The sequence below is a fragment of the Bradyrhizobium sp. 159 genome (genome assembly GCF_023073795.1).
In the GTDB taxonomy this organism is placed as follows: Bacteria; Pseudomonadota; Alphaproteobacteria; order Rhizobiales; family Xanthobacteraceae; genus Bradyrhizobium.
In genome coordinates this window covers 1-112,812 of record NZ_JADPKE010000042.1, presented here as the reverse complement: position 1 = coordinate 112,812, position 112,812 = coordinate 1, and the positions used below count along the sequence as shown (strand labels likewise).

At 64.2% G+C, this 112,812-nt stretch carries 98 protein-coding genes, 1 tRNA gene and 4 pseudogenes; 55 read left to right on the top strand and 48 right to left on the bottom strand.

What is annotated here, in order from left to right; translation table 11 throughout:
• Positions 1-293 precede the first annotated feature (293 nt).
• Positions 294-1,439 (top strand): DUF3095 domain-containing protein, encoded by a 1,146-nt coding sequence (locus IVA96_RS11105; RefSeq protein WP_247277719.1) that lies wholly within the window; start codon positions 294-296, stop codon positions 1,437-1,439.
• Between the two features lie 4 nt (positions 1,440-1,443).
• On the opposite strand, the gene IVA96_RS11100 is transcribed toward IVA96_RS11105, so the two are convergent.
• The 3 genes from IVA96_RS11100 to IVA96_RS11090 form a co-directional block, all read right to left on the bottom strand.
• Positions 1,444-1,878 (bottom strand): DUF2147 domain-containing protein, encoded by a 435-nt coding sequence (locus IVA96_RS11100; protein WP_247277718.1) that lies wholly within the window; start codon positions 1,876-1,878, stop codon positions 1,444-1,446.
• 110 nt (positions 1,879-1,988) lie between these two features.
• Positions 1,989-3,374: an MATE family efflux transporter gene (locus IVA96_RS11095; RefSeq protein WP_247277717.1), complete on the bottom strand. Its 1,386-nt coding sequence runs from the start codon at positions 3,372-3,374 to the stop codon at positions 1,989-1,991.
• Between the two features lie 81 nt (positions 3,375-3,455).
• The gene (locus IVA96_RS11090; RefSeq protein WP_247417152.1) at positions 3,456-3,983 is read right to left on the bottom strand and encodes a GNAT family N-acetyltransferase; all 528 of its coding nucleotides are present in this window, start codon (positions 3,981-3,983) and stop codon (positions 3,456-3,458) included.
• Between the two features lie 239 nt (positions 3,984-4,222).
• Here IVA96_RS11090 and IVA96_RS11085 point away from each other — a divergent pair, with 239 nt between their 5' ends.
• The 11 genes from IVA96_RS11085 (at position 4,223) to IVA96_RS11035 (ending at position 12,221) form a co-directional block, all read left to right on the top strand.
• On the top strand, positions 4,223-4,819 hold the full coding sequence (locus IVA96_RS11085) for a superoxide dismutase (protein ID WP_247277715.1): 597 nt from the start codon (positions 4,223-4,225) through the stop codon (positions 4,817-4,819).
• A 236-nt stretch (positions 4,820-5,055) separates the two neighbouring features.
• The gene (locus IVA96_RS11080) at positions 5,056-5,667 is read left to right on the top strand and encodes a permease (RefSeq protein ID WP_247277714.1); all 612 of its coding nucleotides are present in this window, start codon (positions 5,056-5,058) and stop codon (positions 5,665-5,667) included.
• Positions 5,664-6,164, top strand: coding sequence for a hypothetical protein (locus IVA96_RS11075; RefSeq protein WP_247277713.1), 501 nt, complete (start codon positions 5,664-5,666; stop codon positions 6,162-6,164). Before IVA96_RS11080 ends, IVA96_RS11075 begins: the two co-directional genes overlap by 4 nt.
• A gap of 43 nt (positions 6,165-6,207) precedes the next feature.
• Entirely contained in the window at positions 6,208-6,432 is a 225-nt protein-coding gene (locus IVA96_RS11070) for a hypothetical protein (RefSeq protein WP_247417149.1), read from the top strand.
• 2 nt (positions 6,433-6,434) lie between these two features.
• Complete coding sequence (locus tag IVA96_RS11065; protein WP_247417146.1) at positions 6,435-7,190, top strand: ABC transporter ATP-binding protein; 756 nt, start codon at positions 6,435-6,437, stop codon at positions 7,188-7,190.
• 6 nt (positions 7,191-7,196) lie between these two features.
• Positions 7,197-8,066, top strand: a complete 870-nt coding sequence (locus IVA96_RS11060; protein WP_247417143.1) for a metal ABC transporter permease — start codon at positions 7,197-7,199, stop codon at positions 8,064-8,066.
• 2 nt (positions 8,067-8,068) lie between these two features.
• A complete protein-coding gene (locus IVA96_RS11055; protein WP_247277709.1) occupies positions 8,069-8,932 on the top strand; it encodes a zinc ABC transporter substrate-binding protein in 864 nt (287 codons plus the stop codon).
• A gap of 54 nt (positions 8,933-8,986) precedes the next feature.
• Positions 8,987-10,024: a GTP-binding protein gene (locus IVA96_RS11050; protein WP_247277708.1), complete on the top strand. Its 1,038-nt coding sequence runs from the start codon at positions 8,987-8,989 to the stop codon at positions 10,022-10,024.
• Positions 10,024-11,043 carry a WD40 repeat domain-containing protein gene (locus IVA96_RS11045; RefSeq protein ID WP_247417139.1) on the top strand — a complete coding sequence of 340 codons (1,020 nt, stop codon included), beginning with the start codon at positions 10,024-10,026 and terminating at the stop codon, positions 11,041-11,043. The genes IVA96_RS11050 and IVA96_RS11045 overlap by 1 nt, the downstream gene beginning before the upstream one ends.
• 30 nt (positions 11,044-11,073) lie before the next feature.
• A complete protein-coding gene (locus IVA96_RS11040; RefSeq protein ID WP_247417136.1) occupies positions 11,074-11,790 on the top strand; it encodes an MgtC/SapB family protein in 717 nt (238 codons plus the stop codon).
• 101 nt (positions 11,791-11,891) lie between these two features.
• Positions 11,892-12,221, top strand: a complete 330-nt coding sequence (locus tag IVA96_RS11035) for a hypothetical protein (protein ID WP_247277762.1) — start codon at positions 11,892-11,894, stop codon at positions 12,219-12,221.
• Between the two features lie 114 nt (positions 12,222-12,335).
• Here the strand turns inward: IVA96_RS11035 and IVA96_RS11030 are convergent, their stop codons facing one another.
• The 5 genes from IVA96_RS11030 to IVA96_RS11010 form a co-directional block, all read right to left on the bottom strand.
• Positions 12,336-13,778, bottom strand: coding sequence for a homospermidine synthase (locus tag IVA96_RS11030; protein ID WP_247277706.1), 1,443 nt, complete (start codon positions 13,776-13,778; stop codon positions 12,336-12,338).
• A gap of 49 nt (positions 13,779-13,827) precedes the next feature.
• Positions 13,828-14,217, bottom strand: a complete 390-nt coding sequence (locus IVA96_RS11025; protein WP_247277705.1) for a RidA family protein — start codon at positions 14,215-14,217, stop codon at positions 13,828-13,830.
• A 147-nt stretch (positions 14,218-14,364) separates the two neighbouring features.
• Positions 14,365-14,952: an N-acetyltransferase gene (locus tag IVA96_RS11020; protein ID WP_247277704.1), complete on the bottom strand. Its 588-nt coding sequence runs from the start codon at positions 14,950-14,952 to the stop codon at positions 14,365-14,367.
• A gap of 130 nt (positions 14,953-15,082) precedes the next feature.
• Positions 15,083-16,225 (bottom strand): type III PLP-dependent enzyme, encoded by a 1,143-nt coding sequence (locus IVA96_RS11015; protein WP_247277703.1) that lies wholly within the window; start codon positions 16,223-16,225, stop codon positions 15,083-15,085.
• Positions 16,226-16,915: 690 nt separating this feature from the next.
• Positions 16,916-17,170: a hypothetical protein gene (locus tag IVA96_RS11010; RefSeq protein ID WP_247277702.1), complete on the bottom strand. Its 255-nt coding sequence runs from the start codon at positions 17,168-17,170 to the stop codon at positions 16,916-16,918.
• Between the two features lie 138 nt (positions 17,171-17,308).
• Here IVA96_RS11010 and IVA96_RS11005 point away from each other — a divergent pair, with 138 nt between their 5' ends.
• The 3 genes from IVA96_RS11005 to IVA96_RS10995 are packed head-to-tail and all read left to right on the top strand — an operon-like array spanning position 17,309 to position 21,131.
• Positions 17,309-19,390, top strand: coding sequence for a M3 family metallopeptidase (locus IVA96_RS11005; protein ID WP_247277701.1), 2,082 nt, complete (start codon positions 17,309-17,311; stop codon positions 19,388-19,390).
• Positions 19,390-20,028: a DUF1007 family protein gene (locus tag IVA96_RS11000; RefSeq protein ID WP_247277700.1), complete on the top strand. Its 639-nt coding sequence runs from the start codon at positions 19,390-19,392 to the stop codon at positions 20,026-20,028. Before IVA96_RS11005 ends, IVA96_RS11000 begins: the two co-directional genes overlap by 1 nt.
• Complete coding sequence (locus tag IVA96_RS10995) at positions 20,025-21,131, top strand: nickel/cobalt transporter (RefSeq protein ID WP_247277699.1); 1,107 nt, start codon at positions 20,025-20,027, stop codon at positions 21,129-21,131. The genes IVA96_RS11000 and IVA96_RS10995 overlap by 4 nt, the downstream gene beginning before the upstream one ends.
• Before the next feature lie 70 nt (positions 21,132-21,201).
• Here IVA96_RS10995 and IVA96_RS10990 read toward each other — a convergent pair whose 3' ends face one another.
• Positions 21,202-21,600, bottom strand: coding sequence for an MAPEG family protein (locus tag IVA96_RS10990; RefSeq protein ID WP_247417132.1), 399 nt, complete (start codon positions 21,598-21,600; stop codon positions 21,202-21,204).
• An 80-nt stretch (positions 21,601-21,680) separates the two neighbouring features.
• Between IVA96_RS10990 and hemH the strand changes: the two genes are divergently transcribed.
• The 3 genes from hemH to IVA96_RS10975 all read left to right on the top strand — a co-directional run bounded on the left by hemH (position 21,681) and on the right by IVA96_RS10975 (position 24,399).
• Positions 21,681-22,718 (top strand): ferrochelatase, encoded by a 1,038-nt coding sequence (gene hemH, locus IVA96_RS10985; protein ID WP_247277697.1) that lies wholly within the window; start codon positions 21,681-21,683, stop codon positions 22,716-22,718.
• Between the two features lie 219 nt (positions 22,719-22,937).
• Positions 22,938-23,939 (top strand): SPFH domain-containing protein, encoded by a 1,002-nt coding sequence (locus tag IVA96_RS10980; protein WP_247277696.1) that lies wholly within the window; start codon positions 22,938-22,940, stop codon positions 23,937-23,939.
• A gap of 16 nt (positions 23,940-23,955) precedes the next feature.
• A complete protein-coding gene (locus IVA96_RS10975; RefSeq protein ID WP_247277695.1) occupies positions 23,956-24,399 on the top strand; it encodes an NfeD family protein in 444 nt (147 codons plus the stop codon).
• A gap of 174 nt (positions 24,400-24,573) precedes the next feature.
• On the opposite strand, the gene IVA96_RS10970 is transcribed toward IVA96_RS10975, so the two are convergent.
• On the bottom strand, positions 24,574-24,897 hold the full coding sequence (locus IVA96_RS10970; RefSeq protein ID WP_247277694.1) for a helix-turn-helix domain-containing protein: 324 nt from the start codon (positions 24,895-24,897) through the stop codon (positions 24,574-24,576).
• A gap of 83 nt (positions 24,898-24,980) precedes the next feature.
• Between IVA96_RS10970 and IVA96_RS10965 the strand changes: the two genes are divergently transcribed.
• Positions 24,981-25,532, top strand: coding sequence for a carboxymuconolactone decarboxylase family protein (locus IVA96_RS10965; protein WP_247277761.1), 552 nt, complete (start codon positions 24,981-24,983; stop codon positions 25,530-25,532).
• 159 nt (positions 25,533-25,691) lie between these two features.
• Here IVA96_RS10965 and IVA96_RS10960 read toward each other — a convergent pair whose 3' ends face one another.
• Positions 25,692-26,699, bottom strand: coding sequence for a KpsF/GutQ family sugar-phosphate isomerase (locus tag IVA96_RS10960; RefSeq protein WP_247277693.1), 1,008 nt, complete (start codon positions 26,697-26,699; stop codon positions 25,692-25,694).
• 192 nt (positions 26,700-26,891) lie between these two features.
• On the opposite strand from IVA96_RS10960, the gene IVA96_RS10955 reads away from it, so the two are divergent.
• Positions 26,892-28,646, top strand: a complete 1,755-nt coding sequence (locus IVA96_RS10955; RefSeq protein ID WP_247277692.1) for an outer membrane beta-barrel protein — start codon at positions 26,892-26,894, stop codon at positions 28,644-28,646.
• A 201-nt stretch (positions 28,647-28,847) separates the two neighbouring features.
• Here the strand turns inward: IVA96_RS10955 and IVA96_RS10950 are convergent, their stop codons facing one another.
• Complete coding sequence (locus IVA96_RS10950) at positions 28,848-30,299, bottom strand: glutamate synthase subunit beta (protein WP_247277691.1); 1,452 nt, start codon at positions 30,297-30,299, stop codon at positions 28,848-28,850.
• Positions 30,300-30,454: 155 nt separating this feature from the next.
• Entirely contained in the window at positions 30,455-35,188 is a 4,734-nt protein-coding gene (gltB, locus tag IVA96_RS10945) for a glutamate synthase large subunit (RefSeq protein WP_247417129.1), read from the bottom strand.
• 472 nt (positions 35,189-35,660) lie between these two features.
• On the opposite strand from gltB, the gene IVA96_RS10940 reads away from it, so the two are divergent.
• Positions 35,661-36,443, top strand: coding sequence for a hypothetical protein (locus IVA96_RS10940; protein ID WP_247417126.1), 783 nt, complete (start codon positions 35,661-35,663; stop codon positions 36,441-36,443).
• A gap of 139 nt (positions 36,444-36,582) precedes the next feature.
• On the opposite strand, the gene IVA96_RS10935 is transcribed toward IVA96_RS10940, so the two are convergent.
• Both IVA96_RS10935 and IVA96_RS10930 read right to left on the bottom strand, forming a co-directional pair.
• The gene (locus IVA96_RS10935) at positions 36,583-37,353 is read right to left on the bottom strand and encodes an alpha/beta hydrolase (RefSeq protein WP_247417123.1); all 771 of its coding nucleotides are present in this window, start codon (positions 37,351-37,353) and stop codon (positions 36,583-36,585) included.
• 306 nt (positions 37,354-37,659) lie between these two features.
• Complete coding sequence (locus IVA96_RS10930) at positions 37,660-38,127, bottom strand: Hsp20 family protein (protein WP_247277687.1); 468 nt, start codon at positions 38,125-38,127, stop codon at positions 37,660-37,662.
• Between the two features lie 206 nt (positions 38,128-38,333).
• On the opposite strand from IVA96_RS10930, the gene IVA96_RS10925 reads away from it, so the two are divergent.
• A complete protein-coding gene (locus IVA96_RS10925) occupies positions 38,334-39,281 on the top strand; it encodes an alpha/beta hydrolase (protein WP_247417119.1) in 948 nt (315 codons plus the stop codon).
• Positions 39,282-39,373: 92 nt separating this feature from the next.
• On the opposite strand, the gene IVA96_RS10920 is transcribed toward IVA96_RS10925, so the two are convergent.
• Positions 39,374-42,076 (bottom strand): di-heme-cytochrome C peroxidase, encoded by a 2,703-nt coding sequence (locus tag IVA96_RS10920; RefSeq protein WP_247417171.1) that lies wholly within the window; start codon positions 42,074-42,076, stop codon positions 39,374-39,376.
• A complete protein-coding gene (locus IVA96_RS10915) occupies positions 42,073-43,869 on the bottom strand; it encodes a tetratricopeptide repeat protein (protein WP_247277684.1) in 1,797 nt (598 codons plus the stop codon). The genes IVA96_RS10920 and IVA96_RS10915 overlap by 4 nt, the downstream gene beginning before the upstream one ends.
• 210 nt (positions 43,870-44,079) lie before the next feature.
• Here IVA96_RS10915 and IVA96_RS10910 point away from each other — a divergent pair, with 210 nt between their 5' ends.
• Complete coding sequence (locus IVA96_RS10910; RefSeq protein WP_247417116.1) at positions 44,080-44,712, top strand: LysE family translocator; 633 nt, start codon at positions 44,080-44,082, stop codon at positions 44,710-44,712.
• 13 nt (positions 44,713-44,725) lie between these two features.
• On the top strand, positions 44,726-45,190 hold the full coding sequence (locus tag IVA96_RS10905; protein WP_247277682.1) for a GFA family protein: 465 nt from the start codon (positions 44,726-44,728) through the stop codon (positions 45,188-45,190).
• Between the two features lie 29 nt (positions 45,191-45,219).
• Here IVA96_RS10905 and IVA96_RS10900 read toward each other — a convergent pair whose 3' ends face one another.
• On the bottom strand, positions 45,220-45,972 hold the full coding sequence (locus tag IVA96_RS10900) for a sulfite exporter TauE/SafE family protein (RefSeq protein ID WP_247277681.1): 753 nt from the start codon (positions 45,970-45,972) through the stop codon (positions 45,220-45,222).
• Positions 45,973-46,063: 91 nt separating this feature from the next.
• Here IVA96_RS10900 and IVA96_RS10895 point away from each other — a divergent pair, with 91 nt between their 5' ends.
• From IVA96_RS10895 to IVA96_RS10880, 4 genes are all read left to right on the top strand, one after another.
• Positions 46,064-46,954, top strand: a complete 891-nt coding sequence (locus tag IVA96_RS10895; protein WP_247277680.1) for a LysR substrate-binding domain-containing protein — start codon at positions 46,064-46,066, stop codon at positions 46,952-46,954.
• Positions 46,955-47,460: 506 nt separating this feature from the next.
• A complete protein-coding gene (locus IVA96_RS10890) occupies positions 47,461-48,246 on the top strand; it encodes a succinate dehydrogenase iron-sulfur subunit (RefSeq protein ID WP_247277679.1) in 786 nt (261 codons plus the stop codon).
• Between the two features lie 76 nt (positions 48,247-48,322).
• The gene (locus IVA96_RS10885) at positions 48,323-48,814 is read left to right on the top strand and encodes an NUDIX hydrolase (protein WP_247277678.1); all 492 of its coding nucleotides are present in this window, start codon (positions 48,323-48,325) and stop codon (positions 48,812-48,814) included.
• Positions 48,811-49,671 (top strand): SIR2 family protein, encoded by an 861-nt coding sequence (locus IVA96_RS10880; RefSeq protein WP_247277677.1) that lies wholly within the window; start codon positions 48,811-48,813, stop codon positions 49,669-49,671. The genes IVA96_RS10885 and IVA96_RS10880 overlap by 4 nt, the downstream gene beginning before the upstream one ends.
• An 8-nt stretch (positions 49,672-49,679) precedes the next feature.
• Here IVA96_RS10880 and IVA96_RS35775 read toward each other — a convergent pair.
• Together IVA96_RS35775 and IVA96_RS10860 are read right to left on the bottom strand one after the other, a co-directional pair.
• Positions 49,680-50,690, bottom strand: a pseudogene (locus IVA96_RS35775) (patatin-like phospholipase family protein).
• Positions 50,691-50,724: 34 nt separating this feature from the next.
• Positions 50,725-50,958 (bottom strand): DUF3551 domain-containing protein, encoded by a 234-nt coding sequence (locus tag IVA96_RS10860; RefSeq protein ID WP_247277675.1) that lies wholly within the window; start codon positions 50,956-50,958, stop codon positions 50,725-50,727.
• 140 nt (positions 50,959-51,098) lie between these two features.
• Between IVA96_RS10860 and IVA96_RS10855 the strand changes: the two are divergent.
• Positions 51,099-51,347 (top strand): annotated as a pseudogene (locus IVA96_RS10855) (hypothetical protein); the annotation flags it as partial.
• Positions 51,348-51,358: 11 nt separating this feature from the next.
• On the opposite strand, the pseudogene IVA96_RS10850 reads toward IVA96_RS10855, so the two are convergent.
• The 3 genes and pseudogenes from IVA96_RS10850 to IVA96_RS10840 form a co-directional block, all read right to left on the bottom strand.
• Positions 51,359-52,328: pseudogene (locus IVA96_RS10850) on the bottom strand (tripartite tricarboxylate transporter substrate binding protein).
• Between the two features lie 21 nt (positions 52,329-52,349).
• Positions 52,350-53,132: a histidinol-phosphatase gene (gene hisN, locus IVA96_RS10845; RefSeq protein WP_247277674.1), complete on the bottom strand. Its 783-nt coding sequence runs from the start codon at positions 53,130-53,132 to the stop codon at positions 52,350-52,352.
• 523 nt (positions 53,133-53,655) lie between these two features.
• Positions 53,656-54,546, bottom strand: a complete 891-nt coding sequence (locus IVA96_RS10840) for an N-formylglutamate amidohydrolase (RefSeq protein WP_247277673.1) — start codon at positions 54,544-54,546, stop codon at positions 53,656-53,658.
• Between the two features lie 329 nt (positions 54,547-54,875).
• Here IVA96_RS10840 and IVA96_RS10835 point away from each other — a divergent pair, with 329 nt between their 5' ends.
• The 5 genes and pseudogenes from IVA96_RS10835 (at position 54,876) to IVA96_RS10815 (ending at position 56,929) form a co-directional block, all read left to right on the top strand.
• Entirely contained in the window at positions 54,876-55,235 is a 360-nt protein-coding gene (locus IVA96_RS10835; protein WP_007597092.1) for a response regulator, read from the top strand.
• Between the two features lie 74 nt (positions 55,236-55,309).
• Positions 55,310-55,384: transfer RNA gene (locus tag IVA96_RS10830), tRNA-Val, on the top strand.
• Between the two features lie 172 nt (positions 55,385-55,556).
• Positions 55,557-55,771: pseudogene (locus IVA96_RS10825) on the top strand (DUF2945 domain-containing protein).
• A gap of 27 nt (positions 55,772-55,798) precedes the next feature.
• A complete protein-coding gene (locus IVA96_RS10820; RefSeq protein ID WP_346015513.1) occupies positions 55,799-56,302 on the top strand; it encodes a DUF488 domain-containing protein in 504 nt (167 codons plus the stop codon).
• 141 nt (positions 56,303-56,443) lie between these two features.
• The gene (locus IVA96_RS10815; RefSeq protein WP_247417104.1) at positions 56,444-56,929 is read left to right on the top strand and encodes an L-2-amino-thiazoline-4-carboxylic acid hydrolase; all 486 of its coding nucleotides are present in this window, start codon (positions 56,444-56,446) and stop codon (positions 56,927-56,929) included.
• Between the two features lie 303 nt (positions 56,930-57,232).
• On the opposite strand, the gene IVA96_RS10810 is transcribed toward IVA96_RS10815, so the two are convergent.
• From IVA96_RS10810 to IVA96_RS10795, 4 genes are all read right to left on the bottom strand, one after another.
• A complete protein-coding gene (locus tag IVA96_RS10810; protein WP_247277671.1) occupies positions 57,233-58,324 on the bottom strand; it encodes an enolase C-terminal domain-like protein in 1,092 nt (363 codons plus the stop codon).
• 198 nt (positions 58,325-58,522) lie between these two features.
• A complete protein-coding gene (locus IVA96_RS10805) occupies positions 58,523-59,746 on the bottom strand; it encodes an ABC transporter substrate-binding protein (RefSeq protein WP_247277670.1) in 1,224 nt (407 codons plus the stop codon).
• Between the two features lie 153 nt (positions 59,747-59,899).
• Positions 59,900-60,829 (bottom strand): carboxylesterase family protein, encoded by a 930-nt coding sequence (locus IVA96_RS10800; protein WP_346015515.1) that lies wholly within the window; start codon positions 60,827-60,829, stop codon positions 59,900-59,902.
• A gap of 301 nt (positions 60,830-61,130) precedes the next feature.
• Positions 61,131-61,700, bottom strand: coding sequence for an alpha-ketoglutarate-dependent dioxygenase AlkB (locus IVA96_RS10795; RefSeq protein WP_247277668.1), 570 nt, complete (start codon positions 61,698-61,700; stop codon positions 61,131-61,133).
• 79 nt (positions 61,701-61,779) lie between these two features.
• Between IVA96_RS10795 and IVA96_RS10790 the strand changes: the two genes are divergently transcribed.
• Positions 61,780-61,920: a hypothetical protein gene (locus IVA96_RS10790; protein WP_007597071.1), complete on the top strand. Its 141-nt coding sequence runs from the start codon at positions 61,780-61,782 to the stop codon at positions 61,918-61,920.
• 382 nt (positions 61,921-62,302) lie between these two features.
• Here IVA96_RS10790 and IVA96_RS10785 read toward each other — a convergent pair whose 3' ends face one another.
• From IVA96_RS10785 to IVA96_RS10775, 3 genes are all read right to left on the bottom strand, one after another.
• Positions 62,303-63,574, bottom strand: a complete 1,272-nt coding sequence (locus tag IVA96_RS10785; protein WP_247277667.1) for a DUF892 family protein — start codon at positions 63,572-63,574, stop codon at positions 62,303-62,305.
• 141 nt (positions 63,575-63,715) lie between these two features.
• Positions 63,716-65,170, bottom strand: coding sequence for a dihydropyrimidinase (gene hydA / locus IVA96_RS10780; RefSeq protein WP_247277666.1), 1,455 nt, complete (start codon positions 65,168-65,170; stop codon positions 63,716-63,718).
• Between the two features lie 113 nt (positions 65,171-65,283).
• A complete protein-coding gene (locus IVA96_RS10775) occupies positions 65,284-65,892 on the bottom strand; it encodes a TetR/AcrR family transcriptional regulator (RefSeq protein ID WP_247277665.1) in 609 nt (202 codons plus the stop codon).
• A 98-nt stretch (positions 65,893-65,990) separates the two neighbouring features.
• Between IVA96_RS10775 and IVA96_RS10770 the strand changes: the two genes are divergently transcribed.
• The 3 genes from IVA96_RS10770 to IVA96_RS10760 all read left to right on the top strand — a co-directional run bounded on the left by IVA96_RS10770 (position 65,991) and on the right by IVA96_RS10760 (position 67,490).
• Positions 65,991-66,686, top strand: coding sequence for a PspA/IM30 family protein (locus tag IVA96_RS10770; RefSeq protein WP_247417100.1), 696 nt, complete (start codon positions 65,991-65,993; stop codon positions 66,684-66,686).
• A 52-nt stretch (positions 66,687-66,738) separates the two neighbouring features.
• On the top strand, positions 66,739-67,014 hold the full coding sequence (locus tag IVA96_RS10765; RefSeq protein ID WP_247277663.1) for a YiaA/YiaB family inner membrane protein: 276 nt from the start codon (positions 66,739-66,741) through the stop codon (positions 67,012-67,014).
• 269 nt (positions 67,015-67,283) lie between these two features.
• Positions 67,284-67,490, top strand: coding sequence for a hypothetical protein (locus IVA96_RS10760; protein ID WP_247277662.1), 207 nt, complete (start codon positions 67,284-67,286; stop codon positions 67,488-67,490).
• A 61-nt stretch (positions 67,491-67,551) separates the two neighbouring features.
• On the opposite strand, the gene IVA96_RS10755 is transcribed toward IVA96_RS10760, so the two are convergent.
• Complete coding sequence (locus IVA96_RS10755; RefSeq protein ID WP_247277661.1) at positions 67,552-68,397, bottom strand: SDR family NAD(P)-dependent oxidoreductase; 846 nt, start codon at positions 68,395-68,397, stop codon at positions 67,552-67,554.
• 189 nt (positions 68,398-68,586) lie between these two features.
• Here IVA96_RS10755 and IVA96_RS10750 point away from each other — a divergent pair, with 189 nt between their 5' ends.
• From IVA96_RS10750 to IVA96_RS10735, 4 genes are all read left to right on the top strand, one after another.
• Entirely contained in the window at positions 68,587-70,083 is a 1,497-nt protein-coding gene (locus IVA96_RS10750; RefSeq protein WP_247277660.1) for an aldehyde dehydrogenase family protein, read from the top strand.
• Positions 70,084-70,191: 108 nt separating this feature from the next.
• Complete coding sequence (locus IVA96_RS10745; protein ID WP_247277659.1) at positions 70,192-71,319, top strand: alkene reductase; 1,128 nt, start codon at positions 70,192-70,194, stop codon at positions 71,317-71,319.
• A gap of 157 nt (positions 71,320-71,476) precedes the next feature.
• On the top strand, positions 71,477-71,980 hold the full coding sequence (locus IVA96_RS10740) for a GFA family protein (protein WP_247277658.1): 504 nt from the start codon (positions 71,477-71,479) through the stop codon (positions 71,978-71,980).
• A 262-nt stretch (positions 71,981-72,242) separates the two neighbouring features.
• Complete coding sequence (locus tag IVA96_RS10735; RefSeq protein ID WP_247417097.1) at positions 72,243-73,904, top strand: thiamine pyrophosphate-binding protein; 1,662 nt, start codon at positions 72,243-72,245, stop codon at positions 73,902-73,904.
• A 209-nt stretch (positions 73,905-74,113) separates the two neighbouring features.
• On the opposite strand, the gene IVA96_RS10730 is transcribed toward IVA96_RS10735, so the two are convergent.
• The gene (locus tag IVA96_RS10730) at positions 74,114-75,493 is read right to left on the bottom strand and encodes an LLM class flavin-dependent oxidoreductase (protein ID WP_247277656.1); all 1,380 of its coding nucleotides are present in this window, start codon (positions 75,491-75,493) and stop codon (positions 74,114-74,116) included.
• A gap of 265 nt (positions 75,494-75,758) precedes the next feature.
• On the opposite strand from IVA96_RS10730, the gene IVA96_RS10725 reads away from it, so the two are divergent.
• From IVA96_RS10725 to IVA96_RS10700, 6 genes are all read left to right on the top strand, one after another.
• A complete protein-coding gene (locus IVA96_RS10725) occupies positions 75,759-77,144 on the top strand; it encodes a M20 family metallopeptidase (RefSeq protein WP_247277655.1) in 1,386 nt (461 codons plus the stop codon).
• Between the two features lie 85 nt (positions 77,145-77,229).
• Positions 77,230-78,141 (top strand): amino acid ABC transporter substrate-binding protein, encoded by a 912-nt coding sequence (locus IVA96_RS10720; RefSeq protein ID WP_247277654.1) that lies wholly within the window; start codon positions 77,230-77,232, stop codon positions 78,139-78,141.
• Between the two features lie 129 nt (positions 78,142-78,270).
• Positions 78,271-79,002: an amino acid ABC transporter permease gene (locus tag IVA96_RS10715; RefSeq protein ID WP_247277760.1), complete on the top strand. Its 732-nt coding sequence runs from the start codon at positions 78,271-78,273 to the stop codon at positions 79,000-79,002.
• Between the two features lie 2 nt (positions 79,003-79,004).
• Positions 79,005-79,697, top strand: coding sequence for an ABC transporter permease subunit (locus IVA96_RS10710; RefSeq protein ID WP_028140044.1), 693 nt, complete (start codon positions 79,005-79,007; stop codon positions 79,695-79,697).
• 192 nt (positions 79,698-79,889) lie between these two features.
• Entirely contained in the window at positions 79,890-80,621 is a 732-nt protein-coding gene (locus tag IVA96_RS10705) for an amino acid ABC transporter ATP-binding protein (protein WP_247277653.1), read from the top strand.
• 186 nt (positions 80,622-80,807) lie between these two features.
• Positions 80,808-81,668, top strand: a complete 861-nt coding sequence (locus tag IVA96_RS10700) for a D-amino-acid transaminase (protein WP_247417094.1) — start codon at positions 80,808-80,810, stop codon at positions 81,666-81,668.
• Between the two features lie 160 nt (positions 81,669-81,828).
• Here the strand turns inward: IVA96_RS10700 and IVA96_RS10695 are convergent, their stop codons facing one another.
• The 3 genes from IVA96_RS10695 to IVA96_RS10685 are packed head-to-tail and all read right to left on the bottom strand — an operon-like array spanning position 81,829 to position 85,095.
• Entirely contained in the window at positions 81,829-82,290 is a 462-nt protein-coding gene (locus IVA96_RS10695; protein WP_247277651.1) for a carboxymuconolactone decarboxylase family protein, read from the bottom strand.
• 26 nt (positions 82,291-82,316) lie between these two features.
• Positions 82,317-83,927: an MDR family MFS transporter gene (locus IVA96_RS10690; protein ID WP_247277650.1), complete on the bottom strand. Its 1,611-nt coding sequence runs from the start codon at positions 83,925-83,927 to the stop codon at positions 82,317-82,319.
• A 16-nt stretch (positions 83,928-83,943) separates the two neighbouring features.
• On the bottom strand, positions 83,944-85,095 hold the full coding sequence (locus tag IVA96_RS10685; RefSeq protein WP_247277649.1) for an HlyD family secretion protein: 1,152 nt from the start codon (positions 85,093-85,095) through the stop codon (positions 83,944-83,946).
• Positions 85,096-85,229: 134 nt separating this feature from the next.
• Between IVA96_RS10685 and IVA96_RS10680 the strand changes: the two genes are divergently transcribed.
• Positions 85,230-86,141, top strand: a complete 912-nt coding sequence (locus IVA96_RS10680; RefSeq protein WP_247417091.1) for a LysR family transcriptional regulator — start codon at positions 85,230-85,232, stop codon at positions 86,139-86,141.
• Between the two features lie 12 nt (positions 86,142-86,153).
• Here IVA96_RS10680 and IVA96_RS10675 read toward each other — a convergent pair whose 3' ends face one another.
• On the bottom strand, positions 86,154-89,585 hold the full coding sequence (locus IVA96_RS10675) for an indolepyruvate ferredoxin oxidoreductase family protein (protein ID WP_247417089.1): 3,432 nt from the start codon (positions 89,583-89,585) through the stop codon (positions 86,154-86,156).
• 156 nt (positions 89,586-89,741) lie between these two features.
• Between IVA96_RS10675 and IVA96_RS10670 the strand changes: the two genes are divergently transcribed.
• Positions 89,742-90,197, top strand: a complete 456-nt coding sequence (locus tag IVA96_RS10670) for an Lrp/AsnC family transcriptional regulator (protein ID WP_247277646.1) — start codon at positions 89,742-89,744, stop codon at positions 90,195-90,197.
• A gap of 187 nt (positions 90,198-90,384) precedes the next feature.
• On the opposite strand, the gene IVA96_RS10665 is transcribed toward IVA96_RS10670, so the two are convergent.
• The 3 genes from IVA96_RS10665 to IVA96_RS10655 are packed head-to-tail and all read right to left on the bottom strand — an operon-like array spanning position 90,385 to position 93,626.
• Positions 90,385-91,170: a fumarylacetoacetate hydrolase family protein gene (locus IVA96_RS10665; RefSeq protein WP_247417085.1), complete on the bottom strand. Its 786-nt coding sequence runs from the start codon at positions 91,168-91,170 to the stop codon at positions 90,385-90,387.
• The gene (locus tag IVA96_RS10660) at positions 91,158-92,552 is read right to left on the bottom strand and encodes an LLM class flavin-dependent oxidoreductase (protein ID WP_247277645.1); all 1,395 of its coding nucleotides are present in this window, start codon (positions 92,550-92,552) and stop codon (positions 91,158-91,160) included. Before IVA96_RS10660 ends, IVA96_RS10665 begins: the two co-directional genes overlap by 13 nt.
• Before the next feature lie 21 nt (positions 92,553-92,573).
• Positions 92,574-93,626 (bottom strand): Ldh family oxidoreductase, encoded by a 1,053-nt coding sequence (locus IVA96_RS10655; protein ID WP_247277644.1) that lies wholly within the window; start codon positions 93,624-93,626, stop codon positions 92,574-92,576.
• 296 nt (positions 93,627-93,922) lie between these two features.
• Between IVA96_RS10655 and IVA96_RS10650 the strand changes: the two genes are divergently transcribed.
• Positions 93,923-98,038 carry a GAF domain-containing protein gene (locus IVA96_RS10650; protein WP_247417080.1) on the top strand — a complete coding sequence of 1,372 codons (4,116 nt, stop codon included), beginning with the start codon at positions 93,923-93,925 and terminating at the stop codon, positions 98,036-98,038.
• Here the strand turns inward: IVA96_RS10650 and IVA96_RS10645 are convergent.
• The 5 genes from IVA96_RS10645 to IVA96_RS10625 all read right to left on the bottom strand — a co-directional run bounded on the left by IVA96_RS10645 (position 98,012) and on the right by IVA96_RS10625 (position 103,845).
• Positions 98,012-98,353, bottom strand: a complete 342-nt coding sequence (locus IVA96_RS10645; protein WP_247277642.1) for a hypothetical protein — start codon at positions 98,351-98,353, stop codon at positions 98,012-98,014. The two genes, IVA96_RS10650 and IVA96_RS10645, sit on opposite strands and share 27 nt — an antisense overlap.
• Positions 98,354-98,576: 223 nt before the next feature.
• A complete protein-coding gene (gene galE / locus IVA96_RS10640; RefSeq protein WP_247277641.1) occupies positions 98,577-99,569 on the bottom strand; it encodes a UDP-glucose 4-epimerase GalE in 993 nt (330 codons plus the stop codon).
• A gap of 19 nt (positions 99,570-99,588) precedes the next feature.
• Entirely contained in the window at positions 99,589-100,392 is an 804-nt protein-coding gene (locus IVA96_RS10635) for a WecB/TagA/CpsF family glycosyltransferase (protein ID WP_247277640.1), read from the bottom strand.
• Entirely contained in the window at positions 100,385-102,766 is a 2,382-nt protein-coding gene (locus IVA96_RS10630) for a Wzz/FepE/Etk N-terminal domain-containing protein (protein ID WP_247417077.1), read from the bottom strand. Before IVA96_RS10630 ends, IVA96_RS10635 begins: the two co-directional genes overlap by 8 nt.
• 278 nt (positions 102,767-103,044) lie before the next feature.
• The gene (locus IVA96_RS10625) at positions 103,045-103,845 is read right to left on the bottom strand and encodes a methyltransferase (RefSeq protein ID WP_247277638.1); all 801 of its coding nucleotides are present in this window, start codon (positions 103,843-103,845) and stop codon (positions 103,045-103,047) included.
• Between the two features lie 407 nt (positions 103,846-104,252).
• Between IVA96_RS10625 and IVA96_RS10620 the strand changes: the two genes are divergently transcribed.
• Positions 104,253-105,281, top strand: coding sequence for a glycosyltransferase family 2 protein (locus tag IVA96_RS10620; RefSeq protein WP_247277637.1), 1,029 nt, complete (start codon positions 104,253-104,255; stop codon positions 105,279-105,281).
• Between the two features lie 16 nt (positions 105,282-105,297).
• On the opposite strand, the gene IVA96_RS10615 is transcribed toward IVA96_RS10620, so the two are convergent.
• Positions 105,298-106,284, bottom strand: a complete 987-nt coding sequence (locus IVA96_RS10615; RefSeq protein ID WP_247417075.1) for a glycosyltransferase — start codon at positions 106,282-106,284, stop codon at positions 105,298-105,300.
• Between the two features lie 315 nt (positions 106,285-106,599).
• Between IVA96_RS10615 and IVA96_RS10610 the strand changes: the two genes are divergently transcribed.
• Together IVA96_RS10610 and IVA96_RS10605 are read left to right on the top strand one after the other, a co-directional pair.
• Complete coding sequence (locus IVA96_RS10610) at positions 106,600-107,952, top strand: O-antigen ligase (protein ID WP_247277635.1); 1,353 nt, start codon at positions 106,600-106,602, stop codon at positions 107,950-107,952.
• A 118-nt stretch (positions 107,953-108,070) separates the two neighbouring features.
• Positions 108,071-109,204: a GNAT family N-acetyltransferase gene (locus tag IVA96_RS10605; RefSeq protein WP_247277634.1), complete on the top strand. Its 1,134-nt coding sequence runs from the start codon at positions 108,071-108,073 to the stop codon at positions 109,202-109,204.
• Positions 109,205-109,256: 52 nt separating this feature from the next.
• Here IVA96_RS10605 and wrbA read toward each other — a convergent pair whose 3' ends face one another.
• From wrbA to IVA96_RS10590, 3 genes are all read right to left on the bottom strand, one after another.
• Positions 109,257-109,856: an NAD(P)H:quinone oxidoreductase gene (gene wrbA / locus IVA96_RS10600; protein WP_247277633.1), complete on the bottom strand. Its 600-nt coding sequence runs from the start codon at positions 109,854-109,856 to the stop codon at positions 109,257-109,259.
• Between the two features lie 154 nt (positions 109,857-110,010).
• Complete coding sequence (locus tag IVA96_RS10595; RefSeq protein WP_247417072.1) at positions 110,011-110,709, bottom strand: pirin family protein; 699 nt, start codon at positions 110,707-110,709, stop codon at positions 110,011-110,013.
• A 37-nt stretch (positions 110,710-110,746) separates the two neighbouring features.
• Positions 110,747-111,499, bottom strand: a complete 753-nt coding sequence (locus IVA96_RS10590; protein WP_247277632.1) for an SDR family oxidoreductase — start codon at positions 111,497-111,499, stop codon at positions 110,747-110,749.
• Positions 111,500-111,616: 117 nt separating this feature from the next.
• On the opposite strand from IVA96_RS10590, the gene IVA96_RS10585 reads away from it, so the two are divergent.
• A complete protein-coding gene (locus tag IVA96_RS10585) occupies positions 111,617-112,552 on the top strand; it encodes a LysR family transcriptional regulator (protein ID WP_247277631.1) in 936 nt (311 codons plus the stop codon).
• Positions 112,553-112,812 lie beyond the last annotated feature (260 nt).

Here is a 112,812-nt window from a genome sequence, read left to right as displayed (position 1 = left end):
GATTGCGTCGAGGCCCGTATGCCGGCGTACGGGTGAGGTCGCGTCCTCGTGGCCGAAGGCGGACGCTTCGATGATTCCGCGGCAATCATTTTCGATAAATCAAGAGTAAACACCATTTGCGATGCGCCGTTGATGTCGATCAAAGTGCGACATTGCATCGCGGTGCGAGCTTGTTGTTCAGCTCCATTTGGCCAATGATCGGGACGTCGCGGCGAGACCGGCCGGCGAACCCTGATCGGTCCTGCCGCGTATCTGTTTTTCAACGTGCCATCCCAACCATCCGGCATCCCCCGATGACATCAGGCGAATCCTTTTACGGCGGCATTCCGGTCTTCCGCGGTTTCACCAGCCTGATGGATCCGGTGCTGTATTCGCCGCTGCCGAACAATTGGAGCATCGGCGTTGCGGACATCGTCGATTCCACCAAGGCGATCGCGGCGCAGCGCTACAAAGCGGTGAACATGGCCGGCGCCGCCGTGATCGCGGCGGTGACGAACGCGTTGGAGGGGCGCGAATTCCCTTTCGTGTTCGGCGGCGACGGAGCGAGCTTTGCGGTCGCGCCTCACGATCTTGAACTTGCCCGCGACGCGCTGGCGGCAACCGCGACCTGGGTACGGGAGGACCTCGATCTGAAGATGCGCGTCGCCCTGGTGCCGGTCAGCGCCATCCGTGCGCAGGGCCTTGACGTACGCGTCGCACGCTTCGGTCCGTCGGCGAACCTGTCCTATGCGATGTTCTCCGGCGGCGGCCTGGCCTGGGCGGACGCCGCGATGAAGCGCGGCGAGTTCGCGGTGGCTGAAGCGCCAAACGGTACGCAGCCCGATCTCTCCGGCCTGTCCTGCCGCTTCGAGGTAATGCCTGCGTCACGCGGATTGATTCTCTCGGTGCTGGTGATGCCGGCGCGCGGCGCTGACCCGCTGGCTTTCCGCAAGGTGATCGAGGACGTCATCCATCTCGCCGAGCGCAGTCCGGATGCCGGCCGTCCAGTGCCGGCGCAGGGGCCGCCGCTGAAATGGCCGCCGCAGGGGCTGGATTATGAAGCCCGCACCAAGCGCCGCGGCCCTCTGCTCGTGCGCCGCGCCACCGTCCTGGCCTACACGTTGTTCGCCTATCTGATCATGCGCTTCGACATCAAGGTCGGCGGCTTCGTGCCAAACGTCTACAAGCGTCAGGTGGTCGAGAACTCGGACTTCAGGAAATATGACGACGGACTGCGCATGATCCTCGACTGTACGGCCGAGCTCGAACGCGCGCTGAGCGATCGTCTCGCTGCGGCCGCGCGCGATGGCATCGTGCGCTACGGCCTCTACCAGCAGGACGCGGCGATGATGACCTGCTTCACGCCCTCGGCGCTGCGCAGTGATCACGTCCATTTCATCGACGGCGCGCGGGGCGGCTATGCCTCGGCTGCCACGGCGTTGAAGGCGATGGTGGCGTGAACCGCTAGCGTCCCGCGCGCGTCCAGGTCTCGCCGCCGCAGAGTGCGCCGACGCAGCCTTCGACCCGCAACGAATCCGCGCCCGTCACCGTGACGCTGCTCGCATAGGTGCTGCCGTCGTCGGCATTGTAGATCTGGCCCGACCATTTGTTCGGAGCTGACGGCTGCATGTCGCTGAACAATGGCAGGCCGATCATCGGACGCTTCGCGAGCGCGGGATTGGGATTCTTGCTGTCGGTCGCGGGCTGGCCGGTCGCGGTGTCATAGGGTTCGCGCAGCCAGACGATGTGGCCGCAGATGCCACCGCCGCATCTGCTGATCTTCACGCGCGCATCGCCTGCCTGGGTGAGCCAAGTGCCATCGGCGCTCTGCGCATGGGCGCTCGCTGCGCCAAGCAGTGCAGCCAGGACGACGAAGGGAAGCGCGAATCTGCTGAACATGGAGAGTGCCCCCGAAAATGAAGGCGCCTCCCATAGCAGGCCGGCAGGATAGTGCAACGCTGGATAGAATCACATTCCCGCGCTTATTGCGTGCGCCTATTCGCCTGCGCTCATTTGCCCCAGCGCACGAAGGCGACCGAGGCGGCGGTCGACAGCCCGAACACGACCATGGCGCCGCCGACCAGAGCGAACAAGGTCCAGGCCGGCGCCTGCACCATCATGAGGCTGACGCCGCCGACCGCGACGATCAGGAGCCGCGCCGTGGAGGCGAGCACGGGCCCGCCGACGCGCGCCGCGCCTTGTGAGGAGAAATACAACGATACGCCCATGCCGAAGAACACGAAAGCCGGACCTGCCCAGTAGAAATAGCTGTAGGCAGCGGCGGTTACGCCGGGATCCCGTGTGAAGAGCGCGACCCATAGCGACGGATCGAGCGCGATCACGAGGCCGATCAGGCCGACCGTGAGCCCGGAGGCGGTCGCCGCGGTCCAGGCCACGCGCCGCGCGCGCTTCAAATGTCCGGCGCCGATTGCCATGCCGACCATCGGCACCGATGCGATGCCGAAGGCGAAGGTGATCGGGATCAGCAGGAATTCCAGCCGCGACCCGATGCCGTAGCCGGCCAGCATCTCGGTGCCGAAGGTCGCGAGGATTTTTGTGAAGATCAGAATGGTGAGCACGGTCTGGAGGGGCGACAGGCAAGCCACCGCGCCCACCTTGAGAATGTCCAGGAACATCGCCCGCTCGAAATGGAAGGCGCGGACGTCGAGCTGCAATCGGCTGCGGCCGGACAAGAGATACCAGAGCAAAAAGACCGCGGCGCAGCTGAACGCGATCAGCTGGCCGCTCGCTACGCCCGGCATGCCGAACTGCTTCACGCCGAACAGGCCGAGGCCGAGGGTGCCGCCGAGCGCGACCTGGAGCACGCTCGCCCCGATCAGCGTCATCGAAGGCAGACGCATATCGCCGGTGCCGCGGATTGCCGAGGCCAGCGTGTTGACGAGCCAGATCGCGACGGCGCCGGAGAACAGCACCTGCGAATAGCCGCTGGCCTCCTCGAGCACGCGCTCGCGGCCGCCGAGCAGCGCAAAGAACGAGCGGCCGAACACGAGCATCATCACCGTGAAGAACAGCCCGCCGCAGAGGCCTATGATGGCCGCATGCAGCGCGAGCGTCGCGGCGCGGTCGCGATCTCCCGCCCCGAGCGCGCGGCTGATCGCGGAGGAGACGCCACCACCCATCGCGCCCGCGCTCATCATCTGCGTCAGCATTGCGAACGGAAACACCAGCGCGATCGCGGCGAGCGGGATGGTGCCGAGCCGGCCGATATAGGAGGTCTCGGCGATCGCAACCAGCGTGCTGCCGACCATCGCGATCATGTTGGGAATCGTGAGCCGCAGCAATGTCGGCAGGATCGGCGCCGTCAGCAGGCTGGCGATGGGGGAGGCGACCGGCGCAATCGGCGGGACGGCGTCTGCAGAGGCGTCGATCGTCATGTTCACCGGGCGGGACGTTAAATGATGGTTGACATATTATAGGGCGTGAGGCGGCCGGCGCAGCCCTTGCTCACGCAGGGCTCACCACGGCAGGCCGCATAGGTCGATGGTGCCCAGCGTCGGCGCGCGGACGATGTCGAAGACGTAGGGTGCCATGTAGTCGAAGCGGATTCGGCCCTCCGGCTGTTCGCAATAGACCTCGCCCTTGAAGGGCTGCCATCTGCGCGCCTCGTAGAACGCGAAATTGTGCGGCTCGCAGAACAGCAGCGCGAAGCGCACCGCCTCGTTGGCGCGCATGGTGTGCACCGCCGCGTCCATCGCCATGGTCGCGTAGCCGCGGCCGCGCCGGTCCTCGCGGGTGCAGACGCCGCCGATGCCGCCGACATGGACCTTCTGCCCGTTCCAGGTGACGGTTCGGAAGTAGACGCCGACATGGCAGACGAGACCATCCTCGGGCGTTTCGATCAGCACGCGGAGATCGGCATTGGCCCATTTGACATGAGCCCAGGGCTTATCCGCGACCATGTGCTGGCCCCAGACCGCCTGGTGCAGCGGCTCTGCGATCGGCCACGAGGCGTCGCCGTTCAGGATGTCGATTTCGATGCTCATGACTTTCTCTTTCGCAACGTCGGTTGATGCATTCGTTCTGGGATAAGCGCCTCAAAGGCAATGTTATTTTGTACCAGGGCACCCAGCCGCGCGAATGCCCGCGTGCTGCGACGATTTATGCAATCGTGCCAAGCGTCCGCCTCACGCATTTTCGCAAATTGGCGGTATTTAACGGCCACGGAACCTTCTATAAGGGGTGACCGTTAGAACTCGTTCCCACCAGTTGCGGACAAGAAGCCATGACCTTTACGCTGCCCCCCCTCCCTTACGCCTATGACGCCCTCGGCCAGTACATGTCGAAGGAGACGCTGGAATATCATCACGACAAGCATCATCAGGCCTACGTCACCAACGGCAACAACGCGCTCAAGGGGACCGAATGGGAAGGCCAATCCCTTGAAGAGATCGTCAAGGGCTCGTTCGGCAAGAACCCCGCGGTGTTCAACAATGCCGGCCAGCACTACAATCACATTCATTTCTGGAGCTGGATGAAGCCCAATGGCGGCGGCACCAAGCTGCCGGGCAAGCTCGAGAAGAAGATCAACGAGGACCTCGGCGGCTTCGAGAAGTTCAAGACCGACTTCCAGGCGGCCGGCGTCGGCCAGTTTGGCTCCGGCTGGTGCTGGCTCCAGGTCAAGAACGGCAAGCTTGAGATCTCCAAGACCCCGAACGGCGAGAATCCGCTGGTGCACGGCGCCACCCCGATCCTCGGCTGCGACGTCTGGGAGCACTCCTACTACATCGACTATCGGAACCGCCGTCCGGACTATCTCAAGGCGTTCGTCGAGAACCTCGTGAACTGGGAATACGTCGAGTCCCTGTTCGAGAAGGCGTGAGGTCTCATCTCGTCATTCCGGGATGGTGCGCCAGCACCAGACCCGGAATCTCGAGATTCCGGGTTCGCACTTCGTGCGTCCCGGAATGACAGACAAGGCGGTCGTCTGCGGCCGCCTTTTTGCTATGCGGAATTGCCTTGCGCGGTGCGCGCATGGGTGTGTCATCACACCGTTTGCATCACATCGCCGGCGCGCTTAATCAGGACGGGCATCCCCTCGATCCGACCCAAGCCCGTTTGTCAGAACCTTCCCCGAAAGACCCGGCGTCTGCCGAGGACGCGGACTCCGAGCCGCGGCCTGGGCGTGTGCGCAAGCCGATCGGCTGGTCGACCATCATCATCGCGGTCCTGGTGGCGGTGAGCGCCGCTCTGGTCTGGCGGCGTGACGGCACGGGCGGTGTTCTCGACATTCTCACCCACGACCTTTCGCTGTTCGGCGGCATCCTGCCGCGCGTGCTGGCCGGCTGTCTGCTCGGTGCGTTCATCTCGGAGATCCTGCCGCACGAAAAGGTCTCGCGCTCGCTCGGGCCGAAATCCGGCCTGATGGGGCTTCTGATCGGCACCGCCTTCGGCGCGATCCTGCCGGGCGGTCCCTTCACCGCCTATCCGGTCGCGAGCGCGCTGCTCGCGGTCGGCGCCGATTTCGGAGCCACCATCGCCATGGTCGTGAGCTGGACCCTGATCGGCTACGGTCGGGCGGTGGCATGGGAAATCCCGATCATGGGCACCGATTTCACGCTGTGGCGGATCGTGATCTCGCTGCCGCTGCCGGTGCTCGCCGGCGCGCTCGGCCGCTTCGTCTATGTCCGGCTCTATCCGAAGCCGATGACGAAGGATGACGAGACGTGAGCGCCGCGCTTCTGATCGACATCTTGTTGTGGAGTTCGGTGTTCGGCGTCGGCCTGATCGCCTTCGGCCGCGGCCCTGCCGTGTTCAGCGCTTCGCTGCGCGAAGGCTCGCTGGACTTCATCAACATCGTGCCGCGGATCGCGCTGGGGGTGATCGGCTCCGGCTACATCGCCGCCATCATCCCGCAGCAGGTGATCACCGGGTGGCTCGGGCCGGACAGCGGATGGCTCGGGGTCGCGTCCGCCGTGGTCGCCGGTGCCGCCACGCCGGGCGGACCTGTCATCGGCTTCTCCATCGGCACGGTGGCGCTGAAGTCGGGCGGCGGGGTGCCCCAGGTGGTTGCCTATGTCGTCGCCTGGGCCCTGTTCGCGTTCCAGCGGGTGATCCTGTGGGAGATCCCATTCATGCCGGCTCGTTTCGTCTGGTTCCGCTGCGCCGTATCGGTGCCGTTCCCGTTCGTGGCGGCCGCCATCGCCATGCTGATCGGCAAGCCTTGAGCCCGGCGTGGACAGACGCAATGTTATAATATAACGTCCTCGCATGGTTCCCGCCGTGTCTCACGCCCGTCATCACGACCACTCCCACGACCACGTGCATTCGCAGGGGCATGACCACACCCATGCCCATGTCCATGATCCCGCTTCGCCGCATCCGGCCCAGGCGGCCCCCTGGTCGATCCTGCGCATGACCACGGCCGGCCGCCTCGCGGCCGCGCTCGCTGTCTGCGCGGTGCTCTGGGGCATGGTCTTTCTGGCGATGAGGTGACCATGGCGGCACTGCACTTCCACAACGTCACGCTCGGCTATGACCGGCATCCGGCCGTGCACCATCTCAATGGCGAGGTCGCATCCGGCGCGCTGGTCGCAGTGATCGGCCCGAACGGCGCCGGCAAGTCGACGCTGCTGCGCGGCATCGTCGGCATCCTCAAGCCTCTCGACGGCAGCATCCACCTCGGTGGCCTCGATAGCAGGGACATCGCCTACCTGCCGCAGAGCGCCGAGATCGACCGCAGCTTTCCGATCTCGGTGTTCGATTTCGTCGGCACCGGGCTGTGGCGCAGGACCGGCCTGTTCGGCGGCATCGGCAAGGCTGCGCGGGACAAAATCCTGCGCGCAATTGCCGCCGTTGGCCTCAACGGTTTCGAGAATCGCCCGATCGGCACGCTCTCCGGCGGCCAGATGCAACGCGTGCTGTTCGCCCGGGTGCTGCTTCAGGACGCGAGTCTGATCGTGCTCGACGAGCCCTTCAACGCCATCGACAGCAAGACCACGGCCGATCTGCTCGCGCTGGTGAAGGATTGGCACACCGAGGGCCGCACCGTGCTCGCCGCGCTGCACGACATGGAGATGGTGCGTACCCATTTCAGCGAGACACTGGTGCTGGCGCGCGGCCCCGTGGCCTGGGGGCCGACGGCCGAGGTGCTGACGCCGGAAAACCTGATGGTCGCGATGCGGATGTGCGAGGCTTTCGACGACAGCGCGACGGCCTGCGCCGGCGACGACGGGCGGTCGCAGGCGGCGTGATTGCAAATGGCCTATGACGCGCTGATCGGTCCGTTCACCGAATTCGAGTTCATGCGGCGGGCACTCGCCGCCGTGATCGCACTGTCGCTGGCAGGCGCGCCGATCGGCGTGTTCCTGATGGTGCGGCGGATGAGCCTCGTCGGCGATGCCATGGCACATGCGATCCTGCCGGGCGCCGCCGTCGGCTTCCTGCTCTCCGGGCTCAACCTGTTCGCGATGACCGCCGGCGGCCTGATCGCCGGCTTTGCGGTCGCAATCCTCGCCGGTGTGGTCGCGCGCTCGACCGGGCTGAAGGAGGACGCTTCGCTGGCCACCTTCTACCTGGCCTCGCTGGCGCTCGGCGTTACCATCGTCTCGATCAAGGGGACCAATATCGACCTGTTGCATGTGCTGTTCGGCAACATTCTCGCGATGGACGACCAGACGCTGCTAGTGGTGGCCTTCAACGCCACGGTGACGCTCCTGGTGCTTGCGGTGATCTACCGCCCGCTGGTGATCGAGAGCGTCGATCCCTTGTTCCTGCGCACGGTGAGTCGCGCCGGGGGCCCTGCGCATCTCGCCTTCCTCGCGCTCGTCGTGATCAACCTCGTCAACGGCTTTCAGGCGCTCGGCACGCTGCTTGCGGTCGGCCTCATGATCCTGCCGGCCGGCATTGCGCGATTCTGGTCGCGCGATCTCACCGCCATGATCTGCATCGCCGTGATTGCTGCCGCGGTTTCGGGCTATGCCGGCCTCGTGCTGTCGTTCCAGACCCGAGTGCCGTCGGGCCCTGCGATCATTCTCGTGGCGACGGTGCTCTACGTGGCCTCCGTCCTGTTCGGCCGCGTCGGCGGTATCGTCCGGCAATTGTTTCCCGGCCGGCATCTGGAAGCGTGACGATGCGGCTCATCCTGCTTTGCGCGCTGTTGCTGATCGCCTCGCCGCTGCACGCCGCCGAGCGGCTCAACGTGGTCGCGAGCTTCTCGATCCTGGCCGATTTCGTCCGCAATGTCGGTGGTGACCGGATCAATCTGACCACGCTGGTCGGCGCCGACAGCGACGTCCACGTCTACACGCCTGCGCCGAGCGATGCGAAGCGGATCGCCGATGCAAAGCTCGTCGTCGTCAACGGGCTCGGCCTCGAGGGATGGCTGCCGCGGCTCGTGCAATCCTCCGGCAGCAAGGCGACGGTCGTGACTGCAAGCGCCGGTATCACGCCCCTGAAATTGGGTTCGGCCGCAGATCCCCACGCTTGGCAGTCCATCCCCAATACCAAGATCTACGTCACCGATATCGCCAATGCGCTCGCCGCTGCTGCCCCGGATGACGCGGAGTTCTTCCGCGCTCGGGCCAAAGCCTATCTGGAAACACTCGAAGCCCTCGACAGTGAGGTCCGCGAAGCCGTGGCGAGAATCCCACTGGAGCGGCGCAAGGTGATCTCCACCCACGACGCCTTCGGCTATTTTTCCGCCGAATACGGTATCCGGTTCATCGCCCCCTTGGGCGTCTCCACGGAGACCGAGCCCAGCGCGCGCGACATCGCCGCGATCATCGGCCAGATCAAGGCCGAAAAAATCCCGGCAGTATTCCTGGAAAATATCAGCGATGACCGGCTGATCCGGCGGATCGCGGCCGAGACCGGCGCAAAGGTCGGCGGGACCCTGATTTCCGACGGTTTAACCGGCGAAAAGGGGCCTGCACCCACTTACATTGACATGGTCAGGCACAATATAAAGGCCCTGATCAGCGCGCTTGACCATTAGGGCAGGGGGCCACCCCGCCTCGCGTCGCGCGAAAGCCCGAAATCCGGAGTTGTTATGTCTGAAGTGACCTCCCCAAAAATTCCCGTGACCGTCCTGACCGGCTATCTCGGTGCCGGCAAGACCACGCTTTTGAATCGCATCCTGTCGGAAAACCACGGCAAGAAATACGCTGTCATCGTCAACGAATTCGGCGAGATCGGCATCGACAACGATCTCATCATCGGCGCCGATGAGGAAGTGTTCGAGATGAACAACGGTTGCATCTGCTGCACCGTGCGCGGCGACCTCGTGCGCATCATGGACGGCTTGATGAAGCGCAAGGGGAAGTTCGACGCCATCATCGTCGAGACCACGGGCCTTGCCGATCCCGCGCCCGTCGCCCAGACCTTCTTCGTCGACGAGGACGTGCAGAAAAACGCGCGGCTCGACGCAGTGGTGACGGTCGCCGATGCAAAGTGGTTGTCCGACCGGCTGAAAGACGCGCCCGAGGCGAAGAACCAGATCGCGTTCGCCGACGTGATCGTGCTGAACAAGACCGATCTCGTCAACAAGGGCGAGCTCGCGGAGGTCGAGGCCCGCATCCGCGCCATCAATCCCTATGCGAAGCTGCATCGCACCGAGCGCTGTTCGGTGGCGCTGGCTGACGTGCTCGATCGCGGCGCGTTCGACCTCGACCGCATCCTCGACATCGAGCCGGATTTCCTTGAGGCCGATGATCATGATCACGACCATGATCATCACCACCGTGGTCACGACCATCATCACGGCCATGGCCTGAAGCACTATCACGACGAGGACATGCAGTCGCTGTCATTGAAAACCGACAAGCCGCTCGATCCGAACGTGTTCATGCCCTGGCTCCAGAACCTGGTGCAGGTCGAGGGCGGCAAGATCCTGCGCTCCAAGGGCATCCTCGCCTTCCACGATGACGATGACCGCTACGTCTTCCAAGGCGTCCACATGATGCTGGAGGGCAACCACCAGCGGAAGTGGAAGGAGGGTGAGCCGCGCGAGAGCCGCCTCGTCTTCATCGGCCGCGAACTGCCGGAAGAGGCCATCCGCAAGGGTTTTGAGAGCTGCATCGTCTCGTGATGAAAGAGTTTACGCCGGCTCCTGATTCCGCCTCGATCGTCTCCGTCACCGACCGCGTCAAGCCGATCGCGCTCGGCATGGGCGTGACCTCGGCGCATTTCCTCGCCGATCGGGCCGCCTTCGTCGGCGGCGAGGAGAAAGTCGCGCTGGTCGACGCCAAGGGCGAGATCAGCACGGTCGCCGTGCACAGCGGCGGCATTCTCTCGACCGCCTCCGACGGCAAGCGCCTCGTCATGGGCGGCGACGACGGCAAGGTCGTCTCCCTCGATGCCAAGGGGGAGGTGACGCTGCTCGCCACCGACCCCAAACGGCGCTGGATCGATGCGGTGGCGCTGCATCCAGATGGCGCCTTAGCCTGGTCGGCCGGCAAGACGGCGAACGTCAAGAGCGGCAAGAACGAGGAGAAGTCGATCGAGGTGCCCTCGACGGTCGGCGGGCTTGCCTTCGCGCCAAAAGGCCTGCGGCTTGCGATCGCACATTACAACGGCGCGACGTTGTGGTTTCCCAACATGGCTGCCACAGCCGAATTCCTCCCGTGGGCCGGCTCGCATCTCGCCGTCACCTTCAGCCCGGACAACAAGTTCCTGGTCACCGCGATGCACGAGGCGGCGCTGCACGGCTGGCGGCTCGCCGATAACAGGCACATGCGCATGACCGGCTATCCCGGCCGCGTCCGCTCGATGTCCTGGAGCGCCGGCGGCAAGGCTCTGGCGACCTCGGGCGCCGACACCGTCATCCTGTGGCCGTTTGCCAGCAAGGACGGTCCGATGGGCAAGGAGCCCGCGATGCTCGCGCCGCTCCAGGCCCGCGTGTCCGTGGTGGCCTGTCACCCCAAGAACGATATCCTTGCCGCCGGCTACAGCGACGGCACCGTGCTGATGGTGCGGCTGGAGGACGGTGCGGAAATCCTGGTCCGCCGCAACGGCACGCCACCCGTGGCCGCGCTCGCCTGGAACGCCAAGGGCACGCTGCTGGCGTTTGCGGATGAAAATGGGGACGGCGGCCTGCTGGAGCTTTAATCTGTCATGGTCCCGGCCGTATAGGGGACCATGCGGTTTCTGACGACATTCCAGATTGCCGATTTTGCAGACACGCTGATCAGCCTGTTCACGGCCTTCGTGCTGGGGACGCTGATCGGCGCCGAGCGGCAGTACCGCCAGCGCACCGCGGGCCTGCGCACCAATGTGCTGGTCGCGGTCGGCGCCGCCGCCTTTGTCGATCTCGCCATGCATCTGGATGGCGCCGCCGGCGCGGTGCGGGTGATCTCCTACGTCGTCTCCGGCATCGGATTCCTCGGCGCCGGTGTCATTATGAAGCAGGGCATGGACGTGCGCGGGCTCAATACGGCCGCGACGCTATGGGCCTCCGCCGCGGTCGGCTCCTGCGCCGGGGCCGACATGGTCGCGCAGGCCGCGGCGCTGACCGTGTTCGTCATCGCCGGAAACACACTGCTGCGTCCACTCGTCAATGCTATCAATCGCATTCCGCTGAATGAGCGGGCACTGGAGGCGACCTATTACTTCAAGATAGCGGTGGCGGCCGACGCTCTGCCTGACATGCGCGACCGCCTCGTCGAGAGGTTGGAAGCCGCGAAATATTCCGTTGCTGATATCGACCTGGTGGAGATCGGCGAGGACATCCTGGAGATCGTCGCAAAGCTGGTAGCGACCGCGGTCGATCCGAACGAGCTGAACGCGGTCGCGACGGATCTCCAGCACCTTCCGGGCGTGCGCCACGCCACTTGGGAAGTCAGCACCACGGATTGAGCGCGGCGTTTTAGCGCGCAGGGGTGCGGTTCCCGCCCGGGCAGGCGCGGAACCCGCGCGCGGCCATTTCGTTGGTCCCGCGGGCAAACGCGGTGATCGACATGACAGGCAATGAGAAGCGCAGACTGAAACTCGACCTGATGATCGCCTGCTCGCTGTTCGCCGCGGGCGTCGTGGTGTCGGGCCTGTCGCTGGCGCAGATTCGCGCCGAGAACCGGATGCAGATGGCGCAGGCAACGCCACCGCTCCAGGGCACTCCTTCGGACGATCAGGGCAAGACGCCTGCGGAGTCCAAGCCCGGCGGTGATCGCCCGACCACGCCGGCTCCCGAGCCCGCACGGCCCGAATCCCAGACGCAAGGCGCGGCGACCAAGCCCGCGCTGCCGGCGGCGCCTGCGGAGAAGATCGCGCCGCCGATCAAGGAGAAATAACGACAGCCAGTTGCGGCGTCACCGCTGGGCTTGTCCCGGCCATCCACGTTCTTGGCGTCCCGCGAAAGAAAGTGCGTCGATGCCCGGGACAGGCCGGACATGACGGCAGAGCCCTCACCGCACCAGAATATTCCGGAACTGCCAGGGATCGCTCGTGTCGATGTCTTCCGGGAACAGTCCCGGACGATCGGTCAGCGGCGTCCAATCGGTGTAGAAGCCCTTCACCGGGCCGAGATAGGGCAGCTGGATTTCCAAGAGACGTTCGAAATCCATCTCGTCGGCTTCGACGATACCTTCGTTCGGATTCTCCAGCGCCCATACCATGCCGGCGAGCACGGCGGAGGTCACTTGCAAGCCGGTGGCGTTCTGGTAGGGCGCAAGCCTGCGGGTCTCTTCGATGGAGAGCTGCGATCCGTACCAATAGGCATTGTTGTCATGGCCGAACAGCAGCACGCCGAGCTCGTCGATGCCATCGACGATTTCGTTCTCATCGAGGATGTGGTGCTTTTCCTGCATCTTCGCCGCGCGGCCGAACATTTCATGCAGCGAGAGCACGGCATCGTCGGCCGGATGATAGGCATAGTGACAGGTCGGCCGATAGATCGCCGTGCCCGATGCGTCGCGCACCGTGAAGTAATCGGAGATCGAGATCGACTCGTTGTGGGTGACGAGGAAGCCATACTGCGCGCCGCGGGTCGGGCACCAGGTGCGCACGCGCGTGTTGGCGCCCGGCTGCATTAGATAAATGGCGGCGCCGCAGCCCGCTTCGTGGGTCCGCGCATTCTCCGGCATCCATTTCTCATGGGTGCCCCAACCGAGTTCTGAGGGCTGCACGCCTTCCGACAGGAAACCTTCCACCGACCAGGTGTTGACGAAGACGTCAGGCTCTTTCGGGTTCCTGGAGCGCTGGGTGTCGCGTTCGGCGATGTGAATGCCCTTGACGCCGGCCTGCCGCATCAGGTCCGCCCATTCGGCCTTGGTCTTCGGCTTGGGGGCATTGAGCTTCAGATCCGCGGCGACGTTGAGCAGCGCCTGCTTGACGAAGAAAGAGACCATGCCAGGATTGGCACCACAGCAGGAAACGGCCGTCGTGGAGCCCGCCGGGCGCGCCTTCTTGGCGGCCAGCGTCACTTCGCGAAGAGCGTAGTTGGAGCGCGCTTCCGGGCCCTTCGAAGCGTCGAAATAGAAGCCGAGCCAGGGCTCGTTGACGGTATCAATGTAGAGAGCGCCAAGTTCGTTGCAGAGCTCCATGATGTCGGTGGAGCCGGTGTCGACTGAAAGATTGACACAAAAGCCCTGACCGCCGCCTTCGGTGAGTAGCGGGGTCAGCAACTCGCGATAATTGTCCTTGGTCACGCCCTTCTGGATGAAGCGTACATTGTGCTTCTCGCAATGCGCCTTGCGGCCCTCGTCCTTGGGATCGATCACGGTGACGCGCGACTTGTCGTAATCGAGATGCCGTTCGATCAGCGGCAACGTGCCTTTGCCGATAGAGCCGAAGCCGACCATGACAATGGGACCGGTGATCTTCGCGTAGATCTGCGAGGCGGGGCTCATGGGATGGTTTCTCCGGAACGTGATGGCAGACAAAGAGTGAGGGTGTGGATCAGGCGCTGCGGCGCTTGGCGGTGACTTCGATCTCGACCTTCATCTCAGGCTTGTAGAGCGCCGAGACGACCAGAAGCGTTGCGGCCGGGCGGATGTCGCCGAGGACTTCGCCGCAGACGGCGAAATGGGCGTCAGCGTCTTTGATGTCTGTGAGGTAGTAGGTCGCGCGGACGATGTCGGCCATCTCGAAACCACCCTCCTTCAGGGCGGCTTCAATGGTCTTGAAGCAGTTGCGTGACTGGCTCGTGACGTCGGCCGGCATCGTCATGGTCGTGTAGTCATAGCCCGTGGTTCCCGCGACGAAGGCGAACTCGCCGTCGATCACGGCGCGGCTATAGCCGGCGGCCTTCTCGAACGGGGAGCCGGTGGAAATCAGGCGACGGGACATGCTCTCGGACCTCAACTGAAGGGAGGGATGTTTCGCGGGTTTAAAGGGCGTTTCTCGGGCCCGTGCAACCCCAAACGAACAGCATCAAGTCAGCAGCCGGGCATGGCCGCTGGCTGCGGCTTCGGTCGTTGCGATCACCGCAATGCCTTAGGCCGCGTGCGCCTGGAGAGCGCGAACCGCCCTCCGTTTGGGCAGGGCCGCTCCGGTCGGAACGATCATCCCTTCCGCGCCGTCGAGCGCGCCTTCCGCAAACTCGATCGCCAGCAGCCGGTTGCGCTCGAACGGGCCGGGCAGCGACAACGCGCCGGTTTTCTCGGGCGAGAAGCCGAAGCGAGCGTAGTACGGGGCGTCGCCGAGCAGGATCACGGCACCATGCCCGCGCGCCCGGGCGGCGGCCAGCGCTTGATGCATCAGCGCGGCGCCGATCCCGAGTTCGCGGCAGGCAGAGTCGACCGCCAGCGGTCCAAGGACCAGAGCGGGCCTGCCTCCGGCGCTGACGTGCCACAGCCGCACGGTTCCCACGAGCTGTCCCTCGCGCACGGCCGACAGGGCAAGGCCTGTGGCAGGCGCGCGTCCGTCGCGCAGGCGCTGGCAGGTCCGGCCATGGCGGTTCTCGCCAAAGCAGGCATCGAGCAACGCTTCACGCATCGCGACGTCGGCAGCACGCTCCGCTCGGATCGCGAACGGAGCGGCTTTCGAAGTGAGGGCGATCTGTGGCTTCCGAGGAGCAGTCATGGCGCGTCAGTCCCCGCTTGAACGGACATGCGAGAGGCACATCGGTCCAAGACGTCGTCAGAATTGAAATTGTGAGGGAGGAGCCGGCAAGCCGGCTCCCGGGTTCGTCAGGCCTCAAGAGAGAGGCGGATCAGATGTGGTACGTCTTCAGCGGCGGGATGCCGTTGAACGCCACCGACGAGTAGGTCGACGTATACGCCCCGGTGCCTTCGATCAGCACCTTGTCGCCGATCTCGAGCGTCACGGGGAGTGGATACGGGGTCTTCTCGTACAGCACGTCGGCGCTGTCGCAGGTCGGGCCCGCGAGCACGCACGGCGTCATGTCCGCACCGTCGTGACGGGTACGGATGGCGTAACGGATCGACTCGTCCATCGTCTCGGCGAGACCGCCGAACTTGCCGATGTCCAGGTACACCCAGCGCACCTCGTCCTCGTCGCTCTTCTTCGAGATGAGCACGACCTCGGATTCGATGATACCGGCATTGCCCACCATGCCGCGGCCCGGCTCGATGATGGTCTCCGGGATCTGGTTGCCGAAGTGCTTGCGCAGCGCGCGGAAGATCGACCGGCCGTAGGTCACTACCGGCGGCACGTCCTTGAGGTACTTGGTCGGGAAGCCGCCGCCCATGTTGACCATGGAGAGGTTGATGCCGCGCTCGGCGCAGTCGCGGAACACCTGCGAGGCCATCGCCAGCGCACGGTCCCACGCCTTCACCTTGCGCTGCTGCGAGCCGACATGGAAGGAGATGCCGCACGGCTCCAAACCAAGGCGCTTGGCGACGTCGAGCACCTCGACCGCCATCTCCGGGTCGCAGCCGAACTTGCGGGACAGCGGCCATTCGGCGCCGGCGCAGTCATAGAGGATGCGGCAGAACACCTTCGCGCCGGGGGCGGCACGGGCGACCTTCTCGACCTCGGCGGCGCAGTCCACCGCGAAAAGCCGAATGCCCAGCGCGAAGGCGCGCGCGATATCGCGCTCCTTCTTGATCGTGTTGCCGAAGGAGATGCGGTCGGGCGTCGCTCCAGCGGCCAGCGCCATCTCGATCTCGGCGACGGTCGCGGTATCGAAGCAGGAGCCCATGGAGGCGAGCAGGGCCAGCACTTCCGGCGCCGGGTTCGCCTTGACGGCATAGAACACGCGGCTGTCGGGCAGCGCCCTGGCGAAGCTCTGGTAATTGTCGCGCACGACCTCGAGGTCGACGACGAGGCACGGCTCGGTGTCGAGGCCATCCTTGCGGCGGTTGCGCAGGAATTCCTGGATACGTTCGGTCATGGCACTCTCCCAAACGGCCCAGCGACGGGCCCGTTCAAAACATGACGTCGGATAAGAGCGCTCTGGCCAAATCGCGCGATGGAGGCGCGACGAAGCCAAAAAACTCAAACCAGACTGTGCTGCCGTGGATTGGTTGGGAGTGTTCCCGCCCGCACACCTGGCAATGAAGGACAAGCCTTTTCAGTAGCCCGCGCCGGCGTTGGACTGCCGGTAGAGACCAAAAAAGCCCGATCCGTCGTTGCTTTAAGTCGCGTCCCCCGTTGAGAGCGGGGTGCGCCGGTTCGCCTCCGGCTGCCAGTCACGGTTGCAAAGAGTGAAGTCACCTTCGACAAGGCATCCCTTGAGAGAGATGCTGGGCGCTCCGGGTTTGCTTTCAGTCCGTCGGCTTTTCAGTCTTTCGACTTTCAAGTCTTCCGGCTTCTGCACGTCCGAAGAGCCCCTCGGCTTCTTCACCCCTTGGCGGCTGTCCGGCCTCTTGTCCGGATACCTACCGACTGACACACGACCACAGGCACGTGCGAAATTGGGCAAGTCCGCACATAAGCGTTTTGAATCGGCTTCGCAAGAATTTTTTTAGGCTGAGAACAGAATTGCCTAACATCTACTTGCGCAGTGCTGCGCGAGCGACGCGGAAGATGAACACGTGTTAAGTTTTCTGTGCCGCGCGCGCGTGTCTGTCGCGCGCGAGCTTCAGCGGCGCGTCGTGAACGGCTCGATGCGCTGAGCTGTGCGGATGAACGCGGTCATCACCAGCACGCCGAGTGCGAACAGCACGGCCTGGAGGATGTGCGCGCCCTGGTCGCCGAGCCCGAACAGGATCGCGAGCGCCCAGCCGCCGGCAAACGCCGCGCCGAACACCTCCGCGCCGATCAGGATGGCGGCGCTGATAACGGTGATGACGCTCGGCCAGGCGATCTGGCGGGAAGAGGAGGCAGGCGCGTTCATGAGTTCAGGGACCCCGTGTCTTCGAGGGCCGCAATCTCCCCGAAAAGGCGGTCGGGAGCAAGGGCAAACGGCCCAAAAAAGCCCCATCGCGTGCTATAGCTGGCCACAACAAATTCGGCTCAAAAACCGGGACTTGTGATGTCAGAACTCCGCCAAATTACGGATGCCGAGACCAACCCGCTCCTGAAGGCCTGGGTGACGCCGTTCGCGACCCCGCCTTTCGACGAGATCAAGCCGGAGCATTTCCTGCCCGCCTTCGAGCAGGCCTTCGCCGACCATGCCGCCGAGATCGCGGCGATCACCAACGATCCGGCCGCCCCCGACTTCGCCAACACCATCACGGCGCTGGAGCGCTCGGGCAAGCTCTTGAACAAGGTCGCGGCGGTTTTCTACGACCTCGTCTCGGCGCATTCCAACCCGGCCATCCTGGAGATCGACAAGGAAGTCTCCTTGCGGATGGCGCGGCACTGGAATCCGATCATGATGAACGCCGTGCTGTTTGGCCGCATCGCCCAGCTGCACGAGAACCGCGCCAATCTCGGTCTCACGCCCGAGCAGCTGCGCCTCCTGGAGCGCACCTACACCCGCTTCCACCGCTCCGGCGCCGGCCTCTCCGACGAGGCCAAGACGCGGATGGCAGAGATCAACGAGAGGCTCGCCCAGCTCGGCACCAGCTTCAGCCATCACCTGCTCGGCGACGAGCAGGACTGGTTCCTGGAGCTCGGGGAGGCGGACCGCGAGGGCCTGCCGGAGAGCTTCGTCGCCGGCGCCAAAGCTGCGGCAGAAGAGCGCGGCATGGAAGGCAAGGCCATCGTCACGCTGTCACGCTCCTCGGTCGAATCGTTCCTGAAGAGCTCGGCGCGGCGCGACCTGCGCGAGAAGGTCTACAAGGCCTTCATCGCGCGGGGCGACAACGGCAATTCCAACGACAACAACGCAACCATCGTCGAGATCCTGAAGCTGCGCGAAGAGAGCGCCAAGCTGTTGGGCTACCCGACCTTCGCCGCGTATCGACTCGAAGACTCCATGGCCAAGACGCCGGAAGCGGTGCGGAGCCTATTGGAGCGGGTCTGGACGCCGGCGAGGGCGCGCGCGCTCGCCGACCGCGACGACATGCAGGCATTGATCACGGCCGAAGGCGGCAACTTCAAGCTCGCCCCCTGGGACTGGCGCTTCTACGCCGAGAAGCTGCGTCTTCAGCGTGCCAATTTCGATGACGCTGCGATCAAGCCGTATCTTTCGCTCGACAACATGATCGCCGCCGCCTTCGACTGCGCCACGCGCCTGTTCGGCATCACCTTCGAGGAGCGCAGCGACGTTCCGGTCTGGCACCCGGACGTCCGGGTTTGGGAGGTGAAGGGCAAGGACGGCAAGCACAAGGCGCTGTTCTATGGCGACTACTTCGCCCGGCCCTCGAAGCGCTCCGGCGCCTGGATGACTTCGCTGCGCGATCAGCAGAAGCTCGACGGCGAGGTCGCGCCGCTGGTTCTCAATATCTGCAATTTTGCCAAGGGAGCCGGGGGCGAGCCTTCGCTGCTGTCGCCCGACGACGCCCGCACCCTGTTCCACGAATTCGGCCACGGCCTGCACGGCATGCTCTCCCACGTCACCTATCCTTCGCTGTCGGGCACCTCCGTGTTCACCGATTTCGTCGAGCTGCCGTCTCAGCTCTACGAGCACTGGCAGGAGCGGCCCGAGGTGCTGCAAAAGTTCGCGCGCCACTACCAGACCGGCGAGCCGCTGCCGGACGACCTCCTGCAACGCTTCCTTGCTGCGCGAAAATTCAACCAGGGTTTTGCCACGGTCGAGTTCGTCTCCTCGGCGCTGATCGACCTCGAATTCCACACTCAGCCGGCTTCCGCCGCGCAGGACGTGCGCGCCTTCGAGAGACGCGAGCTGGAGAAGATCGGCATGCCCGAGGAGATCGCGCTGCGTCACCGGCCCACGCAATTCGGCCACATCTTCACCGGCGATCATTATGCCGCCGGCTATTACAGCTACATGTGGTCGGAGGTGATGGACGCCGACGCTTTCGGCGCGTTTGAGGAGGCCGGCGACATCTTCGATCCTTCGGTCGCCAAGCGCCTGCATGACGACATCTACGCCTCGGGCGGATCGGTCGATCCGGAAGCCGCCTACGAGGCCTTCCGCGGCCGCCCGCCGGAGCCGGACGCGCTGCTGCGCCGGCGCGGCCTGCTCTACGCCGCGAAGGCGGCGTGATGGGCATGCGCATCCTTCTCGGTCTGCTGCTCGCCGCCGGCCTGTCGCTCGCAGCGGGGCCGGCGCGCGCGCATCCGCATGTCTGGATCACCGCGACCAGCGAGTTGCTCTACGCGGCCGACGGCACCATCACCGGCGTGCGCCACGCCTGGACCTTTGACGACATGTTCTCGGCCTATGCGGTGCAGGGGCTCGAGAGCAAGACCAAGGGCGCCTATACGCGCGAGGAGCTAACGCCGCTGGCGCAGACCAATGTCGAGTCGCTGAAGGAATACGCCTACTTCACCTTCGCGAAGGCCGACGGCAAGAAGGAACGGTTCCAGGAGCCGGTCGACTACTTCCTCGACTACAAGGATACGGTGCTGACCCTGCACTTCACCTTACCGCTGAAGAACCCCGTCAAGCCCAGGCAGCTGGTGCTCGAAGTATTCGACCGCTCCTTCTTCATCGACTTCCAGATGGCCAAGGACAATCCGGTCAAGCTGGTCGGCGCGCCCGCCGGCTGCCAGATGAAGCTGGAGCGACCGAACGACGGCACCGCGAGTGCGCAGAAGCTCAACGAGCAGACCTTCCTCAATGGCGAGAATTCAAACTTCGGCATGATGTTCGCCAACAAGATCATGGTGGATTGCCCTTGAAGTCGCAACTCTCCGGGTTCGCGCTCGGGCTTCTCACTTGCGCCGCCGTTCTGCTGGTCGTGTCCGTGGCCGACGCCGCGCTCCACGATCTCCTCGCGCAGAATCCGTTCGGCGCGCCGCGCGCCCAGCAGGCGGCGGAGCCTGAAGCCAGCGGCCTCATCGGCTGGCTGTTGGCAAAACAGTCGGAGTTCTATCGCCAGATGTCGGCGACCATCCGCGCCGCGAAGTCCGACGGCTCGGCGGTGTGGACGCTGCTCTTTATCTCGTTTGCCTATGGCATCTTTCACGCCGCCGGCCCCGGCCACGGCAAGGCGGTGATTGCCTCTTATCTCGTCGCCAACCGCGAGACTGCGCGGCGCGGCATCGCGCTGTCGTTCGCCTCCGCGCTGATGCAGTCGCTGGTGGCGATCCTGATCGTCGGCATCTCCGCCTGGATCCTGAATGCGACCGCCAAGACCATGTGCAAGGCCGAAGGCGCGATCGAGATCGCGAGCTATGCCCTGATTGCGCTGTTCGGTCTGCGCCTGGTCTGGGTGAAAGGCGGCGCCTTCATCCGCGCGCTTCAGGTAGCCCAGCCGGTGCCAGCGATGGCAGGCGTGCCGCATGACCATGACCACGGCCATGATGCGGATGATCATCATGGCCACGATCATGATCACCATCACGGTCACAGCCACGCTCGCCATGAGCATGGGCATGGCCACGTCCATGACGAGCACTGCGGTCATTCCCACGGGCCTGCTCCGAGCGAGCTCGCCGGCCCCGGCGGCTGGCGGCGCGGCTTTGCCGCGATCCTCGCCGTCGGTATCCGCCCGTGCTCGGGGGCGATCCTGGTTCTGGTGTTCGCGCTGGCGCAGGGCCTGTTCTGGGCCGGCATCGCCGCGACCCTCCTGATGGGACTGGGCACCGCGATCACGGTCGCGTCCATCGCGGTCGTCGCCGTGTCCGCCAAGGACATCGCGCAGCGCCTCAGCGCAAGACGCGACGGGGGCGGCGCCCTCGTCATGCGCGGCATCGAGTTCGGCGCCGCTGGCCTGGTATTGCTATTCGGCGTCGGCCTGCTGTTCGGCTACATCGCCGCTGAACGGACAACCTGTTTTTAAGCCGCGCTCGCGGGCCCCGGCTCTGCGGAGCAGCGCACAGGGCGCTGCACCGCGTGCGGGGCACGGCACCTTAAACCGGCAGAAACCGCTTCAAGGCCGGCATGAAGAAGATCCCGAGATCGATCGCAAAGCCGATGCTCCAGAGGATCGAGCGCAGCGTCGGGCGGTTGCCGAGATAGGTCAGCACATAGGCGATCCGCACGATCAGGAACAGTGCCGCGAGCTCGTCGATCAGCCGCTGCGGCGAATCCCGGAATTCGGCGAGCAGCACCGCGAAGGCGAAAAACGGGAAGGTCTCGATGCCGTTCAGGTGCGCGCCGAGCGCGCGCTGCGCGAGGGCGTCATCGAAGAAGGCGGGGTCGCGCGGCTGGGAATTGTCGAACGTGCGAAACCTGGCCCATTTGATCGAGACGATCGTTGCAAGGTAAAGCAGCAGCGCTCCCAGGACGCACCATTCCGCGAGTGTCATCTTCCCTCCCGCTTGGGTGCAACCGTAGCCAAATCGGCCTCATCTTGACAAGTTCGGAGCAACGCGCGACCCACGGAGCCATGACCAGCGTCGTTCCCATCGACAGCGCGAAACCGGCAGCTCAATCCGCTCTGCCCCGCGTTGGCGTGCTTCTGATCAACCTTGGAACGCCCGATACTGCTGACGCGCCCGGCGTGCGGGTCTATCTGAAGGAGTTCCTCTCGGATGCCCGCGTCATCGAGGACCAGGGCTTGGTCTGGAAGCTCGTGTTGAACGGGATCATCCTGCGCAGCCGCCCCCGCACCAAGGCGCTGGACTACCGCAAGATCTGGAACAACGAGCGGGACGAGTCGCCGCTAAAGACCATCACGCGCTCGCAGGCCGACAAGCTCGCGATCGCGCTGTCGGATCGCAGTCATGTCGTCGTGGACTGGGCGATGCGCTACGGCAACCCGTCGATCCAGGCGGGCATCGACGCGCTGATCGCAAAAGGCTGCGAGCGCATCCTCGCCGTCCCGCTCTATCCGCAATATTCCGCCTCGACCTCGGCAACCGTCTGCGACGAGGTGTTCCGCGTGCTCGCCCGCCTGCGGGCGCAGCCGACGCTGCGGGTGACGCCGCCTTACTACCAGGATGCGGCCTATATCGAGGCGCTCGCGACCTCGATCCAGACGCATCTGGCGAGCCTGCCGTTCAAGCCGGATCTGATTGTGGCATCCTTCCACGGCATGCCGAAATCCTATGTCGACAAGGGTGATCCATACCAGAACCACTGCATCGCCACGATCGAGGCGCTGCGCCGCCGGCTCGGCATGAACGAGACAACGCTGCTGCTGACCTTCCAGTCGCGCTTCGGCAATGACGAGTGGCTTCAGCCGTATACGGACAAGACCATGGAGCGTTTGGCGAAAGACGGCGTGCGCCGCATCGCGGTGGTGACCCCGGGCTTTGCCGCCGATTGCCTGGAGACGCTGGAGGAAATCGCGCAGGAGAATGCCGAGATCTTCAAACATAATGGCGGCGAGCAGTTTTCCGCGATCCCCTGCCTCAACGACAGCGAACCCGGCATGGACGTGATCCGCTCCCTGGTGCTGCGCGAGCTTCAGGGCTGGATCTGACGTTTACGATGGGGCGGCAAATCTAACGTTTGGCGCTAGGTCCGCGCCGGCATCCTTTCAAGAGCGTTCTCGCAAACACATAATCCTTGCCATTCCCCTTCCGTACGCCTTGTGCAGAATCGCGCCGGTACCGACGTTAGTCGCGACCGCTGAACCGATAGGGTTGCGATACCGACCAATGACAGCGCGGGAAAGGGCCTTTTCCCGTTTGGAGGAGATATGAGCGGTTTCGACATTTTCGCGATTGTTCTGGTGTTGCTCGTCATCGTCACGCTGGTTGCCGGCGTGAAGACGGTGCCGCAGGGCTATGATTGGACTATCGAACGTTTCGGCAAGTACACGCAGACGCTGAGCCCCGGGCTCAATCTGATCGTGCCCTATTTCGATCGCGTCGGGCGCAAGATCAACATGATGGAGCAGGTGATCGACATTCCCGAGCAGGAGGTGATCACCAAGGACAACGCTACGGTGACGGTGGACGGCGTCGCCTTCTATCAGGTGTTCGACGCCGCGAAAGCGAGCTACGAGGTTTCCAACCTCACCCAGGCCATTACCGTCTTGACCATGACCAACATCCGCTCGGTGATGGGGGCTATGGATCTCGATCAGGTGCTTTCGCACCGCGACGAGATCAACGAGCGCCTGCTCCGCGTCGTCGATGCCGCGGTCTCGCCCTGGGGTCTCAAGGTCAACCGCATCGAGATCAAGGACATCGTGCCGCCGGCCGATCTCGTCGAGGCCATGGGCCGGCAGATGAAGGCCGAGCGCGTCAAGCGCGCCGACATTCTCGCCGCCGAAGGCCAGCGCCAGTCGGAAATCCTGCGCGCCGAGGGCGCCAAGCAGGGCCAGATCCTCCAGGCCGAAGGCCGCAAGGAAGCTGCGTTCCGCGACGCCGAGGCCCGCGAGCGGTCGGCTGAGGCCGAGGCCAAGGCAACCCAGATGGTCAGCGAAGCGATTTCGAAGGGCGATGTCGCCGCGCTGAACTATTTCATCGCCGACAAGTATATCAAGGCGTTCGGGCAATTGGCCGATTCGCCAAACCAGAAGGTCATCATGCTTCCGGTCGAAGCGATGAGCATGCTGGGTTCGCTCGCCGGCATCGGCGAGATCGCCAAGGCGACGTTCGGCGAGAGCGCCGCGTCCGCTGCGCTCGCTCGCCGTCCCGGCTCGGTGCCGCCGACCGGTGGCACGCCGCCGGCGGTGCCGCCGCGGCAGGGATAATCAAAGAGGTCGTATCATGGCCGACATGTTGGTATCGCTCGGCACCTGGAATTGGCTGATCTTCGGCTTCATCCTGATGGCGCTGGAGGTGCTGGCGCCGGGCATCTTCCTGTTCTGGCTCGGGCTCGCCGCGCTGCTGGTCGGCCTGATCTCGTTCACTGTCGCCGTGTCCTGGCAGATCCAGCTCGTGATGTTCGCAGTCTTCGCTGCCGCCGCCGTGCCGGTGTGGCGCCGCCTGGCTCGGCCGAAGCCGGACGCCAGCGCCGGCCCCTTCCTCAACAAGCGCACCGAGGCGCTGTTAGGGCGCGAGTTCACGCTGGAGAAACCGATCATTGACGGCGCAGGCACCGTCCGCATCGGCGACACGGTGTGGCGCGTGGCTGGGCCCGATACGCCGGCGGGGACGCGCGTGAAGGTAGTGCAGGTCGACGGCGCGAATCTTACTGTGGCCGCGGCGTAGCTTCCTTACCTCTCCTGGAGGGGGAGGGTCGATCGCGCGCAGCGCGAGCGGGGTGGGCTGATCTCTCCACTCGGGCACTGCCCCCGTGGAGGAACTGTCACCCTGCCCCGCTACGCATTTCGCGGCACTGCATGCGTAGCGACCCTCCCCCTCCAGGGAGGGTAAACAAGAGCGCTACCTTTTCCATCGCTCGGCAAATCGGTGCAATGGCATGAATGTCTCGCACAGCTCGCGTCCGTGCGGCGTCAATGCGTAACCTCCGCCTTCGCCAAGCTCGACGAATCCCGCTGCACGCAGCTCCGTCAGCCGCGCCTGCAGCACCGTCGGCGAGGCTTCGTCGCAGGCGCTGCGCAGCGCGCGCGAGGTGAGGGGCTCGCCGCGCAACTCCCACAATATCCGCAGGCTCCAGCGCCGGCCGAGCAGGTCCAGCAGCGCCATGATCGGCCGCCCGGTGCGCGAGCCGCGGACGCGGCGTTCTGATGCTGGCTGCTTTGCCATATCGGCCTCTTGCGTAGCGCTACAGATAATGTAGCGTATTGCTACGATAATTGTAGCAACGGAAGCAGTCCATGTCTTCTGCCATGTCACCCTCCTCGCCGCGTATCGCGCCCCTCGATCCGCCTTATCCCCCGGAGATCCAGGCGCAGTTCGACCGCATCATGCGCGGCGCACCGCCCCTGGTGCTGTTCAGGGTGATGGCAAGCCACAGCCGCGCCTGGGACAAATTTCGCGCCGGCGGCCTGCTCGATCCCGGCCCGCTGTCCCTCCGCCAGCGCGAGATCATCATCGACCGCACCTGCGCGCTGAACGAATGCGAGTATGAATGGGGGGTGCATGTCGCCATCTTTGCCGGGCCGGCAAAGCTCATGGAGGATGAAGTGCGTGCGACGGTGCTGGGCGATGCCATGTCACCGTGCTGGTCGCCGGCCGAGCAGGCGCTGATTGCGGCCGTCGACGCGCTGCATCATCGTGCGACGCTTGATGACGAGGAGTTCGCCGCGCTGTCCGCGCATTACGACGAGGCGCAGATCCTGGAAATCATGCTGTTGTGCGGCTTCTATCGCACGGTGTCGTATCTGGCGAACGGGCTGCGCTTGCCGCTGGAGGAGAACGCGGCGCGGTTTCCGGCGTAGGTCTCTCCGCCGTCATTGCGCGCCACACCCTCGGTGTCATTCCGGGGCACGCGAAGCGTGAACCCGGAATCCATTGGGCAGAGATCTCGGAGATGAATGGATTCCGGGTTCGCGCCCAAACGGGCGCGCCCCGGAATGACACCCTGGAGTGTGTGCGCCTTACGCGACGCCCGCCCGCAACAGATCGTGCAGATGCACGATGCCGACCACCTTGCCCGCTTCGGTCACGACCAGCGTTGTGATCTTGCGTGTGTTCAGCACCTCGATCATCTCGGTCGCGAGCATCGACGGCGGCACCGTCTTCGGTTCAGTGGTCATAATCTCGTCGACCGACGCAGCCAGCAGGTCGGGCCGCATGTGGCGGCGCAGGTCGCCGTCCGTGATGATGCCGACGGCCTCATCCGCATCATTGACGATACAGACGCAGCCAAGCCCCTTGGCTGACATCTCGACCACGGCCTCCGACATCTTGGTGCCGAGCGGCTTGACCGGAATTTCCGTGCCGGTGCGCATGTAGTCACGGACGAATTTCAGCATCGCCCCCAGCTTTCCGCCGGGGTGGAAATGCGCGAACTCCAGCGCGGTGAAGCCCCGGCCTTCGAGCAGCGCGATCGCGATGGCATCGCCAATCGCCGCCTGCATCAGCGTCGAGGTGGTCGGCGCCAGATTGTGCGGGCAGGCTTCGCGTGCCTTCGGCAACTCGATCACGATGTCGGCGGCCTGGCCCAGTGAGGACGCCGCGCTCGACGTCACTGCGATCATGGGAATCGCAAAGCGCGCCGAATAATTCACGAGGTTCTTCATCTCCGGCTGCTCGCCTGACCAGGACAGCGCCATGATGACGTCGTCGGACGTGATCATGCCGAGATCGCCATGGCCGGCCTCGGCCGCGTGCACGAAGAAGGCGGGGGTGCCGGTCGAGGCCAGCGTCGCCGCGATCTTGCGGCCCATATGGCCTGATTTGCCGAGTCCGGTGACGATGACGCGACCCTTGGCGTTGCGGATCAGGTCCACCGCTCTCGCAAATGTCGCACCCAGCGGGCCGCGCAAGGCGGCGGCGAGCGCGTTGATGCCGCCGCTCTCCGTCTCCAGCGTGCGGAGCGCGGATTCGACGCTATCAGCAATGGAGCCGGATGATGCGGTCATCAGCGGTTTCGAACTCGGCATGTTCAGGTCCAGGGAGGAGGAGCGTTCGCCCGTTGGCACCTGCTTAGCACGCCCGGGCAGGCGAGGCGACGCGCCGGCCAAATCCCTCAACTGGTCATTAACCATAATTGTTTTAACTCCATTAACGATGGTTCCCGCCAAGCGGTGGGAGCTCGTCGTGAAAGTATTTGATTTCGTTGGAGTTCTTCCATCGTGGGGTCGCCTCCAGGCACTGGCCGGAGCAAACGCGCGCATTTCCTGCGCGCCGTATTGCCGTGCCTGATGCTGACGGCCCTCGAGAGTGCACCGGCTCTGGCCCAGAGCCTCACGCCTGATCTGTTCAATCCCAACCGCGGCGGCTTCGCCGCGCCCGAGACGCTGCCGACACGGCGCACCGCCGGCGTGCCGCAGGCGCCTTCGGACGCGCTGCCGACGCTGCCCGATCCCAACGATCCGCGCAGGCGCCAGCAGCCCCCGGCGATCTCGCGCGCCGGCCAAAGCCCGGCCGGTCAGGTCCCGACCTACGGCCTGCCCGCGGCCAACGTCGCGAGCGGCTCCGGCTACGATTCGCTCAACCGCAAGCGGCAGCAGCCAAAACTCTATCCCGGACAGCCGAAGCCGAAGCGCCCCGCCGGCCCCGACTCAAAGGTAGCGCCGGCAACGCCGGAGCGGACGCTCGGCCCGCCGCGCATCGCGCCGCCACCCTCCGAAACCGCGCACAGGACGCCAGTGCCGCCGGCGATGGCCGGCAACGTGCCCGGCCAGCCGCTGCGCCGCCGCCTCAAGCTGGACGAGGATCCGTTCGGCGCGGTGGGCGACTATGCCGGCAGCTTCCTGATCAAGGGCGGGCTCGAGCTCTCCGCCGGCTACGATACAAATCCCGCGCGTCTCAACAGGCCTGTCGGTTCGCCGGCCTATGTGGTCGCGCCTGATCTCCTTGTAGTGTCCGATTGGGAGCGCCACGCGCTGGTCGCCGATCTGCGCGGCTCGTTCTCGGGCTACACCAACAACATGCCGGCGACCATCAACGGCTTCGCCTCGCCGTCGCCGGTCGAGGTCGATCGCCCCGATTTCACCGGCCATGTCGACGGCCGCCTCGACGTCACCCGCGATTTCAAGTTGACCTCGCAGCTCCGCCTGCGGCTCGCCACCGACAATCCCGGCAGCCCGAACGTGCAGGCAGGTCTTCAGAAATTTCCGGTCTACGCCGCCTATGGCGCGACCGTCGGCTTCGACCAGACCTTCAACCGTTTCCAGGTCGCCGCCGGCGCCACCGTCGATCGTACGGCCTACACCGATTCAAAGCTCATCGACGGCTCGACCTTTGCCAATACCGACCGCGAGTTCAACCAATATGGCGGCGTGGGCCGGTTCTCCTACGATCTGAAGCCGGGCCTCAAGCCCTTCCTGGAAATCCAGGGCGACACCCGCGTGCACGACCAGGCCGCCGACCGCAACGGCTACTTCCGCGATTCAAACGGCGGCTATGCCAAGGTCGGCTCCTCCTTCGAGTTCTCGCGCATCCTCACCGGCGAGATCTCGATCGGCTATTCCGCGCGCAACTATGTCGACCCGCGCCTCAGCCAGCTCGCGGGCTTCCTCACCACGGGCTCGCTGATCTGGAATGCGAGCGGCCTGACGACCGTGAAGTTCTTCACCGACACGCAGATCGCCGAGACCACGATCCCGGGCTCTTCCGGCGTCCTGGTGCGCACCTATTCGGCCGAAGTCGACCACGACTTCCGCCGCTGGCTCACCGCCGTGGGCAAGTTCACCTACGGCACGCTCGACTACCAGAACCAGAATCGCAACGACAAGACTTACTCGCTCGAAAGCAATCTGATCTACAAGCTCAACCGCAACATCTGGATCAAGGGCACGCTGCGCCACGACATCCTGGATTCGAACGTCGCGGGGGCGAGCTCGTCGGGGACGGTGGTGATGCTGGGGGTGAGGTTGCAGAATTAGGTAAGACGGGGCGCGTCGTTCGAGGCTACGCTATCTCGTCCCCACTCCGCTGTCATGCCCCGCGCAGGCGGGGGCATCCAGTACGCCGCGGCGGATGTGGTGAGTGCGTGCCCTCTAAGGAGAGCCTCTGGAATACTGGATCGTCCGCCTCCGCGGACGATGACAGCGTCATTTGAAGCTTGGCTGCTGCGCGAGCCGCGACTACCGCGGCAGATCCGTCTTCCCCATCAGGAACGTATCGATCGACCGGGCGCACAGCCGGCCCTCGCGGATCGCCCAGACCACCAGCGATTGGCCGCGGCGCATGTCGCCGGCGGTGAACACGTTCGGGCGCGAGGTCTGGTAGTCCAGCGTGTTAGCCTTGACGTTGCCGCGACCGTCGAGCTCGACCGCGAGCAGGTTCAAGAGGCCCTCGTGCACGGGATGCACAAAGCCCATCGCGAGCAGGACGAGCTCGGCATCGAGCACGAACTCCGTGCCGGCAATCGGTTTGAACTTGTCGTCGACGCGCACGCAGTGCAGCTTCTTGACCTTGCCGTTCTCGCCCGAGAACTTCTGCGTCAGCACGGCGTATTCGCGGATCGCGCCTTCGGCCTGGCTGGAAGAGGTGCGCATCTTCAGCGGCCAGTTCGGCCAGGTCAGGCCCTTGTTCTCGCGCTCGGGCGGGGCGGGCATGATCTCGAGCTGGGTCACCGAGAGCGCGCCCTGGCGCAGCGAGGTGCCGATGCAGTCAGATCCGGTGTCGCCGCCGCCGATGACGACGACGTGCTTGCCGCCGGCCAGGATCTCCTGGACGCCGCGGAGCGGCTCCTCGGAGACGCGGCGGTTCTGCTGCGGCAGGAAGTCCATCGCGTAGTGAATGCCTTCGAGATCGCGGCCGGGGATCGGCAGGTCGCGCGGAGCTTCGGCGCCGCCGGTCAGCGCGACAGCGTCGTACTCGTTGAGCATCTCGCGCGGATCGACATTGCCGTCGGCGCCGACATGGCTGTTGTAGTGGAAGGTGACGCCTTCGGCTTCCATCTGCTTGACGCGGCGGTCGATGATGCCCTTCTCCATCTTGAAGTCGGGGATGCCGTAGCGGAGCAGGCCGCCGGCCTTGGCGTACTTCTCGAACAGATGCACGTCGTGGCCGGCGCGGGCGAGCTGCTGCGCGCAGGCCATGCCGGCCGGACCCGAGCCGATCACGGCGACCTTCTTGCCAGTCTTGACGGTAGCCACTTCCGGCTTCACCCAGCCATTGTCCCAGGCGCGATCGACGATCGCGCATTCGATGGTCTTGATGGTGACGGGGTTGTCGTCGATGTTGAGCGTGCAGGAGGCTTCACACGGCGCCGGACAGATGCGCCCCGTGAACTCCGGGAAATTGTTGGTCGAGTGCAGGTTGCGCGAGGCTTCTTCCCAGTTGCCCTGGTAAACGAGATCGTTCCAATCCGGGATCTGGTTGTTGACCGGGCAGCCTGGCGTGCCGGGCGCGACCGAGCCTGTGCCGTGACAATAGGGAATGCCGCAGTTCATGCAGCGCGCGGCCTGGTCGCGCACCTCCTTCTCGGAGAGGGGAACGACGAACTCGTGAAAATGCTTCACGCGCTCGGCGACCGGGATGTACTTGCGGTCATGCCGTTCGATTTCAAGAAAACCGGTGATCTTGCCCATTAAACCCGTAGTCCCTGCCGCTTAGTCGTTTGTTCTCTCACTCCTCATCCTGAGGAGCGGCGCCCTTTCGCGCCGCGTCTCGAAGGATGAGGTCCCGGATGGTGGCCTCATGGTTCGAGACGGCGCTTCGCGCCTCCTCACCATGAGGTTATTCTCTACGCCCCGATTGCGATCTTCGGCTCGGCGTCAGCATTGGCGGCCATTTCGCGCAGCGCGCGCCGGTACTCGACCGGCATCACCTTGCGGAATTTAGGCAGCCATTCCTTCCAATTGGCAAGGATGTCGGCGGCGCGCTTGGAGCCGGTCGCTTTGGCATGGCGCGAGATCAGCACGTGCAGCCGCTCGACGTCGGAGGCGAGCAGGTTCTTGAACACGTCGACCCGGCCATGCGCCTCGAGGTCACCGGCGTGGTGATAGGTGCCGGCATTGATCAGCTCTTCCGACAGCACCGGCTCGAGCTCGACCATCGACAGATTGCACAGCCGGTCGAAATCGCCGGCCTCGTCCAGCACGTAGGCGATGCCGCCGGACATGCCCGCCGCGAAGTTGCGCCCGGTCTTGCCGAGCACGACCACGATGCCGCCGGTCATGTATTCGCAGCAATGATCGCCCGCGCCCTCGACCACCGCGACCGCACCCGAGTTGCGCACGGCAAAGCGCTCGCCGGCGATGCCGCGGAAGTAGCATTCGCCTTCGATCGCGCCGTACATCACGGTATTGCCGACGATGATGCTCTCTTCCGGCACGATCGCAGAGTTCCTCGGCGGCTTGACGATGATCTTGCCGCCCGAGAGGCCCTTGCCGACATAGTCGTTGGCCTCACCCTCGAGCTCGAAAGTGACGCCGTTGGCGAGCCAGGCGCCGAAGGCCTGTCCGGCAGTGCCCTTGAGGCTGACATGGATGGTGTCATGCGGCAGGCCGGCGTGGCCGTAGATCTTGGCGAGCGCACCCGACAGCATGGCGCCGGCGGAACGGTTGGTGCTGTTGATCGCGGCCTCGATCTTCACCGGCGCGCCGCGGTCGAGCGCAGGCGTCGCCTTCTCGATCAGCGTGCGGTCGAGCACGGCCTCCAGATGATGGTTCTGGCGCTCGGAATGATAGATCTTCTGGCCGTTCTCTTCCTTCTGCTTGACGAACAGCTTTGAGAAGTCGAGGCCCTTGGCCTTCCAGTGCGCGACCAGCTTGGTCTGGTCGAGCAGCTGCACCTGGCCGACCATCTCGTTGAAGGTGCGGAAGCCGAGCGAAGCCATGATCTCGCGGACTTCTTCCGCGACGAAGAAGAAGTAGTTGATCACGTGCTCGGGCTGGCCGGTAAAGCGCTTGCGCAGCACCGGATCCTGCGTCGCGACGCCGACCGGACAGGTGTTGAGGTGGCACTTGCGCATCATGATGCAGCCGGCCGCGATCAAGGGCGCGGTGGCGAAGCCGAACTCGTCGGCGCCCAGCAGCGCGCCGATCACGACGTCACGGCCGGTGCGGAAGCCGCCGTCGACCTGGACCACGATGCGGCTGCGCAGCCGCTCGCGCACCAGGGTCTGATGGGTCTCGGCGAGGCCGATCTCCCAGGGCGAGCCGGCGTGCTTGATCGACGTCAGCGGCGAGGCGCCAGTGCCGCCCTCGAAGCCCGCGATGGTGACATGGTCGGCGCGCGCCTTGGCGACGCCCGCGGCGACCGTGCCGACGCCGATCTCGGAGACGAGCTTGACCGAGACGTCGCCCGCCGGGTTGACGTTCTTGAGGTCGTAGATGAGCTGCGCCAGATCCTCGATCGAGTAGATGTCGTGGTGCGGCGGCGGCGAGATCAGGCCGACGCCCGGCGTCGAGTGCCGGACCCTGGCGATGGTCGCGTCGACCTTGTGACCGGGCAGCTGGCCGCCTTCGCCGGGCTTGGCGCCCTGTGCCATCTTGATCTGCATCATGTCGGAGTTGACGAGATACTCCGTGGTGACGCCGAAACGGCCCGAGGCGACCTGCTTGATCGCCGAGCGCATGGAATCGCCGTTCGGCATCGGCTTGAAGCGGTCGGCTTCCTCGCCGCCTTCACCGGTGTTCGACTTGCCGCCGATCCGGTTCATCGCGATCGCGAGCGTGGTATGGGCCTCGCGCGAGATCGAGCCGAAGCTCATCGCACCTGTTGCGAAACGCTTGACGATCTCCTTGGCCGGCTCGACCTGGTCGAGCGGCACCGGCTTGCGCTTCTCCTCCTCCGCGTTCTTGATCCGGAAGAGGCCGCGCAGCGTCAAAAGGCGCTCCGACTGCTCATTGAGGATTTTTGCGAAGGCGCGGTAGCGCTCCTGCGAATTGCCGCGGGCGGCGTGCTGGAGCAGCGACACTGACTCGGCGGTCCATGCATGGTCCTCGCCGCGGCTGCGATAGGCGTATTCGCCGCCGACGTCGAGCGCGGTCTTGTAGACCTGCGCCTCGCCGAACGCGTCGGCATGGCGGCGTACCGCTTCTTCGGCGATCTCGGAAAGACCGACGCCCTCGACGCGGGTGTGCGTGCCGGCGAAGAACTTTGCGACGAAGTCCGCCTTGAGGCCGACTGCGTCGAAAATCTGCGCGCCGCAATAGGACTGGTAGGTCGAGATGCCCATCTTGGACATCACCTTGAGCAGGCCCTTGCCGATCGACTTGATGTAGCGCTTGACGATCTCGTAGTCGTCGAGCGAGCCGGGCAGGCGGTCCTTCATCGCGATGATGGTCTCGAACGCGAGGTAAGGATTGATCGCTTCGGCGCCGTAGCCTGCAAGGCAGGCAAAGTGATGCACTTCGCGCGGCTCGCCGGATTCGACGACGAGGCCGACCGAGGTGCGCAAGCCGGTGCGGATCAGGTGGTGATGCACGGCGGCGCAGGCCAGCAGCGACGGGATCGGCACCCGGTCGGTGCCGACCATGCGGTCGGACAGGATGATGATGTTGACGCCCTCGCGCACCGCGCTCTCAGCGCGCGCGCAGAGCTCGTCGAGCACCTGATCCATGCCGGCCGCCCCGAGGCCAGCGTGGAATGTGGTGTCGAGCGTGCGCGACTTGAAGTGCGACTCGGCGACCTCGGAGATCGAGCGGATCTTTTCAAGGTCCGCGTCGGTCAGGATCGGCTGGCGCACTTCGAGGCGCTTGGTCGTGGCCATGCCTTGCAGATCGAACAGGTTCGGCCGGGGCCCGATGATTGAGACGAGGCTCATCACCAGCTCTTCGCGGATCGGGTCGATCGGCGGGTTGGTGACCTGCGCAAAGTTCTGCTTGAAGTAGGTGAACAGCGGCTTGGCCTTGTCCGACAGCGCCGAGATCGGCGTGTCGTTGCCCATCGAGCCCGCGGCTTCCTCGCCTGTGGCCGCCATCGGCGTCATCAGGATGGTGATGTCTTCCTGGCTGTAGCCGAACGCCTGCTGGCGATCGAGCAGCGACAGGTTGGAGCGCACGCCGGTGGTCGGCACCTTCGGCAACTCCTCCAGCACGATCTGGGTCCGCTCCAGCCACTCCTTGTAGGGATGGCTCTTGGCAAGCTCGGCCTTGATCTCGTCGTCGGGAATCAAGCGGCCTTGTTCGAGGTCGACCAGCAGCATCTTGCCCGGCTGCAAGCGCCACTTGGTGATGATCTGGTCCTCGGGGATCGTCAGCACGCCCATCTCGGACGCCATCACGATGCGGTCGTCTTTGGTCACCAGATAGCGCGCCGGCCGCAATCCGTTGCGGTCGAGCGTGGCGCCGATCTGGCGGCCGTCGGTGAAGGCGATCGCGGCGGGGCCATCCCACGGCTCCATCAGCGCGGCGTGATATTCGTAGAAGGCGCGGCGCTTCTCATCCATCAAGGGATTGCCGGCCCACGCCTCCGGAATCATCATCATGACGGCGTGCGGCAGTGAGTAGCCGCCCTGCACCAGGAATTCGAGCGCGTTGTCGAAGCAGGCGGTGTCCGACTGTCCCTCATAGGAGATCGGCCAGAGCCGGTTGATGTCCTTGCCGTAGAGCTCAGAGCTCACCGAGGCCTGGCGCGCCGCCATCCAGTTGACGTTGCCGCGCAGCGTGTTGATCTCGCCGTTATGCGCGATCATGCGATAGGGATGCGCCAGCGACCAGGCCGGGAAGGTGTTGGTCGAGAAGCGCTGGTGAACGAGTGCCAGCGCGCTCTCGAAGTCCTTCTCGTGCAAATCGGGATAGTACTTGCCGAGCTGGTCGGCGAGGAACATGCCCTTGTAGATCACAGTGCGGCAGGACATCGAGCAGGGGTAATAGCCCGCAAGTCCGCGGTCGCGGCGCTGGTAGATCGCCTGCGAGATCGACTTGCGCAGGATGTAGAGCCGGCGCTCGAATTCGTCCTCGGTCTTGGCGGTGCCGTTGCGGCCGATGAACACCTGCATGCAGGCCGGCTCGGTCGGCTTCACGGTGATGCCTAGCGAGGAATTGTCGGTCGGCACGTCGCGCCAGCCGAGCAGCGTCAGGCCCTCTTCCTTGATCTGGTCGGCGATGATGCTCTTGATGACGTTGCGCCAGGCGGTGTCGCGCGGCATGAACAGCGCGCCGATGGCATATTCGCCCGGATTCGGCAGCGCGAAGCCGAGCTCCTTCGCCTTGCGGCTGAAGAAGGCGTGCGGGATCTGCACCAGGATGCCGGCACCGTCACCGGCGCGCGGATCGGCGCCGACGGCGCCGCGATGCTCGAGGTTGCAGAGGATGCTCAGCGCGTCCGCGACGATCTCGTGCGACTTCTTGCCCTTGATGTTGGCGATGAAGCCGACGCCGCAGGAGTCCTTCTCCAGGCTCGGATCGTACAGGCCTTCGGCTTCAGGGCGCGAATTGTGTTCCTGAATCGGATCGGTCGTTTTCGAGGCGACCGTCGCCGACAGCTGTTCTGCCACGATGTTTGCGCGCCCGAATTGCGACCCGTTCATTGTCCTGTCCTCTCCATGCGGCAAGCTGCCTCACCGCCATCTTCGGCGCACCTTGGGCGTTCCGCGGCACCCGCCTCTGGGTCACCGCTCGTCCGCTAGCGAGCCGCATTTTCTTAAATTCAGGCCTAGGCGTTCTTCGTCCCCGAGAACGGCTTTGCCTGGTACCTTCCCGGCGCTCGAGAGCACCGCTTTCGCTGCAATCCCCATGCCGGGGACCGCAAGCAAAATTGAGACAGCTTTCCTGTCCTAACCATCACCTTGCCAAATTTTTGTCTAGCACACAAGCGCGCACAAGTCCCGATTCCCGAGGTGTCAATTCCCGCTTTCCGTAGGCCGGCAGCCCCGGTTTGATCCGGCCCCGCGGGCGCCGAAATCCCGAATGAAGCTTCGGATCAACCCTTCGGAAGGCGCGCCACGCCGCGCGAAGCGAAAGAGGGCCGCCGTCGGAGGGCCTGACAGGAGCGTCTCGACCATGAAGTTTTTCACAGGATGTGTGGCTGCCGCCGCGCTGGCGCTGGCCGCAAGTGCGGGGCATGCGCAGGCTCCTCCGAACGGTATCGGGAGAGGGGGCGTTATCGCAGTGTCGGATTTCGACGGACCCTATGCGCCGCCGGAGGCCGCGCCGCCACCGCCGCCGCGTTACGGCTATGGCTACGGCTCCGAGGGGCGCGGTCCGGCCCCGGTGCTGCTGCCGTCGACCGAGGTCTATGCGGTGCTGCGCGAAAACGGCTTCTCGCCGCTCGGCATCCCGCGCCTGCGCGGCAGCGTCTACACCATCGCAGTGATCGACCATCGCGGCGACGATGGCCGGCTGGTGATCGACGCCCGCGACGGACGGATCATCCGCTTCATGCGCGCCAGTGACGCCTACGGCATGGCGCCCGCCTATGACGAGCACGCGGTCGCGCCTTACGGCCCGCAAAGCGCGCTCCCGCCGCCGACGGTGATCCGCAGCGGCCCGCCGCGCCCGCCGGCTTCGATTCCGCATGTCGCCAGCCGCACGGTGCCGATGCCCAAGGCTGCCCCGCGGCGCGGGGCGACGCCGGTGGCCGCGGCGAAGCCGGCCGAACCCGCGCGGCAGGAGGCTCAGGCGCCGCCGCCGGTACAGGCACGGCCCGCGCAGCAGACCACTGCCGTGGCCGCAAAGCCTGCCGAGGCCGCTCCGCAGGCGGCCGTGCCAACCGTCGCTGAGGCCAAGCCGGCGCCGGCGATCTTGCCGACCCAGGAGATGCCGGCCGCACAGGGGCTGGATTAGCGAGCTGCCGCCTGACGCGACGGCCCGTCTTAAATTCCTCGGTGTCGTCCTGGCTTTCACCAGGACGCTGCGGAGAGATGTGGGCAAAAATGAAAGGCGCCCGACAATCCCGGGCGCCTTTGCATCAGGCCATCGTTCCTCAGCTCTGCCCATACCCCGCCGCGTTCAGGATCAGCTTCGCCACTTCCTTCGGATGCGACACCAGCGAGAGGTGCCCGGCATCGAGCTCGATCGTGGTGGCGTTCATGCGCTTGGCGAGGAAACGTTCGAGATCGGGATTGATGGTGTAGTCGTTCTTCGACACCGCGTACCAGGTACGTTTGCTGTGCCATGCAGCTTCCGTGGTGCGGCCGGCGAAGATTGAGGCTGCGGTTGGCCATTGCACCGCGTAGAGCTCCTTGGCCTGCTCCGGCTTCACGCCATTGGCGAAATATTTCAGGAAGGCGTCTTCCGAGAGTTTTGTGTAGCCGTCGCGCTCGACAATGCCTGCGCGGGCAGGTCCCGCCGGAAACTGCTTGGACAGCGCGACGAAATCCTCGTTCGCGTCGGGAGCACGTGCAGCGACATAGACGAGGCCGGTGACCTTCGGGTCAGTGCCGACCTGGCTGATCACGGTGCCGCCCCAGGAATGCGCCACCAGCACGGTCGGTCCGTCCTGTTCGGCCAGTACGCGCTTGGTCGCCTCGACCGAGTCCGCCAGCGACGACAGCGGATTCTGCACGCCGGTCACGTGCAGGCCTGCGGCCTGGAGGATCGGGATCACCTCCGACCAGCTCGAGCCGTCGGCCCAGGCGCCGTGCACCAGCACGACGTTGTTGGCTTTCACCGATTGCGGTGTCTGCGCGTCGGCAAGGCTGATGGGGGCCGCCAAAAGGCTCGCGGCGACGAAAAGGCTGCGCCAGAGTGTCATGATCGTTTTCCGTCTCGTTTTGGTTTCGATGACCATAGGACGGAGCGAGGGGTGGCCCCGTTACGCGACTTCACTGCTCTGTGATGCGGTGCAATAGCGGCACAGAAAACGGTGTCGTGGCGAAGGCCAGAACACATAGGTCATCGGCCGAAGTGAGGTGTTCGTGCCGGAGGCGAGTCTTCGCCAATCGTCTCGCTGGGGTGTGGGTCGTCGCCTTCGCCAGAACGACGGCGGGAGGCGTGATCACGAACGAAAAAAACGCCCCGGGGCACCGGGGCGTTCTCGCAACTTGGAAGTGACGTGCCTTTACGCGGCGGCTTGCGCGGAGCTCTCGATCACCTGCGCCTTCGGGGCGCTGGTGTTGATCGCGATCTGGCGCGGCTTCTTGGCCTCGGGAATCTCGCGTACGAGGTCGACGTGAAGCAGGCCATTCTCAAGTGAGGCGTCCTTCACCTGCACGAAGTCGGCAAGCTGGAAGGCGCGCTCGAAGGCACGCGCGGCGATGCCGCGGTAGAGCACTTCGGATTGCGAGTTCTCGTTGGCGACTTTCTCGCCCTTGATCGTCAGCGTGTTTTCCTTCGCGACGATGGAGAGCTCATCCTTGGCGAAGCCAGAGACCGCAACGGTGATGCGGTAGGCGTTCTCGCCGGTGCGCTCGATGTTGTAGGGGGGATAACCGGGGCTGCCGTCCGATGTTGCCTGGTCGAGCAGGCTGAAGAGGCGGTCGAAGCCGACGGTGGAACGATAGAACGGGGTGAGATCATAGCTACGCATGGTCAAGTCCTCCATAGAGCGACTGTTGGGTAACCCGCCCGCCAATCGGGCCGGGCTTTCGTCTGTGTGCAGCCTGATGTTCCGGTTCCGAAACACTGGTAGCGGCCTGCACGAAAATGATATGGGTGGAACGAGACGGCGTTCAAGAGGGCGGCATTTGCGCCTTTTCGGCGCTTTAGCCCCTTGATTTGCAGTACTTCCCGCCTATGACGCTGGTCTCGATCCCGTCCAATCCCGTCCCCGAAAACGTCGTCAGCGGCACCATCAAGACCCCCGATGGCGCCGAGTTGCGCTTTGCGCGCTGGGCGCCGCCGGCGGGCCGCAAGGGCACGGTCTGCGTCTTCACCGGGCGCAGCGAGCAGATCGAGAAATATTTCGAGACGGTCCGGGATTTGCGCGACCGCGGCTTTGCGGTGGCGATGATCGACTGGCGCGGACAGGGCCATTCCTCGCGCCGCCTGCGCGATCCGCGCAAGGGCTATGTGCGCGACTTCGCCGATTTCGAGGTCGACGTCGAGACCTTCATGCAGCAGGTGGTGTTGCCGGATTGCCCGCCGCCGTTCTTTGCGCTCGCCCATTCCATGGGCGGCACGGTGCTGCTGCGGGTCGCGCATGCCGGCAAGCGCTGGTTCGACCGCATGGTGCTGTCGGCGCCGATGATCGACCTGCCTGGCCGCACCACGTCGTTTCCGGCCCGCGCGCTCATAAAGACGATGCGCCTGTTCGGGCAGGGCAGCCGTTATGTCCCCGGCGGCAGCAGCCGCATCACCGGGCTCGATCCCTTCATCAACAATCCCTTGACCAGCGATCCCGTGCGCTATGCGCGCAATGTCGCGATCCTGGAGGAGGATCCGACGCTGGGGCTGGCGTCCCCGACGGTGGCCTGGGCCGACGCTGCCTTCAGCGCGATGCAAACCTTCAAGCGCGTGAAATATCCGTCAGAGATCCGCCAGCCAATCCTGATGCTGGCGGCCTCCAGCGACACCGTGGTCTCCACCGCTGCGATCGAGGAGTTCGCCTATCATTTGCGCGCCGGATCGCATCTCGTCATCGCGGGCTCGAAGCACGAGATACTCCAGGAGCAGGACCGTTACCGCTCCCAGTTCTGGGCCGCCTTCGACGCCTTCGTGCCGGGCACGCCGCTGTTCAAGTGAGAGCCTGGTTCCGCAAGAGTGGTGTGGACCTGCAGAGAATCCTCATTCTCCGTTATTGCGAGGAGCTCTTGCGACCAAGCAAATGGCGGTGCTCACAGCGTCTTCAAATACTCGATCAAATCGTAGCGCTCGGCATCGTCCTTGAACGCGCGGCCGATGACGCCGGGGCGCTTCGGATCGCCTTCCTTGCGCTCGAAGGAATGGCCGAGCACGCTGTTGCCCTGGATCGGCTTGCCGTCCGATCCCGTCGCAGAGAATTCCGTTTCGCCGGTCTTGCAACGCTCGTTGGCGGTGACTGCAAAACCGACGGTCTCGGGATCATAGTCGCGGCGGCCCATCCAGAATTTTTGCGGGCGCTCGCCCGCCGGCTTCAGCAACCAATACAGTGAAGGTACCGAACCGTTGTGCAGGTAAGGTGCGGTGGCCCAGATGCCGTTCAGTGGCCGCGCGCGATAGCGCGGATCAGGCGCCGGATTGAGACAGTTCTTGCGCGCGAGATTCCACAATTTCGCCCGCTCGGCCTCCGGCTTCTTCTCGTCGTCCATCCATTTGCGGGCGACGAGATCGACCACCGTCATCAGGCCGAGCGCATAGACCATCTCGTTGGGCGAGGTGCTTGCGGTCGGGATGTCGCATTGCCACCATTTCTGGAGATCGGCCGTGTTCACCTTCAGGAAGCCGGGCACATCGACGGTCCTCTTGCTGAGGACAAGGGACTGTTCGGGATCCGTCTTGATCTCGTTGAGGGGGATCGTCACCGCGTTCAGGACCTTGCTGTCGCCGCTCGGCTCCCAATGCTTCGATGACCAGAAGGCCGGGCTGTCGACGGCGGGCAGATGGCATCCGGAGCACATCTCGGTGTAGATCGCACGGCCGCGTTCGACGCGATCAGGCTTCAGCCTCCAGGCATCGCCGAGGATCTGCGAGGGCCATTTCGGCGCGAGCAGGCCGCCGAACTTCGGACCGGAGGAAGGATCGGCGGCCTTGAACGGATCGGGGCCTCTCAGCAAGTCCTCGATCCAGCCGAGTGTCGTGATGTTCACCGAGGAGCGCCACAGCCTGTCCTCTGGATAGGCATCGGACAGGTTAAGCAGGGCCGTCACGCCGAGGGCTTCGCCGGCGTTGCGGATCAGCGGCTGCTCGATCGAGGCGTCGTACTGGGCGAACTTGAACCACGGCACGGTCCAGATCGCGGGGTAGCTGACCGGCGCGTCCTGGGCGTGCAGGTTCTTCTCGAATCCCTTGACGCCGCTCAGAGCGAGATCTTGCGAAAAGACCTGATTGCCGATGCGGTTGAGGGCATCGAGCCGGCCGAACCCTTCCTCGGTATCCTTCTGCTGCTTGCCGTCCCAGGTTGTCTTGCCTTCGATCGTTTGTTGCTGGGTTTTTGCCCAATCGATCAGGAAGGTGCCGATCGTGCTGAGCTTCTGCTTGAGCGCGGCGCGGTCCGTCTTGCTGGCCTCAGCGCCGAGCACGCGGTCGGCGAAGCGCTGAAAGCGGAACGGAACGTGCAGCGTGTAGGCGATCGACAGGCCGGTCGCGAGCTCGAGCTTCTTCAGGTCGGTCATCGCCGGACCGCCGTCGAAGCGGACGTCGACGCCCTGATAATGGATCTGGCCGGTATGACAGGCCGCGCAGGTCAGCCCGATCTTATCCTCTTCGCGGCGGCCCGTCGCGGGATCGACGACACCGGTCATCCGCGCGAAGCCAACCGGCAGGCCGTCGACGTTCTCCGTCGGCGTCCATCTCGTCGACCAGTCCGACACCGGCGTCGTTTCGTAGACATTGGCGTAGCCGAACCGGCGCAGCGTCGCCGTGTCGGTCAGGATCGACTGCGGGCTCGGGATGAAGCCGAAGCGCTCGAGATAGGCGCTGTCCTTCATCATGCCCGGCTTCGAGAACAGATGAAGGCGCGGCTGCTCCAGCGCCACGAACCACTCATAGGGCACCGGGAAGGTCGCAGTGCCCTGGCTGGCATGGTGGAACCAGTGCCGGTCCTTCAACGACCAGTTTTGCTCAAGCCAATAGGCCGCTTTCGTCTCCGGCAGCTGCGGCAACGGTGGCGGCAGAAGATTCACGAGAATGCCCTTCTGCGGCAGCAAGGCGCGGACCTGGTTGGGGAATTCGGCGACCGCGACGAGGGCGAGGAGACCGAGACCGATCACGACCGCTGTGAGCGCGACCGTCCAACGAAAGCCGAGCTGGCAGGCCGACAGCAGCGGCTGCGACACGATCCGCTGGTTGATACGGTCCGGGAATTTGCGCTGCTCGAACAGCGTGCGCACGTCGGCCACGCTGAGATAACGCTCCTCGCCCTTCTTACCCTTGCCCATGATCTTCAGGAGGATGGGCCATTCGAACTTCATCAGCAGCGGGTCGTACCAGCGTGCGGCGCTGCCGGCGCGCTGAAGGTTGTCGTGCATGAAGGTCTTGATTTCGACGGCGTTGAGGCCAACCTCGCCGATGCCGGTGTTGGGATCGGTGTAGGTCCGGCCGAAGCTCGCGAGCCGCGCGATCTCGTCCTCGTTGACCTTGCCGTCAACGCCGAGGATGCGCGAGCCGGCGCCGCGCTTGTCGAGCGGACCGCCGCGCAACGCGTCGAGCTGCGCGCCCGACCAGATGGTCTTCAGGATGTGACTGATACCGTTGGCGATGAGCGCAACGCCGCGAACCTGGATGCGGGCCGATATCTTCTTCACCCCCGTCTCGCCGCTCGCATTCGCAATGGTCTGCGATAGCAACAAGAGCAGACGTGAGGCTGCCAATGGACTGCAATGGACCCGTGGCCCTGTCAGGACTCGGCGGCGCGCTTGAGGTCGCTCTGCACCAGGGTCAGCTTGCCGAGCGGCACGCCAGCCTTCAGCAGACCCTCGCGGTAATGGGCGATGTCCTCAGGCCGCTTCCAGTGGAAGTTGCGCAAGTGCCTGTCGACATTCAGGGTTGGATAGTTTGCCATCAGCACGCCGACGGCCTCGTTCGCCTCGCCGCTCCGTCCCATTTGGGCCAACGCCGCGGCGCGGATCGCCAGTGCCTGCATGTGGTTCGGGTTGATGTAGAGCTGCTCGCGCGCCCATGACAGGGTCGCATCATATTGGCGCAACAGATAGTGACTGAAGGCGTTCAGCGCCGCCCATTGGTAGCGCGGGTCGCTGTTGTCGCGCTGCGCCGCCATCGAGAACAGCTCGATCGCCTCGCGGTGTTCGCCGATGACGAAATGGCAGATGCCGAGCACGCCCCGCGCGCCGTTGTCGTAGGGGTTGAGTGCGACCGCGCGCTTGGCGGCGTCCATCGCGGCGTCGTAATGCCCCTCCATGGCGTGGGCCCAGGACAGGATCGAGAACGCGAAGGAGGAGCGCGGGTCCAGCCGGACGCTGGTCTCGGCGAGGTCCATCGCCTCGGCCCACATCTCGCGCGTGCCCTTGACCCAGCCGAACTGGATGCTCTGGATCTGGATCGTGCCGAGATAGGCATGCGCGATCGACAGTTTGGGGTCGAGCCTGATGGCCTCGCGGAACAGCTCGACCGCGACGGCCAAATCCTCCTTGGTCTGCCGGTAGTAGTGCGACAATCCCTTGAGAAAGCGGTCCCAGGCGCTCACGTCAGTCGACAGCCGCGCCGGCGCCGAGGCTTCGGCGCGGACGATCTCGGTGGCGATGGCGGCGGACAGGTTGGTGGTGATCTCGTCCTGCATCGCGAACAGGTCGCCAATGTCGCGGTCGTAGCGGCCGGTCCAGAGCTGCTCGCCGCTCTCCGGCGCGATCAGCTCGGCGGTGACGCGGATCTTGGCACCGGCACGCCGCACCGAGCCCTGGATCAGATAGGTGGCATCGATCTCGCGCGCGATCAGCCGCGTGCTGGTGTTCTTGCCCTTGAAGGCGAAAGTCGAGTTGCGGCTCAGCACGCGGTAGAAGGATTGCAGCGACAGCGCGTGGATCAAATCCTCAGTGAGCCCGTCGGAGAAATATTCGTCCTGGGCATCGCTGAGATTGGCGAAGGGCAGTACGCCGACGATCGCGGTGCGGTACTGCTGCGAAAGGGCGGAGGCCTCCCTCAGCTCGGGCGCGAGCGGCGGCGCGCCCTCGGGCGTCCAGGTCCAGACTCCGACCGCATCCTTGATGTTCTTGAATCGATGGTTGCCGGCGTCGGTGAGCGGCACGGTGAGATGCTTGCTCGCCTCGCGATAGGCCTTCGCCGAGATGGCGAAGCCGCCGGGGCTCGCCACCGATTCCAGGCGGACGGCAATGTTGACGTCGTCACCGAACACTTCGTCCTCGTCGGCGATGACGTCGCCCATGTGGATGCCGAGCCGGAACTGCATGGCGCGGTCGGCGGGCAGATGATGGTTCCGCTCCGCCATCAGCGTCTGCATCGCAATCGCCGCCTCGGTGGCGCCGACGATCGAGGGAAACTCGAGTAGGAAGCCGTCGCCGGTGTTCTTCACGACACGGCCGCCGTGATTGAGGATGATGGGGTGGATCGCGCTGCGATGGGCCTTGAAGGCAGCATGGGTGCCGGCCTCGTCGCTGCCCATCATGCGCGAATAGCCGGCGACATCGGCGCAGACAATGGCGGCCAGACGTCTTTCCATACCCCAGGAGCTCCAAAGGACCTGCGATCGGCCACGGCGTGGCAGTCGCCCCGAATCCCGCATTTCAAGAACCCTGCCTTTATAAAGCAGATAGGGCCGCGCGAAAGTATGATCCGCATTGCAAATTCGAGTTAATTCCCACGCAATTGCGGCAGTGGACGGGGAGGGGCGAACCGATTAAGCCGCTTCAGGGCCGACGGGGGGCATCACATGCTGGGCATTCACGAGATCTGGCTCTTCATCCTGTCGGGCGTGCTGCTCAACGTCACGCCGGGCCCTGATACCGTCTATGTCATCGGCCGCAGCATGCAGATGGGCTGGCGGGGCGGCGCCGCCGCCGCGCTGGGCATCAGTTGCGGCTGCTTTTTCCATGTCGCGGGCGCCTCGATCGGCCTTTCGGCCCTGCTGATGGCCTCATCGACTGCGTTCTCGATCCTGAAGTTGGTCGGCGCGGCCTATCTGGTCGTCACAGGACTTCAGATGCTGTGGTCGCGCCCGGCGCTGGCGGCGGTCAGGGACGAAGGCGAACGGAGCTCGCTGCGGCGGGTCTTCCTCCAGGGCGTCTTCACCAACGCGCTCAACCCCAAGGTCGCGCTGTTCTTCCTCGCCTTCCTGCCGCAATTCGTCGCAGCCGATTCACCGCACAAGCCGCTCGCCTTCCTGACCCTCGGCTTGGTCTTCATCTGCACGGGGACGCTGTGGTGCCTGGTGCTGGCGGCCTTTGCGGCAAGGGCGGCCCATCGCTTGCGGAGCTCCGAGGGCGCGATCGCCTGGGTCAACCGCGCGCTCGGCGGCCTCTTCATCTATCTCGGCATCCGCGTCGCCATGCTGGAGACGCGGTGACTCGTTCGAACGAATGGCTGAAGCATCGCGCGGTTCGCTCGATCGAAGCCGCGCTCGGGAGGTTTTGATGATTCGTGGTAGCTGTCTGTGCGGCGCCGTGCGGTTCGAGATCGATCAGGTACGTTGGCTGACACATTGCCATTGTGCCAATTGCCGCAAGCTGACCGGCGCGGCATTCGCCACCTACGCCCATGTCGACGCCGACAAATTTCGCTTTGTTGCAGGCGAGGAGCTAACGGTGGCTTATGAATCCTCGCCGGGAAGTTTCCGCCATCGGTGCAGGACCTGCGGCTGCCTGACGCCGGGCAAGGCGAGCTATCTCCCGACAGTCAGCATTCCCGCTGGTCTGCTTGATGACGACCCGGAAGTCCGGCCTCGCCTCCACGTTTTCACCTCGTCGCGCGCGCCGTGGTGGACGATCCAGGACGATCTGCCTCAGCACGAAAAATGGGTGCCGGGTTACGCACCCGAGGCGTAAGTCTGTTCGAGTAAAGATGGCGCAGGCCTTCAGGCGAACTCCTTCGCCAGCGCGCTGCCGGCAAGATAGAGGCCGAGCAGGATCATCGCGATCAGGAACCAGCGGCGGAACGCTTCCGCCGGCATCCGCGCCCGTACCGACTGGCCGATGAACATGCCGGCAAAGGCCATGGCGAGTCCCACGGCGCCAGGCACGGCATTGGCGGGCGTCAGTAATCCGACGGCAGTCAGGTTGAAGGCGAGCGCCAGCGTCGCCGTGGTGAAGAACACGCCGAGCGCCTGCACCAGTTCGTCCTTCTCCATGCCGATCGCCTGCATGAACGGCATCGAGGGGATCACCTGCACGCCGGTCGAGGCCGAGATCACGCCGGTGACGACACCGACCACGCCGCCGACCCATTTCTCGTTCTCAGGCGCGACGCGGACCTGGAATTTGTTCAGGCCGATCACCGCGTAGATGACCAGCAGGGCGCCGAGCACGATCGTGCCGTAGCGCGCATGCGGGCCGGTCAACGCGCCCGCGTTGAGCCAGCATCCAATCACGGTGCCGATCATCAGCGGCCACAGCCGCCTCAGAATGTCGCGCAAATGAGGGCCGACGAAAGTCTGCCAGATGTTGGTGATAATCGCGGGCACGATGACGATGGCGATCGCGCGGCTCGGCGCCATGCTCACCGCGAGCAGGCCCATGGACACCGTCGGCAGGCCGAGCCCGACGACGCCCTTGACGAACCCGGCGATCAGGAACACAGCGGCGACGGCAATGAGAAGGGGGTCGAACATAGCCGCACATTGACCGAAGCCTTGCGCCGGCACAATCTGGAGGTTACGGAGACAGCCTTCGCTTGATGCGAAGGCTGGGGAGAAAACCGTCATGCGCTTCGACCTCGTCGACCTCCAGCTCTTCATCGCGGTCGCCGATCAGCGCAGCATCACCCGCGGCGCGGAGCGGTCGCACCTGGCGCTTGCCTCGGCCAGCGCACGCATCAAGGGCCTCGAGGATGCACTCGGCGTCGCGCTGCTCAAGCGCGGGCGCCGCGGCGTCGAGCTGACGGCGGCGGGCGAGAGCTTGCTTGATCACGCGCGCCTCGTCATCCACCAGATCGATGCCATGCGTGGCGATCTCGCCGGCTTTGCCAGCGGCGTGCGCGCCAGCGTGCATTTCCTCGCCAATACCTCAGGGCTCTCGGAGCACTTGCCGAAGGCGCTGGCCGCCTTCCTGCGCGAACATCGCGACGTCGCCGTCGACATCGAGGAGCGCGAGAGCACCGATATTGCGGCGGCGATTACCGCGGGCGCCGCCGACCTCGGCTTTGCCGCCGAGCACGCGCTGCCAGAGCATATCGAGCGCTTCCCCTTCAGCGAGGATCGGCTGACGCTGGTGACGTCGCGCCGTGGCCCGTTCGCGGGCCGCCGCCAGATCGACTTTCAGGAAGCGGGCGCCTGTGACTTCGTCGGCCTGACCAGCGCCACCGCGCTTCAGATGCACATATCGAAACATGCGGCGCGGCTCGGCATGCGCCCGCATTTCCGCGCGCGGCTGCGCGACTTCGACGCGATCTGCCAGATGGTCGCCGCCGATGTCGGCGTGGCGCTTGTGCCCGAAGCCGCCGCCCGCCGCTGCGCCAAGACCATGCCGCTCTCCATGGTCCGCCTGCGCGATGCTTTTGCCAACCGGAAGCTCGTGATCTGCGCGCGCAGCTTCAAGACGCTGCCAAGACCGGCGAAGATGCTGGTGGAGCATTTGCGGGCCACGGCGGCATAAGCCGGGTGTTGCCGCGGAATTGCGGTGCGCGAAGGCAAGCTGACTTGTCTGCATCGCGCCCGCGCCGCCCATGTGGTTCTGGCGCTTGCAGCGTAGGTCGACAAGCCAGGCCCGCCAAGAGCGGGCAAAAATGGTTCTCGCAGCAGATTGCATCTCCAACGTGCGGACGACAGATGCATCGCCGCGTCGAACGTTCCTACTTCATCGAGAAGATCGACGTAGAGCAGGCGTATGTCCGTTTAACGCATGTTAATCTCGATGGATTGGCTATTTAGATGCGCAAGCTTCGCGCGGCGGAAGCGCGATTGTCATAGGAACGCTTGCGCGAGAGATGGCTTGTTCTCGCGGCAAAAGTTCCGGTCCGCGCACGGGTTCATTAATGCAAGGCATCAGATGCTGCTCGCGCTCGCGACAGCGCCGGCATTCACGGTCGTCCTGTTCGGTCTCTCGCTGGATGATCTCCTGCAGATGCGTTGCTCTGTGCCGATCTGACGGAGGAGGTGACCATGGTGGAGTTCAGGCTTCCAAGAAACTCCCGCATCGGGAAAGGAACGGTCTGGCCAAAGCCGCACAGCAAAAGCTTGCGCGAGTTTCACATCTATCGCTGGAATCCCGACGATGGCCGCAATCCCCGGCTCGACACCTACTTTGTCGACACGACGGATTGCGGGCCGATGGTGCTGGACGGCCTGATCTGGATCAAGAACAACGTCGACTCGACGTTGACGTTCAGGCGATCCTGCCGCGAGGGCGTGTGTGGCTCATGCTCGATGAACATCGCCGGCCAGAACACGCTGGCCTGCACCAAATCCATGAGCGAGGATATTCGGGATGGTGAGCCGCTCCGCGTGCTGCCCTTGCCGCATCAGCCCGTAGTGAAGGATCTGGTGCCCGACCTGACGAACTTCTATGCGCAGCTCGCCATGATCGAGCCGTGGCTGCAGACCAGTTCGCCGACGCCCCAGAGGGAATGGCGGCAAAGCCTCGAGGATCGCGCAAAGCTCGATGGACTGTACGAGTGCATTCTCTGTGCCTGCTGCTCGACGTCGTGCCCGAGCTACTGGTGGAATTCCGAGCGCTTCCTGGGGCCGGCGGCCCTGATTCAGGCCGCGCGCTGGATCAACGACAGCCGGGACGAAGCCACCGGCGAGCGCCTCGACATGCTCGAGGACCCCTTCAGGATCTATCGCTGCCACACCATCCTCAATTGCGCCAAGGCCTGTCCGAAAGGTCTCAATCCGGGAGAAGCCATCGCCGCTCTGCGCCTCAAGATGGTCGAGCGGAAGTTCTGATCGCTGCAGACGCCACTCCGCAGACAGGAACCATGCCTGCGGCGCTTGCTTATCAATCTCCGAACGGAGGAGTTTGATGGGAAAGAAGCAGTTCGCCGCTTTGCCGTTTCGTCTGGATAATTCCGAACTGCGCGTGATGCTGATCACGACCAGGCGCAAGCGCAGATGGAGTGTCCCCAAGGGATCGCCGATGCGCAACAAGGAGCCGCACCTCACGGCTGCGCTGGAAGCCTACGAGGAGGCGGGGCTGGTCGGCATCATTGCGACACGCGCGATGGGCAGCTTCAAGCATCGCAAACGGAAGGGTGACCGCAAGCGGACCATGGACGTTGCCGTCTTTCCCATGAAGGTCCATGGTCAGGAGCGTTGGTGGCCTGAAAAAGGGGAGCGGGAAGCGACCTGGGTCTCCGCGGAAACGGCGGCGCGTCTGGTGCACAAAGCGGAGCTCCGGCGGTTGATTGCCCGCTTCGCGGCGCAAACGGAAAAGGGGTGCGTCCTCGCTGCTGAGCGGCAGGCGGGCTTTCTTGTCCAGGAACCAGCGTCCCGCGCAATCATTCAAGCTAGATGAAGCAAAGACCGACAAGGCTCGCATCTGAGGAGCGGCCGCCTCACGAAGTTCTGGCTGCGGCGATAGAACGACGCCGCGCGGTCCTGTTCGTCGGCGCCGGTGTCTCGATGGCTGTCGGATTACCATCCTGGCAGTCCCTGATCGAGCATCTGCTGGACGATCTCGGTCTCGAACGCGACGTCCTCGACGGAATGCACGGCGGCTATCAGATGCTTGCGGAGTATTACCGGCTGAAGCGTGGGGGCATCGGACCGCTCCGCAGCTGGCTCGATCGCAATTGGCGCGTCGATCCAGAGAGAATCGCCACCTCGGAGCTCCACCAGATCATCGTCGAGCTCGATTTTCCGGTCATCTACACAACGAACTACGATCGCAATCTCGAGACTGCCTTTGATGTCCTGAAAAAGCCATACGCGAAGATCAGCAACGCGAAGGAGATCGCGAGCGCTGGCGCCGGCGTCACGCACATCATCAAATTCCACGGCGACTTCGACGATGATGCCTCGCTCGTTCTGACCGAGACCGACTTTCTCAACCGGCTCGCATTCGATTCCCCGCTGGATATCCGTTTTCGCGCCGATGCTTTGGGAAGCACGCTGCTCTTCGTCGGCTACAGCATGTCCGATCCAAACATACGGCTGCTGCTGCACCGAATTTGGCAGATTTGGGATGAATCCGGGCACCGACAGGACCGGCCGAAATCCTTCGTGTTCGTCGCCCAGCGCAATCCGGTGCAGGAAGCCGTATTGGCGAACTGGGGCATCACGACCATTGCGCCGCCTGAAGGAATGGCCGCCGACGATGGTCTGACCCGGTTTCTCCTCGACGTCCGCCAGCGTATCGATCGAAGCTCCTAGAGTGATCGCTATCGCCGGCGCACGGTGCAGATCCCGTTCCGGATCGGGGCGACGCTTGCTGCATATTGCATATCCAGAAGGCCCGCCCGCCACCGCTGCGCCATCGCCGCTTCCGAAAGATCAAAGGATTTTTCGGGTCCGGCCTCCTCGCGACCCGGGCGGCAGCTCAGGAGATAGACGACGTCGTCGCAAACAAGCCCCTGCAACTCTGCGCGGAGCTGGCGGGCTTCCAGGGCATGGTCCAGGCGCTGAAATGTCTGGTTGCCGTAGGTCAGGTCGCTTTTGCGCTCGGCTGCGGCTTCGATGCCATCAGGGATTTTGCCGTCGCGCGCAAAGAGGTCGATCACATAGAGGCGAAGCGGGCTCGGGGATCCCAGGATCGGTTCAAATGGTGCGTTCAGAGAGAACCCGCCATCGCCGAGCCAGCGGCTGGCAATCTGCACTGGCGCGAACTCAGGGAGGAAGCCGCAACTGGCCAGGATGTGATCCATTTCGATCCGTTCCGACGAGGAGTCGAAGAGCACGGCGTCGCCGCTTTCGAGGTCGGTGGCGCAGATCGTGATGCGGGGATCACCGTCATTCAGGCGGTCGAAATCGACCAGCTGACGAAGGCGTTCGCGCGTCGGGCCGAGATCGTACAGGCCGCCGAAGTGAGGTGCCGGAAGCGGGAGACGGGGATGGAAGAAGCCGGCATGGCCAAGTAGGCGCGTATTGATCGAGCTCAGTCAGGCGGACAGATGACGGCGGGCGCTCGGCGGACCGGCACGACCGCCCGGTCCATGCCAATAATTACTTAGAGTCCGGATCCGATCGGCGCTCGGGCTTCCCGCGATCAGTGCGGCCGTGATCGCACCGGACGATGAACCGGCCACCCAATCGATCTGTGGCGAGAGAGAAGTGAGCGCTTCGAACGTACCGCCATGATACGCCCCGAGCCCAAGGCCGCCGGAGAAGACAACGGCGGTGAGCTGGCGCTCTGCTGTCTTGGCGCCGCTCGGCTCAGCGGCGCGGTCAGTCAAGGCGGGCCCCGGTTGTCAGTCTGATTCAGGCCGATCACCGGTATCCCCTGTGGCGGCGTGCATAGGCATGTCGAGGGTTGATGCCGCAATAGGCCTGCGTGCCCGATGCGGTCGCCATGCACTGAGCGTAGCTGGCGAACTGGCAATTGCCCGGATAGCCCCAAATGCGGCCCTGGAGGCAGTAGCGATCCTGTGCGACCGCCGTCGAAGGGCCGAAGCTCGTCACAAACGACAGGACGGCGGCAATCATCAGCAAACGATGTTTCATTGAAAATCTCCAATTTCGACAATGAACGCAGCCGGTGAGGCTGCGTTCCAAAGCGGCGCGCAGCACGCGCATCCCAGGGATTCAAGCGTGCGATTAACCTGTATGAAGCCGCTCGCGGTGGATCGCGGCTACGGTAATCGCTGCGACGTTTCGATCGGAAGCAGGATACCCGAACAGTCTTCGAGCCTCAGAACTTCAGCATCAATTTCGGTCCTCAGCATCCGGCGGCCAATGGCGTGCTGCGGCTCGTGCTCGAGCTCGACAGCGAGGTCGCCGCGCGCGTCGATACCCATATCGGATTGCTGCGTCGAGGCAGCGAGAAGCTGATAGAGGCCAAGGCATACCTCCACGCAATTCCGTATTTCGACCGGCTCGACCAACTATTTCCGGTCTGTGGGCTTTACTTCGCCGTCTCCACGCCGGCGTCCTTGATCACCTTCGCCCACTTCTTGGTCTCATCCGCGATGAAGCTGCGAAAATGCTCCGGCTCATCGCCGATCAGCGTCGCGCCTTGGGCTGCGAGCTTCTCCTTCACCGCCGGATCGGCCATCGCCTTCGTCGCAAGAGCATGCAGCGCGGCGACGATTCTCGTTCGGCGTGCCCTTGGGTGCGACCATGCCGTACCAGTTCTCGATACGTAGCGCGGGAAATCCCGTTTCCGCGGTGGTCGGCACGTCGTGCGCGGTCGGTGCGCGCTCGGCCGAGCCGACCGCAATGGGGCGCAAGGCGCCGGCCTTGACCTGCGGCAGCAGCACCGGCAGGTCGAGGAACGTCATCTGCACCTGCTGTCCCAGCAGATCATTCACCGCCGGCGCGGCGCCGCGATACGGCACGTGCACGATGTCGATCTTCGCCGTCAACTTGAACAGCTCGCCGGCGAGATGCGGCAGGCTGCCGGGGCCGGAGGAGGCGAAGTTGAGCTTTCCCGGCTGCGCCCTGGCGAGCGCAATCAACTCGCCGATGTCCTTGGCGGGCACGTTGGTTGCGACCACCAGCATTTCCGGCACGGTCGCAACCAGCGTCACCGGCGTGAGGTCGTTGAGCGTGTCGTAGGCGACCTTCTCCATGCTCGGGCTGATCGCCAGCGCGCCGGCTGAGGAGATCGCGACGGTGTAGCCGTCGGGCGCGGCCTTGGAGACGGCGTCAGTGCCGAGCACGCCGCCCTGGCCACCGCGATTGTCGATCAGCACCGGCTGCCCCGACAGTTCCGACATGCGCTGGCCGATCACCCGGGCGATGATGTCGTTGGGACCGCCGGCCGGGAACGGCACGATCAGCTTGATCGGCTTGGCCGGAAAATTCTGCGCGGAGGCGAGTGTCGGCAGCAGAAGCAGGAACAATCCGAGGAGCAGCCTGCGTGAGACGGTCATGCAAGCCCTCCGCTCGCGTTGTTATTGGTTCAATAGCTTGAGTGCTTCTTCGTGGACCCTGGGGTCGCCGGCCGCAATGATGCGGCCGCCACCCTGGGCCGGCTTGCCTTCCCACGTGGTGACGATGCCGCCGGCGCCGGTCACGATCGGGATCAGCGCCGCGATGTCGTAGGGCTTCAGCTCGGTCTCGACCACGAGGTCGACATGGCCGGCCGCGAGCATGCAATAGGAGTAGCAGTCACCGCCATAGCGCGACAGCCGCGCGCCCTGCTCGATGCGGCCGAAGATGGCGCGGTCGCGCTCGTTCATCAGCAGCGGGCTGGTGGTGTAGGTCGTGGCTTGCGAGAGCGAGGTGCAGCGGCGGACCTGGAGCCGCCGCTCGCCGGAGGGGCCCTTGTAATTGGCCGAGCCGTTGTCGCCGGAGAAGCGTTCGCCGATGAAGGGTTGGTGCATCATGCCGAACACCGGCGCGCCCTTGTGCAGCAGCGCGATCAGGGTGCCCCAGATCGGAAAGCCGCCGATGAAGGACTTCGTGCCGTCGATGGGGTCGAGCACCCAGACATAGTCGGCGTCGTCGCGCTCATTGCCGAACTCCTCGCCGACGATGCCGTGCTGGGGGAAGCTGGCCTTGATCAGCCGCCGCATCACTGCCTCCGCGGCGCGATCGGCTTCCGTCACGGGATCGAAATCCTTGGTTTTGCTCTTGTCGTCGACCGACAGTGAGGTGCGGAAGAACGGCAGGATGGTTTCGCCCGAGACGGTGGCGAGCCGTCCGATGAAAGCTGAGAAGTCGATCACCGTCACGGCGTATCCTCAAAAGCGAAAGTCGAATGAAGCTCGCTTCTGCCTAGCTCAAATCGGCAGAATCTTGCAGCGCTGTCTTTAAATGCTCCCTGGTATTTTGAATGCCGCAGCCGGCTGCCTTATCTCAGTCATCTCTTGGCCAAATATCGATCACAGCGTTGAAAACTTAGTTCCAATCATGCCTCGTTCGTATGCAAACATCTATCAACCCATTGAATTCTCTTATTAAAGAAAGTGAATCTGGGTTTCCATAGAAGCAACTGAGCCATGTGTGTTTTGCATGGGAAATCGCTCAAAAGCCCTTGCACTTTGTGCGGCGCGGTCGCATATTGTTGCGGTGCGGTAGCGCTTTGCGTTACCGCTGCCCTCCTTGGGCGTTTCCTCCCTAGACTTGGGCCGCTTCTTCATCAGAAGCGGCCCTTTTTTCTTTCCGGGTCTGCTTTCGTTTTCAGCGCGCGGCGCTGCGCAGCGAAACGCGCGCGCCGTTGCTCATGGCACGGATCGTTCGGGGAGAAATCCAAGCCTATTCCGCTGCGGCCTGGAACGGGCCGAGATCGCCGAACGGGATCGTGGCCGCCAGCACGTCGGCGAGGATGGCGAAGTCGCTTGCGACTTGCGCAAAGCGCGGACCGCGCTCGCGCCGCCGTTCGTCCATGTAGATCGCGCGATTGAGCTCGAGCTGCACCGCATGCAAGCCGCTTGCGGGGTTGCCGTAATGCTCGGTGATGAAGCCGCCGGCATAGGGCTTGTTGCGGCCGATCGAATAGCCGAGCCCCGTCATGGTCTCCTCGATGCGGTCGGGAAGCAGCGGCGTGCAGCTCGTGCCATAGCGGTCGCCGATCACGATGTCGGGCCGGCGCGGCTCGTCGCGGGAGACGCCGACCGATGGCATCGAGTGGCAGTCGACCAGCACCACGGTGCCGAACATCTGGTGTACCTTGTTGATCAGCCGACGCAGCGCGCGGTGGTAGGGCTTATACAGCGTCTCGATGCGCCCCAGCGCGTCGTCGACCAGGATGCGGTCGCGGTAGATCTCCTGTCCGTCACCGACCACGCGCGGAATGGTGCCGAGGCCCCCAGCGACCCGCATCGAGCGGGTATTGGCAAAGCTCGGCAGACGGCCGGTGAACATGCGCGGGTCGAGCTCATAGGGCTCGCGGTTGACGTCGACATAGGAGCGGGGAAAGTTGACCCGCACGGTGGGAAAGCCGCGATCGCTCAAATGGCCGATCAGCTCGTCCATGAAGGAATCTTCGGACCGCCGCAGCGTCGGCAGGTCGATCCTGGAGGCGCTGAGGAATTCGTCCGGATAGGTCGAGCCGGAATGGGGCGAGTTGAAGATGACCGGGGCACGCCATTGCGCGGGCTCCACGATCTCGAAGGCTGGCGACGTCGCGCCGTCAAACCGGGTCATCTTCTCAGGCTTCGTCCCTTCGCGCCGGGATCTGGCGTGGTCCAGATCGCATTGATTCGGCCGATCGAGCGGCTCTTATGTGTCGTCATTGTCCGGAATCGCAACCATTCTGCCAAGCGAAAAGATGCGATGGACGTTGGAACACGTCTTAACCGTGCGGGCAGGGAGGCGGGGATGCGGTGGCGGCTCGATTGATTCGAACTGCATTCCGGTTCACAAGGGACCGGCAGTGGCAGCCGTCTCAGGGTTAAGATTTTCACCCCAAATTTACCCTCTGTCGGGCTTACTGACCTCTGCTGATATCCTCTGGGGATTCGACGTTTCCTGCCATGCCAAAGATACTGCTCGCCGAAGACGACAACGACATGCGCCGCTTCCTGGTCAAGGCGCTGGAAAACGCCGGTTTTCAGGTCTCGTCCCACGACAACGGCATGGCCGCCTATCAGCGGTTGCGGGAAGAACCGTTCGAGATGCTGCTGACCGACATCGTGATGCCGGAGATGGACGGCATCGAGCTCGCCCGCCGCGCCTCGGAACTCGACCCCGACATCAAGATCATGTTCATCACCGGCTTCGCCGCGGTCGCCCTGAACTCGGATTCGGACGCCCCCAAGAATGCCAAGGTGCTGTCCAAACCCGTCCATCTGCGCGAATTGGTCAGTGAAGTGAACAAGATGCTGGCGGCCTGAATCGGCCCCCTTCCGTCCTTGCACAGGCTCCCCTGAGCCGTTATAGGGACCCCACCCGATCTAGACGACCTCTAGGGCACGTAGCTCAGCGGGAGAGCACTACCTTGACATGGTAGGGGTCACAGGTTCGATCCCTGTCGTGCCCACCATCCTTCGCTCGCGAAGCGAGAGAAGGATGCCACGCCGAAGCCCCAAGGGCGCAGGCGGGCTTATCGCCGCGAGCTACGGCTCGGCAAGCCACGATTCAACGTATCCTAACGCGAAGCGTAGACGGGCTGGGGTGTCCTTGGAACAGTCCGATGCCATCGATATTGGTCCGCCATGCCGAAAACCTTCAAGCGCGGCGATCACGTCAGTTGGAATTCGGAGGCCGGCCGCGTGCGCGGCCGTATCCTGCGCGCGCACACCGAGGACGTCGACTACAAGGGCTACGTCCACACGCTACGCCGGACGATCCGCAATACGAGATCAAGAGCGACCAGACCGATCACGTCGCCCTGCACAAGGGCAAGGCGTTGCGATTGTTGCAGAGCTGACGAACGTGAGGTGAGCAAGGCATCCCCATGGCTCATCCCTTCTTCACCATCGGCCATGCCACGCGTTCGATTGGGGAATTCGTCGAGTTGCTCCGAGGCAGCTCGATCACATATCTGGCCGACGTTCGCACCGTTCCCCGCTCGCGCACCAATCCGCAGTATAATCGCGACACGCTGCCGCAGTCGCTCGCGGCCGTTTCGATCGGCTACGAGCATATCGCCTCGCTCGGCGGCCTGCGCAGCCGCAAGCGCGAGGTGCCGCGCGAGACCAATGCTTTCTGGCAGAACGGCAGCTTTCACAATTATGCGGACCATGCCATGAGCGCGGCCTTTCACCATGGTCTCGCTCATTTGCGCGATCTCGGGCAGACGCAGCGCTGCGCCATCATGTGCGCGGAAACATTGTGGTGGCGATGTCACCGACGCATCATCACCGATTATCTGCTCGCCGCCGGGGAAACCGTGTTTCACATTCTGGGACCAGGGCAGGTCAATCCGGCCGAGATGAATCCGGCGGCGCGTCATGGCTGACGGCAGCTTGGTCTATCCTGCGGAAAGTTAGCCAATCGTCCCTATCGCGGCTATTCTTGCCGCAGTCGTAGATCCTCTGCGGTGATGGTCTTCACCGTCACTCATAAATCTACGGCCTTGATCCAAGACGCGAGGCTGCCCATGAGCGTGTCCGTCATCGAACAGGCAAAAATCCAGGCGCAGGTGCTGGTGCCGCTGGTCAAGGCATTGCAGGCCGAACTCGGCGAGGCGCGCGCCAACACGCTGGTGCGCAAGGCGCTCGGCGATCTCTATCGCGGCTTCGGCGAGGAATTCTGGAAATCGAAGAACCTGAACAAGGACGAGACAGACCTCGGCCAGGCGGTCGCGTCCGCCTTCAAGACCTATGCCCGCGGCGACGCGCTCGCCTATGACGTCATCGAGCAGTCGAAAGACGTCTTCGCCTTCGATGTGAAACGATGCGCCTATGCCGAGTTCTACAAGGCGCTCGGCGAGCCCGAGCTCGGCTTCCTCCTGATCTGCACCGCCGACTTTGCGACAGCAGATGGCTTCGGCCCTGACATCACGCTCACGCGCACGCAGACCATCATGCAAGGCGCCGATCATTGCGACTTCCGCTACCGGCGCGACTCCGGTGAGCGCCGGTGAAGGGAGCGCCTCTCACGCAGACGCGTCTTCCACACATCGAGATCAGCCAGGTGAACCAGCGGCGACGACGTGCGCGCCGTTGACGTCCCTGAAGTCGATCTGGGTCCTGATCGCGGAATGCGGCATCGGCTAACTCGACCTCGGAGATGAACATCACTCGTCCACGAAGATATTCTCCAGCATCAAGGGATCGCCCTTGAGGGCGACGACCCGAGCTCTTAGTTGAATTCGCGCGAAGGGCAGCCCGCCGACTTTCGCAAGCTCGATCTCGCCGCCGAGCGCCGTTACCCGCGGTAGGCGCGATTAGCTGACGAGATATTTGGTGACTGCCGCCTCGTCCCACGCAATCCCGTTGCCGGGCTCCTCGCTCGGCAACGCAAAGCCGTCCTTGATCGCGAGGCGCGTCGACAGCACCGCGTCCGCCCAGTCGACATATTCCAGCCAATGTGCGGTCGGCGTCACGCACAAGAGGTGCGCGCTGACTTCCGAGAACAGATGCGTCGATATCTCGATGCCGGCGGCGTGTGCCAGCGAGGCAGCGCGCAGCCAGCCGGTGACGCCGCCGATGCGCTGGACGTCGGGCATCACGTAGTCGCAGGCTTCTGCGGAGAGTGCCGACTGCATCGCAAATGCGCTGTCGAAGTTCTCGCCGATCTGGACCGGCGTATGCAGCGCGTCCGCAATGCGGGCGCAGCCCGAATAGTCGTCGTGGCGGATCGGCTCCTCGATCCAGCTCAAGCTCTCGTCGTCGAGCATCTCGCCGCGGCGGATGGCTTCCGTGACCGTCAGCGCCTGATTGTAGTCGCACATCAGCGTCACCTGATCGCCGACGGCCTTGCGCACCGCGCGCACGACGGCGAGATCCTCCCGCGCATCGGGCCGGCCGACGCGGATCTTTGCCGCCCGAAAACCCTCGGCCAGCAGCTTGTGCGCTTCATCCACCGCCGCGCCTGCAGGCATGAGGCCGAGCCCCTTCGAATTGTAGGCCTTGACCGGCTTCGGCGCGCCGCCGAGCAGGCGGGCCAGCGGCAGGCCGCGTGTGCGCGCGAGAGCGTCCCAGGCCGCCATGTCGATGCCGGATTGCGCCAGCCGTTGCAGGCCGGCGAGGCCCAGCAGCGTGAAGCGCTGGGACAGCTTGCGCTCGATCTCGAACGGCAGCAGTTCGTCGCCGGCGACGAGGTCTGACATCTCCGTGACCATGGCGGTCAACGGCTTCAAGGCCGACGGCGTGATCGAGAACAGATAGGCGTGGCCGCGCACGCCCTGGTCGGTCTCGCAGTCGATCAGCACCAGCGGCGCTTTTGCGATTGCCCCCGTCGAGGTCTGGAGCGGCAGGTTCATCGGCACGATCACCGGCCGCGCATGGAAGCGCCTGATGCGGATAGTCTCGGTCATGGGTCTCTCCCGGCGGAGCGGATGCAGGAAGGCGCCGATCTTAAGCATTCGCGATCAAACGAAAAGGTGCCTGTTGCGACTCTCATAAAACGCAGAGCGATTATGAAGCGGTCGAGGCGCGCGCTGTGGCTGCCGCCAAGATCATATGCGATAGGCCTGCCTTCTGCGGGGATGGGTAGCCCAGCGGTGCGCGTGAGCTCACCGCGCCGCGCCTTCCGTGAAGGCGGTCTCGATCACGTCGCCAAAAGGCTGCCAGGAGCGGCCGTCGAACTGGACGAGCCGCATCTGCTTGATCGGCAGATAGCTATTGGGCGAGGTATTCATCCTGATGTCGGGCAGCGCAACGGAGGGGTGATGACCCCTAATCGACGCCGCCTGACGCATGATGTTCTCGCGCGAGAAGTCGTCGCCGCATTGCTTCAGGACGAGCGTCAGCGCCTCGGCCGCGGCGTAGCCAAAGACGGCCGCGCTGTTGTTCGTGCTTTCGACTTGATGGTATTTGTCCATGAAGGCAAACCATTCCTTCATGGCGGAATCGTCCTTCCATGCGGGATCGCTCGGATCCTTCAGAAAGGCCGCGGAGATCACGCCGGCGGAGTTCTCCAGGCCCGCTGGCGCCATTGCATTGGCGATCGAGGCGGAGGCATCGTTTACGATGAACACCGGATGCCAATTAAATGAGGCCGCCAGCTTGATCACCTTGGAGGCCGTCGACGGCACGCCGAGAAAGACGAAGATGTCGGCGCCCGCGCGCTTGAGAATCGAGACGTGCCCCTCGAGATGCTCGTCGGCAATGTCGAAGGCGATGTCGACGAGGACATGACGGTTCAAATCGCCAAGGCCCTCCTGGACGCCCTTGTAGAGCATGCGCCCGAACTGGTCGTTCTGCCAGAGCACCACGATCTTCTTCCGGGGATAATAGGCTTGGATGTAGTTGGCGTAGATGCGCCCCTCCGACCGGAACGACGGCTGCCAGCCCATGGTCCAGGGAAACGCGCTTGGCTGGCTCAGCTCCTCGTCGCCGGAGGCGACGAACAATTGCGGGATCTTCTTCTCGTTCAGATACCAGCGCGTGGCGAGATTGCCGGGCGTGCCGAACGACCCAAACATCAAGTGCACATCGTCGGTCTCGACCAGGTTGCGCGTCAGCTCCAGCGCAGTCGCCGGATCGGAATTGTCGTCGCGCGAGATGAAGCGGATCTTGCGGCCGTTGATGCCGCCGCGCGCGTTGATCATGTCGAAATAGGCGGCCTCCGCCTGGCCGATGGCGCCGAACTCCGACAGCGGTCCCGAATACGGCATGACATTGCCGATGCGGATTTCCTTGTCGGTCGTGGGTTGCTCCGCACGTTGCTGCGACATCGCCCCGAGGGAGGCGTAGGCGACGATCAAAACGAAGGATAGTCTGCCGGTGACGCGCATGGTCGGCACCTCGACGTTGGCCCCGGAGAGGTCGGCTCGATCCCCACCAAGGCTGGTTGGTGTAGGTCAAGCGTTTGGCGATCGTATGGCTTGATCGCCCGCTTCAACGCAGCGCAGGGACCGAATGAAATGGCAGCCCTGCTGTCACGCCCTCTACGGCAGTCCCCGCGCCTCGAGCTGATGCACCAGCAGCAGCGTCGGCTCGGCGAGGCTGTCGCCGGAGCCGTCGAGGCCGAAGGCGCTCGCGATGCCGTCGCGGCTGCGCAGCAGCGCGCTGCGAGGGCAATGGCCGGCGCCGCAGAGCGTCTTCTTCAGGGTCTCGCCCTGCGCCACAACACCGGCGGAATCGTCCGCGGCCCAGGCCAGCACGATCGGCACGTCGACATTGAGGATGCCGGGGAAGACCGAGCGCTTGTTATATTGGCTGGCGTCGCTGCCGAGATACGCCTTCTCGCTGTCGCTGGCGTCCTTGCCCGCACGGTAGATGCCGGACACCAGGATCACGGCGGCCACATCGGCGCGGTCGGCCTGAAGCTCGGGATGCGCCAGCAGGGTGGCGACATGGAAGGCGCCGGCGCCGTAGCCGACCGCGACGATCTCGCGGGCATCGCCGTTGAACAGGTCGATATTGCCGTGGACCCAGGACAGCGCCGCCGCCACGTCGCTCGCGCCGGCGGGCCAGGTCGCGCCGGGCGCCAGGCGATAGCCCACGCGGACCCCGATCATGTCATTGCGCGCGGCAAAGCACATCGCCTGGTCCTGGATCTGGCGAGCCAGCTCCGGCGCGGCGCGGTCGCCGGTGAAGGAGTCGCCGGCCACGAACAGCAGCACCGGCCGCGGGGTATCCGCCTTGGTCGCGCTGGTCGCGACGTCGAGCACATTGGCCTCGCTCTCGCCATAGCGCAAACCGCGCGAGAAGGTAACCTGCTCGCACAGCCGCGCGGTGCCGCCGGCGGTCGTGTCGGAGTCGGTGAGGCCCACTTGGACGAGATCGGACGGCGGCGACAGCCGCGCCGGCAAGGGTCCGTGCGCGGAGGCCGAGGTCATGGTCAGAGTTAGGAAAAATGCCAGATAATTCTTCATGGTGATGCCGGCCTTGCGTGCCTCATATTGGCTTGCCGGTTTGGCCTGTCTATTCAATTCGCCCCATTAGTTGGCTCGGCTTGAGGCGATTTCACGGCACCTCGGTCGGCACGGGACGGGCATCCAACCCGGCCTGCAGCCGCTCTTGGCACGCAAGTTGGCGGGCCGCGGGACGATTGCGCGGCGCAGCCGTTTTATCTCGATCTGTCAAGCCGTTGCCCAGCGCCGCAAAGCCTCGAGCCGGAAACGGCTTTCTACTGTGCATGGGGTTGTTTTCGCAGTTTTTGTTTTGGACCGCCCGTCAGGCCCGCTTCATGGTCCGGAAGGTGATCGAATAGCGGCGCGCCTCGACTGGCGGAATGCTGTGCTCCCATTGCGACCGTGCCTCGCCGTCCATCATGTAGAGCGAGCGCGGCATGGCTTCGAGCGTGTGACGCTCCCATCGGTCGCCGTTGCGGCGGCGAAAGCGGAATTTGCAGGGCGCGCCGAGCGACAGGCCGAGGACCTTGTCGAAATGCGGCTTGTCGCGGTGCCAACCGATGCCGACGCCAACCTCATATTCGGTGCAGAGCACCTGCCGGATGTCGCCCGACGGCAGACCCGCCCACGCCTCGACCTGGCGCGCGACGGGCGCCACCCAGTCCGGGATTGGCTCCGCCTCGGCCAGTCGTTGCAGGGAGTAGTCGTAGCGATAGCCGAACGAGGCCACCCGGCGATTGCCCTCGAAGACGCCGAACTGGAAGCGCTGGAGCGGCAATGCCGCGATGCGGCCGATCAAGGCCTGCTCGTTGGCCGCCTCGATAAAATCGTCCGTGTAGCGAAGCCCAGCGGGCCCTTCCTGCGGTTCTGCGAACAAGCCTAGCTGCGTCATTCCTCGCACGTCCGTGATGGAACCTAATTGCGGCTGATGCGACTTACATAGGACGCGGGGAGTAATGTGCGAGGCCGTCATGGCAGAGAAGCATACCGCCGATCCGGCAGAGATCATGCGGGCGACCGGTCATCCGGAGCTGGAATATGCCGCCGGCTGGACCATCGCCGGTCTGGTCACCATCGGCACCATCGTCGCCGCCTGGGTGTTCGCCATCTAGGCTACAGGGAATAGGCGACTGGGAATTGAAGTTCGAAAGCCGCGGCCCTGGTCGGCCGGCTTGAGCCGGATCGCCATGGCTCGCCATTACCGCGAGTGCCATCGCCAAGCCCATCCTGGTGCCACCCTGTTGCGGGCGGCTGGTGCAGAAGGCGTCGAAATCCGCTCGCGGTTGCGCAAGAAGATCGGTTCGGCGCAGGGTCGATTGCGGCATAGTTGAACAGCACCGGCACGTAAGCAGTTCGATCGTCAAGAGCGTCATCGACGGCGCGATCCACTCGCCAAAGAACAGCCAGTCAGCCAGCGCAGTACGAGGAGCAGCGCGTACCGCCCCCGTAGAGGGGGCGGTTGAACTCAGTGCGCACACGCGTTGGGCTGGCTTCCTATTCGGCCTGCTCCAGTGCGGCGGGCATCTTCGCCACCGACATCAGCGACCGCGCCACCTGATTGAGCAGGAGATCGGCATTCTCTTCTTCGGCGAGCGATTTCGAGAGCAAAGCGACGACCGCGCTGTGACGGAGCTGCTGGGCCAGATTGCGTGCCGTGGTATAGCCGGACATCTCGTAATGTTCGACGCGTTGAGCCGCTGAGATCAGCGCGAGGTCGGCGGCTGCGTCTTCCTTCTCTTCGCCTTCCTTCATGACCTCCTGGCCTTCCTCGATCAGCCCCATCATGCCTTTGCAAGGCTTGGCCCGAGCGTTCTCGCCGAGGAGCTCGAAGCATTCGTTGATGCGTTCGACCTGGTTCTCGGTCTCGGCGAGATGCTGCTCGAACAGTTCCCGCAACTGATCGAAACGCGCGGCCTGCGCCATCTTCGGAAGCGCCTTGGTCAACTGCTTCTCGGCATGGAGAATGTCACGCAGCTCGTGAAGCAGAAGATCGGTCAGGCCGGCTTCGTCGACGGGCGGCGAGCTCTCCGTGACGATCGATGTGGCAGCGCCGGGCTCCGCGGACTGCAGTGCCGGGGACTCGGTGAACACCCAGTCTTCGCCTTCGTTCCACGGACCGCGGGTGTCGATTTCGCCGTGGTCACCGCTGCCGGTGGAGTCGTTGAAGTACTGGTTCACGAGGCCAGGCGTCGGAGCAATCCGGCCGACACTGAAGGCCGGTTTGGACAGGCTTTCGAGTGCGCGCGCGAACGCCTTCATATGCGTAATCTCTCGCGTCATCAGGAATTGTAGTGCGTCTTTGCTGCCGGCGTCGTCGCAGAAATTGATCAGACGCTCGTAGACGATCTTGGCTCGCGCTTCGGCGGCGATGTTGCTGCGCAGGTCGACGTCGAGCTCGCCGGTGATCTTGAGATAGTCGGCGGTCCAGGGATTCCCCTGCGAATTGAACAGATTGACGCCACCGCCGCCGGCAATTGCAATGAGCGGATCGGCTTCCGCCGCCTGACGGTCGTTCTTTGAAGGCGCAAGATGCATCCGCGCCAGGCAGCCGACGACCTCGAGATGACTAAGCTCTTCGGTGCCGATATCCATCAAGAGGTCTTTGCGGTCGGGGTCCTCGCAATTCAGCCCCTGAATCGAATATTGCATCGCGGCCGCGAGTTCGCCATTGGCGCCGCCGAACTGCTCGAGGAGCATATTGCCGAAGCGCGGATCGGGTTCGTCGACGCGCACGGTGAACATCAGCTTTTTGACGTGGTGATACATGGAGGGCTCGCGCTCTGGAAGGAAAGATACGCGACAACGAGACGTCCGGACGTTCGTTCCTAAGCCCTCTCCAAGATTCAAGCTGTAGTTGCCCGAGACATTGCCGCAGAAGCGATAGCCCTGATCTCGCGGCGAGGAGTGTTACGGCGTCACCGCGCCGCGTTCGACCGCGGGCGGGGCGGTGAGCTTCTTCCAGGTCGAATTGGCCAGATGCACCGGCGAGAATGGCGGCCGCTCGACATAACGGCCGTCGCCTGCCTTGGCGCGCAGATCGCCATCTTTCCAGACGATGCGGCCACGGGACAACGTCGCGGCCGATCCGCCGGTGCAGGAAAAGCCCTCGAACACGTTGTAATCGATCCGACTCATCTGCCGCTTGGCACTGATGGTCCTGGTTGCCTTGGGATCCCACACCACGATGTCGGCGTCCGATCCGGCGGCGACGGCGCCTTTCCGCGGATAAATGTTGAGGATGCGGGCGATGTTCGCCGAAGTCACCGCGACGAATTCTTCCCTAGTCAGCCGCCCGGTGGCGACGCCCGCGGTCCACAGCAGCGCAAGGCGGTCTTCGAGCCCGCCGGTGCCGTTCGGGATCTTCCTGAAGTCGCCGAGGCCGAACCGTTTCTGCGCAATGGTGAAGGCGCAATGGTCGGTCGCGACGACCTGGAGCGAGCCGGCTTGCAGGCCGGCCCACAGGCTGTCCTGATGCGATCTGTCGCGGAACGGCGGTGACATCACGCGCTGGGCGGAGTGATCCCAGTCCTTGTTCTGGTACTCGCCGGCGTCGAGCAACAGGTGCTGGATCAGCGGTTCGCCATAGACGCGCTTGCCGGCCGCGCGCGCCCTTGCAATCGCCTCATGCGCTTCGCGGCAGCTGGTGTGCACGATGTAGACCGGCGTGCCCGTCATGTCCGCGATCATGATCGCGCGGTTGGTGGCTTCGCCCTCGACCTCCGGCGGTCGCGAGTAAGCGTGGCCTTCGGGGCCGGTGACGCCGCGTGCGATAAGCGCCTCTTGCATCAGGGCGACGACGTCGCCGTTCTCGGCATGGACCACCGGCATGGCGCCCAGATGAGCGCAGCGCGCGAACGAGTTGTAGAGCTCGTCATCGTTCACCATGAGCGCGCCCTTGTAGGCCATGAAATGCTTGAACGTGTTGATGCCGTAGGTTTTGACCACGGTCTCCATCTCGTCATGGATTTGCTTCGACCACGATGTCACCGCCATGTGGAAACCATAGTCGGCGGCCGCCTTCTCGGATTTGCGGCGCCAGTCCTGATACGCCGCGAGCATCGACTGGCCGTGATCGGGCAGGCAGAAATCCACCACCATCGTGGTGCCGCCAGCGAGCGCCGCTTTGGTTCCCGATTCGAAATCGTCGGCGGTGACGGTGCCCATGAACGGCATTTCGAGATGGGTATGCGGATCGATGCCGCCCGGGATGACGTAGGCGCCGCCGGCGTCAATCACTTCAGCGCCCGCGGGTGCATCGAGTGAGGCCCCGACCGCGACGATGGCCTCGCCGTCGATCAGCACGTCAGCACGGCGCGAACAATCGTGATTGACGACGGTGCCGCCGCGGACGAGGAGGGGCATAGAGAACTCCGGGGTGGGGCGAGGGGATAGGGCTCCGTGAAGGCTAAGCGCGGCAATCGCGATGCGACAGGCGAAATTTTAGTCAGCCACCGCCAACGGTTTCGCCGCTGCCTCTACTCTGCGAGGGCGACTAGCCCAACCAGCATTGCGCGTACGAGGCCTGCGATTTCCTTGCGCAGCGCCGGCAGGGGTACGGCGACCAGCTTCTGTTCCAACCCCAGCGCCACCATGCCATGGACCGCCGAGAACAGGCTGCGCGCGGTGATGCTCAGTTCTTCCGGGCTGCGCTTTGGAAGCAGCGCGGACAGCGGCTGGTAGATGTGGCGGAACAGCTGCATCTGGTCCTCGATCGACCAGTCCGGGACGATCTTGTCGGCCTCCATGCGGTGCTCGAACAGCGCGCGCCAGAGCTGGAGATTTTCCGCGGCAAAATCACAATAGGCGATCGCGATGCGGACCAGGGCTTCTTGTGGCGATGGCTCGCCCGCGCTCTCAGCGGCGCTGAGCGCCTTGTCGAGCCGAAGCAATGTGCGCGAGCCGACGCGCAGGATCAATTCGTCGACGTCGGCGACGAGATTGTAGACCGCGCCATTGGCGCAGCCGATCTCGCGGGCGAGATCCCGGGTCTTCAGGCCAGCCAATCCCCGTTCAGCGATCATTCGTTCCGCCGCAAGAACTAGGTCTGATCGCAATTTCTCTCGACGTTCCAAGATCTTAGACATCGCCTACCAAGTTCGTGAGCGTCGCTCATAAATTTCTTGAGCAACTCAAGATATGCTAGAAAGCATATGTGAGCAACGCTCATAACAGGGAGCAACAAATGTTCAAGACCGTGGTGACCCTTTTCCGCGGCAGCGTGGCCGCTGCGGGCGAGGAGCTGGAAGACCGGACCGCCCTACTCATCCTCGATCAGCAGATGCGTGATGCGACCGCGGCCGTCGAGCGCAGCAAGCGCACGCTGGCGCTGGCGATCGCGCAGGACCAGCAGGAGGGCCGCAAGCTCGAAGCGACGAATGCCCGCATCGCCGATCTCGAGACCCGCGCCGTTGCGGCGCTCGACGGTGGCCGCGACGACCTCGCCAAGGACGCGGCGGAAGCCATCGCGAGCCTTGAGGCCGATCGCGATGCGTTGATGACGGCACGCGCGCTGTTCGCGACCGAGATCGTGCGGTTGAAGCGCCATGTCGCCAGCGCGCAGGCTCGCATCACCGAGCTCGATCGCGGCCGCCGCATTGCCCGCGCATCGGAAGCGGTGCGCTCGCTTCGTCGCAGTGGCATCGAGGCTGCACGACCCTACGAATCCACGCTGCCGGAGGCGGAGGGCACGTTGAGGCGTTTGCGCGAGCGGCAGATGGAGGCCCAGGCCGCCGACGATGCCCTGGTGGAGCTCGACGCGACCACCGGTCCGCTCGCCACTGCCGAGAGACTCGCCGAACAGGGCTTTGGCCCGCGGCTCAAGACGACGGCAGACGATGTGCTGGCGCGGCTGAAGTCCAAGCGCATGCCGACTGCCTGATCTCAACCCCAACTTCCCGAACCAATCATCATTCGAACAACAGGAGACCACCATGAACCAGAACGGCCAGCCGCACAGCAGCGCTTGGGTGAGCTTCACTTACGCGTCCTTCGCAGCCTCGGCTTTCCTCGTCGGCATCGGCATCTTCTTCCTGCCGATCGACCTCTGGATGAAGGGCTATCTCACCATGGGCATCGTCATGCTGATCCAGACCTGCATCACGCTGACCAAGACCGTGCGCGACAATCACGAGAGCAGCCGCCTCGTGAACCGCATCGAGGACGCCAAGGCCGAGCGGCTGCTGATGGAGGTGTCCAAGGCGGCTTGAGGAGAGAGGCGCGGAAGAGGAGCGCTGTATGGCGGCGGCTGATGCTGAGCATCCGCCCCCGCCGTATCTCCGGTCATTTGCAACAATCGTGGCATCGCCCGCAAAATGCAGTCGAACCATGATGGCGGGTGTTGTGCTCATATGTTGCCGAGATCCTTTACATGCTGAGGCTTGTTACCTGGTTGTCCAGGTCAGAGCAGGCTTTGCCGATTGTGATTTGAACGCAGGTGCGATATGGCTCTCGCGCTTTCCAGAGGCGGAGACGAGCATTGTCGAAACAATCGTTGCGTGAGGAGGCCGAGCGCCTGATCCGCGAATCGATGGAAAAGAGAACCATCGTCGTCAAGCAGGGCACCACCCGCATCGAGGCCGTCTGCGGCAAGTGCGGCGCGCCGAACCGGGTGCAGGCGGAAAAGGGCCAGACGCGCGTCAAGTACGCCTGCAAGGATTGCGGGCACAAGCAAGAGACGCTGTAAGCGGGTTATCTGATCTCACCGTGCTGTCGCGCTCCAGCTCCTCAGCATGAGGGTCTGATAGTCAGTCGCCCTCCACAAACGTCTTGAACGCATCGGCGTAATCCGGGTGCCACCGCGACAGCGGCGGGCGGTTCTCGATGATGTCGCCGGCGGCCCACAGCATGCGCTTCTCGTCGAGTGCGCGCGGCACGTCGTTGTCCGGGCACAGGATGTAGAAGTCGCCGGCCTCGATCCGCGCCAGCATGAAGTCGACGGTCTGCTCCGGCGTCCAGGCGCCTGCGGGCTTCTCGGTGCGGCCTTTCGCGGTGAGGCCGGTGAAGACGAAACCGGGGATGAGCAGATGCGCGGTGATGTGGCAGTCCTTCGTGTTACGCAGCTCGTGCTGGAGCGCTTCCGTAAAAGCTTTCACGCCGGCCTTGGAGACATTGTAGGCGGGATCGCCCGGCGGGGTGGTGATGCCTTGCTTCGATCCGGTGTTGATGATGAGGCCTGGTTTACCGCGCGCGATCATGCCAGGTGCGAAGATGCGCGAGCCGTTGATGATGCCCCACATGTTGACGCCGATGATGCGCTGCCAATTGTCCGGCCCGGCGAACAATGTGCTGCCGGGCTGGATGCCGGCATTGTTCATCAAGATATCGGTGCCGCCGAAGCGTTCGCCTACGGCATGTTCGAGTTCCGTCACGCTCTCGGCCTTGCTGACATCGGCGGCAAACGTCATCACATTCGCAGCACCTGCGATGGATGAGAGTTTTGTTGCGGCCTCGGCCAGCCGCACCTGATCGACATCGGCGATGCACAGCTTCATGCCGGTGCGCGCAAACGCCGCGGCGGCGGCAAATCCGATCCCGGACGCGCCTCCTGTGATCACGGCAACGTTGTCTTTGATGATGGCGGGATGTGACATGGCGGCCTCCGGCGAAGCTACGTTGCGTTCCGCCGCGTTATAGCACGTGTCTCGTGCGACCCTGCACAACTCGGCATGGGAGGTCTTCGCTCCGCGCCGCCTTTACGCCTCTCCGGCGCCGCTGTATTTTGTGGGACGAACGATCGCGCCCAGATCGAACCAATCAATCACCTGACAGGGAGTGCAGCCATGGCTGTGTCGCAGGCTATTCCGATCACGCGCCATCCATTCGCGAACGGGTCCTACAAGCAGATGCTGGTCGACGGGAAGTGGGTCGACGCTGCCTCAGGCAAGCGCTTCGAAACCCGCAATCCCGCCACCGGCGAGCTGCTCGCAACCGTCGCCGAGGGGGACAAGGAAGACATCGACCGTGCGGTCGCCGCGGCCCGCCGCGCCTTCGAAGGACCCTGGAGCAAGGTCAAGCCGTTCGAGCGGCAGAACCTACTGCTCAAGCTCGCCGATCTCGTCGAGAAGAATTTCGACGAATTGTCGCAACTCGACACGCTCGACATGGGGGCCCCGGTCAGCCGGACCCGCGCCTATCGCCTGCGCGCCATCGGCATGCTGCGTTACTACGCCGGCCAAACCACCGCGATCCATGGCGAGACCATCGAGAACTCGCTGCCGGGCGAGATCTTCTCCTACACGCTGAAGGAGCCGGTCGGTGTCGTCGGCGCCATCATCCCCTGGAACGGGCCGCTGACGGCGACGATCTGGAAGATCGGTCCGGCGATCGCGACCGGCTGCACGGTGGTGCTCAAGCCTGCCGAAGAAGCGCCGCTGACCTCGCTGCGCATCGCCGAGCTTGCGATGGAAGCGGGCGTGCCGCCCGGCGTCATCAACGTCGTTCCCGGCTATGGCGAGACCGCGGGCGCGGCGCTCGCCTCGCACCATGACGTCGACAAGGTCGCCTTCACCGGCTCGCATGTCACGGGCCAGTCGATCATCCGTGCGTCGGCCGGCAACCTCAAGCGCGTCTCGCTCGAGCTCGGCGGCAAGTCGCCGGACATCGTATTCGCGGATGCCGATCTCGATGCCGCGGTGCCGGGCGCCGCGATGGCGGTGTTCGCCAATTCGGGGCAGATCTGCAGCGCCGGAACGCGCCTGTTCGTCGAGCAGTCGATCTACGAGGAGTTCGTCGGCCGCGTCGCGGAGTTCGGCAAGAAGCTGCAAGTCGGAAACGGCCTCGATCCAAACACCCAGATCGGCCCACTGGTGTCCGAGCAGCAATTGGAGCGTGTCACCGGCTACCTCGATATCGGCCAAAAGGAAGGCGCCAAGGCGCTCGCCGGCGGCGGACGCGTCACCGAAGGCGCGCTGTCGAAGGGCTTCTTCGTCTCACCCACGGTGTTCGCGGGCGTCCAGGACAACATGCGCATCGCGCAGGAGGAGATCTTCGGTCCCGTCATCTCCGCGATCGCGTTCAAGGACATGGATGAGTTGGTCAAGCGCGCCAACAACACCACTTTCGGCCTCGGCTCGGGCCTATGGACCCGCGACGTCAGCAAGGCCCATGCGGTAGCGAAGAGTTTGCGCGCCGGCTCGGTGTGGGTGAACTGCTACCAGGCGATGGACCCGGCTGTGCCCTTCGGCGGCTACAAGATGAGCGGCTATGGCCGCGAGTCGGGCAAGCAGCACGTCGAGGAATATCTCAACGTGAAGGCCGTCTGGATCAAGACGGCGTAGTTTCCCTCCTCCCTTTCGCAAGGAGGAATATTGCCTTCGTGGGGCGGCACCTTTCCGGTAGCCGCCCCGCTATATGATCGTCATCCTTCCGAAGCATTTGAGGCCAGCATGAAGTTCGAGGCGTTGTTTCGACCGTTGCAGGTCGGTCCGTACAGGCTCGCGCATCGCGTCGCGATGGCGCCGCTAACGCGCATGCGGGCGGAGCGCGAAACTTTCGCGCCGTGGCCGCTCAACGCCGAATATTACGGCCAGCGCGCGACGCCGGGCGGCTTGATCATCGCGGAAGCCTCCCCTGTGCTCTCGCACGGCCGCGGCAATCCGGCGACGCCGGGCATCTATTCGGAGGCGCAAGTCGCTGGCTGGCGCAAGGTGGTCGATGCCGTGCACGCCAAAGGCGGCATCATCTTCCTCCAGCTTTGGCATGTCGGCCGCGTCTCGCATTCCTCCTTCCACGGTGGCGCGCTGCCGGTGTCGGCCTCGGCGATCCCGATCAAGGCCGAAGGCATGAAGGCGATGACCGCCGACGGCAAGATTTCGGACTACGAGACGCCGCGCGCGCTGGAGACCGAAGAGGTCAAGGGCATCGTCGAGGCATTCCGGCAGGGTGCCAAGAATGCGCTCGCCGCCGGCTTCGACGGCGTCGAGATCCACGGCGCCAACGGGTATCTGCTCGAGCAGTTCCTGCAATCGCGCAGCAACCAGCGCACTGATCAGTATGGCGGATCGATCGAGAACCGCGCGCGGCTGCTGTTCGAAGTGACGCAGGCCGCGATCGACGTCTGGGGAGCGAACCGCGTCGCCGTCCGGCTGTCGCCTCACGGCATCGCCAATGATTCCGGCGAGCCCGATCCGATGCCGCTCTATAGCCATGTCGTGAGGGCGCTCGACAAGCTCGGTCTTGCCTATTTGCACTTCATCGAGCCGCGTTCCAGCGGCGCCGGCCGCGCCGACGTGCATTGGGAGAACGTGCCCTCCGCGATGGTGCTGTTCCGCCCGCTCTACAGCGGCGTGCTGATGACCGCCGGCGGCTTCACCGGCGAGAGCGCGAATGCCGCGATCGCCGACGGATATGCCGACATCATCGCCTTCGGTCGCATCTTCATCTCCAACCCCGACCTGCCGCGGCGTCTTCGGCACGGCTTCCCGATCACGCCGTACAATCGTGCGACGTTCTACGGTGGGGAGGAGAAGGGGTACACGGATTATCCGGCGTATGACGAACTGACGCCGGCCTGAACTGTTTCCGTCATTCCGGGGCGACGCAACGCCTCGAGCCGGGAATCCATGTCGCATCCTGGCGTGCCGCCCGATGGATTCGGGCTCGCGACTTCGTCGCGCCCCGGAATGACAATCGTGTATTCTCGTCCTCGCAATGACGACGGAGAGAATCCCCATGGCCAAAGCCGCCGCCGCCGCAGGAATTGCCACCGGGCAATGTCTCTGCGGCAAGGTCAGCTTCGAGATCGACGTGCCTGCGCGCTGGGCCTGGCATGATCATTCCGCCGCCAGCCGCCGCGCCCATGGCGCGGCCTACGCGACCTATGTCGGGAGCTGGAAGAAGCGCTTTCGCATCACCGCTGGCAAGACTGCGCTCACGCGTTACGAAGACAAGGCCACGAAGACCACCCGCAGCTTCTGCTCGCATTGCGGCACGCCGATCGCTTATGAGCGCCCGCGCGGGCCGCACATGGTCAATATCCCCCGCGCGCTGTTCAACGAGCGCACCGGCCGCCAGCCGCTCTATCACATCGCCATCGAAGAGCTGCAGGAATGGGCCTATGCCGGCGAGCCGCTGGTGCCGCTGAAGGGCTTTCCTGGCGTGGTCTGGCAGCGCTCGAAAAGGAAGAAACGGGTGAGGGGCGAGGATCCGTTCGAATTGGGGCGGGAGGAGATGTAGCGCACCGCGCACAGCTCTCGTGCCCCGGACGCAGCGCTGCGCCCCTTCGGCGGTGCGCTCCTGAGCCGGGGCCATGGTACCAGCCTCCGCCGTGCGAGTTCTGTGTCCCGGCTCTGCGTCGCAACGTTACACGTTTGCGCCACGTCCGGGACACGGAGAGGCGCTCACGCAACGCAGCCATGACCGCGTTTCCTTGCACGCTTCCTCCGACTTCGGCCATCATACGCCCATCCTTGCGGCAACGTCCGCTCCTGGAGGAAACATGAAGAACAAGATCACCGGCCGCTCGGCCTTTCTCGCGCTGCTCAAGGACGAAGGCATCACCCATCTGTTCGGCAATCCCGGCACCACCGAGTTGCCGATCATGCATGCGCTGAAGGATCACCCTGATCTCACCTATGTGATGGCGATGCAAGAGAGCCTGGTGGTCGCGATCGCCGACGGTTACAGCCGCGCCTCCGGAAAGCTTGTCGCTTGCAACGTCCATGTCGCGCCCGGCCTCGGCAACGCGATGGGCTCGCTCTACAACGCCAAGTTCACGGGCACGCCGATGATCCTCACCGCCGGCCAGCAGGAGCAGGGCCACGGCCTGATGGAGCCGGTGCTGTACGGTCCCTTGGTGCGCATGGCCGAGCCGCTGGTGAAATGGGCGGTCGAGGTGACGCGGCTCGAGGACCTGCCGCGCATCGTGCGCCGCGCGGCAAAGGTCGCGACCACGCCGCCAACCGGCCCCGTGTTCATCTCGCTGCCTGGCGACATCCTCAATAGCGAGGCGGGCATCGATCTCGGCCGCTCCACCCGCATCGACGCGCGTACCAGACCATCAGATGGTGCGCTCAGGGCCTTTGCTGCGCGGCTGCTGAAAGCCGAGCGTCCTGTGATCGTCACCATGGACGAAGTGGTCAAGAGTGACGCGCTGAAGGAGGCGGCTGAATTGGCGGAGTTGCTCGGCGCCGCCGCGTTTCAATCCTCGACAGCTTACGGTGCGCACTTCCTCTCGGAGAGCCCGAGCTTCGTCGGCACGCTGGCGCGGGTTCAGAAAGCGGCGCGCGATACGCTCGCGCCCTACGATCTCCTGATTGCGCTTGGCGGTGATCCGCTGCGGATGTCGGTCCATAGCGAAGTCGATGCGCTGCCGGATGGTCTCGGCATCGTGCAGATCGGTCTCGTCGATTGGGAGATCGCCAAGAATTACGGCGCCGAGATCGCGCTGAAGGCGGATTTGAAGGAAACGCTGCGCGCGCTGATCCCGGTGCTGAAAGAGATGGGCGGCGCAACACTCGCGAGCCGCGCCAAGCAGCACCTCGCCGAGCTCGTGCCGAAGAATTGGACTGCGCGCCGCGCCGCGCTGATCGAGCAGATCAACAGGAGCGCGGGCCGCACGCCGATCGACCCGGACTTTCTGGTGTTGCAAATGGTCGAGGCCATGCCCGAACATGCCATTCTCGTGGACGAAGGGCTCACCTCCAGCCGCCAGATCACCAACCTGCGTCCGCATCGCGAACGCTACGGCTATCACGGCCTCGCCTCCGGCGGCATCGGCTGGGGCCTGCCTGCCTCGGTCGGCGTCAGCATCGCCAATCCGGATCGCCCCGTCGTCTGTTTCTCCGGCGACGGCAGCGCGATGTATTCGATCCAGGCGCTGTGGACGGCGGCGCATCACAAGCTGCCGCTCAACGTCGTCATCGCCAACAATGGCGGCTACCGCATCATCAAGCAGCGCCTGCTCGCATTCCACGGTGACGACAATTACGTCGGCATGGATTTCGTCGATCCGCCGGTGGATTTTGCGGGCGTCGCGAAAGCGCTTGGCTGCGAGGCGATCAAGGTCAGCGATCCGCGTGAGCTGAAGACGACCCTGTCGTCGGCGCTTGGCCGGCCGGGGACGAAGCTGATCGAGGTGCTGGTGGACGGGAGGGTGTAAGTAGCGCTGCCTCCAAGTTCTCAGCTGTCATCGCGCGCGAAGGCGGGCGATCCAGTATTCCAGAGACGGCTGTGATTCCTCGATAGGCCGCGGCGTACTGGATGCCCCGGTCCCGGCTGCGCTAGGCTATGCGGGGCTTGCAAGCTCACTCGGCCGGCGAAGCTTCAGCGAAGATGGCAAGCCGGGGCATGACAGTGAGAGTGTGGCTCCTACCCCGTCTTCCCCACCCGATACCCCGCCGCCGGGTGCGGCGCATCGAGCCTTGCCCGGCCCTCGCCGAACAGCTTCTCCCGCAGCGTGCCCTTGGCATAGCCCGGCTTGTACCGTCCGCGCCGCGTCAGCTCCGGCACCAGCATGTCGGCGATATCCTCGAAATCGCCGGGCGAGATCGCAAAGGCGACGTTGAGGCCGTCGACATCGGTCGCCTCGAACCATTGCTCGATCTTGTCGGCAACCATCTCCGGCGTGCCGATCACGACGGGGCCGGCGCCGCCGATGCCGACATGCTCGATGACGTCGCGCACAGTCCAGACCCGGTCCGGATCGGCCCGGGTGACGTTGTCCATGGCGCTGCGGCCAGCGTCGTTCTGGACGTGCCGGACCTGCTGGTCGAGGTCGTAACCGGAGAAGTCGACGCCGGTCCAGCCCGACATCAGCGCCAGCGCGCCTTCGGGGCTGATATGGCGGCGATAGTCGGCGTATTTCTCTTTCGCCTCGGCTTCCGTCCGTCCGAGGATGATCGTCATCATCGAGAACATCAGGATTTCGGCCGGGTTACGGCCGAGCGCGGCGGCCTCTTGCCGGATTGCTGCCACGCGCGGCGCGATCACCTTGGCCGACGGTCCCGACATGAACACGCATTCGGCATGCTTCGCCGCGAATTGCCGGCCGCGCGGCGAGGTGCCGGCCTGGTACAGCACGGGCGTGCGCTGCGGCGACGGCTCGCTGAGATGAATGGTGTTGTTGATGCGGTAGTTCGCGCCCTCATGGTTGACGCGATGAACTTTCGCGGGATCGGTGAAGATGCCGCGCGTCCGGTCTCGCAGCACGGCATCGTCCTTCCAGCTTCCTTCCCAGAGCTTGTAGACGACCTCCATATATTCGTCGGCGATGTCGTAGCGGTCGTCGTGCCCGGTCTGCTTGTCCTTGCCGGCGCCGCGCGCGGCGCTGTCGAGATAGCCAGTGACGACGTTCCATCCGATCCGTCCCTCGGTGAGGTGATCGAGCGTCGACATCCGCCGCGCGAACGGGTAGGGCGGCTCGAAGGACAGATTGCTGGTGACGCCGAACCCGAGATTTTGCGTTACTGCCGCCATCGCCGAGAGCAGCAGCAGCGGCTCGTTCGACGGCGTCTGTGCTGCGTTGCGCAAGGCTGCGTCAGGGCTATTGCCGTAGACGTCATAAACGCCGAGCACGTCGGCGAGGAACAGCCCGTCGAAGCGGCCGCGCTCCAACGTCTTGGCGAGATCAATCCAATAGGGCAGGCGGTTATAGTTGGCGGTGCGATCACGCGGATGGGTCCACAGGCCCGGTGACTGGTGTGCGACGCAATTCATCGCAAAAGCGTTGAGCCTGATCTCTTTGGCCATGACGGTCCCTCGGCACTCTGTACTGAGCGCTCTTCGAATGGTAGACGTGCGCCCGAACTTGGCGAAGTTCTTGCATATCCTAGACTTGGATGTCTCGGCCTTGGCAAGGCCAAAATCCGCAGTGCTGCCGCACTTGGCAAGCCAATCTCACGAGAGCAAGAACCAAATTCCAAGAGAACCCCAAGAACTATCGAAGTCCCGCCACTTTCGAAGACCCGCCCGTCTCGGGTAATGTCCTTCGTCTCAAAATCTCGAAAAGCAAGTCATGACCAGAGCCGACGCTATCGCCCGCGCCCGCGAGGATTTCAAATCCGGTGCGTTCCTCACCGAGCTCGACCGCCGGATCGCTTATCGGACCGAGAGCCAGAATCCCTCGCGCGGCACTGAGCTGCGCGCCTATCTGGAACAGGAAATGCAACCGGCCTTTGCCGCGCTTGATTTCACCAGCCGCATCGTCGAATCCCCGAGCGGCAAGGCGCCGTTCCTGTTTGCCGAGCACCACGAGAGTGACTCAGTGCCGACCGTGCTGATCTACGGCCATGGCGATGTCGTCGACGGCATGGAGGGCGAGTGGCGCGACGGCCGCGATCCCTGGCGCACGACGGTTGCGGGCACGCGCCTCTATGGCCGCGGCACTGCCGACAACAAGGGCCAGCACAGCATCAATATGGCGGCGCTGCGCGCCGTGCGCGAGGCGAGAGGCGGCAAGCTCGGCTTCAACGCCAAATTCATTGTCGAGATGGGCGAGGAGATCGGCTCGCCCGATCTCGGCAAGGTCTGCGACCTCAATCGCGATGCGCTCAAGGGCGATCTGTTCATGGCCTCGGACGGGCCGCGTCTGTCCGCCGACCGTCCGACGCTGTTTCTGGGCTGCCGCGGCGGCATCCGCATCCATCTCGATGTGAACTTGCGCGACGGCGGTCACCATTCGGGCAATTGGGGCGGCGTGCTCGCCAACCCCGCGACCATCCTGGTCAACGCGATCTCCACGCTGGTTGATGGCCACGGCCGTCTCCAGCTCGACGCGCTGAAGCCGCCGCGGCTCACCAACCAGATCCGCAGCTATCTCGCCGACGTGCAGGTGGTGCCGACCGCGGACGAGCCGGCGCTGGCGGAGAATTGGGGCGAGGAGGGCCTGTCGGCGGCCGAACGGCTCTACGCCTGGAACACGCTGGAAGTGCTGGCGATGGCCTCGGGCAATATCGAGAAGCCGGCGAACGCCATTCCCGGCCATGCCAATGCCGTGCTGCAACTGCGTTTCGTGGTCGGGACGAAGATCGAGGGTCTGATCGAGGCCATCCGCGCGCATCTGGTCGCAAAGGGTTTTCCTATGGTCGAGGTGCGGGCGGCCCAGAGTTTTGCCGCATCGCGGACCGATTTCGACAGCCCCTGGATCAAATGGGCGGCCAATTCAGTGCAGGAGACGACCGGCAAGGCGCCGGCCGTGCTGCCGAATTTCGGCGGCTCGCTGCCCAACGACGTGTTCTCCGAAATCCTGGGCCTGCCGACGATCTGGGTGCCGCACTCCTACCCCGGTTGCTCCCAACATGCGCCCAATGAGCACATCCTGCTGCCATTGACCGAAGAGGCCTTGACGGTGATGGCCGGGCTGTTCTGGGATCTCGGCGAGTTGCCGGCGCCGTTAACCTGAGCCTTTGATCCAGCCGAAAGTTACATTCTAATCCGGCTCGATTTGTGCTTGCATCCGGGCCGCATCATCCGAAAGGGGAAGAAAAGTGAAACATTTCCGTTACATCGGGCTCGCGCTTGCCGCGACCTTCGCCGTCAGCCAGGCCGGGGCCCAGGAGCTGACCGGCACGCTGAAGAACATCAAGGACACCGGCGCGATCACGCTGGGCTTCCGCGACTCCTCGATCCCGTTCTCCTATCTCGACGACAACCAGAAGCCCATCGGGTTCGCGATGGACATCTGCTACAAGATCGTCGATGCCGTGAAGAAGGAGCTCAAGCTGGACAAGCTCGAGGTCAAGCTCAATCCGGTGACCTCGGCGACCCGCATCCCGCTGATGGCGAACGGCACCATCGACCTCGAATGCGGCTCGACCACCAACAATGCCGAGCGCCAGAAGCAGGTCGCTTTTACCAACACCCACTATCTGACGGCCAGCCGCTACGTGTTCAAGAAGTCGAGCGGCCTGAAGTCGATCGACGATCTCAAGGGCAAGACCGTGGTCTCGACCGCCGGCACCACCAACATCAAGCAGCTCACCGAAGCCAACGTTGCCAAGGGCCTCGGCGCCAACATCATTCCCGCCAAGGACCACGCCGAGGCCTTCCTGATGGTCGAGACCGACCGCGCGGTCGCCTTCGTGATGGACGACATCCTGCTGGCGAGCCTCGTGGCCGGGTCGAAGAACCCGGACGACTATGCCATCTCCAAGGACGCGTTCTCCAAGCCCGAGCCCTATGGCATCATGCTGCGCAAGGATGACCCCGCCTTCAAGAAGGTGGTCGATGCGGCAACGGCGGCGCTCTATACGTCCGGCGAAGCCCAGAAGATCTACGATAAGTGGTTCACCCAGAAGATCCCGCCGAAGGGACTGAACCTCAACACGCCGATTTCGCCAGAGCTGAAGAACGAGTTCGCCAAGCCGACGGACTCGCCGAATCCGGACGATTACAAGTAAGATGGAGCTGTTCGCCTCTCCCCGCTTGCGGGGAGAGGCGGTACATTTCGGACATTCTGGAGGGAGAATGGCCGGACATTTGCATAGGTGCCGGGACATCCATGATTGGCGCGTTCGCGCGGGGGACACGTGAACTACAACTGGAACTGGGGAATCTTTTTCCAGCCGAACCCGATGGGGACCGGCACCTATCTCGACATGCTGCTGTCGGGACTGGTGCTGACCCTCAAGACTGCGGCGCTGGCCTGGGTCATCGCGCTGATCACCGGCTCCATCGTCGGCGTGATGCGCACGCTGCCGTCGAGGGGAGCGAATTGGTTCGGCTTTGCCTATGTCGAATTCTTCCGTAACATGCCGCTGCTCGTGCAGCTCTTCCTGTGGTTCTTCGTGCTGCCGGAACTGCTGCCAAGAGGCGCCGGCACTTGGCTGAAGCAGCTGCCGAACGCGCCGTTCTGGACGGCCGCGATCGGTGTCGGCTTCTTCATGTCGGCCCGCGTCGCCGTGCAATTGCAGGCCGGCATCGGTTCGCTGCCGCGCGGGCAGAAGATGGCCGCAACCGCGCTGGGTCTGACCACGGTGCAGGGCTATCGCTACGTGCTGCTGCCGATGGCGTTCCGCATCATCCTGCCGCCCTTGACCTCTGAGTTCCTCAACACCATCAAGAACACGGCGGTTGCGATCACCATCGGCCTGCTCGAGCTGACCGGACAGGCGCGCTCCATGCAGGAGTTCTCGTTCCAGGTGTTCGAGGCCTTCACCGCTGCGACGATCCTCTATCTCCTTGTCAACGCCGTCGTCGTGACCGCGATGCGCTTCCTTGAGCGCTGGGTTGCGATCCCCGGCTACATCACGGGGAAATAGCGATGTTCGGCAATCTCGATTTCGACGTCATCCGCCGCGCGCTGCCCTATTTGTTCTATGAGGGCATGACGTTCACGCTGACGCTAACGGGGCTCGCGGCACTCGGCGGGTTGGTCTTCGGCACGGCACTCGCGCTGATGCGGCTCTCCGGCTTCAAGATCCTTGGCCGGATCGCCGGCGTCTATGTCGACTTCATGCGCTCGCTGCCGCTGGTGCTGGTCATCTTCTGGTTCTATTTCCTGGTGCCCTATATCGGGCAGTGGCTGACCGGCGCCTCGCGCCCCATCAGCGTCGGCGCATTCGCATCGTCGCTCATCACCTTCATCATGTTCGAGGCGGCGTACTTCTCCGAAATCATGCGCGCCGGCATCCAGTCGATCTCGCGCGGGCAGCCGGCTGCGGCCAGCGCGCTGGGGCTGACTTACGCCCAGACCATGCGCTATGTCGTGCTGCCGCAGGCCTTCCGCAACATGCTGCCGGTCCTGATCACGCAGACCATCGTGCTGTTCCAGGACACCTCGCTGGTCTACGTGCTGTCCATCACCGACTTCCTCGGTGCCGCCAGCAAGGTGGCGCAGCGGGACGGGCGCCTGGTCGAAATGTATCTGTTCGCAGCCGTCGTCTATTTCACCATTTCCTGTATCGCCTCCTTCGGCGTCCGCCGGCTCCAGGCGCGCATCGCCATCATTCGCTAGGTGGAACGTGAGTTCGAGATTTCGAATGCGATGCCCCTTCACCTCTCCCACAGGGAGAGCTCGGATCGCGCTAGCGATCCGGGTGAGGGGTTTCGCTCCAACGATGGACCTGTACCGCCTCACCCGGCGCTTTGCGCCGACCTCTCTCCTTGGGAGAGGTGAACCGAGATTGCCGAACCGCTTGAGAAACACATGATCGAAATCAGCCACGTCAACAAATGGTACACGCCGAGTTTCCAGGTGCTGACGGATTGCACCACCAGCGTCACCAAGGGCGAGGTCGTCGTGGTCTGCGGTCCCTCGGGCTCGGGCAAGTCCACGCTGATCAAATGCGTCAATGCGCTGGAGCCGTTCCAGAGCGGCGACATCTTGGTCGACGGCACCAAGGTCAACGATCCCAAGACCAATCTGCCGAAGCTGCGTTCGCGCGTCGGCATGGTTTTCCAGCACTTCGAGCTGTTTCCGCATCTCAAGATCATCGACAATCTCTGCCTCGCGCAGGAGAAGGTGCTGGGGCGGCCGCGTGACAAGGCGCAGACCAAAGGCATGCAGCTTCTGGAGCGCGTCGGGCTGATAGAGCAGGCGCAGAAATTCCCGGCGCAGCTCTCCGGGGGGCAGCAGCAGCGTGTCGCCATCGCTCGCGCGCTGGCGATGGATCCGATCGTCATGCTGTTCGACGAGCCGACCTCGGCGCTGGACCCCGAAATGGTCAGCGAGGTGCTCGACGTCATGGTCGATCTCGCCCGCGAAGGCATGACCATGATGGTCGTCACCCACGAGATGGGTTTTGCCCGCAAGGTCGCCAACCGCGTCATCTTCATGGACCGCGGCGAGATCGTCGAGGACGCAGCGAAGGACGATTTCTTCGGCAAGCCCCGCAGCGACCGCGCACAGAAATTTCTGTCGAAGATCCTGTCGCATTAATCACCGCCGTCATTCCGCGGCGCGACTTCGCGGGCTCGGAATCCATTGTGCGGCAGTACGCGAGGTGAGATGGATTCCGGGCTCATTCGCTTTGCGAACACCCCGGAATGACGCATCGAGGGTTTATCGTCGGCGCCAAATCTCCTATACCGGTGGGCAAATCCCCTTTCCGCCAGGAGACCTGCCTTGGACTCGATTGCCTACGTCAACGGCTCATTCATCCCGCTCTCGGACGCGAAGATCTCGATCCTCGACCGCGGCTTTCTGTTCGCCGACGGCATCTACGAGGTCTCGGCCGTTCTCGATGGCAAGCTGGTCGACAATGCCTCGCATCTGGCGCGGCTGGAGCGTTCGGTCGGCGAGATCAAGCTGAAGCTACCGGAGACGCTCGAGCGCATCACCGAGTTCCAGAAGGAACTGATCGCGCGCAACAAGCTCGAGAACGGCCTCGTCTATCTCCAGGTCACGCGCGGTGCCGACAAGGGCCGCGACTTCGCGTTTCCCAAGGGTGACGTCAAGTCGAGCCTGGTGATGTTCACCTCGGAGAAGGATATCATCAACGCCGCGTCGGCGAAGGCCGGCATCAGCGTGATCACCGTGCCCGACATCCGGTGGGAACGGCGCGATATCAAGAGCGTGGCGCTGCTGGCGCAGGTGCTGGCGAAGCAGGCCGCGGCCGAAGCCGGCGCCGGCGAAGCCTGGATGCTGGAAGACGGCTATATCACCGAAGGCGGCTCGTCCTCGGCATTCATCCTGACGCAGGACGACGTCATCGTGACCCGCAAGAACTCCAATGCGATCCTGCCGGGCTGCACCCGCAAGGCCGTGGTGGCGCTCGCCGAAGAGCGCCAGCTCCGCGTCGAGGAGCGTTCTTTCACGGTGGCCGAGGCGCTGGCCGCAAAGGAGGCTTTTGCGACGTCGGCCTCACTGTTCGTGCAGCCGGTGGTGGCGATCGATGGGAAAAAGATCGGCGACGGCAAGCCCGGCCCGTTGGCAACGCGGCTGCGTGAGATCTACGTGGAGTTCGCCAAGGCGACGGCGGTTTAAGCCACACCCATTGCTGTCATCGCCCGGCTTGACCGGGCGATCCAATACTCCGAGGCGGTCGTGCTTCAATCGATTGGCCGCGCCGTACTGGATGCTGCGGTCACGCCGGGGCATGACAGTTGAGCGGCTGGAGACGACGTTGCGTCCATGACGCCACTCCTCACCCCACCGACGCCTTGACCTTCACCGGGTGAACCGCGCGGAACGAGATCGCGATCCTGTTCCAGGCGTTGATGGTCGCGATCAGCATGGTCAGATTGACCGTTTCCTCCTCCGAGAACTGTGCGCGGACCTGCTCGTAGACGTCGTCCGGCGCGTGCGTCTGCGAGATCAAGGTCACTGCTTCGGTCCAGGCCAGCGCGGCGCGCTCACGGTCGGAATAGAGCGGAGATTCGCGCCAGGCGTCGAGCAGATAGATGCGCTGCTCGGTCTCGCCGCGCTTGCGCGCGTCCTCGGTATGCATGTTGATGCAATAGGCGCAGCCGTTGATCTGCGAGGCCCGGATCTTGACGAGCTCGATCAGTGATTTCTCCAGGCCTGTCGACTGGATCTGCGTCTCCAGCGCCATCAGTGCTTTGATCGTGTCGGGCGCGGCCTGGTAGTAGTTCATGCGGGGCTTCATGGGCGTTCTCCTTGCTTGGATTGAGGTCAGTGGGCTCCGCCGGCGGAAGTCTGGCCGGGCTTCTTCAGGAAGAGGGCTGCGACCAGGGCCACGATCAGCGCCGCGCCAAGCAGATAGAAGGTGTCGCTGAAGGCGAGGATATAGGCCTGCTTCTGCACGATACGGCCGATCGCGACATAGGCACGATGCGACGCATCCGCATGGTCGAGGATGCCATGATTGATGAAATACTGGGTGAGCTGCTCCAGCCGCGTGCGCGTCGCCTGCTCGAACACCGAGACCGACTGCATCAGCACGTTGGAGTGATACTGCTCGCGCTTGGTCAGCACGGTCTGGAGCAGCGCGATGCCGACGGCGCCGCCGAGATTGCGCATCATGTTGAACAGGCCTGACGCCGAGCCCGCGTTTTCCGGCTCGATGCCTGATGTTGCCACCGCGGACAGCGGCGCCATCACCAGCGCCTGGCCAATCGCACGGACGACGTTGGGCCAGAACAACTGATCGGCGGCATAGTTACTGGTCATGGTGATGTTCATGAAGTTGGAGGCCGCGAACAATACGAAACCGACGCCGATCACCAGCCGTGCGTCGAACCTCTGCATCAGGCGAGGGACGAGCGGGATCAGAACGAGCTGCGGCAACCCGGTCCAGGCCAGCACGAAACCGATCTGCTCGGCATTGTAACCTTGGATGCGAGCCAGATATTGCGGCAGGATGAACACCGAGCCGTAGAGTGCGATACCAAGCAGGAAGTTCGCGAGCATGCCGAAGCCGAAATTGCGCCGCACCAGCAGGCGCAGGTTCAAGAGCGGCTTCTTCACTGTGAGCTCGATGACGAGGAAGGCGGTGAGCGCAACGCCAGCGATTAACGACAGTTTCACGATGAACGGCGAGCCGAACCAGTCGTCCTTGTTGCCTTCCTCCAGCACGGTCTGCAGCGCGGACAGCCCGATCGCCATGGTGATGATGCCGGCCCAATCGCCTTCCCGCAACAGCGACAGCTTCATGGGCGTTGCGTCGAGCGCGTACCAGAGCATGCCGACCATGATCGTGCCCGGCACGAGGTTGACATAGAAGATGTACTGCCAGCCGAAATTCTCGGTGAGGTAGCCGCCGATGGTCGGGCCGATCGCGGGTGCGAACGTCGCCGAGAGCGCGAACAGCGCAAGGCCCACGGGCTGTTTTCCGCGCGGCAATAGCGTGATGATCAGCGTGAAGGCCATCGGAATCAGCACGCCGCCGGTGAAGCCTTGCACCGCGCGCAGGACGATCATCTGCGACAGATCCTGCGCCAGCGCGCAGGCCGCCGACAGAGCCAGGAACAGGATCGCGTTGGTGAGCAGATAGATGCGGATCGAGAACACCTGCGCGAGCCAACCCGAGAGCGGGATCACCACGATCTCGGCGATCAGATAGGAGGTCGAGATCCAGCCGCCGTCGTCGATGCCGGCGCCGATCGCACCCTGGATATCGGCCAACGAAGCGTTGACGATCTGGATGTTCAGCACCGCCATGAAGGCGCCCAGCGTCGCGCCGATCACCGCGATCCATGTTCTTGCGGAAACCGCCGGGGTGGCGGGCGCAGCCGGGGCGGGGAGGGCGGCTGCGGCGTTGAGGGTGGATTGGAGCGTGCTCATGGAAGTCTCGTCAGCTTCAGCCGCCATTCGGACGGGTTGTGTTGTCGGCGAGATGCCTGGCCGTCTCGCGTTCGGCCAGCACCGCCTGCTTGGTGTCGACGGTCGGCACTGCGGACATGCCGGGGCGCAGCAGGCCGGTCAGGCTGTGGTCGTCGAGCACAATCTTGACCGGCACGCGTTGCACGATCTTGGTGAAATTGCCCGTGGCGTTGTCCGGCGGCAGCAGGGCGAATTCGAGCCCGCTTGCCGGCGACAGGCTGTCGACATGGCCGCGCAGGGTCTTGCTGCGGAAGCTGTCGACGCGTAGCTCGACGGGCTGGCCGGGGCGCATATGCGTGAGCTGCGTCTCCTTGAAGTTCGCGACGACATAGACGGCATCCAGCGGCACCACGGCCATCAATTGTGTGCCGGCCTGCACGTACTGGCCGACGCGTAAGCTCCGTGCGCCAACCGTGCCGTCGACCGGCGCGGTGATCTCGGTATAGGACAGGTTCAGCGCCGCCTGCTGCGCCACCGCGCGGGCTCGCTCGACTTGGGCCGCCGTCTGGGCCCGCTGGGTGGTGAGCACGTCGACCTTGCGCTGCGCCGCCAAGAGACCGGATTTGGCGTGCTGCAATTGCGCGGTGCTGGCGCGCAGCGCCGCATCGGTCTGCTGCGCGCGCTGGATGGTGCCGGAGCCCGACTTCATCAGGTCGTCGTAGCGGGCGCGTTCCTCCTGGGCGAATTTCAGATTGGCCTCAGCAGCAGTGACGTCGGCGGTGCTCTGCGCGATGATCGGCTGTTGCAATTCGAGTTGGGCATCGATGTTGCGCACCGAGGCTTCGCCGGCCTCGACATCGGCGCGGGCCTGGTCGAGGGCCGTCTTGAAGTCACGATCGTCGATCTTGGCCAGCAGCTGGCCTGCTTTGACTTTCTGGTTGTCGCCGACTAGCACCTTCGCGATGTACCCGGAGACCTTAGGCGCGATGATCGTGGAATCGGCCTTCACATAGGCGTCGTCGGTGGATTCGAGATAGCGGCCGGTCTTCAGGTAATCGTAGCCATAATCGCCAGCGACGACGATGCCGAGGGCCAGCGCCAGGCCGACCGCGCCCCGCTGGAGCGCCTGGCGAGACGGGCGAAGCCAGATTTTCTCATTTGTTTCAGCAACATACGAAGCATTTGACATGACATCCTCGAGATTCCCGGGCGCCTTCTGAGGGGCGCCGCTGGCCCTAAGATGCGTTGTCCTCACGGCTGCGATAATCGTGGTATTATTGGAAGAATTATCCGGTCTAGGTGGATAATCGGGGGCTTCGAGACATGGACCGCTTCAGCAGCCTCACGGCGTTCGTCCGGGTGGTCGATAGTGGCGGCTTTTCCGCCGCTGCCCGTCGGCTCAACATGTCGACGACGATGGTGAGCAATCATGTCCAGGCGCTCGAAGAGCGGCTGGGGGTGCGGCTGCTCAATCGGACCACGCGGAAAGTCAGCCTCACCGAAATCGGCAAGGCCTATTACGACCGTGCCACGCAGATCCTCGCCGATCTCGAACAGGCCGACGACATCGCGAGCGAATTGCAGTCGGTACCCCGCGGCACGCTGCGCATCCACGTCGCCACGCACATGGTGCCATTCGTCGCGCCGGTGGTTGCACAGCTCCTGTCGACTTATCCGGAGCTCAAGATCGACCTGCGCATGGGCGAGGCCGACGTCGACCTCATCGAGGAAGGTTATGACGTCGCCTTGCGCATGACCCAGCCGCGGGATTCCAGCCTGATCGTGCGGAGTCTCGCCACGTGGCGCCATGTGCTGTGCTGTTCGCACGACTATCTCGACAAGCACGGCCGCGTGCAGAAGCTCGATGAGCTCTCGGCGCATAATTGCGGCCGGCACCTGAATTATCCCTTCGGTGACGAGTGGCGCTTCCTCGATCGCAAGGGTGCGCCGGCATCGGTCCGCATCTCAGGCAGCTTCGTCACCAACAGCGGAGAAGCGTTGCGGAAGGTGGCGCTGGAGGGCGCGGCTATCTGCCTAATGGCTGGGTTTCTCGTTCAAGACGATCTCGAATCGGGTCGGCTGGTCCGCCTGCTGCCGGAATATCGGACCGTCGAGCTGTCTATGAACGCGGTCTATCCGCATCGCCACCATCTGACGGCGAAGGTCAGGACCTTCATCGACATGCTCGTGCATCACAGCGCCGAACAGCAGAAGCTGATCAACCCTTATTCGTGAGGACGAATGCGGTCAGGCTGCCTTGGCCGCGGCCGGCCGAGCCAGCAAGGATTCGACCTCAGTCTTCACCTTCGCGATCGCAGCCTCCTTCACCGGGCCATAACCGCGAATGTCCATGGGAGCCCTAGCGATGGCCGTGAGATTCGGCAGACGTGCCGCGTCAAGCTCGCCGAGCATCCGCTCGATCAGGCCTTCGTACCAGGCGATCAGCTCCCGCTCGGCACGCCGTTCGGCCGTGTAGCCGAATGGATCGAACGGTGTTCCGCGCAGCCCCTTCAACCGCGCCAGCATGAGGAGCGGTGCCTGGATCCACGACCCGAAGGCGCGCTTGCGCGGACGCCCACGTGCATCGCGGCTTGACAGCAGGAAAGGCGCGGCAAGGTGATACTGGATGCGGAAGCCATCCTCGAACTCGCCTTTTAGCTCGTCGAGGAAGCCGCTCTGCATATGCAGCCGCGCCACCTCGTACTCGTCCTTGTAGGCCATCAGCTTGAACAGGGCGCGGGCAACCGCGCCGGTCAGGGCTTCGCTGTTCAGGACGGCCTCTGCGCGGCGGACCCTCGTGACGAGCGCCCGGTAGCGCGCCGCATAGGCTTCGTCCTGATAGGCGGTGAGGAAATCGGCGCGGCGTTCAATGAGTTGGTCGAGTGTCTCGGCCGTGGGCGCGCGGTCCGTCTTCGGCAGAAAATCCGGATCGGCAGCGGCGATGCGGCCCCAGGCGAACGCCTGCTTGTTGCGCTCGATGGCGACGCCGTTGAGCTCGATCGCGCGCAGCAGCGCTTGCAGCGAGACCGGCACCAATCCGTGCTGCCAGGCAAAGCCCAGCATGATGATGTTGGCATAGACGGCATCGCCGAGCAGCCCTTCGGCCAGCGCATTCGCGTTGATCGTATCGAGATTGCCATCGCCGATCACGCGGCCGATGGCGCGCATGCGGGCAGGGGAGGCGAGGTCGGCATCGCGGAAGCGGACGACGTCACCGGTCGGCATCTCCGCGGTATTGACCGCGGCGCGCGTGCCGCGGCGATAGGTGCCGGAGGCCTTCGGCGAGGAGCTCACGACGAGGTCGCAGCCGATCAGCGCATCGGCCGCGCCCTGGTCGATACGGACCTGATGCAGCGCCCCGGGGGAAGGAGCAAGCCGGATGTAGCTCAGCACGGGGCCGAATTTCTGCGCAAAGCCGGTAAAATCCAGCACCGAGACGCCGCTTCGTTCGAGATGCGCGGCCATGCCGATCAGCGCGCCGACCGTGATCACGCCGGTGCCGCCGACGCCGGTCACCAGCAGGTCGTAGGGCCGGTCGAGCGTCGCGAAGGCGGGCAGAGGCAGCGTCGCGGCCTGGCCGATCGCGTCGATCCGGCTCGCGGTTTTCTGACGACGCGTGGCGCCTTCGACGGTAACAAAACTCGGGCAGAAGCCGTTGAGGCAGGAAAAATCCTTGTTGCAGGCCGAGAGATTGATCTGGCGCTTGCGGCCGAACGGCGTTTCCTTCGGCTCGACGCTGAGACAGTTGGACTCGACCGAGCAATCGCCGCAGCCTTCGCAGACGAGATCATTGATGTAGACATAGCGCTTCGGGTCGTTCATCTGGCCGCGCTTGCGCCGCCGGCGCTTCTCGGTGGCGCAAGTCTGCTGGTAGATCAGCACGGAGACGCCTAGCACCTCGCGCAGCTCGCGCTGCACCGCGTCCATCTCCTCGCGTGGATGGATGGTGACGCCAGTTGGCAGGTCGGGCGGAGAAAATTGCGCGGGATTGTCCGACAGCAGCGCGATACGCTCAACACCTTCGGCGCGGACGCTGTGGGCGATGGCATGCACGCTGACCGGCCCGTCGACCGGCTGGCCGCCGGTCATCGCCACGGCATCGTTGAACAGGATCTTGTAGGTGATGTTGGCCTTGGCGGCGATCGCCTGCCGGATCGCCATCGACCCGGAATGATAATAGGTGCCTTCGCCGAGATTCTGGAACACGTGCTTGTGGCCGGTGAATTTCGACGAAGCCGCCCAGTTCACGCCCTCCCCGCCCATCTGGATCAGCGAGGAGGTCTCGCGGTCCATCCAGCTCGCCATGAAGTGGCAGCCGATGCCGGCGAGGGCCTTGGAGCCCTCCGGCACCTTGGTCGACGTGTTGTGCGGACATCCCGAGCAGAAATAGGGTGTGCGCGTCGCGCCTGGGACGTTGATCGTGCGCGCGGCCTCCGGCATCAAGGCAGCTGCCCGCGCGGCGAGATTGAGGCCTGGAAACATCGGGTCGAGCCGGCGCGCCAGCACGGCAGCCAGCGCGCGCGGTGACAATTCGCCGATCCACGAGATCAGCCGCGCCCCCCGCTCGTCATGCTTGCCGACCATGCGCTCGGGCTTCGCGCCCGGATAATCGTAGAAATATTCCTTGAACTGGCTCTCGATGATGCCGCGCTTTTCCTCGACCACGAGGATCTCGCGCTTGCCCTTCACGAACTCCATGGCATCATGCAGCGCCAGGGGCCAGACCATGCCGACTTTGTAGATGTCGATGCCGATGCTGCGGCAGGCCGTTTCATCGAGGTCCATCAGCCGCAGCGCTTCCATCAGGTCGAGATGCGCCTTGCCCGTGGTGACGATGCCGTAGGTGGCACCCGGAATGTCGTAGATGTGCCTGTCGATCGGATTGGCCTTCGCAAAGGCGTAGACGGCGTGCTTCTTCGCTTCCAGTCGTTCCTCGATCTGCGGACCCGGCAGGTCTGGCCAGCGATAGTGCAGGCCTCCCGGTGGTGGCGCGAAGTCGGGCGTGCGGAAGTCGCGGGGCGGGCTTAGCGCCACGGAGGCGCCAGACTCCACGATCTCCGAAATCGCCTTGAAGCCGACCCACATGCCGGAGAAGCGGCTCAATGCGTACCCATACTCGCCGAACTCGAGATATTCGCCGACGCTTGCCGGGTGCAACGTCGGCATGAACCAGCTCATGAAGGCGACGTCGGACTGGTGCGGCATCGAGGATGAGACGCAGCCATGATCGTCGCCGGCGACCACCAGCACGCCGCCATGCGGCGAGGAGCCATAGGCATTACCGTGCTTGAGCGCATCGCCCGAGCGATCGACGCCGGGGCCCTTGCCGTACCAGAGCCCGAACACGCCATCGACCTCGCGGTCCCCTTGCGTCTCGACCTGCTGCGATCCGAGCACGGCTGTTGCCGCAAGGTCTTCGTTGACTGCGGGGAGGAATTCGATGCGGTCGCGCTTTAATCGCTCCTGGATGCGCCAGAGCTCGAGATCGATGCCGCCAAGCGGCGAGCCGCGATAGCCGGAGATGAAGCCGGCGGTGTTGAGGCCGCGGGCGCGATCGCGCCTGACCTGGTCGAGTGCGATACGGACGATCGCCTGTGTGCCCGTGAGGAAGACACGGCCTTGCTCGCGGTCATAGCGGTCGGAGAGTTCGTAAGTGTCGAGGGACGGAATGGCGTCCATGCGGACCTCCCGCGGCATTCCCTGCCGGATCAGCAGAGGTTAGGCTCGGGGGGCTGGTAGGTCTTACCTATCTTTCCCAATAGGCGCGGTTATTCTGGTAGATGTAACCTGATTTGGCCTATAATTCGGTTAAGTTATCCGGTTTGTGAGGATTCCATGATCGAAGAGCAGGATACGCGGATTCTTGCGCACCTCCAGAAGGACGGCCGCGCCACCAACCAGCAGCTTGCCGATGAGGTCGGCATGTCCACCTCGGCCTGCTGGCGCCGGGTGCGCGCGCTTGAGGAAAGCCGCGTCATCCGTAGCTATGCAGCGCTGATCGATCGCGAGCGGGCGGGCTTTGCGATGTCCGCCATCCTCCACGTCTCGCTGGAGCGGCATGACGCCAAGTTCGTCGATGAATTTGTCGCTCGGGTCACCACGCGCCGCGAGGTGCTGGAGTGCTTTGCGACCACGGGCGATGCCGATTATCACTTGCGCGTCGTCGTGCAGGACATGGCCGCCTACAACAGATTCTTGGACGAATTCATGTTCCGCATCCCCGGCATCCGCTACGTCCGCAGCAATGTGGTGCTGAAGGAGATCAAGACGAGCGTGGCACTGCCGTTTTGACGCAGGTGTGCACGGATTATCCGTGGTCGTCCCGGCCCTGCTGCGCCATTGCGCAGGGAGCCGGGACCCATGATCACGAATGCCAATTGTTTGCGAAGCTATAACAACGAGTCCCGATCATAACATATCTGCTGCGGCGGTATGGCTCCCGGCTTTCGCCGGGCCGACACTGTGGGTGCAGCGTGCGCTATACCTTCTCCCTGACAAACCTGTTCCGCAACGTTCCGATGCCGCTGATCTCGATCTCCACGACATCGCCGTGCTTGATATCCGGCGAGGCGCCGTCCGTGCCCATCCAGATCACGTCGCCGGGCCACAGCGTGAAATACTTCGTCAGCTCGACCAGGAACGGCACCACGCCGAAGATCATGTCGTTGGTTTGGAAGCGATTGGTCTCCTTGCCGTTGACCCGGACGATCGTCTGCATCCTGGCGAGGTCCGCCTCGGTCTCGATCCACGGGCCCATCGGCTTGAACGTGTCGGCGTTCTTGGAGCGCCACAGGCTGCGATCAGCCTTCTGCCAGCTGCGCTCGCTGACGTCGTTGCCGATGGTGTAGCCGAACACGCAATCCATCGCGTTCGCTTCGGTGAGATGCTTCACTTTTTTGCCGATGACGACGACGAGCTCGCCTTCATAGTGGATCTTGTCCGTTGCAAAGGAAGGGATCACGACATCCTGGTCATGCGCGATCAGCGCGTTTTGCGCGCGATAGCCGATCTCGGGACGGTCTGGCACTGCCGGCACCTCGCCGCGCTTGTCGGCGGCCTCCTTCAGGTGCTTCAGGTAGTTCAGGCCGACGCAATAGAAGGTGCGGGGAATCAGCGGCAGCTCGATGGTAACTTGTGACAGCGGATGCGTGCGCGAGCTGCGCCGCCATTCACTGAAGGGATCGCCGTCCACGGCGATCACCTGGTCGTCTTCAACGATCCCCCAGGACGTCCTGTCCCTGGCAGTGAATTTCAGCCAGCGCATGTTATGCCCTCGTTGTCATTCCGCGGCATCGCGGGCTGAGTCTTCCAGGCACCGGGTGCCGGCCGCTTGAGCCCGAGATTTTCCCGCAACGTCTTGCCGCGGTATTCTTTCTGGAACAGGCCGCGCCGCTGCAATTCCGGCACGACGTGTTGCACGAAATCCGCGTAAGAGCCGGGTACGTAAGTCGCGGCGATGACAAAACCGTCGCAGCCGCGCTCGGCGAACATCTCTTCCAGCTTGTCCGCGATCTCCTTCGGACCACCGACCATCGCATCCTGAACCTGGCCGCGGCCGGAGTAGGTGACGAAGTCACGCGCGCTCGGATTGCTCTTGCCCGAATTCTTCAGCACGCCGTCGCGAATGCCTAAGATGCCCTGCATGCTCTTCAGCTCTGCCGTCGTCAGCGGCTCGTCGAGATCCTTGGAGGCGAAATCGTAGTTGAGCGCTTCGGCGAGCAGCGACAACGCGTCGATCTCGAGCGGAAGTTTGTTGATCAGCGCCATCTTGTCCTCGGCCTCCGCCTTGGTCGCGGCGCAGACCGGCGTCGTCAGGTTGCAGAGGAGCATCTGGTCGGGATCGCGGCCAGCCTTGGCGGCTTCGTTACGCACGGAAGCATAGCCTTCCTTGGCGCCCGCGAGGTTGCGCGCGGCGGTGAAGATCACCTCACCCCATCGCCCGGCAAAGCGCTGACCGCGACCGGACGCGCCGGCCTGGATGATCACGGGATGGCCCTGGTCCGAGCGCGGCACTGTGAACGGTCCGCGCGACTTGAAGGCCGGTCCATTGTGATCGAGTCGCTTGACCTTGGTGGGATCGGCAAAGCGGCCGCTCTTCTTGTCCATGATGAGCGCGCCGTCCTCCCAGGTGTCCCAATGGCCGAGCACGACCTCCATGAACTCGTCGGCTCGGTCGTAGCGGGAATCATGCTCGGGGTGCGAGTCGCGCCCCATGTTGAGCGCCTCGCCGTCGTTCAGCGAGGTGACGACGTTCCAGCCGGCGCGCCCGCCGGACATCAGATCGAGCGTTGCAAAGCGTCGCGCGACGTCGAACGGCTCGTAATAAGTGGTCGAGCAGGTCGCGCCAAGGCCGAGCTTCTCGGTGACCATGCCCATCGTGGTCAGCACGATCAGCGGGTCCATCTTCACGCAGCGGATGCCGTATTCGACGGTGTGGGCGTGATCGTTGCCGTAGCGGTCCGGCATCGCAAGGCGATCGTCGAAGAAGGCCATGTGAAATTTGCCGGCTTCGAGGATTCTCGCGATCTCCTGATAATAATCCGCCGACATCGAATCGTTGCGCGAGTCCGGATGCCGCCAGGAGCTCGGCAAGTTCGTGCAGTTCTGCGCCTGGAGGAAGCCGACCAGTACCATCTGCCGCGTCATGCTGCTGTTCTCCTGATGCCGTCAAGCCAGATCGAGGACGGTGTCGAGCCGGTACTCGCGCGCCAGCGCGCGCAGCTTCCCCCAGGTCGTATCCTCGATCTCGATGCCGTCGCGCAGGCGTTGCCGCTCGCGCAGGCCCTCGATCTCGCCGGGATAGAACACGCCCGTGCTGCCTTCGGACGGCGGCGTCGATTTGAGGTAATGCGCAAACTCGGCGACTTCACGCTTGAACTCCTTCAGCGGACGGAAGGCCGCGACGTTGAACACCGCCATGAAGCATCCGTCATTGTGCCGCCCGGTCGGCTCGACGCCGAAGCCGAGACCGGTGAGCAGGCCGCACAGCACCTCGACCATGGCAGCAAGACCGCTGCCCTTGTAGCCCTCGGTGCCGCCGAGCGGCAGCAGCGCGCCGCCCTTGCGATATTGGGACGGATCGGTGGTGTGCCGCCCCTCGGCATCGATGATCCACCCCGCCGGAATCTCCTCGCCGCGGGCAAGCGCGAGCTGGATCTTGCCGGCCGCCACCGCCGAGGTTGCCATGTCCAGATAGAACGGCGCATCGAGGTCGGACGGCACCGCGATCGAGATCGGGTTGGTGCCGAGCCGCGCCTCCTTGCCGCCAAACGGGGCGACGTGCTTCGGCGAGCGGCCGGAGTCCGCGGTTGCGATTCCGATCATACCTTCCCGCATCGCCATCAACGGATAAGCGGCAAGGCGGCCGACATGGCTCTGCCGGAACACGGTGCAGGCGGCGACGTTCGCCGTCTTCGCCTTCTCGATGGTCAGTGCCATGGCCTTGGCGTTGACGTGGTAGCCCAACCCCCAATGGCCATCGATCACGGTCGTGGTCGGCGATTCCTGGACGATGGTCCATTTGGCGCCGGGAACGATGTGTCCGGCCTTGATGCGGTCGATATAAGTGGGAACGGCGATCACGCCGTGCGAGTCATGGCCGGCGAGATTGGCGTTGACGCAGCCGAACGCCACCGCGTCCGCTTCTTCCTCGGACGCTCCGGCGGCGCGGAGCAGCGCTGCGCTGATGCACGTGAGACGCTCGGCCCCGACGATCGGCATGGCGTTTCCTCGGCTTGGTGCCCTTAACAGGGTGTTTGTTGGGTGCATGGTCTCAAAGCGCCGGCGCGATATCAATCTCCCGTAAACCAATACAGGGCTGCATTTTCGTAAAGAGAACGCGCCTTCGGTCGACAGTTCGTGCCATGCGGCGGTATTTTCGACAGTTTGGCGCCGGCCGTTCGCCGCTCATTCACTTTGATTGAGGGTTTGCAGCGCGCAATAACGTCCACTTAGGCGATCGCCACCCATAAAGTCACCCGGGAAAAATAGGCAGAAAATGCCCGGGAGCTGAGAACGTGCCGACGACCCTCGCACGCACCTTTGCGGCGTTGAGCGCCATCAACGAAGCGATTCTCTACGCGAAATCGCCGGACGAGCTGTACCAGAAGGTCTGCGACGCCGGGTTTTCGAGCGGAGATTTTTTGGCGGTCGCGGTGTTTCTGGTGGGACCGGACGGCCGGCGGCTGCATTTTGCGGCCGGCTGCGGCGATGACGTTGCGCGCCTGCGCTCGATCGTGATCACGACGGAAGCAGGCACGCCCGAAGGATCCGGCGTCGGCGGCGAGGCGTTTCGCGATCAGAAGCTGTGCATCAGCAACGACTATCTGAACGACCCGCGTTCGCTGGCGTGGCGCGAGGGTGCGGCGAAGGCCCAAATCGGGGCGGCTGCAGCAGTCCCGCTCCTCTGTAACGGCAAGGGCGTCGGCGTGCTCTACGTGACCCGCCGCAACGCCGGATCGCTGAACGAGCAGATGGTGTCGCTGTTCGAGCGCATGTCAGCCAATATCTCCTATGCGCTCGAGAATTTCGAGCGAGAAGGAGCGCGCCGGGACAGCGAGGCGGCGATGCGGCGGCTCAATCGCATGTTTGGGGCGCTTAGCGCGACCAACGAGGCAATCCTCAAAGCCAATACCGAATTGGACTTGTATCAGCGGGTCTGCGACGCAGCAGTGCACGGCGGCAAATCACTGGCGACTTTCGTGCTGTTGCGCGAGGAGAACTCGCATTGGCTGACGCCGGTGGCCGCGACCGGACAAAATCTCGATCTGATCAGACAGGCACGCTACTCGATCGATCCCGACAATCCTCACGGTCGGGGCATCTCCGGCCAGGTCTTCCGGACACAGAAGGCGATGGTCGAAGACGACCTCGTCGGTCGTACCAAGGGAACGACTTGGGAGCGGGCCAGCATCAATGCTGGCGCGGTCGCCTGCGTCGCCGCACCACTGATCAAGCGCGGAACCAGCGTCGGCGTGATGTTCTTCTTCGTCAGCAAGTCTTGGGCGAAGGACCATGGCATCGTCGCGCTGTTGCTGCGGATGACCGAGAACGTGTGCTTTGCGCTCCAGAATTTCGATCGCGACGAGGAGAAGGCGCAGATCGCGCGCGAGGAGGAGCGGCTCGCGCGCATGTACGCCGCGCTGAGCGCCACCAATGAGGCGATTATCCGGGCCACGTCGCGTGCCGAGCTGTTCGATCTCGTATGCGAGGCCTCAGTGCAGGGTGGTAAGTTCGGCTCGGCAACGATCGCGCTTGCCGAGCCCGCCTCCGGCTTGCTTCGGGTCGTCGCCTCCGCAGGGCCGTACTCCGATGAAGTACGCAGACTCAAATTCGCCACGACCGACAAGGTGCCGGAGGGAAGAGGCCTGACCGGCACGTGCTTCCGCACCGGGCAGCCGTGCATCTCCAATGACCTGCTCGCCGACGAGCGCCTCAAACCCTGGCACGAGAGTGCCCGCCGCACCGGCGTCAAGTCCTCCGCCGTGTTGCCGTTGCTGAACGGCGACCGCACGGAGGGCGTGTTCCTGTTCAACTCGCTCGAGATCGGCACGTTTACGCCGGAATTGGTCGAACTGCTGGAACGGCTCGCACGCAACGTGTCATTTGCGATCGCAAATCTCGACCGCGCCGAGGAGAAGGCGAAGGCCGACAAGCAGCGAGACCGGCTGAGCGGCATGTTCGCGGCGTTGAGTGCCACCAACGAAGCCATCATGCGCGCCGAGACCCGTGAGGAGCTGTTCGAAGTCGCATGTCAGGCGGCCGTGCTGGGCGGCATGTTCGCCTCTGCGACGATTGGAATCATCGACCAGAAACGTGAGTTGGTCCGGGTCGTCGCCGTGAAGGGACGGCTCCAGCAGCGAATGGTCGGGCGCACCTGCGCGATTGCCCCGGATCATCCCGAGGGCCAGGGCATCATTGGAACCTCGCTGCGGACGCGCCGGCCCAGTGTCGTCAACGACTATATGCACGATCCGCGCTCAGCACACTGGCACTCCAAGGCGGTCGAGGACGGAACCCGGGCCGCTGCCAGTTTCCCGCTTCTACGTTCCGGTCAGGAGCCGATCGGCATCCTGCTGTTCCTTGCTCCGGAGGAGGATACATTCACGCCCGATCTGGTCGAACTGCTGGCCCGTCTCGCAGAGAACGTCTCGTTCGCGCTCGACAATTTCGACCGCGCCGAGGAAAAGGCCCGCACCGAGGCGCAGAAGGAGCGCCTGACCCGCATGTTCGCGGCGCTGAGCGCGACCAACGAGGCGATCATGCGGGCGAAATCGCGCGCCGAATTGTTCGACCTCGTGTGTCTCGCCGCATCGAACGGCGCCAAGTTCACCTCGACGACCATTGCGCTCGCCGGCGCCGACAGCGACCAGCTCAAGATCGTGTCAAGCGCAGGACCGTCGTCCGACACCACGCGCAATGTCCGCCTCTCGGTCGACCCCGAGCGCCCCGAAGGTCGGGGGATGGCCGGCACGGCGTTCCGGACCCGGCAGCCCTGCATCAGCAACGACTATCTCAACGACCAGCGCGTGAGCGCCTTCCACGCCATTGTTCGTGGCGACGGCGCACGGTCGGGCGCGGCGATCCCGCTCATCGTTCATGATCTGGCCGTCGGCGTCATGATCTACATGTCGACCGACAAGGACACGTTCACCGCCGAGTTCGTCGAGCTGTTGCAGCGCCTTGCCGACAACGTTGCCTTCGCGATGGAGAATTTCGATCGCGCCGACGAGAAAAAGAAGGCCGACGAGCGGATCGAATACCTCGCCTCGCATGACAGCCTGACGGACCTGCCGAACCGCGAGACATTCAACGGATTGTTGCGCGAAGCGATCGGCGCGGCGCAGCGCTACGATCACCGCTTTGCGGTGCTGTTCATCGATCTCGACCGCTTCAAGGTCATCAACGATTCGCTCGGCCACGAGGCCGGCGACCTGCTCTTGCTCGAAGTGGCGAGTCGGTTGCGGAGCGCGCTGCGGACTAGCGACGTGGTGGCACGGCTCGGCGGCGACGAGTTCGTGGTGATCCTCGACCGGTGCGGCGAGATCGACGAGGTCCAGCGCATCGCCAGCGGGCTGCTTGCCGTGCTTGCCGAGCCCATGGAGCTGGCCGGGCACGAGTGCCACACCACGGCCTCGATCGGCATTGCGATGTATCCGACCAACGGCTCCGACGCGCAGACGCTGACCAAGAATGCCGACATGGCGATGTATCTCGCCAAGGAAGACGGCAAGAACGGCTATCGCTTCTTCTCGAAGGAAGTGAAGACGCAATCGATCGAACGTCTGTCGCTGGAGAGCGCGCTGCGCCGGGCGCTGGAGCGCCAGCAATTTTCGCTGAATTACCAGCCCAAGGTGGATATGGAGACCGGCCAGATCACCGGAGTGGAAGCGCTGCTGCGCTGGACGCATCCCGATCTCGGCAACGTCTCGCCGGCGCAATTCATTCCGCTTGCCGAGGAGACCGGGCTGATCGTGCCGATCGGCCGCTGGGTGCTGAATGAAGCCTGTGCCCAAGCGATGGCTTGGCAGCGCCGCGGCCTGCTGCCCCTGTCGATGGCGGTCAACCTGTCGCCGCGGCAGTTTGCCGACGAGCATCTGTTGCAGGACGTCGATGAGGCGCTGGCCGCCAGCGGCATGTCGCCGGTGCTGCTCCAGCTTGAGGTCACCGAGAGCATGATGATGCGCAATGTCGGGCGCGCGCTCAAGGTGCTCGACGCCATACAGAGCCGCGGCATTCGCCTCGCCATCGACGATTTCGGCACCGGTTATTCGTCGATGTCGCTGATGAAGCACTTCCCGATCGACACGATCAAGATCGACCGCTCCTTCGTCCGCGACCTGCCGCAGGATTCGGAAGATCAGGCGATCGCGCAGGCGATCATCAGCATGGGCAAGGCGCTCGGCATGACCGTCGTCGCCGAAGGCGTCGAGAACGCCGAGCAGGAGGCATTCTTGCGTACCCATGGCTGCGACGAGATGCAGGGCTATCTGATCTCCAAGCCGCTGCCGGCGCGGCAGATGGCCGAACTGCTGCGGCCGATGGAGCTGACCGTTGCGCCGCCGCTCCAGCCGGAGCCGGACCTTGCCGCAACCGATGCCGCAGCGTTACGGCTGAAACGCGCTGTCATCTGACGGCTGCGGGTGCAGCTCGCGGACGTCGTCATCCTTGCTTTCCGCCTTGCGCGGAAAATCTTCCGGCCATGGCAGTGAGGTCTGATCCTCGAACAGCGCGAGAAGTAGGCGCGCGCCATCGGCAAAGGCCGATCCTTCGCCGAGGCCGAGCGTGCGCGACCACGCACTTGGCATAGGCTGGCGCACGTCGAGCACCGCGATCGCGGGTCCCCACCACCAGGCCGGCGCCGGCGAACGTTCGTCCTCGGGCACAGCGAGCCAGCGGGCGAACTCCTCCACCACGCGCTCGAATTGCAGGCTTGCGGCCTGATGCATTCGTTCCGTGCTCCCTTGGGTCCGCCTGAGCAGGCCGATGCGCGCACTCGGTCGTGGTCTCGTTTGAAGAACGGCTCGTGTCGCGCAGCCACGTCTGCCGCTCCCATCGGCGGCCAGGCCTGAAACATGCGGCGGCCGGAAAAGCGGTCGACGCCGGTTGTCATAGTCTCTTCATTCTCTTTAGCCGCTGAAGGGCCCTGCCGGCAAGGTGCAGGACGGTTACCTAACGCGACCTGAAGGGATGCGCCTTCTGGTGCCAGGCCCAGGCGGTGCGGATGATCGTAGACAGGTCGGAGTGACGCGGCATGAAGTTCAGCACCTTCTTCGCGGCAGAGGGATCCGCGACCAGATAAGTGGGATCGCCGGCGCGGCGCGGCTTGACGGTGTGTGGCACCTCGCGTCCGGTCTCCTGCCTGATGGCGTTGAGGATCTCGCGCACGGAAAAGCCGGAGCCGGTGCCGAGATTGAAGCTGCCGCCGGCATGCCCTTCTTCCAGAAGCTTCAGTGCCGCCACATGCGCCGCGGCGAGATCGGTGACATGGATGTAGTCGCGGATCGCGGTGCCGTCGGGCGTGCCGTAGTCGTCGCCGAACACTGCGAAGTCGACATGACCCTGAAGCGCCATCATGGCGCGCGGAATGAGATGGGTTTCGTTGTCGCGCAGTTCTCCGATGCCGCCGGCTGGGTCGGCGCCGCTGGCGTTGAAATAGCGCAGGCAGAACGCGCCGAAGCCATAGGCCGCGCGGTAATCGGCGAGCATGCGCTCGATCATCCATTTCGATGCGCCGTAGGGGTTGATTGGCACGCAGGGAAAGTCTTCCGGCAGTTCCTTGGAATCGGCGTTGCCATAGACGGCGCCGGTCGAGGAGAACACGATGCGATGGCAGTTCGCGTTACGCATCGCCTGCAACAGCGACAGCGTGCCTTGCACGTTGTTGATGTAATATTTCTGCGGGTCGGTCATGGACTCCCCGACGAGGCTCGCCGCCGCGAAATGCATCACTGCCGTGATCTTGTGATCGGCGAAGGCGCGCGCCAGTGCTGTGCCGTCGAGCAGATCGCCCGTCACCAGCGGGCCAGTCACGAAACTGCGATGGCCCGTCGAGAGATTGTCATAAACGACGGGCTGATAGCCGGCGGCGGTCAGTGCGCGGCAGGCATGCGAGCCAATATAGCCCGCGCCCCCGGTGACGAGGACGGTCGGTCGGTCGGTCATGTCGTGTTCAGCTCTTCCCTTAACGGACGGGTCGGTTACGGCTGAAGAGAAGATAGAGCGCGCGGGGGTTGGTGGTCAAATAGCGCCAGAACAGGCGGCGTGGCTCGAGCCAGGTGCGCCAGGCCCACTCGAGCCCGATCTTCTGCATCCATTGCGGCGCGCGGGAACGGCTGCCCGACAAAAAGTTGAAGAGGCCGCCGGATGTCTTGATAACGCCAACATTGGTGAGATGCGGCGTGAATTCCTCCACGAATGCCTGCTCGTTGGGCACGCCGAGCGCAACCCAGAGATAATCCGGCGCAAGCGCGTTGATTTCCTGGACCTTCGCGCGCAACGCTTCGCCGCGCAGATAGCCATGGCTGCGGCCGACGATCTTGAGGTTCGGATACATCTTCTGAACGTTCTCGACCGCTGCGATGTTCTCGGCCTCGCTGGCGCCGAGCATGTAGAAGGTGCGGCCGAGCGCTTCCGCCTTGCGCGCGACGACATGGAACAGGTCCGTGGTTGCGACGCGCTCCGGCAGCGGAAACCAAGATTGTAGCTTCGAAGCCGCGACCAGCGGCTGGCCATCGGCGTTGATCAGGTCGGCGATGCGGAACAGGCGCTCGGTCTGCGGCTCGGTCGAGCAGCGCGCCAGCACCTCGCCATTGGCCGAAGTCAGGAACAGCGGACGGCCGATGCGATTGTCAGGATCGGTCGCCTCGATCATGAAATCGGCGGTCGCTTCCAGGTCGATCGCGGCCATGCGAAGGCCGCCGACGGTGATCCGCGGCACGTCGGCAGTTGCCGTCCGTCCCTCGAAATTGACGCGACGCTCAAGCATATTGCCGGCCTCGCTGGCGCGTTTGGGCTGCGGGAGTGAGCTCGTCGAGCACGACGCCGACGAGCTTGCGCTCGGCGCGGCCGAGTGTGGTCAAGATCTCTTCCAGGCTGTCGTTGATGTCGAGGCTGGTCGGCAGCACCGCCACCAGCGCGTCGGTGTCGTCCAGCAGCTTGCGGCCGCCGGCCGAGAGCGGCACCGCGGGGCCGTCGAGGATCACGAGATCATAGCCACCCGCGGCTCGCGCCTGTGTAATCGCCTTGCGGATGGCGTCGGCCGCCTTGCCGGCGTCGCCCTCTGCGGCCGGCAGCACCGAGATGCCGTTGACCGTCTTGATCTCGCGGGCGTCCTTGCTGCCAATCGAGAGCCAGCCGAGCCTGCTCGGCTCGTTCTTGCCGCGACGATCGACCTTGTTCGAGAGCGAACGCGCCTGATGATCGGCATCGATCATCAGCACGCGGGTGCCGTCGCGCGCGGCGGCCAGTGCGAAATTCAATGCGGCCACGCTACGCCCGGTGGTCTCGCCGGTCCCGACGAGCGCGATGACCGGCATCGCCATGCCGCCGGCGCGCCGGGCCACGGCAGCGCGCATGTCGCGCCAGGCATTGAGCAGCGTGGTGAGGGGAAAGCCGGGGCGCAGGGTCGGCCAGCCCAGCCGGGTGAGATCGACGCTGCCGCCGGTGGCGAGAATGGCGCCGAGCGTATGAATGACGTCGGCCTCCTGGAGGCGTGCGATCAGCGGCTTCTCGATCAGGGGCTTCTCGACGATCGAAGGCTGTAACGGAGGTGCGGCAAGTTCCGGCGGAGCTTGCTCTACTTCCGGAGCACCTGAGACCTGCGGGGACGGCCAGGCCTCCGAGACCTCTGGTGCCCGCGCGCGCTGCGGAGCTCGCGTCGCATCCGGCGCCGGCGTGCGCTGTGGACGGGCAGGTGTTGGCGCCGGCGCGCTCGCACCAGCGAACATGAGCTCGGCCGCAGCGAACCAGCTCGACGCCGCGACCGCACCGAAGATGAAGCCGATCATGGCAAACAGGCTCATCGCCGGCGGGAACGAGCGCCGCTGCGGCACCGTCGCTTCGCCGATGACGCGGGCTGCTGAGGTGTTCAGGCTCTCCTGCTCCTCGGTCTCGCGGGAACGCTTGAGGAAGGATTGATAGACGTCGCGGCTGGCGTCGGCCTCGCGCTCGAGCTCGCGCAGGCGGACTGCGGCCTGGCTGAGCTGGACACTCTGCCGCTTCTGCGCTTCCAGCGCCCGGTTGAGCGAGGCTTCGAAGTCGCGGGCACGCGTCAGGTCGTTCTTGGCGGACTGGGCGAAGCGATCGATTTCCTCGTTGATGGTGCGCTTGAGATCCTCGACCTGCTTCTCGGTCTGGCGCAGCGCCGGGTGGCGCGGGCCGAGCTCGCCGGCTTGTTCCGCATACTTCTTGCGGGCGTCCGCATATTGCGCGCGCAGGTTCGCAATCGTCGGCGATTGCAGCGCCTCGGGGATTGCGCCCGCATCCGCCGCCGTGCGCCGGCTCGCCTCGATCTGGTCGAGCCGCGCCTGCGCATCCATCGTCGCCGCGCGGGCCGCGGCCAGCCGCTGGTTGCTGGCGGAGAGCTGCTGGTCGCTGATCAGCGTGTCCTGGGTGCCGACGAAATTGTTCTGGGCCTTGTAGGTGGCAAGCGCGGTCTCGGCGTTGCGCAGCCGCTCGCGCAGCTCCTTCAGGCGGCCGGAGAGATCATTGGTGGCGCGCCGTGCGGCCGAGGCCTGCGAGTTGCGGGATTCCGCAAGATAGGCATTGGTCAGCGTGTTGGCGAGCATTGCCGCTTTCGCGGGGTCCGTCGACCAGACCTCGATGTCGACGATGAAGCTCTTCTCGGTCTTGCGGACCGTGATGTGCCGGTTCAGCGCGTCGAGCGCCGCGAGCTGCACTTCCTTCTTTTCCGCAGCGGAGGGCGCGCGGGGCTGAAGGCCGATCAGGCCGAGCAGCGATGACATCAGGCTCGTGCCCTCGCCGCCGCCGAATTCCGGATCCTTGTCGAGGCCGGCTTGCTGGATGACCTGGAGCAGCACGCTATTGGAGGTGATCAGGCGCGCCTGGCTCTCCACCACCATGGACATGCCGGAGACGTCCTGGGCGCGCGGCGTCAGCTCGCGATCGACGAGCTGAAGCTCGCGCGGGTCGACATAGAGCTGTGCGGTGGCGGTGTAGCGCGGCGTCAGGCTCTTGCCGATGGTGACCGCAAGCGTCGCGCCGAGCAGGGCGGCCGCGGCAATCGCGACCTTTCGCCGCCAGAGCAGATTGGCGAGCTCCAGCACGCTGAAGCCGGCCTGAGGCTTTCCTCGCGGGGCCTCCGGTCTGGCCCGCTCAATCGGCTGGTTATAGTCAAGCATGATCCCCAGCTTTCATTCCAACTGCCGCGGGCTGAGGGGTTACTCTTCGTTTCACGCCACGCACCCGGGATATAGGTGCCCAATCAACGCAACAGGAAAAATTAACCATACTCATTGAGGGACTATTCACCGAAATGGCAAACAAAGCGTTTAAGCGCATGTCGTTCTTCGGTGCGTCGCGGCGACGCTGAGGTCGCTCAGAGATTAACGGTTCGTTACCGCGCGCAGCGTGGCCGCGAAGCTTCGCTTGTTGTGCGATCCGCTGCGCGCGCATGGCGTCAGCTCTTTCGCAGGATGACGTGATAATCGCCGCGGCGGACGTCGGTGCCGCGCGGCAGCACGGCGTTCAGCACCGTGGCCCCAGCGTCGGCCAGGGCCGCAAACAAAGGCTTGCGCCGGCGCATCTCGGGATAGCGCGGGCTCTCGACTTCACGACGATAGATCATCTCGAGACCGTTGGCGGCCGCAAATGCTTCGAGCCTCGGCAATGTCACCAGCGGATGGAAGAACGTCGGGAACGGCGGCTCGCCCGGCAGGCCGGCATCCTTGATGCCGCGGATATTCCGGTAGAACCAGACGTGGAACCAATGCGGCGAGTATTTGGTGACCACGCCGGACAGCGAGCGCGGGTTGGGGGCGCCGATCAGGATCATTCCGCCGCGCTTGAGCGCATCGCGGAAATTCAGCAGTGCGGCTTCGACGTCGGGAAGATGTTCGATCACGTTGTAACAGATGACGAGATCGAAAGTCTCTTGCCCAAAACGGTAGGTCTGGACGTCACCGAGGATCGCCACGTCCGCGTAGGTATTGTTGCGGACCTGATCCTCGTCGATGTCGACGACGGTGATGTGACTGCGGCTTGGCAAGTCCGGCGGCAGAACGCTGCACGAGCCACCGCCGGCTTCATAGATGGCGAGCCGGCCCTGCGGCAGTTCGCGGCGCAGCACGTCATGAATCGCGAGCAGGCTGTCGCGGGCTTCGCCAGGGATCAGATCGTGCAGCGCCTGGGTGGGGGGAGTGGCCGCGGAGACGTTGATCGCCGTGGCTGTCGCGAACTCGATCGTCGCTGGCTTGTTCATGATTTTCTGACCGCACTTGTTCTATTCAAATTTACAGGAAAAAACTCGCTTGGCCGAAGAGCAAATCTGATGCCGCGCCATCTCACTGATCGCAGTGCTTACGGTCGGGTTAATGCGCATAGGCGTTAACTACGGCATTGTTCGTGTTGAGGTGTTGTCGGCGCATTGGACCGCGAGTTGCACTAACACGGGTGCGAGGTTTCGCTGCGGAAGCGTGCGAAGGCGGTTAACTGCATGGTGTTTGTGCCAAGATGGCTGGAGATCGCCAGCGTGCGCGAGGATTTTCCGCTCGCCGGCCGTTCATTTTGGGACGCATCTGTCCCGCCGCGATGTGCCGTCGCGGGACGCGGCCGATCCGCGCGATCGAAGCAGGGCTTTTTCAACATATCTCGGACATCTAGGACGTCATGACACTGATCCCGACAGACTTGTCCGCCACGCGCTTCTCGGACCTCGTGTGCGATCCCAACCGCGAGATCGCGGCGAGCTCCAGCGTCATCGACCTGTCGGTCGGCATCGTCGTCTGCATTCCCTGCTTCCGCCGCCCGCAGCATCTGCGGCTGACGTTGGACTCGCTGGCCAGCCAGCGCACACCTCGCTCCTTTGCGGTCGTCATGGTCGAGAACGATGCCGCGCTGCGCGAGAGCGCGCCGGTCGCCGCGGAATATCTCGCCGACGGGAGGCTCCAGGGCATCTGCCTCGTCGAGAAGCGGCAGGGCAATTGCCAGGCGATCAACGCCGCGTTCGAGACGGCGCAGGCCATATTTCCCGCCGCGACCCGCTTCCTGATGATCGACGACGACGAGATCGCCTCGCCCGATTGGCTCGAGTTGATGGTGCGCACCGCGGAGGCGACCGGCGCCGACGTGGTCGGCGGGCCGGTGTTGCCGGTCTTCGACGACGACAGCCAGCCCTGGCTGTCACGTCATCCCGCTTTCTGTCCCGCCTATGATTACAGCGGCGCGGTGCCGCTGATCTATGGCTGCGGCAATTGTCTGATCACGCGTGCGGTATTCGAGCGGTTCGAGCGTCCGGCCTTCGACCTGCGCTTCAATTTCCTCGGCGGCGGCGACTGCGATTTCTTCGTGCGGTGCCGCGATGCCGGCATGACATTCCACTGGACGGCGGAGGCGGTCATCACCGAGACCGTGCCGCAAAGCCGCACCAGCCTCGGCTGGATCGCGAAGCGAGGCTTGCGCATCGGTGCGATCAATTATCGCGTGCAGTCCAAGGCTGCGCAGAGCGCAGCGGCGCGGATGCTGGTGTTTGCGCAGATGGTTGGCCGGTTGCCGCTGTCGCTAGTGCGTGCGGCCGGTCTGCTGACATCGTCGAAGACAGTCGTCGCGATGCATCCCGTGATGGTCGCGCTCGGCTCCGTGCTTGCGGCATTCGGCATCGAGCCGAAGCCCTATGAAGCCTCGAAGATCGTGTCCTGACGCCCTGGTAGCGGAGCTAGATGCCAAAACGGGCGAGGACGACCCGGAGCGCGGAGCGCGGCAGCGATTTGAGCGAGCGCCGGCCGACCATGGCGAGATAGGCGACGGCGTCGCGATATCTGCCGAAGCGAACCGCCTGCATCGCCGAATAGGTGACGAGATGAATCTCGGCGGCCCGGCGCAGCGCGCCGGCCGTGCCTTCGGGCAGTCTCGCCAGGATCAGCCCGTCGTCGAAGACTCGCGCGACCGCCGGGAAGAAATCCTGCGGCGTCCGCACCGCGGCATTCATCGTGTTCGCCGTGTGCAGGCGATAGTCGAGCAGGAGCTTTGGCGCGAATTCGAACTCGCCGATCGCGGCAAGTCGGCACCAGCAATGCCAATCCTCGCAATATCTGAGGGAGACGTCGAAGCCGCCCACAGCGCGAAAAGCCTCCGCACGGGTGAGCACGATGCCGCCATTGACGATGAAGTTGCCGGCTGCGAGCCGCGTCAGCACGTCGCCGGACGGCTTGCAACGTCCCTTCAGCAGATCGCGCCGGCCGATCTGCCGTCCCTCGCTGTCGATCGTGTTGTAGTCGCCATAGACGAGAACCGCGCGCGGAGCGCCGCGCGCTGCCGCCAGCAGGGCCGCCACGCCATCGGGCCGCAGGCGGTCGTCGGCATCGAGGAAGAGCAGCCAATCGCCGACCGCCTGCCGCGCGCCAAGATTGCGCGCCGCTGACACGCCCGCGGAGGCGTTTTGTATCATGCGGAGCCGTGGATCACGCATGGCGCGGACGATCGCAATCGTGTCGTCGGTCGAGCCGTCGTCTACGACGATGATTTCGGCGACATCGCGTTGCGCCAGCGCGCTGGCGATGGTTTCGCCGATATAGGCCGAAGCGTTCTTGGCGGGAATGACGACGGATACCGACGCGCCCGGATTCACCGGCAACGGCAGGCGCGCCGCCGGCATCACGCGTGAGGCAGCCGTTAATTCGAGAACCTCGTCGGCGGTGATCAAGCTGCGACTCGTCTTTAATGATCCGTTAACCAGGGCGCGTCTGCCGAGCCGGCAATGCCAGCAATCGAAATCTCGGCTGCTGCGGATGATACCCGCATTATGGGCAAGTCGCTGCCGCGAGCGCCTGCGCGGCGCCGGATTCGTGGAATAACGTTAAGCCGGTGACATTGAGCCTGCGGCAAATCTAGAGTGCGGCAGCGCTGCCGCACAGAATATGCCTGTCGTCTTCGACATGCTGGTTGACGGATGGTTAACGGCGGTGAGCTAGAACCTGAAGCTTCCCGGCCTCACCTGCCTTGAGCTATGGATCGCAGCTTGGATCGCAGCGCCGCTGACATGACTGACGTCGAGGCCCGATCGTTGGGCCACGTCCTGCGCGGCGGGCTCGCAGGGCTGAACGCGGTGCGGGCAGCGCGCTGTCTCGTCGCCGTCGCGGCCTTGCTGTTGATCCTGGTGACGCTCGATCCGTTTCCGGACCTGCGGAGTGAGAATTTCGCTACTGTCGTCAGCGGGCGAATGGCGCTGACCTACATCGCCTTCGGCCTCTTGGCCGTGGTCGCCGTGCTGTTCGCCGCCGTGACCGATGCGCCAGCGCTGAAGTCCCTGGTGACCCCGTTGCATCTCTGTCTCGTCGGTTGGCTCTTGATCAACATCGCCTTCTCCGAGAGCCGCGGCGTTTCGTTTCAGCGCTTCGTGCTCGCGGCGAGCGTGACGTCGCTCGCCGTGCTCCTGCCGCTGTTGCCGCCGACGCAGCGCAGCTTCAACCTGTGCCTCGGCGGTGCCGCGCTCGCGCTGCTCGTGCTCTGCTATCTCGGCGTCTTCCTCGCGCCGCAATATTCGATTCACACCGCGTTCGACATCACCGAGCCGCAGCTTGCCGGTGACTGGCGCGGCAGTTTCGGCCACAAGAACGTCGCCTCGCCGGTGATGACCATCCTGGTCTATGTCGGCATCTACCTTTGCAGTGCCGGCGCGTTCGTGATGGGGCCGGCGATCGCGGTGCTTGCCGGCATCTTCCTGATCTTCACCGGCGGCAAGACGTCCTCGGTGCTGTGCCTTGCGATCTACGCGCTGGCGTCGCTGGTCTACGTCACGCGCAGCCTCTGGCTGAAGCGGATCATCTGTTTCGTGCCGCTGATCGCGATGAACCTGCTGACGGTGGGCAGCGTCTTGAGTCCGTCGCTCGGCGCCATGACGCGGCTGCTTCCGCTCGACCCCACTTTCACCGGGCGCTCCGCCATCTGGGAATTCGCGCTCGCAGCCGTCGCCGAGAAGCCGATCATCGGCCACGGCTATGCAGCCTTCTGGGATGATTTGACCGAGCGGCAGACCACGCAAGGCGCGGAATGGGCGACGAGCGCGGCGCACAGCCACAACAGCTATCTCGACCTCGCCGTCACCATCGGCCTGTCGGGGCTGCTGCTGGTGATCCTCGTCTTCGTGCTCGCACCGCTCGGCAATTTTCAGTCGGCCCAGGCGCATAACCGCAGTCGCGCGCTGGCAAAGCTGTTCCTGACGGTATGGCTGTTCGGCCTTTATTACGGAGCCACCGAGACCTTCCTGCTCGACCGACAGAGTCCGATCTGGTTCATCTTCGCTGTCGCAGTGGCCGGCCTGCACTTCCTGGCCCGGTTCCAGTGCGCAGGGCAGGTGGAACCTGAGCACTGACACCTGTCGCAGCGGGGCGGCTTTAAGTGGCATCGCTTAACGATAAGAGGCGACGTTACTTGTCCTCCGCGGCAAAACATAATCTATCCGGAAACTTCAGTAATCCTATGTCCCGCGGATGACGTTCCTCAGCGTCGAGCAATCAGAAGGCCGGGTGTCGAGCACGTCGGGAATCGCGGTCGATTTCATACGCGACTGGCGGCGGGCCGCATTGCGCCTGAATGCAAGCCATCGCACCGCGTTCCAGCACGGTTACTGGCTCGGCGCCTGGTACGAGGCGTTCCACGACCTCACACCGCTGATCGCCGTGATCTCCGATGCCGCGACCGGCAAGGACATCGCTCTTGTGCCGATGATCAGCCATACCAGGCGCGGCATCCGCGTGGTCGAATTTGCCGATCTCGGCGTCTCCGATAACAATGCGCCGATCCTGTCGCTTGACGCGGATGCGCCAGATGCCATCAGCAAGGCGTTGATCGATGCACTACGCGCCTTGCCCGATGGCTTCGATCTGCTGCGCCTGAGGAAGATGCCGGCCCAAATCGGCGGCAAGCCGAACCCGCTGGTCTCGCTCGGCCGGATCGGATCCTCCTCGCTCAACGGCAATCTGGTGCTGATGGGCGACGACTATGAGGCTTACCAGGCCTCGATCAAGCGCATGCAGATGCCGCGCTGCTGGCGCGTCTTCAGCCGTCATGCCGGCGCGCGGTTCGAGATCGCTGCGGATATCGCTCGCGCGCATGAACTGCTGGATGTCATGGATGTTCAGCAGCAGGCGCGCATGCGAAAGCTCGGCTCGCCATTTATCCTCAACGACGAGACCCATGCGCGATTTTACCGCGAGGTCGCCCGCCAGGGCGTCGTGGAAGGCTATGCCGTCGTCTCGGCGCTGGTCTGCGACGAGGGCGTCGTCGCCACCTCGCTCGGCGTCAGGCAGGATGCGACTTACTACCTGCTGCGCATCAGCCACGCCGGTGATTCATGGTCGAGCTGCTCGCCCGGGCTGCTCGTCGCCGAGCGCACCATGGCCGCACTGCATGCAGGGGGCGTGCGCTGCTTCGATCTCAGCATCGGCAATCAGGACTATAAGCGCCGCTTCGGCGCTCAGAGGGTCCCGCTGACCGATGTCAGCGTCGCACTGTCCTGGCGGGGCCTGCCCTATGCATGGCGCGACCACGCCGCGCAGGGGCTGCGCCGTCACCCGAGGCTCGCCGCGCTTGCGGCGCGGGCGATGGGCAAGGGGACGCGCTGAAGCGGCATTCCCGAACGAGAAATGCCGCCCGCGATCGCGTCAGCCGTGCAGCTCAGCCATGTAGTTTCCTGGCGGTCTCCGCGATCTGGCGGCCCTGATAGCGTGCGCCGGCGAGCTCGTTGGCGCTGGGCTGGCGGCTGCCATCGCCGCCGGTGATGGTGGTGGCGCCGTAGGGCGCGCCACCCGTGACCTCGTCCAGCTTCATCTGTCCGGCGAAGCCGTAGTTCATGCCGACGACGATCATGCCGAAATGCAGCAGGTTGGTGATGATCGAGAACAGGGTCGTTTCCTGGCCGCCATGCTGGGTCGCGCTCGACGTGAACGCGCCGCCGACCTTGCCGTGGAGCGCGCCCTTGGCCCACAGCCCGCCGGCCTGGTCGAGGAAGTTGGCCATCTGCGAGGCCATCCGGCCGAACCGGGTGCCGGTACCGACGATGATCGCGTCGTAATTGGCGAGATCTTCGATCTTGGCGAGGGGGGCGGCCTGATCGAGCTTGTAGTGCGAGGCTTTCGCGACCTCCGCCGGCACCAGCTCCGGCACGCGCTTGATGTCGACGGTGGCGCCGGCCTCGCGCGCGCCTTCGGCAACGGCATTCGCCATCGCCTCGATGTGACCATAGGCGGAATAATAGAGGACGAGAACTTTGGTCATGGGTGGTCTCCGTTGGATGACGAGGTGAGTTGCTTGTTCGCCGTCGTTGCCGGGCTTGACCCGGCAGCCCATCGCTTTTCAAAAAGCTCTTTACGAAGGCGATGGATGCCCGGCTCAAGGCCGGGCATGACGAGTTGCTGTGTGGTGGGGGCGCCTACGCCGCATCGACGAGCACGAGCTCCGTATCTTCCAGAGCGGTGATCTTCAGCCTGTCCTCGTCGCGGATTGCGGCGCCATCGCGGGCTTCGACGCGAACGCCATTGACCTCGACCGCGCCCGCAGCCGGCACCAGGTAGAGGTGCCGTGACTTCTGCGGCGTGTATTCTGCGCTCTCGCCGGCCTTCAGCGTGGTGGCGAGCACCCGCGCATCGGCGCGGATCGGCAGCGCGTCGGTGTCGTCCTCGAAGCCGCTCGCGATGGTGACGAGCTTGCCGGAACGGTCCGCCTTGGGGAATGGTTTCGAGCCCCAGGTCGGCTGACCGCCGCGTGCGGTCGGCTCGATCCAGATCTGGAAGATCCGCGTTCTGGTCGGCTCGAGATTGTACTCGGAGTGGCGGATGCCGCTGCCGGCGCTCATCACCTGCACGTCGCCGGCCTCGGTGCGTCCCTCGTTGCCGAGGCTGTCCTGATGGGTGATCGCGCCCTCGCGCACATAGGTGATGATTTCCATATTGGCGTGGGGGTGAGCGGGAAAGCCGGTGTTCGGCGCGATCTCGTCGTCGTTCCACACCCGCAGGGCGCCGTGAGCCATGTTGTTCGGGTCGTAGTGGCTGGCGAAGGAGAAATGATGCTTGGCCTTGAGCCAGCCGTGATCGGCGCCGCCGAGCTTTGCGAAAGGTCTGAGTTCGATCATTTGCGTAATTCCTTGACTTGAACGGACGGCGCCTGAATCAGGCGCCGAATCCGCCGTCGACATTGAGCACCGTTCCGGTGACGAAGGAGGCTTCGGGGCTTGCGAGGAAGACGACGCCGGCTGCAACTTCCTCGGGGCGGCCGAAGCGCTGGAGCGCGTGCTGCTTGCGCTGGGTCTCGGCGAACTCGCCGCCGTCCTTCGGATTCATGTCGGTGTCGATCGAGCCCGGCTGCACCACGTTCACGGTGATGCCGCGTGGGCCGAGATCGCGCGCCGCACCCTTGGTGTAGCCGACCACGGCCGCCTTGGTGGCGACGTAGTCGGCGAGTCCGGGGAACGAGGCGCGGTCGGCCAGCATCGAGCCGACGGTAATGATGCGGCCGCCCTCATTCATCAATTGCGAGGCGGCGCGGATAGCCGCGATCACGCCATGCACGTTGATCAGATCCTGGCGGGCGAACGCTTCGGTGTCGGCATTGGCATCGTCGATCGCTCCGCCCGCGGCGACGCCGGCATTGTTGACGAGGATGTCGAGATGGCCGAACTCCTTGGCCACGTCTTTGACCAGCTGCGTCACGTCACTGGCCGAAGCCTGATCGGCCTTGAAGGCGCGTGCCTTGACGCCCTTGGCTTTCAAATCGGCAACGACGGCCTCCGCCTTTTCGGGCGAGGCGACGTAGCTGATGGCGACGTCCGCGCCTTCATCTGCGAGCGCGCGGGCCGACGCCGCGCCGATGCCGCGCGAGCCGCCGGTGACGAGAGCAACCTTGCCTGAGAGCTTCTTGGTCATTGGATGTCTCCATTGCTGGAATTGCGATTGACGCTTGGATAAGCCTCCGCCTGTGGTATAGAAATAGAAACTGTTGAAACTCATTGTTTCATTAAATAAACTAACGACGGACTTCACATGGCAAAACTCCCCGATTTCGAGGCGCTCGCGGTTTTCGCAAAAGTCGTGGAATTGCGGTCGTTTGCGGGGGCCGCAAGCGAGCTCGCGATGTCGAAGGCGACGGTCTCCAAGGCGGTCACCCGGCTGGAGGAGCGGCTCGGCGCCCGGCTGTTCAACCGTACCTCCCGCCGGCTCGCGTTGACCGATGCCGGCCACAAGCTCGCCGAACGCGCGACGCGCCTGCTGGCCGATGGCGAAGCCGCGGAGAACGAAGCGCTGGCGCAATCGGTGGCGCCGCGCGGCCTGGTCCGGCTCGCTGTGCCCATGACATTCGGCATCAAGGCCGTGGCGCCGCTGCTGCCGGAATTCTTTCAGGCCTATCCGGAAGTCTCGGTCGACCTGCATTTGAGCGATGCGACCGTCGACCTGATCGGGGAAGGCTTTGACATGGCGGTACGGATCGCGCGGCTGCCGGATTCCTCGCTGATCGCACGGCAGCTCTTCACCATGCCGCGCTATACCGTGGCGGCGCCGTCTTACCTCAAGCAATATGGCCGTCCGACGCATCCGATGCATCTGGCCGAGCACAAATGCTTCAGCTACGCCTATCTCTCGACGCCGAATGCCTGGCACTACACCAATTCGGCCGGTGAGCAGGCCAGCGTGCGCCCGGGCGGCCAGCTCCGCGTCAACAATGGTGAAGCGGTGATGCCGGCGCTGATCGCGGGCCTCGGTATCGCCGAGTTGCCCGAGTTCATCGTCGGCGAGGCGATCTCCTCAGGTCAGGTCGAAGTGATCCTCAAGGACTGGAAGCAGGCCGAAGGCGCCGTGCACCTGGTGACGCCGCCCGGTGGCCCGCGTCCCGCACGTGTCGAGGCCCTTGGCGATTTCCTGGCCGCGAAGCTGCCGGGCACCTGTAAGCGGCGGACACGCGGGAAGGCAAAGACGTCGTAGACCCACGCAGACTGACAGATCTAACGACCTCGTCATTGCGAGCGCAGCGAAGCAATCCAGAGTAAACCCGCGGAGAAACTCTGGATAGCTTCGTTGCAAGAGCTCTTCGCAATTGTCGATGTTCAATAATTCGCTGATTGGATCGCGGTGGTCTTGGTAGCGGCGAAGGCCTTGGGAGTTTGTCCTGCCAAGGCCTGATGGGGTCTGTGGTTGTTGTAGTATATAAGATAGTCGAACAGTTCGTTGGCGAAGTGGTCGAG

Excerpts from the sequence above, each read along its gene's own strand:
- IVA96_RS10785 (WP_247277667.1), bottom strand. The coding sequence starts at position 63,574 with ATGTATCACCACGTCAAAAAGCTGATGTTCACCGTGCGCGTCGACGAA.
- IVA96_RS10885 (WP_247277678.1), top strand. The coding sequence starts at position 48,323 with ATGGGAAAGAAGCAGTTCGCCGCTTTGCCGTTTCGTCTGGATAATTCC.
- IVA96_RS11060 (WP_247417143.1), top strand. The coding sequence starts at position 7,197 with ATGGCCTATGACGCGCTGATCGGTCCGTTCACCGAATTCGAGTTCATG.
- IVA96_RS11045 (WP_247417139.1), top strand. The coding sequence starts at position 10,024 with ATGAAAGAGTTTACGCCGGCTCCTGATTCCGCCTCGATCGTCTCCGTC.
- IVA96_RS10665 (WP_247417085.1), bottom strand. The coding sequence starts at position 91,170 with ATGCGCTGGCTGAAATTCACTGCCAGGGACAGGACGTCCTGGGGGATC.
- IVA96_RS10680 (WP_247417091.1), top strand. The coding sequence starts at position 85,230 with ATGGACCGCTTCAGCAGCCTCACGGCGTTCGTCCGGGTGGTCGATAGT.
- IVA96_RS11100 (WP_247277718.1), bottom strand. The coding sequence starts at position 1,878 with ATGTTCAGCAGATTCGCGCTTCCCTTCGTCGTCCTGGCTGCACTGCTT.
- IVA96_RS10585 (WP_247277631.1), top strand. The coding sequence starts at position 111,617 with ATGGCAAAACTCCCCGATTTCGAGGCGCTCGCGGTTTTCGCAAAAGTC.
- IVA96_RS11020 (WP_247277704.1), bottom strand. The coding sequence starts at position 14,952 with ATGACTGCTCCTCGGAAGCCACAGATCGCCCTCACTTCGAAAGCCGCT.
- IVA96_RS10790 (WP_007597071.1), top strand. The coding sequence starts at position 61,780 with ATGGCAGAGAAGCATACCGCCGATCCGGCAGAGATCATGCGGGCGACC.
- IVA96_RS10805 (WP_247277670.1), bottom strand. The coding sequence starts at position 59,746 with ATGCGCGTCACCGGCAGACTATCCTTCGTTTTGATCGTCGCCTACGCC.
- IVA96_RS10770 (WP_247417100.1), top strand. The coding sequence starts at position 65,991 with ATGTTCAAGACCGTGGTGACCCTTTTCCGCGGCAGCGTGGCCGCTGCG.
- IVA96_RS11065 (WP_247417146.1), top strand. The coding sequence starts at position 6,435 with ATGGCGGCACTGCACTTCCACAACGTCACGCTCGGCTATGACCGGCAT.
- IVA96_RS10695 (WP_247277651.1), bottom strand. The coding sequence starts at position 82,290 with ATGAAGCCCCGCATGAACTACTACCAGGCCGCGCCCGACACGATCAAA.
- IVA96_RS10735 (WP_247417097.1), top strand. The coding sequence starts at position 72,243 with ATGAAGAACAAGATCACCGGCCGCTCGGCCTTTCTCGCGCTGCTCAAG.
- IVA96_RS10625 (WP_247277638.1), bottom strand. The coding sequence starts at position 103,845 with ATGAACAAGCCAGCGACGATCGAGTTCGCGACAGCCACGGCGATCAAC.
- IVA96_RS10755 (WP_247277661.1), bottom strand. The coding sequence starts at position 68,397 with ATGTCACATCCCGCCATCATCAAAGACAACGTTGCCGTGATCACAGGA.
- IVA96_RS10645 (WP_247277642.1), bottom strand. The coding sequence starts at position 98,353 with ATGCATCAGGCCGCAAGCCTGCAATTCGAGCGCGTGGTGGAGGAGTTC.
- IVA96_RS10950 (WP_247277691.1), bottom strand. The coding sequence starts at position 30,299 with ATGGGCAAGATCACCGGTTTTCTTGAAATCGAACGGCATGACCGCAAG.
- IVA96_RS10730 (WP_247277656.1), bottom strand. The coding sequence starts at position 75,493 with ATGGCCAAAGAGATCAGGCTCAACGCTTTTGCGATGAATTGCGTCGCA.
- IVA96_RS10800 (WP_346015515.1), bottom strand. The coding sequence starts at position 60,829 with ATGAAGAATTATCTGGCATTTTTCCTAACTCTGACCATGACCTCGGCC.
- gltB (WP_247417129.1), bottom strand. The coding sequence starts at position 35,188 with ATGAACGGGTCGCAATTCGGGCGCGCAAACATCGTGGCAGAACAGCTG.
- IVA96_RS11095 (WP_247277717.1), bottom strand. The coding sequence starts at position 3,374 with ATGACGATCGACGCCTCTGCAGACGCCGTCCCGCCGATTGCGCCGGTC.
- IVA96_RS10905 (WP_247277682.1), top strand. The coding sequence starts at position 44,726 with ATGGCTGAAGCATCGCGCGGTTCGCTCGATCGAAGCCGCGCTCGGGAG.
- IVA96_RS10810 (WP_247277671.1), bottom strand. The coding sequence starts at position 58,324 with ATGACCGAGACTATCCGCATCAGGCGCTTCCATGCGCGGCCGGTGATC.
- IVA96_RS10670 (WP_247277646.1), top strand. The coding sequence starts at position 89,742 with ATGATCGAAGAGCAGGATACGCGGATTCTTGCGCACCTCCAGAAGGAC.
- IVA96_RS11010 (WP_247277702.1), bottom strand. The coding sequence starts at position 17,170 with ATGAACGCGCCTGCCTCCTCTTCCCGCCAGATCGCCTGGCCGAGCGTC.
- IVA96_RS10895 (WP_247277680.1), top strand. The coding sequence starts at position 46,064 with ATGCGCTTCGACCTCGTCGACCTCCAGCTCTTCATCGCGGTCGCCGAT.
- IVA96_RS11015 (WP_247277703.1), bottom strand. The coding sequence starts at position 16,225 with ATGACCGAACGTATCCAGGAATTCCTGCGCAACCGCCGCAAGGATGGC.
- IVA96_RS10675 (WP_247417089.1), bottom strand. The coding sequence starts at position 89,585 with ATGGACGCCATTCCGTCCCTCGACACTTACGAACTCTCCGACCGCTAT.
- IVA96_RS10605 (WP_247277634.1), top strand. The coding sequence starts at position 108,071 with ATGACGTTCCTCAGCGTCGAGCAATCAGAAGGCCGGGTGTCGAGCACG.
- IVA96_RS10860 (WP_247277675.1), bottom strand. The coding sequence starts at position 50,958 with ATGAAACATCGTTTGCTGATGATTGCCGCCGTCCTGTCGTTTGTGACG.
- IVA96_RS10940 (WP_247417126.1), top strand. The coding sequence starts at position 35,661 with ATGAAGTTTTTCACAGGATGTGTGGCTGCCGCCGCGCTGGCGCTGGCC.
- IVA96_RS10925 (WP_247417119.1), top strand. The coding sequence starts at position 38,334 with ATGACGCTGGTCTCGATCCCGTCCAATCCCGTCCCCGAAAACGTCGTC.
- IVA96_RS10990 (WP_247417132.1), bottom strand. The coding sequence starts at position 21,600 with ATGACACTCGCGGAATGGTGCGTCCTGGGAGCGCTGCTGCTTTACCTT.
- IVA96_RS10900 (WP_247277681.1), bottom strand. The coding sequence starts at position 45,972 with ATGTTCGACCCCCTTCTCATTGCCGTCGCCGCTGTGTTCCTGATCGCC.
- IVA96_RS10840 (WP_247277673.1), bottom strand. The coding sequence starts at position 54,546 with ATGACCCGGTTTGACGGCGCGACGTCGCCAGCCTTCGAGATCGTGGAG.
- IVA96_RS10725 (WP_247277655.1), top strand. The coding sequence starts at position 75,759 with ATGACCAGAGCCGACGCTATCGCCCGCGCCCGCGAGGATTTCAAATCC.
- IVA96_RS10685 (WP_247277649.1), bottom strand. The coding sequence starts at position 85,095 with ATGTCAAATGCTTCGTATGTTGCTGAAACAAATGAGAAAATCTGGCTT.
- IVA96_RS11055 (WP_247277709.1), top strand. The coding sequence starts at position 8,069 with ATGCGGCTCATCCTGCTTTGCGCGCTGTTGCTGATCGCCTCGCCGCTG.
- IVA96_RS10740 (WP_247277658.1), top strand. The coding sequence starts at position 71,477 with ATGGCCAAAGCCGCCGCCGCCGCAGGAATTGCCACCGGGCAATGTCTC.
- IVA96_RS11050 (WP_247277708.1), top strand. The coding sequence starts at position 8,987 with ATGTCTGAAGTGACCTCCCCAAAAATTCCCGTGACCGTCCTGACCGGC.
- IVA96_RS10705 (WP_247277653.1), top strand. The coding sequence starts at position 79,890 with ATGATCGAAATCAGCCACGTCAACAAATGGTACACGCCGAGTTTCCAG.
- IVA96_RS11040 (WP_247417136.1), top strand. The coding sequence starts at position 11,074 with ATGCGGTTTCTGACGACATTCCAGATTGCCGATTTTGCAGACACGCTG.
- IVA96_RS10965 (WP_247277761.1), top strand. The coding sequence starts at position 24,981 with ATGTCACCCTCCTCGCCGCGTATCGCGCCCCTCGATCCGCCTTATCCC.
- IVA96_RS10835 (WP_007597092.1), top strand. The coding sequence starts at position 54,876 with ATGCCAAAGATACTGCTCGCCGAAGACGACAACGACATGCGCCGCTTC.
- IVA96_RS11025 (WP_247277705.1), bottom strand. The coding sequence starts at position 14,217 with ATGTCCCGTCGCCTGATTTCCACCGGCTCCCCGTTCGAGAAGGCCGCC.
- IVA96_RS10590 (WP_247277632.1), bottom strand. The coding sequence starts at position 111,499 with ATGACCAAGAAGCTCTCAGGCAAGGTTGCTCTCGTCACCGGCGGCTCG.
- IVA96_RS10960 (WP_247277693.1), bottom strand. The coding sequence starts at position 26,699 with ATGCCGAGTTCGAAACCGCTGATGACCGCATCATCCGGCTCCATTGCT.
- IVA96_RS10935 (WP_247417123.1), bottom strand. The coding sequence starts at position 37,353 with ATGACACTCTGGCGCAGCCTTTTCGTCGCCGCGAGCCTTTTGGCGGCC.
- IVA96_RS10775 (WP_247277665.1), bottom strand. The coding sequence starts at position 65,892 with ATGTCTAAGATCTTGGAACGTCGAGAGAAATTGCGATCAGACCTAGTT.
- IVA96_RS10980 (WP_247277696.1), top strand. The coding sequence starts at position 22,938 with ATGAGCGGTTTCGACATTTTCGCGATTGTTCTGGTGTTGCTCGTCATC.
- IVA96_RS11005 (WP_247277701.1), top strand. The coding sequence starts at position 17,309 with ATGTCAGAACTCCGCCAAATTACGGATGCCGAGACCAACCCGCTCCTG.
- IVA96_RS10975 (WP_247277695.1), top strand. The coding sequence starts at position 23,956 with ATGGCCGACATGTTGGTATCGCTCGGCACCTGGAATTGGCTGATCTTC.
- IVA96_RS10890 (WP_247277679.1), top strand. The coding sequence starts at position 47,461 with ATGGTGGAGTTCAGGCTTCCAAGAAACTCCCGCATCGGGAAAGGAACG.
- IVA96_RS10655 (WP_247277644.1), bottom strand. The coding sequence starts at position 93,626 with ATGCCGATCGTCGGGGCCGAGCGTCTCACGTGCATCAGCGCAGCGCTG.
- IVA96_RS10910 (WP_247417116.1), top strand. The coding sequence starts at position 44,080 with ATGCTGGGCATTCACGAGATCTGGCTCTTCATCCTGTCGGGCGTGCTG.
- IVA96_RS11090 (WP_247417152.1), bottom strand. The coding sequence starts at position 3,983 with ATGAGCATCGAAATCGACATCCTGAACGGCGACGCCTCGTGGCCGATC.
- IVA96_RS10820 (WP_346015513.1), top strand. The coding sequence starts at position 55,799 with ATGGCTCATCCCTTCTTCACCATCGGCCATGCCACGCGTTCGATTGGG.
- IVA96_RS10880 (WP_247277677.1), top strand. The coding sequence starts at position 48,811 with ATGAAGCAAAGACCGACAAGGCTCGCATCTGAGGAGCGGCCGCCTCAC.
- IVA96_RS10630 (WP_247417077.1), bottom strand. The coding sequence starts at position 102,766 with ATGCTTGACTATAACCAGCCGATTGAGCGGGCCAGACCGGAGGCCCCG.
- IVA96_RS10745 (WP_247277659.1), top strand. The coding sequence starts at position 70,192 with ATGAAGTTCGAGGCGTTGTTTCGACCGTTGCAGGTCGGTCCGTACAGG.
- IVA96_RS10765 (WP_247277663.1), top strand. The coding sequence starts at position 66,739 with ATGAACCAGAACGGCCAGCCGCACAGCAGCGCTTGGGTGAGCTTCACT.
- IVA96_RS10815 (WP_247417104.1), top strand. The coding sequence starts at position 56,444 with ATGAGCGTGTCCGTCATCGAACAGGCAAAAATCCAGGCGCAGGTGCTG.
- hemH (WP_247277697.1), top strand. The coding sequence starts at position 21,681 with ATGACCAGCGTCGTTCCCATCGACAGCGCGAAACCGGCAGCTCAATCC.
- IVA96_RS11000 (WP_247277700.1), top strand. The coding sequence starts at position 19,390 with ATGGGCATGCGCATCCTTCTCGGTCTGCTGCTCGCCGCCGGCCTGTCG.
- IVA96_RS10620 (WP_247277637.1), top strand. The coding sequence starts at position 104,253 with ATGACACTGATCCCGACAGACTTGTCCGCCACGCGCTTCTCGGACCTC.
- IVA96_RS11035 (WP_247277762.1), top strand. The coding sequence starts at position 11,892 with ATGACAGGCAATGAGAAGCGCAGACTGAAACTCGACCTGATGATCGCC.
- IVA96_RS10795 (WP_247277668.1), bottom strand. The coding sequence starts at position 61,700 with ATGACGCAGCTAGGCTTGTTCGCAGAACCGCAGGAAGGGCCCGCTGGG.
- wrbA (WP_247277633.1), bottom strand. The coding sequence starts at position 109,856 with ATGACCAAAGTTCTCGTCCTCTATTATTCCGCCTATGGTCACATCGAG.
- IVA96_RS11030 (WP_247277706.1), bottom strand. The coding sequence starts at position 13,778 with ATGAGCCCCGCCTCGCAGATCTACGCGAAGATCACCGGTCCCATTGTC.
- IVA96_RS10595 (WP_247417072.1), bottom strand. The coding sequence starts at position 110,709 with ATGATCGAACTCAGACCTTTCGCAAAGCTCGGCGGCGCCGATCACGGC.
- IVA96_RS10915 (WP_247277684.1), bottom strand. The coding sequence starts at position 43,869 with ATGGAAAGACGTCTGGCCGCCATTGTCTGCGCCGATGTCGCCGGCTAT.
- IVA96_RS10710 (WP_028140044.1), top strand. The coding sequence starts at position 79,005 with ATGTTCGGCAATCTCGATTTCGACGTCATCCGCCGCGCGCTGCCCTAT.
- galE (WP_247277641.1), bottom strand. The coding sequence starts at position 99,569 with ATGACCGACCGACCGACCGTCCTCGTCACCGGGGGCGCGGGCTATATT.
- IVA96_RS10930 (WP_247277687.1), bottom strand. The coding sequence starts at position 38,127 with ATGCGTAGCTATGATCTCACCCCGTTCTATCGTTCCACCGTCGGCTTC.
- IVA96_RS10635 (WP_247277640.1), bottom strand. The coding sequence starts at position 100,392 with ATGCTTGAGCGTCGCGTCAATTTCGAGGGACGGACGGCAACTGCCGAC.
- IVA96_RS10970 (WP_247277694.1), bottom strand. The coding sequence starts at position 24,897 with ATGGCAAAGCAGCCAGCATCAGAACGCCGCGTCCGCGGCTCGCGCACC.
- IVA96_RS10690 (WP_247277650.1), bottom strand. The coding sequence starts at position 83,927 with ATGAGCACGCTCCAATCCACCCTCAACGCCGCAGCCGCCCTCCCCGCC.
- hydA (WP_247277666.1), bottom strand. The coding sequence starts at position 65,170 with ATGCCCCTCCTCGTCCGCGGCGGCACCGTCGTCAATCACGATTGTTCG.
- IVA96_RS11070 (WP_247417149.1), top strand. The coding sequence starts at position 6,208 with ATGGTTCCCGCCGTGTCTCACGCCCGTCATCACGACCACTCCCACGAC.
- IVA96_RS11105 (WP_247277719.1), top strand. The coding sequence starts at position 294 with ATGACATCAGGCGAATCCTTTTACGGCGGCATTCCGGTCTTCCGCGGT.
- IVA96_RS10750 (WP_247277660.1), top strand. The coding sequence starts at position 68,587 with ATGGCTGTGTCGCAGGCTATTCCGATCACGCGCCATCCATTCGCGAAC.
- IVA96_RS10660 (WP_247277645.1), bottom strand. The coding sequence starts at position 92,552 with ATGACGCGGCAGATGGTACTGGTCGGCTTCCTCCAGGCGCAGAACTGC.
- IVA96_RS11085 (WP_247277715.1), top strand. The coding sequence starts at position 4,223 with ATGACCTTTACGCTGCCCCCCCTCCCTTACGCCTATGACGCCCTCGGC.